The organism is Paenibacillus sp. (assembly GCF_035645235.1).
Classification (GTDB): Bacteria; Bacillota; Bacilli; order Paenibacillales; family YIM-B00363; genus Paenibacillus_AE.
Window position 1 is genome coordinate 1 of sequence record NZ_DASQMZ010000119.1, and the last position, 91259, is coordinate 91259.

The following is a 91259-nucleotide window of genomic DNA, read 5'->3' on the forward strand; positions in this document are numbered from 1 at the left end:
AGGAGGGCGCCTGATGAAACGGCGTTTTGTCATCGAAGCGGTCATGGCGGCCATTTACGGAGAGATTATGGTCCCGAACCGTCCGGTAGAATATTTGCTTCCGTATTCCACCGTGCAAGAGCTTTACGATATGAAAGAAAACTCGGAGCCCGTCATGCCGGACCCGGCGGACGACGCGCACGTGAAGAAGAAAATCCTGGAGATGATCGCGTTCTTCGAGGATTCGTTCAACCGCAAGAAGATCGAGCGCGCGTTCCCGGCGCCGTGGAAGACGAGCTTGCCGCTCGTCGTTAACGAGAACGTGACGTTCCTCGTCGTCAATTCGATCGAGAACGCGCAATACGGGGAGACGTTCGACCCGATCGAGACGGAGCTCCTGTTGACGTCGCTCCGCGAACAGGTGCCGATTCTTACCGATCAATTGGATTTCCTCGAGCGGGTCATCGAGCATGAGGTGCCCGTTCAAGTGTTCGACATCGAGGATTTTGAATACGCGCTAGAAGCAGACGAGCAAGTGGAGGATTCGAAGACGACGTAATCCAAGACGGCCGGGGAAATTCCCCCGGCCGTCTTGCTGTTCGTACTTATGCAGCATGTCGCAGAACGCGCTCGAGCGCGCACATATTCTTCCAATATATGGAACTATCATTCAATTCGTTGATTCATATTGACGTTAAACTAGGGTCAATATACAATGTGAGATAATGTTTTCATACATATCGAGGGGGATTTCCGAATGAAAAGGAAAACGACGGCTGTATGGTTGGCCGCAGTTGCGGCGTTAGCGCTTGTAACCGGTTGCGGCGGGGGAAATACGTCCGGCAGCGGCGGAAAGGTGTATAAGATCGGCATTTCGCAAATCGTGGAACATCCGTCGCTCGACGCCACGCGGGAAGGTTTCCTTGCAGCCTTGAAGGATGCGGGGCTCGTGGAGGGCGAAAATCTCGAGGTCGACTATAGCAACGCGCAGGGCGATAACTCGACGAACGCGACGATCGCGCAAAATTTCAAAGCGGACAAGAAGGATCTCGTGCTCGGCATCGCGACGCCTTCCGCGGTTGCGCTCGCGGATGCGATCGAAGACGCGCCGGTCATCTTTACGGCGGTCACCGATCCGGTCGGCTCCGGTTTGGTGGAAAATCCGGAGAAGCCCGGCGGCAACGTAACGGGCATCTCGGATACGCATCCGGAAGAAATCGAGAAGCTGATGGAGTTCATCGCGACGCAATTCCCGAACGTGAAGACGGTCGGCACCGTCATCAACGAAGGGGAGCAGAACGCGGTCGTGTCGATCGAGCGGGCGCAAGCGGCGTTGGACAAGCATAACGTGAAAATCGAGAAGGCGGCGGTCACGAACAGCTCCGAAGTCAAGCAAGCGGCGGAGTCGCTCGTCGGACGCGTCGATGCCATCTATGTACCGAAGGATAATACGGTCGTATCCGCTTTCGAGGCGGTCGTCGGGGTGGCGAACGACAACGACCTTCCGTTGTTCGTAGGCGATATCGACTCGGTGAAGCGCGGCGCGTTCGCGACGTACGGATACGAATACTATGACATCGGCTACACGACGGGCAAGATGGCGGCGGATATATTGCTGAACGGGAAAAAACCGGGCGACGTGCCGGTCGGTTTCCCGGAGAAGTTGGATTTGTATTACAGCGAAGCGTCCGCCGCGGCGCAAGGGATCGAAATTACGCAAGTAATGAAGGACTTGATCACAGACGAGGCGACGCAAGTCATCAAAGAATAGCACGGCAAAGACCGGTCGGAGTGACCCGCTATGCGGGCCACTCCTGCCGTTTTTCGGAGGGGTACGCATGTCGATTATACTTTCTTTGCTCGGGTCGATCGTCGGGTCGGTGGAGTTAGGTCTGCTATACGCCATTATGGCGCTTGGGGTGTATTTGACGTACCGGGTGCTCGATTTCCCGGATTTGACGGTGGACGGCAGCTTCACGACGGGGGCGGGCATCGCGGCCGGCATGATCGTGGCCGGTTATTCTCCTTGGCTGGCGACCGTCGTCGCGTTCGTCGGCGGGCTGGCCGCCGGCGCGGTGACGGGCTTGCTGCATACGAAGGGCAAGATCAACCCGTTATTGTCCGGCATTCTCATGATGATCGCGCTCTATACGATTAACTACCGCATCATGGGACGGCCGAACATTCCGTTGTTGAATCAAGACACCGTGTTTCCGGACGGGGAGCTGTTCCTGAACGCCACTTACGCCTTGTTACTGGCGCCGGTCGTCGTGATCGTGCTCAAGCTGCTGCTCGATTGGTTTTTGAAGACCGATCTCGGCACCGCGATTCGCGCGACGGGCGACAATCCACGCATGGTGCGAAGCTTCGGCGTAAACACCGAGCATACGATCGTTACGGGCGTCAGTTTGTCCAACGGCCTTGTCGCGGTGGCGGGCGCGTTCGTCGCGCAGTATCAAGGCTTCGCCGACCTGCAGATGGGCATCGGTATGATCGTGATCGGACTTGCCTCCGTCATCATCGGCGAGGTCATCTTCGGGGTCCGTTCGATCTTTCGGACGACGCTCGCCGTTATTCTCGGCGCGGTCGTGTACCGGATCGTGATCGCGCTCTCGATCCGCTACGGGCTCGAAGCGTCCGACATGAAGCTGATGACGGCGCTGATCGTTACCGTCGCGCTCATCGTGCCGATGGTGAACGCGCGCCGAAGGGCGCGGCAGATCGGCCGCAGGCGCGGCATGGAGCTGTACGAGGAGGCGGGCAAATAATATGTTGACGCTGCAGAACGTCACGAAAATTTTTTATCCGTACTCCGCCGACGAGAAGATCGCGCTCTCGAACGTGACGTTGACGCTGGAAGAGGGCGACTTCGTCACGGTCATCGGCAGCAACGGCGCCGGGAAGTCGACGCTCATGAACGTCGTCTCCGGCGCGCTCGTGCCGGAGCTCGGCACGGTGACGATCGACGGCACGGTCGTCAACGGCCTCTCGGAGCACGAGCGCAGCCGATGGATCGGCCGCGTGTTCCAGGATCCGATGGCCGGGACGGCTCCGCATATGACGATCGAAGAAAACCTCGCACTCGCGCATCTTCGCGGCGGTCCGAGAGGGCTTCGCCAAGGCGTGACGCGGGAGAAGCGAGCGATGTTCCGGGAACGGCTGAGCAGTCTCGGACTCGGGCTGGAGAGCCGCTTGACGGCGCGCGTGGGTCTTCTATCCGGCGGGGAGCGCCAAGCGCTCAGCTTGCTTATGGCGACGTTCACCCAGCCGAAGGTGCTGCTTCTGGACGAGCATACCGCGGCGCTCGATCCGTCCCGGGCGGCGCTCGTGACGGAGCTGACCGACGCGATCGTGCGCGGAAGCCGACTTACGACGCTGATGGTGACGCATAACATGGAGCAGGCGATACAGCTCGGGAACCGCCTCATTATGATGGACAAAGGAAAAATCATCCTCGACATCGGCGGGGAAGAGAAGCGGTCGTTGACGGTCGCTTCGCTGCTCGAGCGGTTCGCGGCGATTCGCGGCGAACGGCTGGCCGACGATCGCGTCGTGTTGGGGTAGGTTCATACCAAAAGGAAGACGCGCTCCGGGGCTGCCCGGCGGCGCGTCTTCTTTGTTTACGCGTTATGTTCCTTTGGAGCATCGAACCCATCGCATCGCCTCGCGGCGAGCATGTGGCGCACGATCTTAGTGCCATGGTGGCGGCCCGTCTCGATGAACACCTCGTTGGCGTCTTCCCCGGAGGCGACGACGCCGGCAACGTAAAGCCCCTTGACCGTCGTCTCCATCGTCTCCGGGTCGTACACGGGAGCGCCGGTGTCCGGCTTCGTCTCGGCTCCGGCTCCGCCAAGCAGCGTTCTGTCCGGTCGGAACCCGGTCAGCGCCAGCACGAAGTCGGCTTCCGTCTCCGTCGCGGCGCCGTCTTCCGATTCGATGGCGACGAAACCCGGTCGGATGCCGACGACCCGGGAGCGGTACAGCATGCGGATCGCGCCCTTCGCGACCGCGCTCTCGAACAGCGGGCGCACCCATGGCTTTATTTTCTGCTTTCCGGCGTCCCCGCGGTAGACGACCGTCGGGGCGGCGCCGACGCGGGCAAGCTCCATCGCCGCGTCTACGGCCGAATTGTTGCCGCCGATAATCGCGACCTTGGTGCCGGCGTACGGATGCGCCTCGGTAAAGTAATGGGAGACATGAGGCAGATCCTCGCCCGGGATGCCGATGCGGTTCGGCCGATCGAAATACCCCGTCGCGAGGATAACGGCTTTCGCTTCGTAGAACGCCTTGATCCCTTGCCGCTCCGTCTCGACGAGAAACCATCCTTCGGCGGTTTTATGGATGAGCGTCGCTTCCTCGTACGGCCGGATACGCAGCTTCCGCCGCTGCGCGACGTTGCGGTAATATTCGAGCGCCTCCCGGCGCGTCGGCTTCTCGTGGGGCGTCGGGAACGGATAGCCGCCGATCTCGAGCAGCTCCGGCGTGCTGAAAAAGTGCAAATGCGCAGGATACCGGTAAATCGAATGGACGATGTTGTACTTTTCGATGACGACGGCGTCGATGCCGGCGTCCTGCAGCGCGATCGCCGCCGCCAGCCCGCACGGTCCCGCGCCGACGATGATGACTTCTTCCATGGCGAACCTCCCGGTCGGATAAGGATATACGTTATCCTACCTCATTTCCGCCGAAAGCGCCACGCGCCGGCGCCGCCAGCGCCTCGCGAAGAAACGCCGCGGCTTCGGAGGCGGGGCGGTGGGGACCGAACACGGCCAGAAAGCCGGCCGCTCGCAGCGCCGCCTCGTCGGCAGCGGGGATGATGCCGCCGGCGACGAGCGCGCCGCGCCAGCCGGCTTGCGCAAGGGCCGCCGACACCCTCGGGAATAACGATAAATGCGCGCCCGCGAGCGACGATAACCCGACGCAGTCGGCCCGGCACGCGACCGCCAGCGCGGCGATCTCCTCCGGCGTCCGACGGAGGCCGGAATACCGGACGTCGAACCCGTCCTCCCGAAGCGCCCTGGCGACGACGAGGGCGCCGCGGTCGTGCCCGTCGAGTCCGACCTTGGCGATCAGGACGACCGGTTTGCGGATCGTCGTCATAGGCAGCCCACTTCCTCGCTCACAGGCTCTCGATATTCGCCGAACTCGGCGGCCAGGGCGCCGTACAGCTCCCCGATCGTACAGCCGCTCGCGGCCGCGACGGCCATCGCGGGCATAACGTTCTCGCCGCGGCTCGCGCAGGCGAGCACCTGCTCGACGGCGCGAGAGGCATCGTCTTCGCTGCGTTCCTCCCGGCGGCGCCGAACGGCGTCCCGGGCGCGACGCTCCTCCTCCGCGGCGGCCGCGGACCGCGAAACTCCGCGGCGGGTCGCTGCGGCATGCAACGGGACGTCCGCGTATTTGTTTACGCCAACGACGACGCGTTCTCCCCGCTGGACGGCGACGTAGTCCCGATACGCAGCCTCTCGAAGCCGCGACTGAACGAAGCCGGTTTCGACCGCCCGCACAGCGCCGCCTTGCCGTTCGACCGCTTCGATCCAAGCGAGCGCCTCCGCCTCGAGCCGATCGGTGGCCGCTTCCACCTCATACGCTCCTGCGAGCGGATCGATATGCTTCGCGATGCCGGATTCGAAGGCGATGATTTGCTGCGTTCGCAGCGCGAGCGCGGCGGAAGAAGGGGTCGGCAGCCGCAGCGCCTCGTCCTTGGCGTTCGTGTGCAAGCTTTGCGCGCCGCCCAAGACGGCCGCGAGCGCCTGCAGCGCCACGCGCACCACGTTGTTGTCGGGCTGCGACGCCGCGAGCTCCGAACCGGCGGTTTGCGCGTGAAACTTCATGCGCCACGACTCCGGCCTCTTGGCGCCGAACCGCTCGCGCATGAGCTTCGCCCAAAGCCGGCGGGCGGCCCGAAATTTGGCGGCTTCCTCGAGCAGGTCGCAGCAAGCCGCGAAGAAGAACGACATGCGGGGCGCGACATCGTCGATCGAGAGCCCGCGGCGCACCGCGGCTTCCGCGTAGGCGAGTCCGTTCGCGAGCGCGAAGCCGATCTCCTGCGCCGCGTCCGCGCCGGCCTCGCGCAGGTGGTACCCGCTGACGCTGACCGGATGCACGCGAGGGAACGCGCGGCAGCCGAATTCGATCGCGTCGACGGCCATGCGCACAGACGGCTCCGGCGGCAGCCGGTAAAGGTTGCGGGCGGCGTATTCCTTCAGCATGTCGTTTTGGATCGTCAGCCGGAGCTCCCCCGGGGGAACGCCGCGCTTCGCGGCGGCCCCCGCCGCGAACGCGAACATGGCGGGCGCCGTCGCGTTGACCGTCATCGAGAGGCCGACGCCGTCGAGCGGAACGCCGCGGAGAATCGTCTCGAGATCGGCCTGCGACGCGACGGAGACGCCGGTCTTGCCGACTTCGCCTTCCGAGCGCGGATCGTCGGGGTCGTAGCCGAGCTGCGTCGGCAAATCGAAGGCGATGGACAGCCCGGTTTGTCCTTGGGCCAGCAGCCGCTTCAGCCGCCGGTTCGTCTCCCGCGCCGTGCCGTACCCGGCATATTGCCGCATCGACCAAAGCTTCGCCCGATACATCTCGGGATAGATGCCGCGCGTGAAGGGATAGGCGCCGGCGTGTTCTTCGCGTGGTTCCATCGGATCGCCTCCTCTCAGATTCGGGCGGATGCCGCGAGCAACGCCCGTTCTTCGACGGCGATGCGCCGGCGCAAGACGAGCAGGTTAAGCAGCGGAAAGAGCAGCGCCGCGAAGACGCAGCCGAACAGCAGCGGGAAGCAAACGAACTCCAGCGTAACGATCGCGTAGTTCGGGTGGCGGAGCCAGCGGTACGGCCCGCGGCGGATCGGCCGCATGCCCGGGACGACGAAGATGCGCGTGTTCCAATACATGCCTAGGGTGCGGATGCACCAAAGCCGGGCGGCTTGCAGCAGCAGGAACGCGGCAAGCGTCGTGGCGAACCAGGGCGGCAGGCGATCCGGCGTACGGAGCCCGTACTCGAGCAGCGCCCCGGCGAAGAAACAGACATGCAGCGCGACGATCGCCGGATAATGCGAGGCGCCGACCTCGTAGCCGCCGGCGCGGCGGATGCGCCCGGCGTTGCTTCGGGCGAGACGGAGCTCCCAGACGCGCTGCGCGACGACTGCGCCGAAGCCGAACGCAACCCATGCATCGATCATACCTTACCTCCTTCGGCAGAGCCGGAATTGAATTCCAACAGGAGCATTTCGGAGCTGAAGCCCGGACCGAGCGCGCCGGCGATGCCGTGCGAGCCGTTCCTCGGACGCGATGCGGCGCCGTATGCTTCTTCCAGAACGAATAACAGGGTCGCGGACGACATATTCCCGTACCGGCGGAGCACGCGTTCCGAGGCGTTCAGCGCTCCGGCGCCGAGGCCGAGCGCCGCTTCGTACGCCTCCAGCACCTTCTTTCCGCCCGGATGGAGCGCGAACGTTTCGACGTCGGAGTCGGCGAGGCCCCGCGGAGCGATCAGCCGGTCGACGATGCCGCGCATCGACTGCGAGACGAGCGTCGGGATGTCCTTCGAAAAGACGACCTTCAGTCCGTCGTTCGTGACGTCCCAGCCCATCACGTCGAGCGAATCGGGCCAAAGCTCGCTTCGCGTCCCGACGATGCGCGGCGCCGCCGTCTCGCCGCGCCGGAACGCCTCTTCGCCGACGACGAGCGCCGCGGCGGCGCCGTCGGCGAACAACGACGTCGCGACGAGGTTGCTCTTCGATGCATCGTTGCGGATGAACGTCAAGCTGCATAGCTCGACGGCGACAAGGAGGCAACGTTCCTTAGGGAAAGCCTTCACATACTCATAGGCGCGGGAGAGGCCCGCCGCGCCTCCGGCGCAGCCGAGGCCCCAAATCGGCGTGCGCTTCGCGTCGGAGCGAAAGGAAAGCCGGTTGCACAAATAAGCGTCGATGCTCGGCGTGGCCGTTCCGGTCGTCGTGACGAGAAGGACATGGTCGACGTCGGAGGGTTCGACACCCGCGCCGGCGAGACAGCGTCGAACCGCGCGCTCGGCGAGCGCCGCGGCTTGTTCGACGAACAGCCGGTGCTTCTCCTCCGCCGTGTGCGGCACGAGAAACCATTCGAGCGGCACGCAGAAATGGCGCGTTTCGATGCCGCCGTGCTCGAAAATCGGAAGCAGCCGATCCAGATGCGGGACGCGGGAGCCGAACATATGGCGCACCGCTTCCTGCACGTCGGCTTGGGGCACGCGATATTCCGGCACGGCGGTGCCGAAGGCGGCGATGTAAGCGCACATAATCGGGGACACCTCGATGCTTCGTTTCGTTTTCCTAAGGTTGCCTAGTCGATGGTCGGAATATGCAACAATACCAAACATTTCTTTTCATGAAACGTTTCGCCGTTTCTAGGCGTATATGTTAGTGACGAAACGTCTTTGGCGGCATGCGAAGGGGGCGGACGGCATGACTGAGCTGTATTGGATTTGTTTTCTCGGCGGCGCGGCGTTCGCGGTCGCGCTCGTATTGTTCGACGCGGTCGCGGGCGGGTGGATCGACGGCGTGCTGGACGCGCTCCCGGACGCGCTGCATCCGATCGCGGTCGTCGGCGGCATCGTCGCCTTCGGAGGCGCCGGCATCCTGCTCTCGACCTACACGCTGCTCGGCGCGTTCGCGACGGCCGCAGTATCCGCGGCGGCGGCGGCGCTTCTGGCTGTCGGCTTGTTTTTCTTTTACGTCAAGCCGATGAGCGAGGCGGAGCATTCGATCGCGTATTCGATGCAGGAGCTGACGGGGAAAATCGGAGAGGTTTCGGTTCCGATTCCGGTCGGCGGGTACGGCGAGGTCGGCTTTACGTTCGGTCACGGCATGGTGTATCACATCGCGGATACGAGCGAGCGCGAGCCGCTTCCCGCGGGGGAGAAGGTGCTCGCGATCGAAGTGAAGGACGGCGTCGTTACCGTATGCCGCTGGACGGAAGACTGAGCCTATACATAAAAGAGGAGGAATACGGATGGATTTCTTAATGCAAGCCGGCTTGTTCGTCCCGGTCGTGGTCGTCGGCGTCATCGTCTTGCTCGGTTTGGCGTTCTGGGCGCGGTATAAGACGGTGAGCCCCGACGAAGCGATGGTGGTGACCGGATCGATGCTCGGCAGCAAGAACACGCTCGTCGACGAATCGGGACGGAAAATTAAAATCGTGCGCGGGGGCGGCGCGTTCATCTGGCCCATTTTCCAGAAAGCCGAATTCCTCTCGTTATTGTCCCACAAGCTGGACGTCTCGACGCCCGAAGTGTATACGGAGCAGGGCGTGCCGGTCATGGCGGACGGCGTGGCGATCATCAAGATCGGCGGCACGACCGAGGACGTCGCGACGGCGGCGGAGCAGTTCATGGGCAAGCCGACGGAGGCGCTCAAAGGCGAAGCCCAAGAGGTGCTGGAAGGTCATCTGCGGGCGATCCTCGGCATGATGACGGTGGAAGAGGTGTACCGCAACCGCGATAAATTCGCGCAAGAGGTGCAGGGCGTAGCGGCCAGAGATTTGAAGAAAATGGGGCTGCAGATCGTCTCCTTCACGATCAAAGACGTACGCGACAAGCACGGCTATCTCGACGCGCTCGGGAAGCCGCGGATCGCGGCGGTCAAGCGGGATGCGGAAATCGCGGAGGCCGAAGCGATCCGGGACGCGCGCATTCAGAAAGCCCGCGCCGACGAGGAAGGGCAGAAAGCGGAGCTGCTGCGCGATACGAACGTCGCCGAAGCGAATAAGGAGAAGGAGCTGAAGATCGCCGCGTTCCGCCGCGAGCAGGACGTCGCGAAGGCGGAAGCCGATCAGGCGTACCATATTCAAGAGGCGAAGTCGAAGCAGCTTGCGGTCGAGGAGCAGATGCGCGTCGAGCTCGTTCGCAAGGAACGGGAGATCGATATCGAGGAGAAGGAAATCTCGAGGCGCGAGAAGCAATACGACGCCGAAGTGAAGAAGAAGGCGGATGCGGATCGATACTCGGTCGAGCAGGCGGCCGAAGCGGCGAAGGCGCGGGCGATTCGCGAAGCCGAGGCGCTGCAATACCGGATCGAGGCCGAAGCGAGAGCGCATGCGGAGCAGAAGCGGCTCGAAGGTCTCGCGATCGCGGAAGCCGAGCGGGCGAAGGGCACCGCCGACGCCGAGGTCATCCGGCTGCGCGGTCTCGCGGAGGCGGAGGCGAAGGAGAAGCTGGCGGAGGCGTTCGCGAAATTCGGCGAAGCCGCGGTGCTCGACATTATCGTGAAAATGCTGCCGGAGCTCGCGGGCAAGGTGGCGGCGCCGATCTCGTCGATCGACAAGCTGACGGTCGTCGATACGGGGCACGGCGAAGGCGCGGCGCGCGTGAGCAATTACGTGACGTCGCTTATGGCAACCGCGCCGGAAATGCTGAAGAACGTCTCCGGCATCGACGTCGAAGGGCTGATCAAGGGCTTCACGCAAAAATCGCTTGGCGGCGGCAACCCGCCTGCGGCGCAAGCGGCGCTCGAGGCGGCAATCGGGAAGGAGACGAAGCATGGGGATCTTTAAACGGCTTCGCGATCTGTCGTTGTCGTCGCTCCATGAGCTGCTCAATCGAGCGGAGAATCCGCTGCTGCTTATGAATCAGTACGTGCGCGATATGGAGGCGGAGCTGTCGGAAGCGGAGGTCGCCTTCGCGAGGCAGGTCGCCGCGGAGAAACGGGCTCAGCACCTGTACGAAGAGACGCTGGAGCTTGCCGCGAAGCGGGAGCAGGGGGCGCTTGCCGCGCTGCGGGCAGGCGACGAGGCGCTTGCGAGACGGGCGATCGAGGACAAGAAGGAGCAGGAGACGAAGGCGGAGGCGTACCGCGCGCAATACGAAGCGGCGAAGACGGTGTCGGATGAGCTGCGTTCGCAGCTACAGGAGATGAAAGCCGAGCTTGAGCGGATGAAGCGCGAGCAGCGCGAGCTCGCCGCCCGCGCGGCCGCGGCGAAATCGCAAAAGCGCATGAACGAGGCGGTCGGCAAAATCGGACGCGGGAGCGCCGTCGCAGACTTCGAACGGATGAAGGAGAAGGTGACGGAGCTCGAGGCGGAGGCGGAAGCAAGCGGGATCGTCCGCGGGCAAACCCGCCGGCTCGACCGCGAGTTGGAGGCGCTCGGCAAGCAAGCCGAGATCGACGAAGAGCTTGAGCGGTTGAAGCGAAGCTTGGAGGCCGAATAACGAGGAAGACGGGGCGTCACTTCCGCTTTTGGCGGAGGAGACGCCCCGTCGTTCGTTTATTCGAGGATATCGTAGTTCGGATAGACGTAGGGGGTCGACGGCGTCTCGACCGGCGTGACGCGGGTCGCAGCGATCGAAGCGATCTCTATCCCGCCGTAATCGGTCGTGCGGATGACGCCCTCTACCGTGACCCATTGATCCTCGGCGAGCTTCGCCGCGTCCGGCCAGTCCACCAGGAAGCCGTAAGGCGTCGAGTCGGCGGAGCAGCATTCCATCGCAAGACGGGCGACGACGAACTGACGGTCCGTCATGTCCTCCTGTTTATAGACGAAGCCGACGATCTCCACGCGCTTGCCGAGGAACGCAGGGAGGAACAAGTCGATCGCGGTACTCGCTTCCAAATACGCGGAAGCCTCGATGACGATAGGATCCTGTAAATATAAGGACTCGGCGAACGAAGAATATTGTTTCTCGTACAAATCTTCGGAATAAAACATGCCTCCCTCGGTCGGGGCGCCGTTCGCGTTCGACGTCTTCTTCTCGGCGTCCGAATCGTCCGAATCGGCGACGGACAGCACGATACCCTTCTTATCGACCAGGTTGCTGCCCATGATCGTATCCGGGACGAACCAACCGAAAAGCAGGGGGGCCGCGAAGAGCAGGTAGGTCGCGACGTTGCGGAACGCCGATTTCGAGGGGCCGTGTTCGCAGCCGCAATCAGCGGCTTGCTCCCCCGACAGCGCCCGGAACGCGGCGAATGCGAAATAAACGGCGATCATCGACAGGGCGACAGCCGCCAGCTTGACGAAGGTTTCCATCTTCGGCGCGATGTAGAGGAGCAGCTTATCCGACCGGACCAGGTGAACGATGTAGAACGCGAAACCGCCCGTTAGCGCGGCGCGGAACGCATAATGCAGCGATAAGGAGCCTCTTGAACGATACATGGGGGTTTCCTCCTTAATCGATAATTAACCCTGTGATATAAGCACCGACCCACACCGCGGCAGCGACGAGCGCCGCCAGCGACGCGACGAATCGAGCCTTAAACACCGACAGCAGCATGAGCGTGCTCTTCAAATCGAGCATCGGCCCGAACACGAGGAACGCGACGAGCGAGGCCGGAGCGAACGTCGCGGCGAGCGAGGCGGCGACAAAGGCATCGGAGGTGGAGCAGATCGACAAAATATAAGCGAAGCCCATCATGAACGCATTCGCCGCCCATTCCTGTTCGGCGATGCCGACGAGCGCCGAACGCGGCACGAACGTTTGCATCAACGCGGTCAAGAATGCGCCGAAGATCAAGTATTTGCCCATATCGAAAAACTCGCCGGACGCGTGGTCGAACGTATCGAGCAGCTTCCCGGCGCCCCCGGAATTGTGTTTGCGCGCATGGTCGTGCGAATGGTCGTGCGCATGCGCCGGGGCCGGCTTCATCGGATCGTAACGGACCCACCGAAACACCGCTAATGCGACGACCGTGGCGACGGCGAAGGCGAGTCCCATGCGAGAGTACAAGACCGCAGGTTCGAAGCGGAACGCCATGTACGTCGCCGACCAGACCACAGGATTTAAAATCGGGCCGGCGAGCAAAAAAGCGACCGCCGCGTATACGGGCATGCCCTTGCGAATCAGACGCCTCGCGACGGGTACCATGCCGCATTCGCAAACGGGAAAGACGAATCCGAGCAACGCGCCGGCGCCGGCGCCGAGGATCGGGTGCTTGGGCACGAGCCTGCGAATGAAAGACTCCGGCACGAACACTTGAATAAGAGAGGAGACGAGTACGCCAAGCAAGATGAACGGGAACGCTTCGAGCGTGATGCTGACAAACATCGTCTTGAACGTCTGCACGTTCGGGTTTTCCATGATCGGCAGCGACCGAAGCGCCTCCGGATTCATGAGCAATACGATAAAAAAGCTGAGCAAAACGAGAGAGGCGAGGCCGAAGGCCCCGCGAACGGCGGGATGCGTCGTCATTCGATTTCCTCCGATCGATGAAGGGGCGCCAAGGGCGCGTCCCTCCCATTATACCAGAGTTTAATCGTAACGATTACAATTTATTTGCGAGGTTTACGAAGAAAAAGCGAATTGTTTCACCATTTCGATCGTAACATATTTTCTAGTGGGGGAAATTCCTTCCTTCGCGTGCGCGTTAATGAACGCCGTCGCTTCGTTAATCCGGTCTACGTCGAACGGCTCCCCGTTCCTGCATTTGCGTACGGCGTCTTCGATCGCTTGTTCCCGCAGCGCGTCCAGGCGCTCGAATTCGACAAGGTGCAGATGTTGTTTCCGGGAATGGGCGGTAATGGCTTCATGCACGTTCAAGGTACAGTCCCTCCATATTTTCAACCTATGATCTTCGATGGTACTATAGGAGCGAACGGACTGCAAACGAATCGAAACACCTAGGAGGCAACCGCATGCAAGACGTCCTCATCGGAAGCATCGTCTCGGCGCTCGCGACCGGTCTCGGGGCGGTGCCGATTTTGACGATGAAGGTGATTACGCACCGCTGGCGCGACATATTGCTCGCCTTCACCGCCGGCATCATGGTTTCCGCGACGATGTTCAACCTCATTCCCGTCGCGCTCGATTACTCGAATTTGATGACCGTCACGATCGGCATCCTGCTGGGTACGCTCGTCCTCAGCTTGATGGAACGGAATATGCCGCATATCGACCTCGCGCATGCGAAGTCGTCGACCGTTCAGTTCGATCAGAAGAGCATGCTCATTATTACCGCGATCACGCTGCACAACTTGCCGGAAGGCCTGTCCGTCGGCGTCAGCTACGCCAGCGAGAGCGCCGGGCTCGGCCCGCTCATCGCGCTTGCGATCGGACTGCAGAACGCGCCGGAAGGCTTCCTCGTCGCCTTGTTCCTGGTAACGCAGAAGGTGAAGAAGTTCACGGCGTTCCTGATCGCCACGCTGACCGGCACGGTCGAAATCGTAACGGGACTCATCGGATTCTTCTTAACGTCTTACGTATCGAACTTAGTGCCTTACGGCCTCGCGTTCGCGGCGGGAGCGATGCTTTTCATCGTGTACAAAGAACTCATTCCGGAGAGCCATGGCGACGGCCATGAGAGCGCTTCGACGTTTTCCTTCATTCTCGGCTTGATCGCGATGATCGCGATGATCGAATGGTTCGGGTAAATCCACAGAGGCGGTGAGTTACGGAACTTATGAATCGAAGCAACCATCGAAGCCCGCATCGGACGCCGCAGCGCAGCTCGAATCGTCAGCCGAATCGGAGCGTACTCGCGTTCCGTAGGTATATGTTGTTTTTCCTCGCCGCGACCGCGGCGATCCTCGCGTATTTCTGGCTCGCTTATCGAGAGCCGGTTCCGGCATGGGCGGAAGGTACGGCGGCGGACCCGCGCTCGTTCTTGTCCGTAGCGGACGCGGAGCGGGCGTCGTCGTACTCCATGCTGCGGGATTCGTTGTATTTCGTCGGTACCCTTTGGGAGTGGGGGATGCTGCTCTGGCTGCTAACGAGCGGGTATGCCCGCACGTTGTCGCAGCGTCTGAAGGCCGCGGTGCCGAGCGTCGTCGTTCGGTTTCCGCTGTATATCGCCGGCATCTCCGCGGCGCTCTTCGCGCTGGGTTTGCCGCTTCGGCTGTTATCCTACTCGATCGCGCGAAATTACGATGTCTCGACGTTGTCTTTCGGCGGCTGGTGGCGCGATCAATGGGTGCAGCTCGGCGTGGACACCGTACTTCTGCTTGCCGTCGGCGCGGTCGTCTTCGCGCTGGCGCGCAAAGGAGGGACGTGGTGGTTCCGGCTTTGGCTGCTGTCCATTCCGTTCCTGTTGTTTATGATGGTGATCCGGCCGCTCGCGATCGATCCGCTTTTCTATAAGTACGAGCCGTTGGCCGACCCCGCGCTCGAGCATGCCGTTTTGGAAATGACATCGAAGGCGGGCGTGCCGACGGATCGCGTATACGAGGCGAATTACTCGGAGAAGACGAACGCCATTAACGCATACGTGGACGGCTTCGGCCCGTCGCTGCGCATCGTGATCTGGGATACGGCGCTGCAGAAGCTGACCGCGGACGAAATCGTCGTGCTCACCGCGCATGAAGTCGCTCATTACGTCAAGCATCATCTGCAATGGAGCGCCGTCGGCGGCGTCGCGTCGATGTTTCTTCTGCTGTGGATCGGGAACAAAGCATACCGGGCGATATTGAAAAGGTGGCGGGCGTTCTTGTTCGTTCGTCATCCCGCGGATTGGGCGGGACTTCCGCTCATGCTGCTCGTCGTCTCCGTCTTATCGTTCGCGGCGACGCCGATATCGAGCGCCGTATCTCGGCACGCCGAGCTCGAAGCGGATCGGTTCGCGTACGCGCTTACGGGCGACGCCGACGCGGCCGTGACGTTATACCAAAAGCTTGCGAGCTCCTCGCGCGCCGCCGTTCACCCGCCGGCGTTGACGTATTGGTTCCGGTATACGCATCCGTCCCTCGGCAGCCGCATCGCGGAGGCGTTGCGCTATGAACGAGAACTCCCGTAGGCTGGCGCTGCTGACGCTCGGCGGCGTCTTTACGTCGCCGGATTTTATGGACGAGTTCCGGGAAGAGATGCGGCGCAGATGCGAACGGGCGGGGTGGTGCGCGACGGCACATTCGGTCATGCCTTACGGCGATTGGACGCTCCCGCGGATACGGCAGGCGGCGGAGGTAACGGTCGACGTGCTGTTTCCGGCGTTCGGCGGGAGGAGAGCGGCGTCCGAGGCCGCTCGGCTGCGGGAGCCGTCGAGGGAAGGGGCGGTCGAGGTCGCGCTGCTCGGGCACAGCGGGGGCGGCGTCGCGGCCGTCCATGCCGCGGCGGCGCTTGCGCGTACCGGCATACCGGTTCGTGCGGTCGCGATGATCGGTTCGCCGAAGACGCCCGTTCCGCAGAGCCTCCGGACGAGAACGGCCGCGTGGTCGCTCGCCGACGCGCGCGGCCGCATCCGGGATCCCGTCGCGAGGCTCGGGAGCTGGCTCGGACGCCCGCCGGCTCACACGGCGCGCCTGGCGCTGATCGGCGGGCACCGCGATTATTTCCGTTCGCGCTCTCCGTTCGTGAACGAGGCGGGGGAATCGAATTTGTCGGTGACGTCCGAAGCGGTTTGGCGATGGCTGCGGGAGCTCGAGCCGGCAGGGGGCAAAGAGTGAGGCTCCGCCATTGCCTCGGGAACGAATTTTCGAAGCTGCTCCCATTGCCCTTCCTTCCGCAAAATATACGCTTGACGCTCCCCGAAAATATCGTAGTGCGGATATCGGTCCCGATAATGGATGTATTGAGGCGGCAGCCCATGAGAGACGGCCCAGGCCCGCAGCCGCTCGATGTCGGCGCAGCCGACCTTCGTAACGGATTTCACGTCCGGGAAGGACGGGTGAATCCAGTAGTGCGTCAAGAAGGCGATGCGCCCTTCGGAAACTTGCCTTTTCCACTCCGTTACCTGCTCCCTCGTCACGCCGAACGCCATCGATTCATCCCTCCCAAGTGACAGCATCATACCTTATTTCCTGCAGGGCGACAAGCGCCGAGCCCGCGCTCGGCCGCGTTGCCCTGTTGTTGCGTACATATGAATATTGTGCTATCCAACCTCAAAAATGTTTTATTTCCTGTTCGTTTTTTTCTACTTATAATTTGAATATCGTCACAAGAAAGATTAGGATCACTTCGATGGGAGCGTGCGAAATGGAAGGGAAAATTCGATGGGGCATCTTGGGCTGCGCCGGCATCGCCGAGCGGGCGGTCATTCCCGGCATTCGCGGGTCGGAGACGGGCGTCGTCTCCGCGATCGCGAGCCGGACCGAATCGAAGGCGAAGGAGACGGCCGAGCGGCTCGACATTCCGAAAGCGTATTCTTCGTACGAAGCGCTGCTCGAGGACGACGAGATCGATGCGGTGTACATTCCGCTGCCGAACCATCTGCATTGCGAATGGACCGTGAGAGCGGCCGAAGCGGGAAAGCATGTGCTTTGCGAGAAGCCGATCGCCCTCGACGCGGCGGAAGCGGAGCGCATGGCGAACGCGTGCGCGGACGCCGGCGTCCTGTTTGCCGAAGCGTTCATGTACCGGCTGCACCCGCGGTACGATAAAATTCGGGAGATGATCGCCGCCGGCGACATCGGGGAGCTGCGCGGCATTCACGGGGCGTTCACGTTCAACGGCGCCGCGAACAAGGGCAACGTCCGCTTCGTGAAGGAGTGGGGCGGTGGTTCGATTTACGACGTAGGCGTGTACCCGATTTCGGCCGCTCGCCTCGTGACGGGGCTCGAGCCGGAAGCCGCGACGTGCCGCGCGTTGTTTTCGGCCGAGCACGGGGACGTCGACATGATGGCGTCCGGACTCGTCGAGTTTCCGAACGACGTCTCGCTCACGTTCGATTGCGGCATGTGGGCGGAATTTCGCAATACGCTAGAAATTCTCGGCACGGCCGGAAGAATCGAGGTGCCGCACGCCTTCATCGGGCCGCAGCAGATCGTCGTCCATAAGAAAGGCGAGCGGACGGAGCTGGAGATGCCGACGCTCAATACGTATTCGCTGCAGGCGGACGCCTTCGGCCGCGCGGTGCGAGGCGAGGCTTCGCTGCCGTTCTCGCCGCAGGACGCCGTAAACAACATGCGCGTCGTCGACGCGTGCTTGAAGTCCGCTCGGGAGCGGACGCGCGTAGTATTGTAATTCACGAGGAGGCTGACGATATGGCGGAGCAAGCAAGCACGATCGATTCGATTCGGTTGCCCGGCGTGGAACGCGAGGTATCTCGACTCATTCTCGGCACCGACTATTTCAAGCCGGAGCTGATGGAACGCATCGCGCCGATTATGGACGAATTCACGGCTATCGGCGGCACGACGTTCGATACGGCTCGCATCTATGCGGGCGGTCAGAGCGAGGAGGCGCTCGGACTTTGGATTCGGGAGCGCGGCAACCGAGAGCGCGTGAACGTCTGGACGAAAGGGGCGCATCACGACGCGAACGGTCCGCGGGTCAACAAGAAGGCGATCGACGACGATCTCGATAGAAGCCTCGAGACGCTGCAGCTCGATTATGTAGACCTCTACGCGCTGCACCGCGACGACCCGACGGTCGAGGTCGGGCCGATTCTCGAGGCGCTCAACGCGCATATCGAAGCGGGACGCGTGCGCGCCATCGGCGCTTCGAATTGGTCGTACGCCAGGCTGCAGGAAGCGAACGATTACGCGTCCGCCCACGGACTCGTCGGCTTCAGCTTCAGCAGCCCGAATTTCAGCTTGGCGCGGGCGAACGAGCCGTTCTGGGCGGGCTGCGTCTCGGTCGACGACGAGACGTGGGCCTGGCATCGGGATACGAAGCTGCCGCTCTTGTCCTGGTCGTCCCAGGCGAGGGGATTCTTTTCCGGAAGATATACCCCCGACAATCGGGAAAACGCGGACCTCGTGCGCGTCTTTTACAGCGACGACAACTGGGCGCGGCAGCGCCGGGCAAGCGAATTGGCGCAGCGCAAGGGCGTAACGACGATTCAGATCGCGCTCGCCTACGTCTTGAATCAGCCGTTCCCGACGTGCGCCTTGATCGGGCCGGCGAATCTCGACGAGCTCCATTCGTGCCGGGACGCGAGCCGCCTGGAGCTGACGGAGGAAGAAATCCGTTTCTTAGAGGGCTGATCGCGGGCGCTATGCTTCCGACGGGGCGATGGGTATAATAGGAACAAATCCATCGTAAGGAAGGCGCTTATGATTACTCGAACCGTCACCCCGTCGGAAAGCGGGAAGCGGCTGCATCGTTACCTATGCACGCTTATGCCGAACTATCCGCTCGGACAAATTTTTAAGATGATCGACCAAGGCAAGGTGCGCGTGAACGGCAAGCGCAAGAAACAAAATTACGAGATGTCCGCGGGCGACGAGCTGACGATCTTCGTCGACGAGGAGACGTTCGCGGCGTCCGCGGGCGCCGAGCGGAAGGCGAAATTCATCGGCGTGAAAGCGGACATCGACGTCGTATACGAAGACGACGAACTGCTCGTCGTCAACAAGCCGGCGGGGGTATTGACGCACCCCGATCAGACGGAGCAGAAGGACACGCTGATCACGCGTGTACACGCCTACTTGTATCGGAAGGATGCTCTCGACAGTCGTCTATTCTTGCCGGCTACCGCCAATCGGCTCGACCGGAACACAAGCGGACTCGTCCTCGTCGGCAAGACGGCGGGCATGCTGCACCGGCTGAACCAGTGGGTGCAGCGGCGAGAAATCGGGAAGTATTACGTGACGATCGTGCAGGGCGCACTGCACGGCGGAGGGACGATTTCCGCGAAGCTGGAGCGGGATTCGCGTTCGAACCGAACCGTCGTCTCCGCGAAGGAGGAGGCGATGGAAGCGACGACCCGGTACGAGGCGCTGCAAACGGCAAATGGGTATACGCTGGTCGAGATTGAGCTGGAGAGCGGTCGCACGCACCAAATTCGTTCGCATCTCCAAAGCCTCGGCCATCCGCTGCTCGGGGACGTGAAATACGGAGGCCGACCGTATGAAGGCGTGAATCATCAATTGCTGCACGCCTGGAAGCTCGTCCTGCCGGACGGCCGCGCCTTCACCGCGCCGCCGCCGTCCTTGTTCGGTACCATTTTAAGAAAGCTGCGCCTTTCCTTGCCCGAAACGTAACGTAACGGAGGAGCCGTCCCCGGTCATGGGTCGTGACCAGGGACGGCTTTTTTACGCGAAAAAATTGTCCAATGGAAAATTAACGGGGGAAACGGAAGGATTTCTGCTAGGTATGTCGAATAATGTCAAAATGAGTCAGTCATTGTCGGCAGAGGTGGAGCAGCGTTGAAGCAGGTTCAAATCTTATACGAAGCCTCGCAAGTCATCTTCAAGCATCTCGGCGAAACGCTCGATGCGAACGCGTTGTTCCTTGCGGAGAACGATACGCGCACCAATTGGATCGTCAGCGCGTGGAATCGGGACGAACCCCTTGTGAACGAAGGGGGAGCGCTGCGGTTCGAGCGAACGTATTGCAAAATCGTATGCGACAGGGACGGTCCCGTTTATATCCCGGATACCGCGGCCGAGCCGACGACGATGCACCTCGAGGTGACGGACGCGCTCGGTCCCCGGAGCTTCTTGGGCGTCCCCGTGTATCGAAGGGACGGAAGCCGATACGGGACGATCTGCGCCTTGGATCGGCCGAATCGGTTAGAACCGTCGGCCTTGCGGCACGTCGAACAAGCGGCCTTGTTTCTCGGGACGCTGATCGACTTGGAGGACAGCGCATATACCGACGAGCTGACCGGCTTATATAATCGCACCTATCTCGAGATGTTTTACGAGCATCTCTCCGCCGACGCGCCCATGTCCGCCGTATTTATCGATATCGACCGGTGCAAGCGCGTGAACGAGACGTACGGACGAGCGTTCGGCGACGCGTTCCTCGTCCGTTTCGCGGAGAGGCTTCGTCAGGCGGCGAGGGGCGTCGGGATCGCGGCGCGTTATGCCGGCGACGAATTCGTCGTCCTGTTGTTTCGCCGAAGCGAAAGTCATGTGTCGTCGTTCGCCGCGTCGGTGTACGAACAGCTGACGATGCCGTTCGACGTGTCGGGCCATTCCATGCAGGTGACCGTCAGCATGGGGATCAGCCTGGAGGGAGCGACGTTCGCCGATCATATGTTGCATGCCGACGCCGCAATGTATCAAATCAAGAAGAACGGCAAAGAAGGCATTGCCGCGTACGAGGTGCGGTTCGAGGGATTGATTTCGGAGACCGGGTTCCGCCGCGGCGTGAAATACAACAGCTTTGAAGTGCTATACCAGCCGATCGTGCATACGGAAACCGCGGAGACGGCGGTCGAAGCGTTGATTCGGCTGCGCCACCCCGAGATGGGCGTCGTCGGACCGGGCGCGTTCCTGCCGCATGCTATTCAGTCGGGCTACTTGGTCGAGCTGGACCTGCAGACGCTCCGGAATGCGTGCAGAAGCTTGCAAGGGCTGCGCGATTGGAGGCGGCGCGTCGCGAAGCTTGCCGTCAACTGCGATGCGCTGGCGCTGCGTCGACCCGATTTCCCGGCGCTCGTCGAAGGCGTCCTGGAAGCGACGGGGTTTCCGGCCGAGCGGCTGGAATTCGAGCTGAACGAGCGGATCAGCCTCTACGACGTCGACGCGATCGCCCCGCAAATCGGGCGTCTCAGGGAGCAAGGCGTTACGTTCGCGCTGGACGATTTCGGCTATGGCTATTCCACGCTCGGTCTCCTGCTGAAGCTGCCGGTTCAGAAAGTCAAGCTCGATCGCATGTTCGTCGAAGCGTTGCCGCACGACGAGCGGAGCCGGGCGGTCGTCGAGAGCCTGCTGGAGATGTGTCGCAAGCTGCGCCTTGCCGTCGTAGGGGAGGGCGTCGAGTCGGATGCCCAATTCCAAGCGTTGCGACGCCTCGGCTGTCCTTGGCTGCAGGGGTATCGTCTCGGCCGGCCGGTTCCGATCGAGGATCTGGAGGATACGCTGAACCGGGCGGCGGCTTACAGCTTGCGCGCCGGTTCGTAATAAAATCGCAGGAGATCGCCGTAGATGATCGAGTCGGACATCGTGAGCCGTTCGACGGCCGCCCGCTTATACGGCTCGCAGGCCGCAGCGTCGATGCGCTCCCCGGTTTCGCGCGCGTAACACCCGCTCTTCGTATATACCAGTTCGTCCGTCGCGAAGCTGCCGTCCCGGAAGACGACGAATTCGGGGCGGCCGGCCGCGAACAAATCTCGACCGAAGTAATAAGGGTCTTCCGGCTGAATGCCGAGCAGATGCAGCAGCGTCGGGTAAAGATCGATTTGCCCGGAGACGGTATGCAATTCGCGCCCCGGCACGCCGGGAATATGAATCAGGAGCGGCACGCGCTGGAGCTGCACCGAGTCGAACGGCGTGATGCGCTCCTTGCCGAGCAGCTGCGCCATCGATTTGTTATGCTTCGGCGAGATGCCGTAATGATCCCCGTAAAGCACGAAGACCGAAGACTCGTATAACCCCGCCGCCTTCACCTCCTCGAAAAATCGCTCCACGGCCGCGTCTAAATACCTCACCGTCGGAATGTATCGATTCAACGTTTTCGATTTGGACGTATATTCCGGCACCATCCGATGCGCTTCGTCGATCTCGAACGGGTAATGATTCGTCAGCGTAATGAGCTTCGCGAAGAAGGGGCGCGGCAGATGCTTCGCCATCTCGACGCTCTGCTCGAAGAAGGCTTCGTCGCTGAGGCCCCAGCCGATCGAATTCGAAGCGTCGACGGCGTACCGTTCTACCGAGTAAAACTTATCGTAACCCAAGGCCGTATACATGCGTCCCCGATTCCAAAACGAAGGATCGTTCGCATGGAAGGCGACGGGCGAATAACCGTGCCGCTTCAGCTGCTTCGGCAGCGAGCGGTACTCGTTCTGCGCGTGCGTAAAGAACACCGCTCCGGTCGGAAGCGGAAACAACGACGTATCGATCAGGAATTCGGCGTCGGACGTCTTCCCTTGGGCCGTCTGATGGTAAAAATTGCGAAACGAGAAGCTTTCTTTGCGCAGCGCGTTGAGGAACGGCGTCGTCTCCGCGCCGCCGATCCGCCGGTCCAGCATGAAGCTTTGCAGCGATTCCAGCGAAATCAGGAAGACGTTGCGCCCCCGGGCGATACCGAACGTCGACGTATCGACCGCATCGGGCGGCAGCGAAGCGAAATAATCGGCCGCCCGTTCGAAATCCGATTCTCGGGCAAGCGCTTTCCGGCTGCCCATCCGGGCATTCAGCACAGCGTCGTAAACATGGTAATTGTACGTGCCGATGCTGCGCACTAAGATTTGCCGATCGAACGCCCTCGTCAACAGCTCGGGACGAATGCTGACGGCCATCGAATAGTTTATGGACAGCAGGGACAACGCGGCGGCCGCGGCGGCGATCGACTTCAACCTCGACCAAGGGACGACGGTTTGCCGACGGCGCCAGCCGACGATCGCGATCAACGCGCCGTCCGCAAAGAGCAACGGATCCGACGGCTGCATCAATCCGAACACGCTTGCGCGAAGATCGCTCATATGATCCGACAGCAGCAATACGGGCAGCGTGATGAAATCGGAAAAGAACCGGTAAAAAATCAGGTCGGCGTACAATACGGCAGACGTTAAGAAGGCGGCGGCCACGAGCGCGAACCGGAGCCGCTTCGGGGACAGCAGCATGGCGAGCAGCCCGACGATCAGCACCGACGCCATCGGATTGACGAGCATGAGCAGCTCCTGCTTCCACCCGGCCACCGGGAGGGAGAAGCAAAGGCGTTGCGCCGCGTAAGATTTAAGCCAGATCGCCGATAACGAAAAATAAAGAAATCCGTTTTGTTTCAACCATCGCGCCCCCTGATCTTTGGGAAAATGACAGACGTTATCGTGCGCGGAGGCACCGGAAAATATTCCGCTTCCTTCCTTGGGATACTATGTAAAAACATAGGATTCGGCCGGAGGGTTCGACATGCAAAAGAATGTTTCCGCGGGGCGGGGGAGAAGCGAGCGCATCGTTCTGCTTGCGGCGGCGGCGGTTGTGGCGGCGTACGTCTTGCCGCTCTTCTTGCTTGGGGAGAATGCGCATATTCGAGTGCACGATAATCTCGATTCGAATATCGCGTGGTACCGCATGCTCGTGCGCAGCGGGGAATGGTTCGGCGCCGTCGACGCGACGATCCCTCAAGTAATCGGCGGGCTGCCGAGAGGCGCCTTCGGCACGGAATTCAGCCTGCTCGTGGCGCTGCACGCGGCGTTCCCCCCGATGCTCGCCTACGCGATCAGCCAGGCTATCGTCCGGGCGTTCGCCTTCCTAGGCATGTATCTACTGCTTCGCGATCACTTCGTGAAGAAAGCCGACGAAACGTGGATTCGCGTCGGCGTCGCGCTCGTCTTCGCGATGACGCCGTTTTGGCCGTCCGGCATGCTGAGCACGCTCGGGCAGCCGCTCGCGCTATGGGCGTTCCTCCATCTGCGCGCAGGCACGGCAAGGAAGCGGCACTGGGCGACGATCGCGGCATTGCCACTCTACTCGAGCTTCGTGCTCGGCTTTTTCTTTTTCCTCGCGGGCATGTTTTTGTTTTGGGCATGGGAAGCGATCGTCCGGCGGCGATGGAACGGCAGGCTGCTTGCCGGCTTGGCGCTGATGACGCTCATTTATCTCGGCATCGAATATCGGCTCGTGTTGTCGTTGGTGCTGTCCGACGCGCCGACAAGCCGCGACGAATTCGTCTCGTCGAAGCTGCCCCTCTGGCGCAGCGTGCGGCTGGCTTTCAAGAATTTCGTGCTCGGCCACAACCATGTGCAGACGCTTCATACGGTCGTCGTTCTGCCGATGACGTGGATCGCTTCGATGCTGGCCGCCTCGGACCGGTCCTGGCGAGAGGGGACGGCCGGGCGATGGCTGCTGCCGCTGCTGGCATTATCCGCGGCGCTTTCGATCTGGTACGCCTTTTGGTTTCACGAAGCGTGGCAGCCGCTGAAGGAGCGGTTCGGGCTGCTCAATACGTTCAACTTCGCGCGATTCCATTTCCTTCGGCCGCTCGTTATCTACGTCGCCTTCGCGCTGGCCTGCTCGCTGTTTTGGAACCGCGGGGGACGCAAGGGGCGAACGCTCGTCGTCGCGGGTCTCCTCCTGCAGACCGTCATCCTATTGTTCGCGAACGAAGAGGTTGTGTATCGGGACAAGCCGTCGTTTCGGGAATTTTACGCCGAGCGCCAATTCGCCGCCATCGCCGCCTATATCGGCGAGCCGCAGTCGGGCTACCGCGTCGGCAGCGTCGGCCTGCATCCGGCGATCGCGCAATTTAACGGCTTCTACACGGTGGATACGTACAACAATTTTTACCCGCTGGCGTACAAGCACGCGTTCCGGGACATTATCGCGAAGGAGCTGGAGAAGAACCGGAAGCTTCGGACCTATTTCGACACATGGGGTGGGCGGTGCTATCTATTCGTCGACGAGCTGGGGAAAAAATACGACTACCGGAAAACGTCGAAGAAGACGATCCGACGCTTGGAGTTCGACATCGCCGCGTTCCGCCGCCTCGGCGGGCGGTACCTCTTTTCCGCCGTTCCGATCGCGAACGCCGAAGCGATCGGCTTGCGGCGGCTTCGGACGTTCGACGACGAGGATTCCGCCTGGAAGATCCATTTGTATGAAGCCGTTCCCGAATGACGCATACTAACGTCGCTGGGGAAAGGAGGGATACCACATTATGGCGAAGCCGGACAACCGGGCGGACAACGTGCCGCACCTGCAGAAGGCGATTCAAAACACGCTGAAGAAAAAGCATGCGACCGAAGAGTATTTAGAGGAATTCGGGGACGAAATTCCGACGAGCGAAATGGAGACGCTGCTCGAGAAGAACGAGCGCCGTCAAGCGGCGGTCGAGAAGTTCCGCAGCGAAGTGAAGGACGAAGCCCACTCCTAACGAGCAACGATAGCCGTCGAATACCCTGCCCGACCTACGGGCGGGGTATTTTTGCGCGGTGCGATGCAATGCGACGCGATGCGGCGCGGTGCGGCGCGCACGCGCTACAATGCCGCGAACCACCGGATCGAGCCTTCGCCGAGCGGCGTCTCGCACGACCAGACTCCTTCTGGCGGCCGGAGTTCGCTGCGGAACGTACGCCGAACGACGGGCGGGTCGATCGTTACGAAATCCGCGTAATGTTGAAACATGCGGAGGCTGTTGCCGGAGACGATATTGAGCGCTTCGCCCAGCGCGTCCATGAGCAGCGGCATTTCTTCCTCCGCCGACCAGCCTTCGAAGCTCATGCGGTGAAGCAGAAGGAGCGCGCCTTCGATATCGATCGAGACAAGCAGCCCGCCGCCGATCGCGCCGTCGAGGAAGACGCAGGCGGTCATGTCGAGCAGCGGCGCGGAACGGGTCCAGACAGGCTTGACGTCCGCCCAGCGATCTGGATCGACCTGCAGGCCGAGGTGATGGGAGAAATAAATGCGAGACGCTTCGAGCAGTCGGAGCAGCAGCTCCGGCGGCTCGCCGCGCTCCTCGAGCGCAGCGGACGCCCGGCGGCCGTTCCCGCCGTCGCCGCTCGCGCCGATCCATTCGTCCAACCGGCGCTCGTTCCGCTTCAGCGCCGCGCCGATGTCCGGGTCGCGTTCCGGCTCGGCGGCGGGGCCGGGCGGCGGCGCGTCGCATCGGGCCAGGTAAGCGCGGCTGACGAGGTCGAACCGATTGGCGTCCGATACGTCCCGGAACAGCAGCTTTGCCTCCGCGTACGCGCCTTCCTCGTATCGGCGGAGCGCCTGTTCGAATACAGCTTTGGTGCGGGCCTTCCGCTCGAATATGTCCGGCGCATCGGCCTCGAACAGCTCGTAAATGCGCTCCTCGCGCCGCCGGCCGCGGATTTGGACGGTGGCGATGCGGCGCATCGCGTAGCGGCTCGGATCCTCCAACCGGTCCACCGTATGGCCGGTGAGCAGCAGCGTCGTACCGTACGCCTTATTCAACGCTTCCACGCGCGAGGCGACGTTAACGGCGTCGCCGATGACGGTGCCTTGCAGCCGGCGCTCCCCGCCGACGACGCCGAGCAGCAGCGGACCGCTGTTGAGCCCGATCCCGATGCGAATCGGCTCGTAGCCGGCTCGCAGCCGCCCCAGATTGTATTCGCGAAGCGCGGCGAGCATATGGAGAGAGGCGCGAACCGCGTCGTCCGCGCTCTTGCCGAACAACGCCATTATCGAGTCGCCGATGAATTTGTCGATAAAGCCGCCGAACGCCTCGACGCTCGGCTCCATGCGGGACAGGTAGGAATTTAAGAACCGAAACGTCTCCTCCGGCGTCAACCGTTCGGACAGCGTCGTGAACGAGCGAATATCCGAAAATAACACCGTCATGTCGAGCCGGACGTGATCGTCGAGCCGCAGCTCGTCGATGGATTCCTTTTTCAAATACGTGAGCAGCTCCCGGGGAACGAAACGCCGCTCGGCCGCGTTCGCATGCCCTTCGTTCATATGACGATCTGGGAAAGCTCAGTATAAATCGTAGAGAATAAATCCGGGTCGAGCGTCTTCAGCCGCGCGTTCAACACTTTGCCGGCCGAAACCGTGCGCGCGGCGCCGCCGGCGTTCAGCACGAGCTTCACGAAGCCGGCGACGCGGGATAGCGCTTCATCGTCGAAACCTTCCGGTTCGGCGAAGTGAAAGACGACCTTAAGCGGCTTTATGTATTGGAAGCCGGCAACGGCGCCGCCGATCGCGTCCCATTCCGCGGGACCGATCGAAGGACGCAGCGCAACGACGAAGACGCCGTTCTTGTTCGTTATTTCGAACGGAGGGACGGCCGGAGCCGTCGTGCCGGCGGCGCCGCCGGCGGAGCTGTCGCGGCCGGCCGCCGCTTCCTCCGCGGCCGTCTCCTGGTGAAGCACTTCGTTGATCGTGTGCAGCACCTTCTCCGCGGTGATCGGTTTTAAGATGTAGTGCTTCGCGCCGTTTTGAATCGCGTCGAATACCATGCTGCGCTGGTCCAGCGCGCTGATCATGACGATGTTCGCCTCCGGGTAAGAGGCGATAATTTTTTTGACCGCATCGATGCCGCTCATCACCGGCATCGTAATATCCATCGTGACGATGTCCGGCATCGTCTTCACGTATTCTTTATACGCCTCGATGCCGTTCGAGGCTTCCCCGACGATCTCGTGCCCGGCCTCCGTCAGCATCATTCTCAAATTCCGCCGCATTAATATCGAATCGTCTACGATTAAAATCGTCGCCATGGTTATGCATCCCGTCCTTGTCCGTAAGTTTACATTTTGATGAAGCCGATCGCGACGGCGCCGCTCGCGCCCGTCAGTTCAATGGACCACATATCCGATTCCGCCGCCTTCATGGAAGCGCCTTGGGTGAATACGGTGATCGGCGGGTCGATCGATAGGTACGCTTCCAACGCTTCCATGCGCCGGAGCGAATTGCCGAGCACGATGTTGGCGGCCTCCGCCAGCGTGTCTTCCATATACACGCTTGTTTCCTCCGGCGTGAGCGCTCCGTACGCGAGCCGTCTCGTCAGCTCGCTCGACGTCGCTTCGTCCATCGTGAGGACGAACAAGCCGTTGCAGGCGCCCTTCACCGACATGAACGTCGAGAAGTTCATCAGCGCCATCTTGCCTCCGGTTTCGGCGCGTACGTCGCCGTTCGCCCGGAACGTCAAGCCCGCCGCTTCCGCGAAGAAAGCGGAAGCCGTCTCGGCGATCGGAAGAAGCAGGGCGGAGGGGGTGACGGCCGGAACGTCGCTCAGCGATTCGTAAGGCAGCGTCACGGAAAAGACGGTGCCGGCGCCCGGCGTCGAAGCGACGGTCACCGATCCGCCGAGCCGCTCGGCCTCGTACCGCAAAGAGGAGAGGCCGACGCCCCGCCCGGACCATTCCGTGACCTCGTCCTTGGACGAGAGCTCGCCGAGGAAGACGAGCTCGAGCGCCGCTTCCGGGGCGAGCGAGGCGGCGGTCTCCTCGTCGAGGGCCCCTTGCTCCACCGCCTTGCGGACGAGCTTGTCCGCGTCGATGCCGCGGCCGTCGTCGCGAATATCGATGCGGACGGCGTCTCCTTCGAGCGCAACCGCGCAACGGATCGAGCCGTATTCTTCCTTGCCGAGGGCGGCGCGTTCGTCCGGCGACTCGAGGCCGTGGTCGACGGCGTTGCGGAACACATGGACGAGCGAGCGGGCGAGCGGCAAATACGTCTCGCCGTCGACCGGGAAGTCGCCGCCTTCAATCTCGAACGGGCGAATCATCTTGTCGAACCGCTCCGCAAGACCTTCGACGTAGCCCGGGTAGGAGGCTAGAAGCTCTCGGAACGGCTTAAAGCGTATTTTCCGCAGCTCCGGCAGGAGCAGCTTGCAATCCGCAGGCGAGAGCGTCGCCATCAGCATGCGTTCGAGCTCGACGAGCTTCGCGCGGTCAACGAGCAGCACTTCGTCCTGCTCGAAGAACGCATCTCCGAGCACGCCTCGAAGCACGGCTTGCTCCTCCTCCAGCCATGCCGGCATGCGCAGCTCCTCGAGTCCGGCAATGACGGCTTCGGCGGTCGGCGGGACCGGACGCTTGCTCCAGCCCGAGATGATCGACTCCACCTCGTGGAGCCGATCCGCGAGCCGCGTCATGCCGATTTGAGCGAAGCTGCCCTTGAACGTATGCACTACGCGAAACAGGTCGAACAGCGCCGCCTTCATGCCGTCCTCCCGGATGTCGGCCCCGAAAGGCATGGCGCACCATTCGCCGAACGCGCGGACGAGAGAGGCATACGCGTTATAATCGACGACGACCTTGACGACCGTCTGCAGCGTATTGCGCTCTTGTTCCATGCGGCTTTGCAGGTGCCGCTTCTCGGTAATGTCGGTCAGGATCGCCATGCAGGTTTCCGTCGTCTCGCCGTTCTCCTTGCGGTCGGCGATCATGGCGTATTCGATCTGCACATACGTCGCGCCGAGCTTCGTCTCCTCCGGCAGCAGCGGCAGCAGCACTTGCCGCTTGCCGGGGTCGCGTTCGTCGAACAGCTTGCGCAGAAGCCGCTCGACGAACAGCCGCTGCTCCTCGTCGAAGGGGGCGAGCATCTCCGGGAACGAGCGGCCTGCGATCGGACCTCCGTACAAGCGCTCGCATTCCCGGCTATATTCGTCGTCCACGAGCAAGTCCGGCCCGAAGGTCAGGAAGCCTTGCTTCGCGTTGTCGAGCAAGTTGCGCACGCTGCGCTCGCGCTCGGTGAGCAGCGCTTGCGCCTCCTGCAGCCGGGCCTTCGAACGGACGAGCTCGTCGTTTTGCGCTTCGAGCTCGTCGTTCTGCTCTTCGACGGTCGCCTTCTGCTGCTGGAGCTGCTCGGCGTACCGCTGCATGTTTTCCATAATGCGGTTCGTCGAGTCCATCAGCGATTCGATTTCCCGAAGCGGCCGCTTGAGTTCGATCTTGGCGTCCAGCGTCGCTTCGAAGTCGCCTTCGGCGATGGCCTTGACCTTCTGCTCCAGCTGCGTGATCGGGGCGATCAACGGCACCGCAAGAAGCTTGCCGATCAGCTTCGTAATCAACAGCGCGGCGAGGAGGAGCGCGAGCATGGCGAGGCCGAGCCCGATCGTGAGCGCTAGGGGGATGGTCGGATTGATCCCGACCATGATCGACCCGATTTCCGCTCCGGTCGCTTCGTCCACGATCGGGTGACGCGATTCGGTCTTGTAATATTCGATGAGCTTGCGAACGTCGGGGTCTTCCATCTTGGCCATTCGCGGAAGATTGTCGTAGGGGCGGGCGCCGTTCAGGGTAAGTTCGACGTATACGACGTCTTCCTGCACGGGGCGTCCCTCCAGCTTGTCGCCCTCGAGCGTAAATTCGACAGCCCAGGGGAGCTGCCCGTACTTTGTGACTTTGTCGATGGTCTCGCGGATCCAGGCGTCGACCTCCGGATCCTGCGGGTCGAGCTCGGAGAGCGAGGAGACGCCGAAATACCGCAGCGCCATCGGGGAGGCGAGATCGTCCGCGATCGACTTTGCGAAGTAGCTCGACACCGAATAGCTGATCGGGCGAAAGACGCCGGTCAATAAGTACATCAGCACGCAGCAAAACAGGAATAAATTAATTAAGGACAAAAAGTGCATATTGCGGGCGATGCGCCCCCGCAGCGTGCGGCGGTTTTTTCGTCTCTTCGCGGGGACGGGGGGGCGGTAAGACGGTCCCGGGGAGGCTGCGTTCGACATGGTTGTTCACCTGTTTCTATAAATAGGAATAGGGCTATTATACCAGATGAAAGATTCGCCATGGCAACCATCTCCGGTCTAGGTACGCCCCCGCCGATCGCCATTGATTCCCATATCCTAGTCGGGTATAATAGAGTCGTTAATTTGGGAGGAGGGAAATGATGGAGCTTTCGCTCGAGACCGTAATGCTGAGGCGGGACGTCTCTCTCGCGCTGTACGGCAAGGTGAAGGAGACGGCGGAAGCCAACGCCGCGCAGATGTTATCCGTACTCGCCACCGCGCAGCCCGCGGCTCCCGCGCCGCACCCGACGTTAGGGAAGGTTTTGGACGTTCGCGTGTAATCCGATATTCCCTTGGGCGGTTCCCGTCCAAGGGATTTTTCACGAATAGGGAAGGAGCGATGGAGCATGCGCAGCATCGCCGTATTGCCCAAATTGAGGGAGAAGGAGCGTTCCCGCATTCGCGAGGCCGCGGCGGGGTGGAACGTCGCGTTCGGCGAAGAGGCGACCGACGATGCCGTGCGCGATGCCGAGATCGTCGTCGGCTGGAGGAGCGGGCTGGAACGGGTCGTCCTGTCCGACGATTCCAAAGCGAGATGGCTGCAAAGCTGGAGCGCCGGCATGGACCACTTGGAGGTCGATCGATATTTGGAGCGTGGCATCGTCCTGACCAGCGCGAATGGGGTGCACGCCTACCCGATCTCCGAGAGCATCTTCGCCTTGCTGCTGGCGTTCACGAGAAATTTGCACGTCTATATCCGGAATCAAGCCGAGCGGAAATGGGATCACGGCGGCCTGAAGCTCGAACTCCACGGCCGTACGCTCGGCATCGTCGGCGTTGGAGCGATCGGGGAGGAGACGGCGCGCCTTGGGAAGGCGTTCGGGATGCGAGTGCTCGGCATGCGCAGATCCGGGGCGCCCGCGCCGTACGTCGACGAGATGTACGGTCCCGGCGGACTGCGCGAGATGCTGCCGGCCTGCGACTACGTCGTCTCTCTCGTCCCCTCGACGGAGGAGACGAAGCATCTGTTCGGGGCCGCCGAATTCGAAGCGATGAAGCCGACGGCGTTCTTCGTCAACGTCAGCCGAGGCGCCGCCGTCGATACGGAGGCGTTGCTCGCCGCGCTGCGCGAGGGAAGCATCGCGGGCGCGGGTCTGGACGTATTCGAAGAGGAGCCGCTGCCGCAGGATCACCCGCTGTGGTCGATGGATAACGTCATCGTTACGCCGCACTCGGCCGGTTCGACGGAGAAATACGCGGAACGAGCGGTCGACATTTTCGTAAGGAACCTAGAGTTCTATTTGAAGGGCGAGCCGCCGGCCGTCAATCGGCTCGGCCCGGACAAGAAGTATTGAATCGACGAGGAAGCAAGAGAGTGGAGCGTTCCGCGCCGCAGCGGAACGCTCCTTTCGCATTCGCGAAAGAGAGGGGAAATCCGATTGAACGAGCCGTTCGCGTTTTTATCCGGAGAGCATCTTTGGGGTTTGTTCGCCTGCGCCGCGGTCGTCGCCGCCTTGATCGTCTTCCGCGCCGCCCTTCGCCGGCCCGTCCCGAACCGCATCGCGCGGTATACGCTGGCTGCGGCGCTGATCGGTTCGGAGCTGGCGTTGTACGGATCGTACACGGTTCGGGACGCTTGGGGCTGGTATGCGCTGCCCTTCCAGTTATGTACGTTAATGGTATGGGTATCGGCGTACGCGGTGGCGGCGCGCAGCCGAAGGGCGTACGAGGTCTCGTTTTTTTTAGGAATTTTAGGCGCGATGCAGGCGCTGGCTACCCCCTATTTGACGGTCGGCTTTCCCGATTTCCGCTATTTCCATTTCTTTCTCGCCCATATCGCGATTATCGCCGCATCGGTATTTCTCACCGCCGTGGACGGGTTTCGGCCGACGGCGAAATCGGTCTTTAAAGCGCTCCTATGGTTGAACGCGTTCGCCGGCGCGGCGGGGATCGTCAATGCGGCGACCGGGGAAAACTTCATGTTCGTCGCCCGCAAGCCGCCGACGGGCTCGCTGCTTGACGTGCTGGCGCCGTGGCCTTGGTATCTGCTGCAGCTGGAAGCGATCGCCTTCGCGTTGTGCGTAGGGCTGCTAGGCGTCGTAAGGGGAATCGATCGGATCGCCGCACATAAGAAGTAAGCATGTCGAATCCGCAAACATTTCCACGAATTCGATAAATTCATGTAGTGCGATATCGATTTCATGTGTTAAAATATGCATATATTACTAGTCTTCAAAATCGATAAAGGCAAACCTATCGAAAGGTAGGGGCGCAAAGCCACAGGCCTAAGGGACTACTAAGGCAGCTGGGTTGCCGAAAGTTCGGAGACGATCGTTCGTTTTCGAATGGACGCCCGTGGATGCGGGCGTTCATTTTTCTTTTCCGATTCGAGGACATAGAGGGGGATGCCGACTTGCAGGCCGAACTGATTAACCCGTTCCTGACATCATCCGTACAAGTCATCGAAACGATTATCCAGGTGAAGCCGACCGTAGGAAAACTTCATATGAAAGAAATTCAATTCGCGGACAATTACGTTTGGTTGAAAATTCGGATTCATGGACAGGTGGAGAAGGAAATCTTGTTCGGCTTCCCGGACCGCATGGCGATGAATATGGTGTCGACGATGCTTGGCGGGTATGTCGTTACGGAGGTCGACGACATGTGCCGCAGCGCGGTCGCGGAGCTCGGCAATATGATCAGCGGCAACGCCAGCACAATGCTGTATCACAACGGCATTACCGTGGACATTACTCCGCCGAAGCTGGTGGAGGACACGACGATCGATACGGGCAAGAAGGCCGTCAGCATTCCGCTTCGGGTGGACCGCATCGGCGAGTTCGACATCAACATCATCGTTTAGGACGGCGGAGGGACGCCATGACGGAGAGGCTGGCATTCATCGTAAACGGCGCTTCCGGCAGCGGCCGCGGAGCGAAGGTTTGGGCGGCGGTCGAGCGGGAGCTTTCGCGGCGCGGCGTCCGGTATGCGGCCGCGGCGACGTCGTCGTCCGGCCATGCGACGGCGCTCGCGCAGCGAATGGCGAGGGACGGCGGTTATGCGTCGATCGTCGCGGTCGGCGGCGACGGTACGGTTCATGAGGTCGTCGCCGGCCTCCTCGGGTCGAATGTGCCGCTCGGTCATATCCCCGCGGGGTCCGGCAACGACTTCGCCCGTTGCCTTCGCCTGCCCGCCGGCCCGTCGGAAGCGGTCGACGCGTTGATCGCCGGGCATACGGTCGCGATCGACGTGGGGCGCGCGAACGGGCGGCCGTTCGTCAATTCGTTCGGCGCCGGCTTCGACGGGGAGGTGGGCCGCATCGCGAATCGGGCGCAGTGGAAGCGGAGCATGAATGCGCTGGGACTCGGCGCATTGGCTTACCCGTTCGCCGTGCTGGCGGCGCTCGGCGCGTACCGTCCCGCGCGCGTCGGCATCGAGGTGGACGGCGTTCCCCGCGAATTCGAAGGCGTCTGGCTGGCCGTCGCCGCGAACATGCCTGCCTTCGGCGGGGGGATGCGGATTTGCCCGGAAGCTTCGCCGACGGACGGCGCGTTGGACGTGTGCGTCGTCCACGGCTTGTCGCGATGGCGGCTGCTCCGGTACTTCCCGCGTCTTTACCGGGGGACGCACCTTGACCTGCCGTACGTGACGATGCTCCGCGGCCGCGAGGTCCGCGTGCGGAGCGACAGACGGCTGTACGGACAGGCGGACGGGGAAGGGGCGGACGCGGGCGACGCGACGATTTCGGTCGCGCCCGCCGGGCTGCGCGTCGTCGTTCCGGCGAAGGTGTAACCTAGATGCGACGTCAGAGCCGTACCGGAAGGAGACATGTTGTCGACTTCGGTACGGCTCTTTATGCTACAATGGGAAGCAATGGGAAATCCGAGGGACGCGCGTCCCCGCAAAATCAGTCCACGCATGCTGCGAAAGGAGAGGAGCGCCTTGTTTGAAGCGCTGCACCATGTCGCCCTCGTCGTTACGGATTTGGAGCGAGCGAAGCGGTTTTACGGCGAAGTGCTCGGGCTGGAGTTATTGCCGGATCGCCCGGCGTTTCCGTTCCCGGGCGCCTGGTACGCCATCGGGGAGGACCAGCTTCATCTGATCGTCCATGAGGGTGCGAAGACGCTCCGGGGCGCAACGACCATCGATTCGAGGGACGGCCATTTCGCCGTCCGCGTGCGCGATGCGGCGGAGGTGAAAGCGCGCCTCGACGCCGCAGGATGGCCCTGCGACGACCGGCCGAACAGCGTGACCGGCTGGCATCAGCTGTTCGCGGCCGACCCGGACGGGAACGTCATCGAATTCAACAGCAAGAAAACCTGAAGGAGGCGAAGCGGGAGATGGCACAGCGGATTGTCGCCGTATTGGGAGACTACTATCATCGTGCGGACTGGGCGGAAGGGGCGCTGCGGCGGGCGCTCGCGCCGCTGCCGGACGTCGAGCTTCGGCTGGCGGACGAGTCGGCGCTCGCCGAAGCATTGGAGGAGCGGCCGGAGCTGGTCGTCCTATTCAAGGAGGATCGCGTCGATCCCGAAGCGCCGGCTCCGCGCCGGTGGATGGACGAAGCGCTGCAGCGCCGCATCGCTGCTTACGTAGAGGACGGAGGGAGCTGGCTCGCTTGGCATTCGGGGTTGGCCAGCTACGACCCGGAAGGCGCTTACGTCGGCATGCTTCGAGGCTGCTTCTTGTCCCATCCCGCGGCGCACCAATGGGTCCGTTACGAAGGCGCGACTCCGGAAGAACCGTCCTACGAGCTGTATGACGAGCATTACTTCGTCGCCTGCGACGAATCGCGCACGGACGTGTTTCTGCGCTCCTCTTCCGTCGACGGCGCGTCGATCGCAGGGTGGGCGCACGCGTTCGGACGCGGCCGGGTTTGCTGCTATACGCCGGCGCATACCGAAGCCGCGCTTGCCGGGGAGGACGTCGCCGCGGCGCTGCGACGGCGCATCGCCTGGTGCCTCGGTTCGGAGTAGCGCTTTATTTCTTGCGGCGGTTGCGGGTCAGCCGGACATACGTAAGCAGCGCCGCGAGCACCATGGCGATCAGCGCGATGCTTTCCGTCGTCTCCGGCGCGACGCCCATGCCGTTGCATAGGAGCGTTACGAGGTTGTTCACGGCGAAGGCGACAAGTAAAATCAATAGCGGTCGGAAAAAGTTATATCTTTGCACGGTCCGTCTCCTTCATCGTTCGAATGGTTGGGGGCGGTAGACGTCCACCCGGTTTTTGCCGGCGCGCTTAGCCGCGTACAGCGCGCGGTCCGCCCGCTCGATCAGCGGCACGATATCGGACGTGGACGGCCGCGTCATGCTCGAGACGCCGACGCTGACGGTCACGATGCCGCCGACGTCCGAGTCGCCGTGCGGAATGCGAAGCGCCGCGATGGCGGAGCGCAGCTGCTCCGCGACGATAATCGCGCCGTATTCGTCCGTCTCCGGCAGCAGCACCGCGAATTCTTCGCCGCCGAACCGAGCCAGCAGGTCGCCGGGGCGCTTTAGCAGCTCGCCGGCCGCGCGCGTGACGCGCTTGAGACACTCGTCGCCCGTCAGGTGACCGTAGAGGTCGTTGTATTTCTTAAAGTTGTCGATGTCGCACAACAACAAGGCGAGCGGCAGCTTGTTCCGGCGCGCGCGGTTAACCTCGCGGTAAAGCACGGCGTCGAAATAGCGGCGATTGGCGATATTCGTCAGGCCGTCCAGCTGCGACAGCCGCTGCAGCCGCTCCTTCTCGAGGCTGCGCTTCGTGACGTCCCGAAGCACGACCTGCAGCAGCTTCTTGCCGTCGTGCTCCACGAAGGCGGAGGTGCCTTCGACGTCGATCGATTCTCCCGTGCGCCGAATGATCTTCGTTTCGAGCGGCGCCGCCTCCGCGACGCCGGACAAATACATGCGCTGTAAGCGGGAAGCGATATTGCGGCGTTCGTCCGGAGAGATATAATCATATAACGAAGCGCCGAACAATTCTTCCGGATGATCCGCGGCGACGAGACGGGCGCACGCGTCGTTGCAAAACACGATCTTACCGTCGTCGTGAATCAATATCGCGTCGGGCGACAGCTGGACCAGCGTTCGGTACCGCTCTTCGCTTTCGCGAATAAAGCGCTCGGACGCCTTCCGCTCGGTAATGTCCCGCGTCACGCCGAGGAGCGACTCCGCTCGCCCGTCTTCGCCGTAGAACGGGGTCAACGTCGTCTCGACGACCATGCGGTTGCCGAGGAAGGTGACCGGCTCCTCGTATTTGATCGAACGGCGTACGTTGACCGCCTCCGTGAAGCGGGTTTGCACGAAATCGACGACGTCTCTCGGCAGCGTCTCCGCCACGGTCCGGCCGATAATATCCGGCGGAAGGCCGGTGTTTCGAAAGTACGCGGGGTTCGCGGATTGAAAACGGAACGTGTACGGCGGGGACGCGCCTTCCACCGTCACCAAAAACAGCAAGTCTTCCGTTGTGTCGATATATAGTTTTGAGAGTCTGGAGATGTCCATCCGGTTCCCTAACCTTTCGTCGTGCGAGCGGCGGTTCCGGACTCTCGAACCGCGCCTTTAAGCAAACTATAACATATTCGGGCCAAGAACGTTATGAAAGCGGCAATCTTTTTATGTTTATTTTGGTTCGCGCGGGAAGGGGCGCGCGGACCGCGCGGCATGACGAACGGGAAACTCCCGCAACACGATAAGCGAAAGGACGAAAACAATGACGACGATCGGCTGGGTAAGGCATGGCGTGACGGATTGGAACGTAGAGCGGCGGGCGCAAGGGCAAACGGATATTCCGTTGAATGACACGGGGCGGGAGCAAGCGCGGCGGCTGGCCGAGCGGCTGAAGGACGAGCCGCCGTGGGATGCGTTGTACGCCAGCGATTTGTCGCGGGCAAGGGAGACGGCGGAGACGATCGGGGCCGCCCTCGGGCTGCCGGTCTCCGTCGACGCGAGACTTCGGGAAATCAGCTTCGGCTCGATGGAGGGCACGACGCTCGAGGAACGGCTGAGGGACCACGGTCCCGGCTGGGAATCGCTGCCCTTCGGCCGCGAGAAGCCCGAGGAAGCCGCCGGGCGAGGGGCTTCGTTCGTCGCGGACGTCCTCGCCCGGCATGCCGGAATGCGGGTGCTGATCGTCAGCCACGGCGCCTTGATCGGCAACACGCTTCGCCGACTGGCCCCTCGGGAGGAGATGGAGGCGCATCTCGGCAATACGTCGCTCACCGTCATGCGGCTCGACGACGACGCTTGGACTTGCCTGTTGTATAATTGCACGAAGCATTTGCCGGACGCGAAATAACGCGTTCACGGCTTATAAGAAAGGCCGCTCCCGCGTCGACGTATCGACGCGCGGGCGGCCTTGTTCGCGTTCGCGGATTACGAGGGGGTCTTGCTCGACAGCTCGTCGACCAGCGACCTCATGGCGCGTACGACGGTTTTCTTGTATCGCACCGCGACGAGCAGCACCTTAATTTGTTGCACGCGCGTCAGTTTCGCGAACCGGGGCTCTTCCTTCGCGAACGCGCGGATGATCGACCAGGCGGCGGGGGAGACGTTTTCCGGGTGGATGTTGGGAAAGGCTTTCGGCAAACGACGGTTTCTAAATTTACGAATCCAGGACGGAATCGCTCCGGTCCGTTTCTCCGACGCATCGTCGAGCACGCAAGGCGCGTACGCCTTATTCGTGTGCGCCTTCAAGTAACGGTATCGGTCGTGGCCGCCGACGATCGTATATCGTCCGCCTTTGCCGTTCCGCCTGACGGCCAGCAGGTGCGAGCTGTCCCAGACGACGCGCCGCAGCTGCTTGATCCGGTCGGTAAACCGGACGTTGGCGTTCGCGTCGAGGTTTCGCAGAGGGATATATTCGATCGTAAAACGCATGCTCCTCCCCTCCTTGCTCATGGATATGCGCGGGGCGCGTTGTCCTATTACGTCATTAATTAAAAGAGGAACATGCGTTCCGTGACAGCCGGCTGTCCCGGGCGCGCGCTATACTGCTGGTATAGAAATGGGAAGGAAATTCGTGACGGGCAAAGAAATAGTATCCATTCGGCATGCGCGAGGGGCGGATGCCAAGGGGGGATTAGAATGACGCGAGCGTTGCGCCGATTGTATGAGCTCGTCTCGGAGCGTCCGTTGGCGAGGAAGGTGTGGATCGTCGACAGCTACGCGAGCGGGCATATTTGCGTGCAGCGCATGGCTCGGACGTACGGACCGGTCATGAACCTGGAGGTGCGTACCGCGCACGGGGCGGCGGCGGAGCGCGCGAAGGAGGCGATGGCCGCCGCGGCCGTCTCGTACGCGCCTCCGGAAGAGACGTACTGGATCGTCTGCTCGCTGTTGCGGACGGCGGCGGCGGACGGACGCTGGGGCGGCTATGTGCCGGAGGCGCTCGCGACGCCCGGCGTGGCGGAACGGTTTCACCGGACGCTGCTCGAGCTGAGGGAGGCGGGCGTCGAGGCGGAGCGCCTCGTCGACGCGGCATTCGAGCTGCCGGAGAAGGCTCGGTTTTTGCGAGGTTTGCTTGCCGCATACGAGGAGACGCTCGCTCGGCACCGGCTCGTCGACTTCGCCGGCATGGCGAAGCTTGCGGCGCCGCCGGCGAACGGCGGGGACGAGACGCTTTACATCGTGGACGGGGGACTCCGGCTGTCGGCGGCGGCCCGGGCTATGCTCGAGCGCGTCGCGGGCGGGCGCGTCGAGACGCTGCCGCCGGAGCCGGATTTCTTGGAACCGGCATCGGGGTTCCCGTTCGAGCGGTCTTCGTTCTTTCAAGGGCTCGGTCCGCTGTCGGAGACGAAGGAGGCGCTGCGCCGGTTCGCGGCGTCCGGGGCCGCTTGGGACGAATGCGAGCTGCTGCTGTCCGACGCCGACGGGTACTCGGCCGCCGCGTACGCGCTGTGCCGGCGGTTCGGGATCGACGCCACGTTCGCCCATGGAGTGCCTCCGCGCTGCTTTCAACGGGGGAAAGCCGCTTATTCGTATTTGGAATGGCTGGAGAGCGGCTTCCGAGCGGACGTTCTGGCGGAGGCGGTCGCGCAAGGGCTCCTTCGCCTTCCGGAAGAGGCGAGTTTCGGCCGCTCGACCGCCGTCCGGCTGCTGGAAGCTTCGGGCATCGGGTGGGGGCGGGAGCGGTATAAGGCGTTAGCTTCCGAAGCTTATGCGCAAGAGGGCGAACGAGCGGCGGCCGAGTGGCTCGACGGACTGTGCCGCCGCGCCTTCGCGGCGCTGCCCGAGGCGCCGGCGGATTGGTCCGCCGCGCATGTCGCCGAAGGGTTGGCGGCGTTCTTGGACGAATGCGGACCGCCGGCTTCCCGCGGAGACGCGGAGACGGCCGCCTTCGCGGCGGAGCTTCGCCGCGTGCTCGGCCGTTGGGCGACGGACCCGGTCGGCGACGACGCGGCCGTTCGGGCGGTGCGCCGGCGCTGGGACGCGTTCGCGGCCGAGTCGGACGGCACGCCGCAGCCGGGCAAGCTGCACGTCGCCCCCGTCGACCGCGGCGGGCTGTCGGGGCGCCGTGTTACGATCGTGCTCGGGATGCACGAGGACGCCTGGGCGTCGACGGTTCGGGAAGATCCCGTCCTGACCGACGGCGAGCGAAGCCGGCTGTCCGACGAGCTGGAGACGAGCGCCGAACGGGCGCGAGCCGCGCGGCAAGCGCGAGGGCGCCGACTCGGCGCGGTGCGCGGCGCCTGCGCGGCGGGGTTCAGCGGCTTGCGTCTCGCGGACGGCTCGACGCCGAGTCCCGCCTTCGAGCTGCTCCAATGGTTTCGCGCCGCCGCCCAGGCCCCGGACGCGGATTTCGAAGCGCTGTCCGCGGCGCTCGGCGATCCGGCGGGGTGGGGCGGCGGCGCGGCCGGGGGGATGCTCCTCGACCTGGATGACGCCCTCCTTCGCGAGCTGGCCACGCCCGAACGGCTGCTTCGGGACGGCGCGCCGGTCGTCCTGGCGTCGTTCCGTTCCCTCGCGGACGGCAGAACGGCTGCCGAGGCGCGCATGGAGCCGGCGATCGGCGCGTACGACGGCATCGTCGGAAGCGCGGGCGCCGGGGAGGGCGCGGCGCCGGCAGGGCTGCCGGAGGCGTTCAGCGCAAGCAAGCTGGAGACGTACGCCAAGTGTCCGCTGCTTTTCTTCTTCCGCGAAGTGCTCGGGGTTCGGCCGAAGGAGGTCGTCGAATACGACCGGACGCGGTGGCTCGACGCCTTGCAGCGCGGGCAGCTGCTGCACGGCATTTTCTATGCGTATATGTCTTCCGTCGCGTCGGGGGGGCGCCATGACCGCGCGGCGCTGGACGATTATTGCGAGAAGGAGCTGGCGAAGACGGCGGAGCGCATCCCGGCGCCGAGCCCGCATATTTACGAGAAGGAACGCGAGTCGATCCGAAGGGACGTCGAGGTGTTTTGGCGAATGGAGCAGCGCCGGCGCTCTCGGGCGAGGTGGCTCGAGCTCGAGCTTCATCGGGAGGACGGCGCGTTCCTGCTGGATCTCGGGGACGGCGACGTACTGCCGATTCGCGGCATCGTCGACCGCATCGACGAGACGGAGCCTCATCGTTATAAAATTATCGATTACAAGACGGGCCAGCCCAAGTACTACGAGGAGGGCTCGTTCTTCGCAGGCGGCGCGCAGCTTCAGCATGCGTTGTACGCGCTCGCGGCGGAGCAGTGGATGCGGCGCGAGGGCGCGGATCCGGAGGGCGTCGTGCTCGAGGCGGCGTATGCGTTCCCGACCGAGCGCGGGCTCGGCGAGGAGGCGCTGCGGCCGCAGGCCGGACGCCGGGACGAGACCGTCGCGCTCTTGCGCCGCATGCTGGAGTCGATCCGGGGCGGACTGTTCCCGCCGACCGAGAAGCCGGAGCTGTGCCGGCGCTGCGACTACGCAGGCGTCTGCGGATCGCATGCGGAGTGGAAAAAACAGGCGCGCTCGTTTCCGGAAAACCGGGAGCGGCTGGCGCCGCTGCTGGAGGTGAACGGCTATGTTTAATACGGAAGCGGCGATGCTGGAGGACGAAGCGGCGCGGCGCCGCATCGAAGCCGATCTGGATACTTCCTTCTTGGTCGAAGCCGGCGCGGGCTCGGGCAAGACGACATCGTTGGTCGGCCGGATGCTTGCGCTGGTCGAAGCCGGGAAGGCGGAGGTGCGGAGCATGGCCGCGATCACTTTCACGAACAAGGCGGCCGCGGAGCTGCGGGGCCGGTTCCGCCTCCGATTGGAGTCGCGCCTGCGCGAGGCGGCGGACGAGGCCGTGAAGGAGCGGCTGTCGGCCGCGCTCCGGCAGCTGCCCGAAGGGTTCGTCGGCACGATCCACGCCTTCTGCGGACGACTGCTCCGCGAGCGTCCGATCGACGCCGGACTTGACCCGGACTTCCGGGAGGCGGACGAGGCCGAAAGCCGGGAGCGGCTGGAGGCGTATTGGGACGACTATTTGCTCGAGCTTCGGGAACGCGACGCCGGGGCGATCGACCGGTTGGCCGAGCTCGGCGTGCACGTGGAGGATATGCGCGCCGTCTACTTATGCGCGGCGATGTACGAGGATGTGCGGGTTTACACGGAGGCGGCGCCGCGGCCGGATTTCGGACCGCTCCGGGCGTCGCTGCTGCCCTTGCTCGAGGAAGCGGCGCGCGCCCTGCCGTCTCACCGCCCGGACGCCGGCTGGGACGCATTGCAGCAAGCCGTACGCAACGCGTCGGCGTTCCTCCGCAGCCGGGACGTCGGGGAGGACTTGGCGTTGTTGGCGCTCGCCGCGACGTTCGACCGCTCGCTTACGCCGACGCTGAAGCGCTGGCCCGATCCGGCCGCGGCGAAGGCGCTGAAGGAGCGTTTCGCCGCGCTGCGCCTCGAGGTGCTGCAGCCGTTCTTTCGGTCGTGGCGAGAGTACTTGCATCCGCACGTCGTCCGGTTCGTCCTGCCGGCCGTCGCGTACGCGAAGGAGCGTCGGCTGCGCGAAGGCGCGCTTTCGTTCCAAGACCTGCTCATGAAAGCGACCGAGCTGCTGCGGGAGCGGCCGGAGGCGCGCCGGTATTTCTCGTCGCGGTATACCCGGCTGTTCGTCGACGAATTCCAAGATACCGATCCGATTCAGGCGGAAATGATGCTGCTGCTCACGGGCGGCGATCCGGGGGAGCGGGATTGGCGGAAGCAGCGCCCTAAGCCCGGCTCGTTATTTATCGTCGGGGATCCGAAGCAGTCGATTTACCGGTTCCGCCGGGCGGACATCTCGACCTACAACTTTGTGAAACGGATCCTGGCCGCGAACGGGGATGTGCTTCGGCTGACGCGAAACTTCCGGTCGGCGCGCGCGATCGGCGACTTCGTCAACTATGCGTTCGAAGCCAAGTTTCTTCCGCCGGGCCGCTCGAGCGACGCGCAAGCGGACTTCGTGCCGATGCTGCCCGCGCGACCCAATCCGGCCGGCAAGGGGCTTTGGCACGGGGTGTACACGTTGACGGCGAGCAAGGCGGAGTACGACCGGAAGGCGGATATCGCCGCGGAGGACGCGGACCGGATCGCGCGCTGGATCGCCTGGGCTTGCGACGGGCGCGTATCGGTCGCAGAACGGCAGGGCGGCAAGGAAACGACGCGGCCCGCGCGGCCGGACGACTTTCTGATCCTCGTGAAATACCGAGAGTTCCTCGGCTTATACGCCGAACGGCTCGAGGCGTACGGCGTGCCGGCGGAAACGTCCGGCAGCCTTGCGCGGTACGACGAGCTTGCCGCGCTTCGCACGCTGGCCGCGTGCTTGGCGGACCCGTACGATCGGCTGCCGCTGCTCGCTGTCCTGCGCGGGCCGTTGTTCGGCGTCAGCGACGCGGCGTTATATGCGTACACGACCGCGGTGCGCCGCCTCTCGCTGCTCGGCGCAGAGCCGGAGGGCGTCAGCGTCCCCGACGCGGCGCGGCCGGTCGTCGAGGCGCTCGGGCGTCTGCGCGAGTTTTGGGGCTGGACGCGGAAGGAGCCTGCGCTCAGCGCGTTCCTGCGCATCGCGGAGCGGCTCGGCGTCCTGCCGTACGCCGCCGTGCAGCCGTCTGGCGCCGTTCGGTCGGGGACGCTGGCGAAGCTGTTCGAGACGATCGGAGCCGAAGCGGACGCGGCGTCGGATTGGTCCGTCCTCTCCCGGCGGCTCGCCGAGCTGTCGGAGGCGAACGGGCTGGAGGGCGCCTCGTTGTTCGCGGGCGCAGGGCGCGCGGTACGCATTATGAATTTGCATAAGGCCAAAGGGCTGGAGGCGCCGATCGTCTTCCTCGCTTGCCCGTGCGGCGATTCGGACCGAGACGCGACGGAGCATATCGATCGTCTCCGCGAACCGGCGACCGGGTATTTCGCGATCGCGCGGCGGAAGGATTTCCAGACCGAGATCGTCGCGCAGCCGCTCGGCTGGGACGCGCTCGTCGAGAAGGAGCGCGAATATATGCTGGCGGAGCGCGATCGGCTCTTGTATGTCGCCGCGACCCGGGCGAAGCAGCTGACGATCGTGAGCCGGTATCCCTATAAGCCCGCGATCGATCCTTGGAGCGGCTTGGGCGCCGCATTAGAAGGTCAGCCGGAGCTGGACGACGTGCGCCGCGGCGAATCGCCCCGCGAACGATGGAACGGGCCGTTCGACGCGGAAGCGTCGCTGCGTGCATGGCGCGACGCGCAGGAGCGGGCGGCGCGCGCCACGTACGACGTCGCGAGCGTCACGTCGCTCGCGAAGGGCGCCGCGGCGGAGCTGCCGCCCCGTTCGGCCGAAGGCCGCGGCGCCGCGTTCGGGACGGCGGTTCACCGCGCGCTAGAGGCGGCGGGAAGCGGCGCGCGGCGCGACGCGCTGGACGCGGTCGTCCGCGCGGCGCTGGCGGAGGAAGGCGCGGACCCGGCGCTGGCGGACGATGCGCTCGCGATGGTCGACGCCGTGCTGAACGGGGAGACGTGGGAGCGGGCGATGCGGGCGAAGCGCCGCTGCCATGAATTTACGTTCGCCGCGTCTTCGCGGGAGGAAGGTTTCGAACGCGTCGTGAACGGCGTCATCGATCTCGTTTTCGAAGAGGAGGACGGGTGGGTGATCGTCGATTTCAAGACGGACGCCATGAGCGCGGCGCAGGAGCCGGCGTACCTTGAGCGATACGCTCCCCAGGTGGCCGCCTACGCGGAGTTTTGGCGCCGGATGAGCGGCGAACACGTGAAGGAAACCGGTCTTTGGTTTTTGCACACGCGGCGTTACGTACGGACGGACGGGGGCGAAGCCGCGCCCGCCGCGCACGGCGGCACAGCGTAGCTGCCATCCCCGAATACGAACATGTGTTCCGTGACAAGCTGTTGTCGTCTCCCTAGGGTACTATACGTTATAAAGACGTAGAAAGAGGGAGCGAACGAGAGATGAACTTGCACATCACGGAAAGGGCGTATGCGGGTTACAGAGTAGGATTGGCGGACAGCCGCCTGGAAGGCGACGCCTCCGCGGACATCGACGCGCTGCAGGCCAGACTGCAAACGTCTGCGGACCGGGGAGCGGCCGCGGTCGTACAATGGCAAGGATCGCCGGCGATGTACGTACTGGATGCGTATTGGCGGTACGAGACTCGCGAGGAAGCGATCGCGCTGACGGAGTGCCTCGCCGTAATCCGGTCCTTGAAGGCGCCTCTCCGCTGGAGTCGAGCGATGCGTCCTTCGCGGCGGCAAGCGTAGCCGGGAAGCGGCGAATCGACCGAGGCGTCGACCGTTACATCGGTCGATGAACCGGCCGTCGAACCAGGCGGACGTGCTTCGGCGAAGGAAGGCCGGTCCCTCCGGAATGGATGTCGGGTTTACGTTCCTATCCCGGAATCGTGTTATAATTGGTTACACTGGTCTACGGACCGGCAGGAACCTCCCTCTTGGCGAACACATACCGTATAGGAAGGGAAGACATCGGGGGAATCGGCATGAACATTCGGAAGCTGCGCTTGTTCGATACGGAGAACGCCTTGTCCAGCGAAGACCGGGACGAATTCGAGAAGGATTACGCCCGGCTGATCCAATCGCCCGCTTTCAGGCGGTTGCAGGGGAAGTCGCAGGTGTTCGGCGCGGGCACCGGCGATTACTACCGCACGCGGCTGACGCATTCGCTCGAAGTGTCGCAGATCGCTAGGGAAGTCGCGCGCCGGCTCGGAAAGACGTACCCGTTCCTTCGCAAGAAGGAGCATCCCGGCCTTATGATGGACCCCGAGGTCGTCGAATGCGCAGCCTTGGCGCATGATTTCGGGCACCCGCCCTTCGGGCACAAGGGCGAAGAAGTGTTAAACGCGATTTTGCGGGAACGGCACGGACTCGCGTACGAAGGCAACGCGCAAAACTTTCGCATTTTGATGTTTTTGGAGAAGCGAGCGGGCAGCGAGCGAGGGCTCGACTTGACGGCCGCCGTGCTGCTCGCCATTAATAAATACCCGGTATCGATCGAGGAGCCGGGGCGGTTGAAGGGCGTCTACGGGATGGAGTGGGAAGGCATTCAGCAGCTTCGGGACGTCTGGGGCATGCCGGAGCGGATCGCGACGCTCGAAGCGCAGCTGATGGATTTATCCGACGACATCGCCTATTCGACGCACGATATCGAGGACGGCATGCGGGCGGGGAAAATCCAGATGAATCCGATTTTCTTCGAGGACGAACGGCTCGTCGACAACGTCGTGCAGGAAATCGTGGACGATGCCGGGAACAGCGGCGTGCGGTGGGACGAAGTCGACCGGAAGTCGATGGTGCGCCGCGTCCTGTCGGATTATTGCCGGCAATGGGAAGAAATTTACCTCCAATGCGGCAGAGAGGCGTCCCGCGCCAGACGGGAGATCAAAGCCCGGTGGGTCGGGAAATTCGCGAACCAAGTCGGCATTATCGACGACGCGGAGATCGGGTGGAAGCGCGTCACGTTCGTGCGCGACGGGGCCGAGGACCTCGACCTGCTCCGGACGATGGAAATTTTAAAGAAGCTTGCGTGGGTGACGATGATTAAGGACGTGCGCGTGCAACGCCTGCAGAAGCGCAACGAGATCATCGTGAGGCGGCTTTGGGACAGCTTCAGCGACGTGGACACCGGGCGCTTGATTCTGCCCCCGGACTGGATCGAAAGCTATCGCCAGCACAAGGACAAATGGCCGTGGGAGCGGATGGTCGCCGACTATATCGCGGGCATGACGGACGCTTACGCGGAGAAGGTGTATTCCGAGCTGTTCGTCAGCCGGACGGGGACGATTTACGAAAGAGACTAAGCCTGCCTGTAATTCGAAAATGCAAGAAGGACGCCTGCCGGCATCGGCGGACGTCCTTTTTTTCGGCGCTGCGGGCTAAATCAGCTTAATCAGACGCACGACGTTGTCGGGGGAATACACTTTAAGCACGTGATTGGCCGGGTCGTATTCGATCGCGCCCGAGCCGATGCCGAGCTTCGAGGACGAGCCGAGCCCGTAAAACACGTCGTCGGCAAGCGTTCGCAAATATTCGGCGCGCTCCGCCTCGTCCAAGGCGGACCAATCGTCCGCGGCCATCTCGAACGCTTCATAGCTGTCTTCGATCGATCCGATGGCGCCGGCCAAATCCGTCACGATCTCTTTATACTCGCGGTTGAATTTCACGCCCATGTTCGGTTGCCTCCGTTCTGTCAAGGGGTGTCTTTATCATACCCGAAGGACGAGGCGGAAGCCAATCGGGACGAAAGCGGATACAGAGTCGCATTATGTAACATATTTTCGAGATATCTGTCACGTATATTTCGTATCATTCCACGGCACGGTCGGGGACGAGACGCAATTTTTGACGCGGACGCGCGCGAAACATTTGCGCGAGAATACATTGTGGGAATCTATCAATCATGGTAATTTAAGTTCATATGCCCGTGACGTGGGTCGACCCTGCGTCGGCGGCCGCGAAGGCGGGCGTGAGGAAGGGCGATGCGCTGTATTCGATCGACCAGCGGCGGGTCTCGACGCAGGTCGACGTGAACGAGACGCTGAAGTCATATTTACCCGGAGCGAAGGTGACGGCGACGATGCTGTCGAACGGCGATATCGTGCAGCGCGCGATCGTACTGCAGGACCACCCTTAATGATACGTGTGGAGGAAACAAACATGAGGAAGCATTATCTCATTATCGTAGCGGCGGCCGCCTTGCTTTGGTCGGCGGGTTCGGCCGTCGCGTCCGCGGCGTCGGGCGTCGGGGTGGAGGTCGAGCTGACGATCGGCAGTTCGGAGGCGGTCGTCGGGGGACAGAAGCTGCAGGTGAAGCCGCCCGTCCTCGCGAACGGCTCTACGCTCGTGCCGCTTCGGGTCATCTCCGCCGCGTTCGCCTCCGACCCGGAATGGATTCCGGAGACGCAAGGGATCGTTCTCGTCTATGGCGGCCAACGCATCGAGCTGCACATCGGCAGCGTCGTCTCGAAGGTGAACGGAGAAGCAAGGACGATACCGAGCGCGCCGCAGCTCATCGACGGCACGACGATGGTGCCGGTCCGCTTCATCTCCGAAACGTTCGGAGCGGACGTGCAATTTACGGAGTCGGACGGAGCGCAGACGATACGGATTACGGGCGACCTCGCGGCTTCCGGAAGCGAGGACGGCGAGGTCCTCCTCGGCGACGAAGGCAAGACGCGCATCGGGGACAGCCATTGGGGCTGGTCCATGGATTATCCGTCCGGGCTCGTCGAGGATTACCAGGCGCTGAACGGAGAATGGATTTATTTCTCGGACGCGAACGGGGAATACGGCATCGATATCACGGTCGATACGACGCAGCCGAACTTGAAAGCGAGCGGCCTATTGGCCGAGCTGCGCGAATATATTTACGGCGGCACGATCACGGACGAACGGCTCGTAACGACCGGCGACGCGCCTTACGCGAAGATCGTCTCCCGCACGTCGGGCGGCACGTATCTCGAGGATCGGCTTTACTTGAAGGACGGCGTATTGTATTTGTACTCCTTCGAAGTATACGCCGAGGCGAACTATAAGAACGAAGCGAAGATGAAGGTGTATCAAGCGCTGATCGACAGCTTCCGGCCTACGTACGACGCTGGCGACACCGGGATGAAGGACGTCTCCGCGATCAAAGGCGGGTACATCGTACATACGGACGAATTGTACGGCATCTCCCTCGAGCTGCCGGCCGATTGGACGGCGGAGTCCGACGCTACGAGCCTTAGCTTTTATTCGCCCGATTACGCGTTCAGTCTGTATTTTGCGATGAGCTCGAAGGAAGAGGGCGACACGCTGGAAAAGTGGGCGCAGCGCCACGAGAGCCGCTTCGCGCAGGAGCTGCTTCCCCCGTATCGGGAGATCGCGAAGCTTCCAGGCCGCACGGTCGACGGCGCGGACGCGCTGGTCCGCCGGTGGTCGGAGACGCTGGAAGGCGAGTGGACCGATACCTACGACATTTATGTAATCAAAGGCGAATATAAATACAATTTCTCGTTTTTCTATGACAAAGCCAATCGGACGGCGAACGAGGAGACGATCGGGAGGATCGTCGATTCGATACGGCTCGACGCGGACGTCGCTTCCGAAAACTTCGGGTACCTCCGCGATACCTACGACATCGATATGTGGGCGACCGAAACGTACGACAACGATACGTACGGCTACTCGATCGCGGTTCCGGCGTATTGGGAGGAAAGCTATTACAGCACCGAGGAGAGCGCGATCTTCGAGTACCGCGGGGGGACGCTCACGATCGAGGCGGATACGTTGTCGACGTTCGAAGAAGTCACGGCCTTCGAAGAAGAATACATCGAGTACTATAAGGAATACGACGAGTACGTCGTCGTCGCGGAGAACGCCATCGTCGCGTTCAAAGGCGCGCAAGCGAAGAAAATCGTCATCGACACGACCGCGGAAGGCGCCGGCGCGCTGCGTACCACTACGTATGTGCTCGAAAAGAACGGAACGGTGTTTACCGTCAGGATCGATGAATATAAGAACGCATTGACGCCCGAAAACGAAAAACGGATGAAGGCCGCGATCGACTCGCTCGTCTTCCGCTGAACGCCCGCGCGCCGCCTCGCACAGTAAATCTTGTGCCGGGGCGGCGCGCGTCGTTCCTCACGTTTATAATTCCAAATCCAGTCCGCCGGTGCTCGCGTCGCGCAGCACGATGCGCGCTTCGACCGGCTCGCCGCGTTCGTTCTTTACCTTCAGCTTCGCCGTGCGTCCTTTCTCGACGAGCGAGCGGACCATCGCGTCCGTCAGCGTGCGGCCGAAGCTCTCCTTCCAAATGACGAACGTGCAGCCTGACTTATAGTGGCTGCAGCCGTACCCTTTGCGCCCCATGAAGATCGTTCCCCCGCAGCCGGCTCGAGGACAAGTGCCGATCGTGCCGGCTTCCGCGGCAGGCGCTTTCGTCCGGCCGGCGGCGGGTCGGGCGGGCGCGCCGCTCCGAGACGCTTTCGCCGCGCCGGCCGGACGCTTCGCCGCGCCGGCCGGACGCTTCGCCGCGCCGCGGGCGGCGGGGGCGGGTCGCTCCGACTCGAAGGCGGATCGGGAGAGCCCTGCCTGGGCCCGTACTTTGTCGACGATGAAGGCGGCGAATTGTTTTACCTTCGCCAGGAAGGCGTCGTCCGCCGCGGCGCCGCGGGCGATTTCGGTCAGCCGCCGCTCCCAATGGCCGGTCATCTCCGGCGACGTCAACAGCTCGACGCCGGCGCCGCGGATCAGTTCGATCGCCATGCGTCCTTTCTTTGTAAGAACGATCCGCTTGCCTTGCATCTCGATATACTCGACTTGCTTCAGCCGTTCGATCGTCGCCGCCCGCGTCGCCGGCGTTCCGAGGCCGGAATCCTTCATCGCTTCGCGGAGATCGTCGTCCTCGATCTGCTTGCCGGCGCTCTCCATCGCTTTCAGCAGCGTTCCTTCCGTGTACGGCTTCGGAGGTTGGGTTTCCTTCTCCTTCACCTCGGAGACGACGTTCCGAACGTCCGCGGACGCGTCGATCGAGAAGGGGGCATCGGTTTCCGTCTCTTCTTCCTCGTCGTCCTCCTTCGCCTTGCCGCGCGGCTTCTTCTTATCCGGGGCAAGATCGGCGTAGACGACCTTCCAGCCGAGGTCGAGCAGCTGCTTCACCGACGTCTTGAACGTCTCGCCTTCGACTTCGGTGAGCACGCTGTGCTGCTTGTACTCCGCAGCGGGGTAGAAGTGAGAAAGAAACCGTCGAACGATGAGATCGTACACCTTCTGTTCGTCCGGGGAGAGAGATCCGGGCCGCTTATGGGTCGGCAGGATCGCGTGGTGATCCTCGACCTTGGCGGGGTTGCATACGTTGGCGTTCCCCTTGTGGACGAACCGCTTGGAGGCGCCGGCGACGAGAGCGTCGTAGGCGGAGCCGCGCAGCGCGTCCAGGGCGCGGTGCATCTCCGGGATATTCTGCTCGTTGACGTAATTCGAGTTCGTCCGCGGATAAGATATGACTTTATGCTTCTCGTACAAGGCTTGAGCGACGTCCAGCGTTTTCTTGGCGGAAAATCCGTATTTGGCGTTCGTCTCGCGCTGCAGCAGCGTCAAGTCGAAGAGGCGATACGGATATTCCTTCGTGTCCTTGACCTCGTAGCCGGCGATGCGACCGGGACGCCCGGACGTCTTTGCGGCGATTCGTTCGGCCGCATCGCGGGCGAGGATTCGTTCGCCTTGCCAGATCCCTTTGTACTTTACGCCGTCCTGTTCGAAAATCGCATGCACTTCGTAATATTTCGTCGCGCCGAACGCTTCGATCTGGAGCTGGCGATCGTACACGAGCGCCAAGACGGGCGTCTGAACGCGCCCGACCGAAAGCAGCACGTTATACTTCGTCGTGAACGCCCGCGTGCCGTTCATGCCGATCAGCCAATCCGCTTCGCTCCGGGCCTTCGCCGCCTTCGTCAAGTTGTCGTATTCGGAGGCGTCCTTAAGCGCGGCGAAGCCCGCGCGAATCGTCTCCGGCGTCAAATCGGAGATCCAGAGCCGCCGCACCGGGTGCGTCAGCCGGAGATACCGCTGAATCAGCGCGAAGATGTGCTGCCCTTCCCGTCCGGCGTCGCAGGCGTTTACGATCGCGTCGCATCGCTTCGCCAGGTCGGCGATGACGGCGAGCTGATCTTTCGTTCTCTCGTTCGGAATGAGACGGAACGATTCGGGAATGATCGGCAGGTGCTCGAGATTCCATTTCTTATATTTGTCGTCGTAATGGTCGGGCTCGGCGAGCGTGACGAGATGGCCGATCGCCCAGGTAATAATATAGCGTTCGCCCTCGAGGTAGGTTCGCTTGTTCGTCGCCCGCGGCTCGATGGCGGACGCGATGTTTCGACCCATATCGGGCTTCTCGGCGATCACGAGTGTCTTCATGCGCGGTTCCTGAATTCCTCTCCTTGTGGTTCGCGGACCGCAGACGAGCGCGGTCCACGTTCTATCGTAACACATCGGGGAGGGGGGCGGGGCGTCTTTTCAAAAACGGGGCTTGACGTAAATCTCAAATTCGAATAAAATTTAAATATCACTAATTTGAGATATATAATATACAGGAGGAACAAAGCAATGGCATTGAGCACCTGGGCCTTGGACCCGACACACAGCAGCGTTTCGTTTACGATTAAGCACATGATGTTTTCGAAAGTCAGAGGTTCCTTCAAAAATTTCGACGCTTCGATCCAAGCGGATCCGAGCGACCTGACGACGGCCCAAATTTCGTTCTCGGTCGACCTCGCCAGCGTGGATACGAATAACGCGGATCGCGACAATCATCTGCGTACGGCCGATTTCTTCGACGTCGAGAACCACCCGAAGCTGACGTTCGTCGCGAAGACGATCGCGAAGAGCGGCGACGGGGAATACGACGTAACAGGCGACCTGACGCTTCACGGCGTGACGCGCTCCGAGACGTTCAAGGTCGAATTCGGCGGCGAAGGCAAAGATCCTTGGGGCAACGTGAAGGCAGCGTTCCAAGCGGCGGGAACGATCAAGCGCAGCGATTACGGCTTGACATGGAACGCGGCGCTCGAAGCGGGCGGCTTCCTCGTCGGCGACGACGTCAAGGTAGAGATCGAAATTCAAGCAGCGAAGCAGGCGTAAAGCAATCGCTGCGCATAAGCGCATAACGAAACCGCACGACTCGTCGCAGTTACGACGATTCGTGCGGTTTTTTCGTTGCGCGCAAGCGCCGTTATCGCGCCGTCACCGTTCCTCTCGCCGCCGGAAGCGGGCGAAGCGCCTGCGATTCGTCGTAGTACACGAACGCGTCGTATCTTTCGGCGATGACCGAGGGCACGTAATTGCCGAATCGCTCCCGCCTCGGATCGTAGACGACGCCGATCGCCCGGTGCGGGATCGCGCTTCGGTACGGCTCCGGATGTTCCCGAAGCAGCACGTATTTGTCGAAGGCGCCGGCTTCGTGCAGGACGTGTTCCCAGCTGCCCGGCTGTCCAGGCGGGACCGCCATGATTTCGAGGGGCGCTCCCCAAGACGCGCCGGCGACGACGGTGCCGCGGTACGTGCCGAAGCCGATCGCGAATATGTTCTCCGCGCCGTATCGCTCGCGCGTCAGCTGGCCGACGTTGACCATGCCTTCGCGCGCCATGTCGGTCGCGCGAGCGTCCCCGATGTGCGTATTGTGCTCCCACACGACGCCCTTGGACGCGGCTCCGTAAAACGTCGCGACGAGGTCGAGCGCGTCGACCATATGCCGGTCTCGCAAGTTCCAAGATTGCGCGTCGCCCCGAACCATCGTTCGATAATAGCCTTCGGCGTTCACGCCGACGAGCGCGTTGACCTCCGCGGATAACGCGGCTTCCGCATCGTTCGGCGCGGAGCCGGACGCGTGCTTTTCTTTGCGAATCCGGGCGAGCAGCGCAACGACGTCATCCTCGCAGTCCTCCCCGTACAGTCCTGCGGATACGGCGTACGATTGTTCGTCGCGCAGATGCGATTCGAAGCAGGCCATCGCTTGCTTCGCCTGTTCGAGAGCGGGGGATTGCGTACGTTCGAGATATGCGACGATCTCGTCGAGCGATTCCCAAAGCGAGTACACATCGATCCCGTAAAACCCTACCTTCGGTTCGGCGGCGGGGAGGGCGTCGTTGTAGGCGCGCAGCCATTCGATGAGTTCTGCGATTTCTTCGTTGGCCCACATCCAGGACGGCCAACGCTCGAACGCGCGCATGGCTTCCTCCAGCGTCGCGGGCGCGTCCGGCGCGCGTTTCACATATCGATTCAGCGCCATGCAGGACGGCCAGTCGCCTTCTACGGCGATATATCGGAAGCCGTGCGCTTCGACGAGACGCTTCGTCAACGCGGCTCGGCCGGTGTAAAATTCGGACGTGCCGTGGGACGCTTCGCCGAGCAGGACGAATCGAGCGTCCGCGGCCGCATCCGCAAGGGCTGCGTAATCGTCCGGCCCGCTGAGCGGTACGGCGTCGCTTCGGATCGCGTCGGCGATCGGTACAGGGTTCATATATTTTCCACCTTTAAGAGAGGTTCGAATACAAAAGTATTGTTTACAGAAAGCTAAGAAAGTACTATACTGATCTAAATACTTTAAATTTGAGATAATTGAAACGCAAAGGAAGGTGGGCGACGATGACCGTTACGCTCTTGCCGTTGAAAGGACAGCATCATGTTTCCGCGATTACCGCAAACGCGAGAGGGAACTACGATTTCTATACGAAAACGCTCGGCATGCGCCTCGTCAAGAAAACCGTCAACCAAGACGATACTTCGGTATATCATTTGTTTTACGCGGACGAACGAGGCAATCCGGGGACGGACCTGACGTTCTTCGAAATTCCGCGCGCCGCGCCGTTCGCGCCGGGCGCGAACGCCGTCACGACGACGATGCTTCGCGTGCGGAACGACGAAACCATCCGTTACTGGAAGGAGCGCTTCGAGCGCTTCGGCGTCGAGCATGACGACGTCGACCGTCGAAGCGGCCGCGCCGTACTCGCGTTCCGCGATCCGGAAGGGCAGCGGCTGGCGCTCGTCTCCGACGAAGGGAACGAAGGCGTCGACGCCGGGACTCCTTGGGACAAGAGCACGGTGCCGGTCGAGCACGGCATTCGCGGCCTCGGGCCGGTGGAATTGTCCGTGTCCCGTCCGGAGCAAACCGAGCTCGTACTGACGCAGGTGATGGGATATCGTCGCAAGGGGACGTACCCCGCTGCCGAAGCGGGCCGGCCGGATGTAGTCGTATACGAAACCGGGGAAGGCGGCACGGGCGCCGAGGTGCATCTCGTGCATCTCCCGGACGCTCCGCGCGAGCGTTCGGGGCGCGGCGCCGTGCATCATGTCGCTTACCGCGTCGAAAACGAAGAGGAGCTGCGCAAATGGGTAACGCGCTTAAACGAAATCGGTCTTCCCAATTCCGGCTTCGTAGAACGCTACTATTTTAAATCGCTATATTTTCGCGAGCCGAACGGCATTTTGTTCGAGCTCGCCACGGACGGTCCGGGCTTCGAGGGCGACGAGCCTTACGAGCGTCTCGGCGAACGGCTGTCGCTGCCTCCGTATTTCGAGGCGCAGCGGGAGCGCATCGAAGCGGGGCTCAAGCCGCTGGACACGTCGGACGTTCGCGCGTAAAGCTTGTCATCGAAATGTAATCTAGCCGCCGACACCGTTTTACAAAATCCTCGCCGCTCCTTTGCTATACTGAGGACACGCTTAGGGAAACTAAGCGATCCTTAGGAGGGATTTCCAATGAGCGAAGCGGAAAATCAAGAAGTTTTAGCGGAGGAAGCGGCGGCGGAGTCGGGCGAAGAGGCGGCGGCAGAAGCGGAAACGGCGGTCGAGTTCGAAATCGAGGAGGCGGAGGTCGAAGCGGCGGCGGCGGACGAATCGGAAGCCGAATCGGAAGACGCGCAAGACGAAGCGGAATGACGCTCGCTCGGATCCCTCTCCTTCGCAAAAACATCGAGAACGTCCGAATCCGGGCATAATCGGAAGGCTGTCCTCCGGGACGGCCTTTTTTCTATGTTTTCCATAGGGGAACGCAGGTTGAACGGCCGGGTCGACGGGGGTATAGTGAAGCCATCTCTGGAAAACGGAAGTGTTGCCGCACGATGGAAGCCTGGAAACGAACGATGTGGATCTTATGGTTCGGCGTGCTGTTGTGCAGCGCGAGCTATACGATGTCGGTTCCGTTTTTGCCGCTGTTCTTGTACGAGCTCGGCGTCGCGGACGCCGCCGTGAATGTATGGGCCGGCGTCGTGCATTCGTCGGCGTTCCTCGTCGGGGCGATCATGGCGCCGCTCTGGGGCTCCGTCGCCGATAAGTACGGTCGGAAGAAGATGGTCATTCGCGCCGGCCTCAGCCTCGCCGCCATCTACGCGTTAATCGCCTTCGTGCGCAGCCCCTGGGAGCTTGTCGCCGTCAGGCTGCTCCACGGCTTCGTCGGCGGCTTCGTCCCGGCCTCGATGGCGATCGTCTCGAGCGTCGCGCCGAAGGACAAGATGGGCTGGAGCCTCGGCATGATGCAGGCCGGCACGATGTCCGGCGCCATTATCGGGCCGGCGCTCGGCGGCTTGCTCGCCGAATGGTTCGGCATGCGAATGTCGTTCGTCGCGTCCGGCGCGCTGATCCTCGGCGCGACGCTCGCGGTCGTCTTTACCGTTAAGGAAGGAAGGCCCGCTCTCGCGGCCAAGCGTTCTTCGGTGCGGGACGACCTCGTCTCCGTGTTTCGGCATAAGACGCTGCTGCGCTTGCTGCTGCTTCTTCTCGCGTTCCAAATGGCTTACAATATGATTCAGCCGTTGCTGACGTTGCATATCGCCGACTTGCAGGGCAGCGTCGAGAAGGCGGCACTCGTCTCCGGCTTCGTCTTCGCGCTGATCGGCATCGCCGGCATCGTGGCGTCGCCGTTTTGGGGGCGGGCGGGCGAGCGGCGCGGCTTCCCGGGCGTCTTGATCCTTTGCTTCGCCGGGGCGGGTTTCGCGCTGGCGACGCAATATTTTATTCAGGATCTCTGGTGGTTCGTCGCCGTTCAATTCGGCTTCGGATTATTTATGGCGGGCATCGTTCCCTCCGTCAATACGTTGATGGTGAAGCAAACGACCGACGAATTCCGAGGGCGTACGTTCGGCCTTACCGCGAGCGCGAACCAAACCGGCGCGATGATCGGTCCGCTCGTGGGCGGCGGTCTGGGCGCTTTCCTGTCGTTCCATTGGATTTTCGCGGCGGCCGGGGCGGTGCTGGCGTGGCTCGGCTTCGTCGTATGGAGGCAGGAAAAAGCCGTATCCTTGGCGAGCGCGCGCAAGGACGAGGCCCGTCACCATTTTCCATCGGTTTAGCGATTTCGTCTTGAAGGTTTTCCTTGTCCCGCACCCGCTGCGGACGTATTCGTCCCCGCGCGGCGAGGATGCCGTTCGGCGCTCGAAAAAGCGGGAGTACCGCAAAGATCGAGCGTCATTTATAATGAGCCTGTAAACGGGTGACGAGAGGTGGATTTCTTCCATGCCGGATATGTTGGTGAAACTGTACGAGTTGCCGGATGCGCCGTCCGAAGCGGCGTTCGCGGCCCAAAGCGGCGTGACCGTACGCCGGGCGCTAGCGCCAGAAAAGCACGTCGTCGCGCAATGGATCGGAGAGCGCTTCGGCAAAGGGTGGGTCAGCGAGGCGGAGGTCGCCTTCGCCAGAACTCCAGTGTCCTGCTTTATTGCGGTCGAGGGCGGCAGGGTCGTCGGATTTTCTTGTTACGACGCGACGATGAAGGGCTTCTTCGGCCCGACCGGCGTCGACGAGAAAGCGCGCGGCCGCGGCGTCGGCAAGATACTGTTTCTGTACGCGATGCACGCGATGCGCGCCGAAGGCTACGGCTACGCGATCATCGGCGGCGCCGGTCCGACGCAATTTTACGCGAAGGCGGCGGGCGCGGTGGAAATCCCCGGATCGCAGCCCGGGATTTACAAAGGCATGTTGCCCTTATAACTTAAGCTAAGAGGAGATGTCGGCATGGCAAAGCTGAAGATCGGTGTGATCGGGGCCGGTTCGATTTCGGATGTCCACTTCGATTCGTACGCCCATCATCCGGACGTAGAAATTTATGCGATTTGCGATTTGAACGAGGAGCGGGCGAAGGCGAAGGCTGCTCGGTACGGCGCTACGAAAACCTTCACGGACTATCGCGAGCTGCTGGCGCTGCCGGAGCTCCACGCCGTCAGCGTCTGCACCTGGAACAACTCGCACGCGGCGATCGCGATCGCGGCGCTGGACGCGGGCAAGCATGTACTGGTAGAGAAGCCGCTGTGCAAGACGGTAGAAGAAGCGCTCGAAGTCGAGCGTGCGGTCGCGCGCAGCGGCAAGCTGCTGCAGGTCGGCTTCGTTCGGCGGTACGCCTCCAATACGAATACGTTGAAGAAATTCGTCGACGACGGGGAGCTCGGCGATATTTATTACGCAAAGGCGACTTGCCTGCGGCGGCTCGGCAATCCCGGCGGCTGGTTTTCCGACGCCGAGCGTTCTGGCGGCGGGCCGTTGATCGACTTGGGCGTGCATGTGATCGACATTTGCTGGTATCTGATGGGCCGCCCGAAGGTCGCCTCCGTCAGCGGCAACGCGTACCGAAGGCTGGGAAACCGAAGCAACGTGCAAGGGTTGAGCTTTTACAAAGCGGCGGATTACGACGCGACGAAAAACACGGTCGAGGACTTGGCGAACGCTTTGATCCGTTTCGAAAACGGCGCTTCGTTGATGGTAGACGTCAGTTTTACGCTGCATGCGAAGAAGGACGAATTGTCGGTGAAGCTGTACGGGGAGCGCGGCGGCGCGGAGCTTGAGCCCGAGCTGCAGCTCGTCCTGGAGAAGCACGATACGATTCTCAACGCGACGCCGCAGGTCGACAACTTGTCTTTTGATTTTAAGGACGCGTTCCGGCGGGAAATCAATCACTTCATCGCCTCGACGATCGGCGAGAAAGAGACGCTTAGCCCGGTGCAAGACGGCGTCGAGATGATGAAAATTTTGTGCGCGATTTATGAATCCGCCGCGACAGGCAAAGAAATTCGATTCGACGCGTAAGCGCCGCGAAGGAGGACTTCTATTATGGCATTAACGAACAAAATCGGCGTTATCGTCGACAGCTTCGGCGTCGGCGTGCGAGAAGGGCTTCGCAAGGCGAAAGAGGTCGGCGCGGAGGGCGTCCAAATTTACGCGGTGAAGGGCGAGATGGACCCGGACGTTCTGCGGTCGCCGGAAGCGCGCAAAGAACTTAAGACGTTCATCTCCGATCTCGGTCTCGAAATATCCGCCTTGTGCGGCGACCTCGGCGGGCACGGCTTCCAGGACGCCGCCGCCAACCCCGCCAAGGTGGAAAAGTCGAAGCGCATCATGGATTTGGCGATGGAGCTCGGCACGAATATCGTGACGACGCATATCGGTATCGTGCCCGAGGATACGAACGGGCGCATTTATCATGCGATGCAGGCGGCTTGCGAAGAATTAAGCCTCTACGCAAACAGTCTAGGCGCGTACTTCGCGATCGAGACCGGGCCGGAAACGGCCGCGCATCTGAAGTCGTTCCTAGACACGCTTAGCGGCAAAGGCGTATCGGTCAACTTCGATCCCGCCAACATGGTTATGGTAACCGGGGACGACCCGGTGCAGGGCGTAAAGCTGTTGAAGGATTATATCGTACATACCCATGTGAAGGACGGCGTGCGGCACCGCGTCGTCGACCCGAGAGTGATCTACGGCAGCTTGGACACCGAGGGCATGGAGCACGAGAAAATCGCCGCCATGTTGAAGGAAGGGCGCATCTTCGAGGAGCTCCCGCTCGGCGAAGGGAAGGTCGATTTCGACGCGTATTTCCAGGCGCTGCAGGAGATCGGCTACCGGGGCTACCTGACGATCGAACGCGAAGTCGGCGACGATCCGGAGTCGGATATTCGCAAAGCGGTGCAATTTATTCGGGCGTACCGATAGAAGCGGGGGAGAAGCAAGGATGAAACTCGGAGTCAGCAGTTACAGCTTGTACCGGGACATCAAGAGCGGGAAGCTCCCGATTTTGGACGTGCCGCGTTGGATCGCGGAGCAGGGCGGGGAACATCTCGAGGTCGTGCCGATCGGCTTCTCGCTTCTAGAAACCCCCGAGTTGATCGACGGTATTCGCAAGGCGGCGGACGAGGCGGGCATCGACATTTCGAATTACGCGGTCGGAGGAAACTTCGCGGTCGAAGACGAGGCGGAGTACCGCAAGGCGGTCGACCTTGCGAAGTCGCATGTGGATATCGCGGTACGGCTCGGCGTAAAGCGAATGCGCCACGACGTGGCGTCGCGCCCGCCCGCCGAGGCGACGATCCAGCGGTTCGAGGCGGATTTGCCGAGGCTGGTGTCGGCATGCAGGGAAATCGCGGATTATGCGGCCGAGTTCGGGGTAACGACGAGCGTCGAAAACCACGGCTACCACGTACAGGCGTCGGATCGCGTGCAGCGCCTCGTGTCGGCCGTCGACCGTCCGAATTTCCGGACGACGCTCGACGTCGGCAATTTCCTCTGCGTCGACGAGCAGCCCGTTCCGGCCGTCCGGAAAAACTTGCCGATCGCTTCCATGCTCCATCTGAAGGATTTCTATCGCCGGCCTTCCTCGTACGCGCTCGGAGAAGGATGGTTCCGGACGTCGAGCGGCGACTTCCTGCGAGGCGCCATCGCCGGCCAAGGCGATTTGCCGATGCGGGAGCTGCTGAGCGAGGTGAAAGCGTCCGGTTACGACGGTTACGTATCCCTCGAATTCGAAGGGATAGAGGATTGCCAACTCGGGACTCGGTTGGGCTTGCAGACGGTTCGGGCGATTTGGGAGCAACTCTAAAATTGGATTTTATAAACTCCGCCGTGCAGGGCATGGCGGAGTTTTTGTTTTCCCGCCATCGAATTACGAAAATCGCTTGGTTTGTCATTTTCTACATCGAAAAAAACGCGTAACGACGCGGATTTTTGAATTTCGCATAGGACATGGCGGCCTAACGTTGAGATCGAAGGAAAAAGGCCGATGGCGATTGCGTGTAAGCGCTTTTAAAATAATAGGCATACGAAGGGGGCCGAGAGCCGCCTTTTAAGCGGCGGGAGAGGCGCCTTTTTCTCATAGAGTATATGTAATATAATAGGTAGATAAAGTAACTCATTGTGTAACCTATGAAAATCCCTGATTTATCGAATGTTTCTACGTCATTTCGAAATTCCACACTCGGAAAAAGGCGTAAAATCAATATTTAAAGGGCTTTCAAACAAATTCGAAGGCAGCACGAGAAGTCGATGATTTCGTGCGGTTTACGAATGTCGCCTCTCCGTTTACGATGATTTTGGCTGCCGGACGAACGGCCGATGCGTCAGTAAACTTGACGCGTCTACCCTTAGGCAGACTACTACGAAGTTGGCAAATGAAAAAGGGAGGAAAACAGAAATGAATCGCAAGGTATTGAATGGCGCGTTGGCGGTATCGTTCCTCGGTTCGATCTTGGCCGCATGCAGCGGCACGGCGTCCGAGCCGACCCCGGATCCGGCTGCGGCGCAGCAGCCGGCCGCGGAGACGCCCGCCCCGGCACCGGCCGCGGAAGAAAATACGGCATCGCAGTACGGCGACACCGGCGGACTCGCGCTCCCGCTCGTCGATAAACCGACGACGCTTACCTGGATGCTGGTCAGCGAAAACCCGGCGAACGACAAACTCATCGCGAAGGAAATCGAGAAGCGCACGGGCATTACGCTCGACTTGCAAACATATTCCCCGACCACCTATCAAGATCGCCTGCGCGTCGTCGTCGCTTCCGGTCAGCTTCCGGACATCTTCCACGGCTTGACGCCGGCGGAGCTGAAGAAGATCGGGCAGCAGGGCGCCGTCGTGCCGATTAATCAATACGCCGATATGCTGCCGAACTTTACGAAGCTGTATTTGGAAGAAAACCCTTGGGTCGTGAAGTCGTACGGCGACGAAGCGGGCAATTTGTATGCGTGGCCGATCTATAATATGAATCGGGATGTCAACCACGGCTGGATGTACCGTAAGGATATCTTCGATAAGCTCGGCATTCCGGAGTGGACGAACACGGAAGAATTCTACGAAGCGATGAAGAAAGTCAAGGAAGCCTACCCGGATTCCTATCCGGTCGCATCCAAGACGAAAGAATTCATCTTCCGCGATTGGGGCTACGGCTGGGGCATCAGCGGATCCAGCTACCCTGCTTACTATGACGAGGCGGCTAAGACGTGGAAATACGCGCCTTCGCAGCCGGAGTATAAAGATATGCTCGATTTCATGAAAAAATTGTACAACGAAGGCTTGCTCGATCCGGAATTTTTGACGGATACGCCGGATTCTTGGACCGCGAAGATGACGACGGACAAAGCGTTCGTCACCTGGGACTGGATCGGCCGTCTCGACTTGTTTTACAACCAAGTGAAGGACCAGTACCCGACGTACGACTTGCGCTACGCGAATCCGGTCGGTCCTACGGGCAACGTTCGGACGCTCCCGAAAATCGACGTCGGCTTCAGTATCGCGGTCGCGAACAACGACAAGAAGGAAGTCGCGCTGAAGCTGCTCGATTACTTGACGAGCCCGTCCGGAGCTGCGCTCGTGACGCTCGGCGTCGAAGGCGAGACGTTCCACTTCGACGAGAACGGCAAGCCGGTGTACCCGGAGCTTGCGGACGTGCCGCTGGTCGATATTAAAGTGCTGGAAGACAAGTACGGCCTGTGGTTGGAAGGCATGTACCTGCGTCCGGACCGTCGCAGCGTGTATTACAACTTCACGGAGAAGGAACAAGAAGCGCAAGACAAGATCATTTCCCAGAACAAATTCGAGCCGCTCGATCCGGTGTTGAATTTTACGGACGACGAGAACGCGACGATCGCCGAACTGCAGGTGACGCTGCAGAAAGAAGCGGCGGCATTCAGCGCGAAATATATTCTCGACGACGCTTACGGCGACGCTCAATGGGCGGAGTGGCAGCAAACGGCGGAGAAATTGGGCGCAACGCAGCTCGCGGGCGTGTTTAACGAAGCGCAGAAGCGATTCGACGCGCAATAACGCACGAACCGCCTTGCGGCGACGATATGAAAATTTCGCGTCGGCGGTACCCGGACACGTTCCTCTGTCCGGGTGCCGTCGTCGATTCGAGAAGGAGGGAGCGCATTATGGAATATCCGCGGACGAAGACCGTGGCCGCGCAGGCGAAACCGTTCGCCGCAAGGCTCGAAGCGACGTGGAAGCATCTGAAGCGGGATCGGCAGCTGCTGCTCCTCTTCATTCCGTGCATCGTATTTTACGCGTTGTTCCGTTACGGCCCGCTATACGGCATGATTATCGCCTTCAAGGATTACAGCGTGTTCCAAGGCATCTTGGCAAGCGAATGGGTCGGGTTGAAGCATTTTATTAAATTTTTTTCCGGGCCGGACTTTTGGCTGCTGTTTCGCAACACGCTGTTGCTTGGCTTCTACTCGTTGATCTTCGGATTTCCGTTTCCGATTTTGCTTGCCATCATGCTCAACGAGGTTCGGTTGAACGGGTTTAAGAAAGCGATCCAGACGCTGAGTTATTTGCCGGCCTTCCTTTCGGTCGTCATTATCAGCAGTATGATCATCGATTTCCTTTCCCCGTCGGGCGGCATCGTGAATCGAGTGCTGGCGGCGTTGGGCTTCGAGAAAATTTACTTCTTGATCGAGTCGGAATGGTTCCGTCCGATTTACGTGCTGTCGGATATTTGGGCATCGGTCGGCTACGAGGCCATCATCTTTCTTGCCGCCATCGCGGGCATCAGCCCGACGCTGTACGAAGCCGCGAGAGTCGACGGCGCGAGCCGGTGGCAAACGATGCGGCATATTACGCTGCCGGGACTGCTGCCGACGATTTTGATCATGTTTATTTTAAAGACCGGATCGATGATCCGCATCGGCTACGAGAAAGTGCTTTTGCTTTATAATCCTACGACGTATGACGTCGCGGACGTGTTCTCGACGTTCGTTTACCGCAAAGGCTTGCTTGAAGCGAACTATAGCTACGCCGCCGCGGTCGGCTTGTTCGAAGCGCTCGTGGCGATGATCATGCTGCTCGGCGCGAACTTCTTGAGCCGGAGACTAGGGGGGAACGGGCTGTGGTAGGTCAACCGAGATTCACGTTGTTCGGAGCGATCAACGGCTTGCTGCTGATCGCTTTGGCGATTTCCACCGTGTACCCGGTCATTTACATCTTGGCGGTGTCGCTGAGCGACACGGCGTTCGTGACCCAGGGGAAAGTTTGGCTTTGGCCGATGGGCTTTAATCTCGACGCCTATTCGGAGGTATTGTCGGATCATCGCATCCCCCGCGCGTATGTAAATACCATTTTCTATACGGCGCTCGGCACATTCATAAATGTATTAGTGACCGCCGTCGCGGCGTATCCGCTGTCGCAGCGCGGCTTTTTCGGCCGTAAGTATTTTATGCTGGCGATCGTCATTACGATGTTTCTGAACCCGGGCATCATCCCGAACTACATGATCGTGAAGGAATTGGGCATGATCAACTCCGTGTGGGCGCTCGTTATCCCCAATGCGATTTGGACGTTCGAGCTGATCATTTTAAAGAGTTTTTACGAAAATATGTCGACGCAAATTCGAGAAGCGGCGCTGATCGACGGCGCGTCGGAGTTCCGCATTTTGTTTAACATGGTCATTCCGTTGTCGAAACCGGCGCTGGCGTCGATCGGCCTGTTCTACTTCATGGGTCATTGGAACAGCTTCTTTCTTCCGATGATTTATTTGACGAATCAAGACATGTACCCGCTTCAGGTCGTGCTGCGAGGCATGTTGATCTTTAGCGAAGGCAACAATTCGGGGCTCGTGGACGCGGCGGCGCTGGCGCCGCAAGCGATGAAGAACGCGACCATCGTCCTGTCGATGATTCCCGTCCTTATGATCTATCCGTTCGCCCAGAAATATTTTGCAAAGGGCGTCATGTTAGGTTCGGAGAAGGGATGACGAAGATGCCGCAGAATAAATAGGATACACAACAAGACGACCGGGAGAAGATGTTATGAAAAAAATCGTAACCAATGCGGGCGTGCTGCAAATTTTCTTTGCGCTGCTGCTCGTCATCACCGTCATGTTCGTATCCAACTACTTCGTCTATAAAAATTCCATATCCGGCATCTACGAGAAAGTGACGCAAAACAATTCGCTCGTCGTCCGCTCGATCATTCAATCGTTCGACAGCAGCTTCCGCACGGTAAACAACGTCATTCATTCGATCCACGGCTTGCCGTACGACGACGGCCCGCAAGCGGACGGGCGATTGAAGATGAGCGAAGTGTATTTGCTCCAGGAGCATCTGGCTTCTTTGGCGTCCAGCGCGGATTTCATCGAGGACATCATCGTGTTCTACGATAACTCCAGCCTTGCGGTCACGGCGAGAGGGACGAGCGATTTCCGCACGCTATTCTCGCACAAGTACCGGCACGAGGTTTACAACGCGGAATACTGGCGATCGTTCTCGACGACGAAGCATTCCTTCAAGGCGTTCCCGGCGGTAGATTACCGCGTGTTATCGGACGGCAGTCAATCGAAGACGAAACGGCTGATGGCGCTCGTCGGCGGCAACAAAATTCGTCTATCGGCGAAAAACGTGATCGTGCTCATCAACGTAGACGCGTTAATGAAGCACGTCGATCAGAAGGCGATGCTGCCGGGCGCTTCGCTGATCGTCATGGACCAAGATCGTAATATTCTGCTCAGCACCGACGACAGCTTCGGGCTGATGGAAATTTTAAACGACGTATATTTCAACGCGACGAACCAGACCAGCCTGACGAGGGAGAACTTTGAATACAACTTCTATCGTTCGGATTACAACGCCTTCGTCTATATCGATAAAGTGCCGTATCAGTTCCAAAACATCGATTCGGTAAACCGGGCCAACCGCGTTATCATGCTGACGGCGATCTTGTGCGCCGTGCTGCTGTCGATCTTGCTCAGCATCTATTTGCATAAGCCGGTGAAAAGGATCTTGCGTTTGTTCGGGGAAGGCCACGTCAAAGGCAACGACTTTCGGAAAATTCATAGCGGCATCTTGCGGATCCAGGCGGAGAACGAATCGTACCGCAAGCAGCTCGAGCTGGTCGACGACGAGATGCGGAGAGTCGTCTTCTTCCAGTCGCTGGAGCCGTTCCCGCCCACGGACGAGCAGGACGCCTTGCTCCGCCGCCATTACCCGGATTTCTTCCGGCGGAGATGGTTCGTCATGCTCGCCATCGAGGCGAAGCCGACGGAACGCGACCGGTTTACGGCGAGCGAAATCGTTTCGTTCGAATCGCGCTTGCGGTCGGCGCTCAGCAACGATCGTATGCAAGCGGATGTGTTCCATCAAGGCAACTTGCGATTTTTGGCGATGATCGGCATCGAGCAATCGTCCGGACGAGAGACGTTGGTTCGCCGCCTCGCGAATCAAATCGCGCGGTTCGAGAAGGAGCTTTCCGAGTGCAAGCTTCAAGGGGTCGTCAGCCGGACGTACGAGTCTCAGGTGTCGAATTGCCCTGCCGCCTACGCCGAAGTAACGCAGGCGTTGCCGCTGCGTAAACTGCGGGACGCCGCGCTGCTGGACGCCGCTTCGATTCGCTACGAATGGAACGCATACGTGCCCTATGAGCGCGTGGAGAAGCTTTCGAACCTGCTGCTGAACGGCCGCCGGAACGAAGCGATCGAGACGATTCGAGAGACGCTGCGGGAAAACGAGGCGCGCAACGTACACCGCAACCAGCTTCGGCATGTATCGGCAGCCATGTTTTATTCTATGCTGCAGGTCGCGGAGAGCGGCGGGAACGATCCGCAGGCGCTCTACAAGTTTGAGTTGGAATTTCAACGGACGCTGGACGAGGCCGACGGCATCGAGGCGGTCGAGTCGGCGCTTGAACGGCTCGCCTCGGAGATCGCAAGCCGCAGCTCGAACGAAACGCGCAGCAAGCTGAATCCGTCGTTCATTTCCCAATATATCGATTTGCACTATATGGAGAATTTATACTTGGACCATATGGCCGAGGTGCTGGAGACGACGCCGAAATACTTTTCGAACTATTTCAAGAAGACGTTCGGCGTGAACTATGTCGAATACCTGAACAAGGTGCGGCTCTCCCATGCGAAGGAACTGCTGAAGGATTCCGGCCTTACGGTAGCTGAAATCGGGGAGCGCACCGGCTACTTGAATTCGTCTACGTTCACCACGACATTCAAGAAGTATTACGGCATCTCGCCGAGCGAGTACCGGAAGCGACAAGTTAGTTAGATTAAATATTCACACCGTTAAATAAAATCGCAGGGGGTGGCGCGATGAAAGCGATCACTACGAAGCAAGGGGACATCTTGATCGCGGACTTGCCGTCCCCAACCGCCGCGCCGGGCCACGTGCTCGTTCGAACCGAATATTCCGCGATTAGCCCGGGCACCGAAATGACGTTCGTTCGTCGTCGGCCGGAACAACCGGTCGTTCTCGGATACAGCGCCGTAGGGATCGTAGAAGCGGTCGGCGAGCGCGTGTCGGACCGCATCGTCGGACAGCGCGTGGCGTGCTACGGCGCGCCGTACGCAAGACATGCCGAGCTGTTGTCGATGCCGGCGAACCTGACCGCTCCGGTGCCGGACCACGTCGACCCGAAGGCGGCCGCCTTCGCCGGCCTCGGCGCCATCGCCGTGCATGCGCTGCGGACGTCGTCGCTGTCGTTCGGCGAGTCGGCTGTCGTCGTCGGCCTCGGCATCCTCGGCAACTTAATCGCCCAAATTTCGCATGCCGCCGCCTATCGGACGGTCGGCTTAGATTTGGACCCGGCCCGGGCGGAAGCGCTTCGCTCGGTAGGGATTCGACATGCCTATGACTCCGGCGAGGCGCTCGAAGCGCAGCTGGCCGAGGCCGTAGGACCGCAAGGGGCCGACGCCGTGCTCGTATGCGCGAGCGGACCCGGCAGCGCGCTGCTCGATGGCGCGATGCAGTGGATTCGGGATCGCGGGAAGGTCGTCATCGTCGGCGACGTTACGGCGGAATTTTCCCGCAACCGCATGTTCGCCAAGGAAGCGCAGGTGCTCATTTCCCGAGCGGGCGGACCGGGCCGGTACGACGCATCCTACGAACGGGACAACGTCGATTATCCGGTCGGCTACGTCCGGTGGACGGAAGGCCGGAACATCGCGGAATACATTCGATTGCTTGCGGAAGGCCGCATCTCGGTCGAGCCGTTAATCACGGACGTCTTTCCGCTTCACCGCGCGGCGGACGCTTATCGTCGTTACGAAGCCGGGGCGAAGGACGTTGTCGGCACGGTAATCCAATACTAACGAGGGTGGCTGCCGGTCGAAGGCAGCCATTCCTATGAGGAGCGAAATCGATGAACACAGGAAAACAAATGCATGCGGAGATCGTCATTATCGGCGGGGGCGTCGGCGGCGTGGCCGCCGCGCTGTCCGCGGCGTCCTCGGGACGAAGGGTCGTCATGACCGAGGACTCGGATTGGATCGGCGGACAGTTTACGAGCCAAGCGGTGCCGCCGGACGAGCATCCGTGGATCGAGCAATTCGGTTGCACGGCGAGCTACCGACGGTTTCGGAACGGCGTGCGGGACTATTACCGCCGCCACTTCCCGCTGACGGCCGCCGCGCGGGCAATGCCGTATTTCAACCCCGGGAACGCGATCGTGAGTAACATTTCGCATGAGCCGCGGGCGGCGCTCGCGGTGCTTCGGGATATGCTCGCGCCTTACGTCCATAGCGGGAAGGTCACGGTGCTCGAACGCCACGCGCCCGTCGCCGCCGAGACGTCGGGCGACCGGATCGTTTCCGTCACCGTGCGCTCGGAGGAAAGCGGGGAGGATATCGTGCTGACCGGCGTAATGTTCCTCGACGCGACGGAGGAGGGGGACGTGCTGCCGCTGGCGAAGGTCGAGTACGTGACCGGCGCGGAATCCGCGGCGCAGACGGGCGAGCCGCACGCGCTGCCGGGCGATCCGGATCCGACGGATATGCAAGCCATTACGTGGTGCTTCGCGATGGATTATATGGAAGGGGAAGACTATACCATCCCGAAGCCTGCGGAATACGATTTCTGGAGAAACTATCGGGCGGACTTTTGGCCGGATCGGCTGCTGAGCTGGATGGGCGTCGTGCCGCATTCCTTGCAGCCGATTACGTACGGCTTCTTCCCGGATGACGGGAAGTCGTTCTCCTTATGGAAATACCGCCGACTGATCGACCGGTCGTTGTTCGCGGACGGCGCGTTCGAGAGCGACCTGACCGTCGTCAATTGGCCGCAGAACGATTACTGGCTCGCCCCGATCGTCGATGCGGCGCCGGAGGAGCGGGCGGCGCGCCTCGAAAGCGCTCGTCAGTTAAGCTTATCGTTGTTATACTGGATGCAGACGGAGGCGCCTCGCCCCGACGGCGGCGCCGGATACCCGGGGCTGCGGCTGCGCGGCGACGTCGTGGGTACGACGGACGGCCTCGCGAAGAAGCCCTATATCCGGGAATCGCGTCGGATTCGCGCGGTAACGACCGTGCTGGAGCAGCATCTTAGTCCCGATTGCCGCCCGGACGGGAAGTCGGAGCCATACGCGGATTCGGTCGGCATCGGCTGTTACCGCATCGACCTGCACCCGAGCACGGGCGGTCGATCGTACGTCGACGTCTCGAGCTTGCCGTTCCGCATCCCGCTCGGCAGCTTGCTACCGGTTCGAGTCGAAAACCTGATCGCGGCGGGAAAAAATATCGGTACGACGCATATTACGAACGGCTGTTACCGGCTTCACCCCGTGGAATGGAACATCGGGGAAGCGGCGGGAAGCCTCGCCGCGTTCGCGATCGAACGAGGCGTCTCCCCGCGCGCGGTGCGGGAAGACGCCGCCATGTTAACTGATTACCAGCAACGGTTGCGCTCGCAAGGCGTCGAGCTGGAGTGGCCGACCATCCATTCCGTCTAACCGCCCGGCGGCCGGAGGGCGGCGCGCCCTCGAGCGAACCGTTCTCGGCTTTGGAGGAGAAGGAATGTTCACGATGGAGCAAGTCGAGGCGCTGCGCGCGGCTGCCGGGCGCTGGGAGCGCGACGGCGCGCTCGGCGCGGACGCGTTGGAGCGGATCTATGAGCAAAACTTGTTTAAGCTGTTCGTCCCCCGGCGCTTCGGGGGGCGCATGGCGTCGTTGCCGGAAGCGCTGCGCGCCTTCGAAGCGGCGGCCTTCGTCGACGGCAGCTTCGGCTGGGCCGTAACGATCGGCTCGGGAGGCGGCTATTTCGCCTCCTGCTTGCCTCCGGACGTCGCGCGCGAGATGTATGCCGCCCGCGAAGCCGTCGTCGCCGGCAGCGGCGCGCCGAGCGGACGAGCGGTCCGCGAGCCGGGCGGATACCGGCTGACGGGCGCATGGTCGTATTGCAGCGGCGCTTCGTTCGCCACCGCGTTTACGGCGACGGCGACGGTCGACGGCGATGAGCCGGAGACGCTGGCGTTCGCGCTTCGTCCGGACCAAGTCCGGGTCATCGCGGATTGGCGCGCGACAGGGCTGCGGGCGACCGCAAGCCATACGATCGAAGTCCAGGGGGCGTTCGTGCCGGCGTCCAACGCGTTCCGCGTCGACCGCACCGTCTATGACGACGCTCCTATTTATCGCGTACCGTTCTTGCCTTTCGCCGAGAGTTCCTTCGCCGCGGTCGCGATCGGCATCGGCAAGCACCTCCTCGAGGAGGCGCGAGCGATGACGGAGGCGGCTCGGGAAGCGGCGCCGGCGGGCGGGGAGGACCGACGTCCGGAAATCGCCGCGCGGCGGATCGAGGAAGGGGCGAAACGGCTGGAAGCGCAATCGGCCCGTTATTACGATGCCGTGGAGCGGGCGTGGCGACTTCACTTAGAGGGCAGCGCCGAAGCCGCCGACTGGGCGAACGTCGGCGCGCAGAGCAAGCGATCTGCCGGCGAGGCGATCGCCGCCGCGCAGCGGGTGCTTCCGCACCTCGGCCTTCGAGCCGTGATGGAGGACGCTCCGGTCAACCGGATGTGGCGCGACCTGCAAACCGCATGCCAGCATAAACTATTGATCGATCCCGAGCGATGACCCGGAGCCGCCAACCGATGAAACTTATTACGAAGATGCTTCTATTGATCGCGCTGCTGCTCGTGCCGGTCCTCGTGTTGTTCGTCTATTCCAATCAACGCAGCGTCTCCGTCGTGGAAGAACAGATCAACCTCGCGAACGAAGACCGGTTGGGTCACTTTATGGAGAGCGTCGAAGCGACGCTCGGACAGATGGCTATGTACGCCAACATTATTACGAAGGATCCGGAGTTCGCCGCCTTCGCTGATCGGACTGCGCCCGGATCCCGTTACGAATACGCGGCCCGGCTCGAAGCGCTCGAACGCAAGCTGGCGCTGTTCACGCTGTCCTCCGAACGGCCGAGCCGCATCAGCTTATACTTTCCAAGCTCCCGCCAAGCCGTCTCTTCGAACGGGACGATACGCTTCGAGGATCTCGATCTGAACCGTCCGCTGCCGACGAACTGGACGTTCCGGGAATACCGGGTCGAAGGGACGCGAAAGCGTGCGTTCACACGGTATTTCGTCGAGCCGTATGCAGGCCTCGCCGATCCGAGCCGCGCTTCGATGATCGTCGAGGTCGACCTGTTGGAGGCGAATTTCATCGCCTTGCTCGCCTCCTTCAAGTCGCGCGGAATCAACGATCCGTTCCTCGTTCAGTCCGACAGCCGCATCATTCAGAACGGTACGTCCAACGTCGCCGCGATCAGCCATTTGATGTCCATATACGATTTTGAAGGCGGACCGCGTCATACGCGGGATGCGTTCGAGTTCAAAGGCAAACAATACCTCGCGTATTTCCTTCATTCGCCCGACCTGGGCTGGACGCTGGTCGATTATATCCCGCTCGAAGATATTTTGCTGCCCGTCACTCGCAGCCAAGCCTGGTTTTACGCAACGGTGGCATTATTGCTTTGCATCGGCGCCGTCGCCGCGTATCTCTTATATTTTCAAGTACAAGTGCCGATTCAAGTAATAACGGACAGCGTGGGGAAGCTGAGGCGAGGGCATTATTCGATTCGGATTCCGAAACGGCCGAACCGGGAATTTCAGGCGCTGTTCCAGCAGTTTAACGACATGGCCGAGACGATCGAGCATCTCATCGAGACGGTATACAAAGAAGAGCTTCGGTTGAAAGAAGCGGTTATGAAACAGCTGCAATCGCAAATCAACCCGCATTTCTTGTACAACAGCCTTGCCTTCATCGTGAGCATGGCGAAGCTGAAACGAACCGAACCGGTTGTAGCGCTGGCTTACCGGCTGGCGGACTATTACAAGTATACGACGCGCAACGAGTCGCTCTCGACGACCGTGCGGGAGGAGCTCGATTTCGTTCGCTCCTACGTCGAAATTATGAATTACCAGTTGGATAAAATTCAATTCGACGTCGATGTGCCGGAATCGATGCTCGCTCTAACGGTTCCGAGGCTATTGGTGCAGCCGGTCGTCGAGAACGCGATTTTGTATGGCATCGAATCGAGGACGGACGGCGGCATCGTCTCGATCGTCGGCGAGGCGGGAGCCGAGCGGTACGCTTTGACGGTCGAGGACAACGGCGAAGGGATGTCGGACGAAGCGATCGCCGCGATGAACGAACGGCTCGCGGCCGACGGCGCCGGCGTGCCGAGCCGAGGGCTGCGCAACGTGCATCTCCGATTGCGCCACCAATTCGGCGAAGAAGCCGGCGTGGCGGTCGGCCGCTCTCGGTGGGGCGGGTTGCTTGTAACCCTCTCTTGGCCGAACACGGAATACATGAATGACCACGAACGACGCGGGAGCGATACGCAATGACACACATCTGGAAGCTGACGCTTACGGGCGCCGCGGGGGTCGGCCTGCTGGCCGGCTGCGCAGGGGAGGCGCCGGGCCAAAGGGACGGAACGCCGGGGGCGGAACCCGTCGTCGTGATCACGACGGCGAAGGCGTTACGCGACAACGACATCCTAAAGGACGGCGATACGCTGGAGGACAATCCGGTGACGCGTTGGGCCCGCGATCGCCTAGGAATCGTACAGCAAAACAAGTGGGTCGTCACCGACGAGAACGGCGCGCTCGGCAACCGGGTAAAACTGGCGCTGTCGAGCGGCGAGCCGCTTCCCGACGTCCTGTATTTATCGGACAAGGAAATTCCGGAGCTGCTGCCGCTGCTCGCGGCATCGGGGCAAATTATGGACATTCGCGAGGCGTTCGACGAGTACGCGTCCGAGCGGGTGAAGGAAGCGTATGCGAAAAATCCGGACGTCTGGAAGACGGTGTCTTACGGCGGCTCCGTCTGGGGGCTCCCGCAAATTTCGGACGGCAAAATCGGGGATCCGATTCTTTGGATTCGTCAAGATTGGTTGGACAAGCTGGGGCTCGCTCCGCCGAAGACGCTTGCCGAGCTGGAAATCGTCTTGGACGGATTTACGACGTCCGACCCGGACGGCAACGGGCAGGACGACACCGTCGGCATCGCGGTGGCGGGCGAAACGACGCTCAACGGCTGGATGGGGGACGTAAGCTTCGTATTCGGCGCGTATGGAAAACAGCCGTATCAATGGAATCGCATGCCGGACGGATCCCTTGCGTACGGCTCCGTGCAGCCGGAGGTCGAAACAGCGCTCGCGCGGTTGGCCGGCTGGTATACGCAAGGGTATCTCCATCGAGATTTCGGCACGCACGATGAATTCGAAGCGGTCGAATTGTTCGCGCAAGGCAAGGCGGGCGTGTTGTCCGGCCCCGGTTGGATGGGCGGGTGGCCGCTCGGCGAGCTTGGCGGGACGATGCCGGCGGGCGCGATCCGACCGTATCCGGTGCCGTCGCACGAGAACGGCACCGTCGGGCGCGTGGGCACCAAGCCGTCGTACGGCAGTTACTTTTTCCGAAAGGGGTTCGCCCATATGGAGAAAGCGTTCCGGTATTGGGATGTCGTGTACGGCTCGTTGATCGAGGATCCGAATTCGGATTTTAAACACGGGTACGCGGAAGGCTACGATTATATTCTTGTGAACGGCGAAGCGGTGTACGATTTCGAAGGCGGCACCAGCACCGCGGGCAATTTGCTGCTGTTCAGCCCGGGCAGTACGCCGCCGGGCGTAATCGAAGGACCGAGCATCGAGCAGCGCGTATTCGCCGGAAGTCAATCGTCGCCTTACGAGCGCCGGATGGCGCATACGTCGTCGAGACTGTTTCTGGAGGGCCGAATTGTAGGAGACCTGCAGCTCCAAGCTTCCGAACCGGATCAATTTATGGGTCCCCATACGCCCGCGATGGCGTCGAAGGGACCCTACTTAAAGCAGCTCGAGAAGGAGACGTTCTTAAAAATCGTGTACGGGGAGGCGGAGCCCGACGCCTTCGACGCGTTCGTCTCGGCCTGGTTCCGGGAGGGCGGCAAAGAAATCGCCCGCGAGGTCAATGCATGGGATCGCGAAACGGCAGGGGCGGACTAAAGTAGACGGGAAGGGGGAAGCGCAACGTGGCGTTCACGGTACTGACGGTCGACGACGAGATTATGATTAAGCGCACGGTACGCAAGCTGCTGGAAGGCTCCGACACGTTCCGTTGGATCGGAGACGCCGAGGACGGAGCGGAGGCGCTGGAGTTCGTCGAGCGCATGCGTCCCGACGTCGTCGTGACCGATATTACGATGCCCGTCATGGACGGACTCGAACTGATCCGCCGTCTGAAGGAGGCGCCGCGCCGGCCCGAAATCGTCATCCTGTCCGGGTACGACGATTTTCCGTTCGTGCAAGAGGCGATTCGTCAAGGGGTTGCGGATTACTTATTGAAGCCGATCAAACCGCCGGAGTTCCAGGCGACGATGGAGCGGATCGCGGCTCGGCTGCGAGAGACGCGAAGGGTCGAACCGGCGCGGACGGATTGGCTGCCGTTGAGCGAGGCAGCGGGCCGCCGCCTCGCCGACGCGGCATGGATGCTGCAGCCGGAGGCGGCGGCCGAGGCGCTCGGCGAGGTCATGTCATGGACGGCGCCGCGATTCGGCGACGCTCCCGCAGCGGGCGTCTGGATCGATGTGCTACACTTCGTCTCGGGAGAGCTTCGGCAGCGGGGCGGTATCGAGCTCGACCCGGACGGCGTCGGGATGCTCGAACGCGCGCGCAGCGCATCCGAGGCGAAAGACGCCGCCGCGCGCGCGATCGAAGAGGCGATGGAACGCATTCGGCAATCGCGAAACTGGGGAAACCACCGGCAATTGCGGGCGGCGATCGAGGTCGTCGACGCGTCGTTCCCCGATCCGAATCTTTCGATGCAAGCGCTTGCGGAGAAGTTCTCGATGTCGCCTGCGTATTTCAGCCGTTCCTTCAAGGCGGAAACCGGCCAGACGTTCGTACAATACGTTACCGGGCTCCGCATGGAGCGGGCGAGGGAATTGCTCGCCGATGCGGCGCTGACGACGACCGAGGCGGCACGCGCGAGCGGCTTCGCCGATTATCCGCATTTCGCGAAGGCGTTCAAGCGGCAATACGGCTTGTCGCCTTCGGAGTATCGGAAGCGGATGGGGGTCGCGAGAGCCTAAAGGAAGGCAAGGGAAAAGGCAGGCCCCGAAGTAGACGTTCCTACTTCGGGGCCTGCCCCTTGTTCAAGCTTATATTACCGGTTGTTGTACCATTCGGTCGCTTCCGCGATCCACTGGTCGCCGCCGCGGGCTTTCCAATCCGCGACGTACGCGTCGAACGAATCGAGCGGCTCTTGGCCGGTAATAATTTTCGCCGCCACTTCTTGGAACAATCCGTTGTGGTCAAGCTCCGGACGCGCTTGCAGCGCCGGCAGCGTCGGGATGTCCAGGCCGTCGTTCACGATGCCTTCGTTGAGGCCTGTCGTGATGCCTTGGAAAATCAAGTCGCCCATGTTGCGGCCTTTGATGAAGTTCTCGTCGAGCAGGTGTAGCTTCGGACCCGTGAAGTGGAGCCACTCTTGGTGCATCGCTTCCGCGTCGTACTCCGCTTTCTCGGCCGGGTAGTTGTACGTAATCGCGTCGCCGCTCTTCGTGAAGTCTTCTCCCTCGAGACCGTACAGGAAAAACTCGCTCGGCGCTTCGTCCGAGTAGAACCAGTCAAAGAACTTGATGATTTCGATCGCTTTCTCCTCGCTTACGCTCGAAGGGATCGTCCAGACGAAGTCGGAGACGGAGGAGCCGATGGCGTAGACGCCGCCCGGCTTGCCGCTCGGGCCGACCGGTGCCGGGATAAGCGCGATTTCCGCTTCCGGCACGTTCTCCCGAAGACGGTTGAGCCAAGTGTCCGGATAGGTCGCCGCGTGCGCCCACATCCCGACTTGACCCGTTACGATTTTGTTGTCCCACACGTTGCCCGGCTGCGTAATAAACTCGTTGTCGAGCAGCTTCTCTTCGTACAATTGACGGTATACGCCGAGCGCTTCCTTCATTTCCGGACGAACGTGGTTCGGCGTCAGCTTGCCGTCGACGAGTCTCCAAGCGTTCAGGGGAACATCGTATGCGCCGAAGAAATGGCCCGTATGCGAGAAGCGCTCGCGTCCGGAGAACGGGATTTCGTCTTTCTTCCCATTGCCGTTCGGGTCGCCGTCGCGGAACGCGCGCAGCATTTCAATGTACTGTTCGACCGTCTTCGGCGTCTCGAGGCCGAGCTTATCCATCCAATCCTTGCGGACGTAGACGACCGTGCCGTTCGTGATCGCGTTGTCGCCCGGGATGCCGTAGATCACGCCGTCTTTGGCGACGCGGCCCGACTTCCAAGAATCCGCTTTCACTTTTGCTTTCAAATTCGGCGCGTGCTGGTCGATGAGGTCGTTCAACGGCCGCAGGACGCCCGCATCGACTGCCGGCGCGATTTCCGCCGTATTGATGCCCTTCGTCTGCAGAATGTCCGGCAGCTCGCCGCCGGCCAGCGTCAAGGACAAGCTTTGCTCGTAGTTCTCGTGGGGGAGGAGCTCGAATTCCAGATCGGTGTTCGACAGCTCTTCCATCTTCTTGACGTACTTGTCCTCGTTGATGTTCGCGGAGTTGACGACGTGGCCGAGGTTACCGGTCGTAAGCGTAACCTTGAGCTTAAGCGGCTCCTTCGGCGCTTCCGCCGCAGGCGTCTCCGCGGGCGCCGGCGTCTCGCCGGAGGTGGACGGCGTCTCCGCCGGCGGCGCTTCTTGCGTTGCGTCCGTGGAGCAGCCTAGGATCGTGCCGAGTCCGAGAATGATGCCGAGCAAGCTGATAATCGTCTTTCTCTGTTGCATTCGAACCTCTCCTTTTTTGGGTGTTTTTTTATTGTTATCCTTTAATCGACCCGAGCATCGCGCCTTTCACGAAATGCCGTTGGATGAAAGGATAAACAAGCAGAATAGGAATGGTGGCGACCATAATGGAGGCCATCTTAATGCCTTCGACGGATTGTACCGCCGTGTTGACGCGGATGAGCATCTGCTCGTCGCTGTCGACGAGCAGCCTGCGGAGCAGCACCTGCAGCGGGAACAAGTCCTGATTGCGGATGTACATCAGCGCCGGCATGTAGCTGTTCCAGTGCGCTACGGCGTAAAACAAGCCGATCGTGCTAAGGGACGGCAAAGATAGGGGAAGCACGATTCTCCAAAGCGTATAATACTCCCCGGCGCCGTCGATGCGGGCCGATTCGACCAGCCCTTCGGGGATACCGCGGAAGAAGGAGATCATAATAATCATATTGAATGCGCTGATCGCGCCGGGGACGACGAGCGCCCAGATCGAGTTGAGCAGGCCGAGCTCTTTGACGAGCAAGTAGCCGGGGATCATGGGGGCCGGGAATATCATCGTAAAGAGCACGAGCAGGATGATAAAGCTGCGGCCTTTCAGATCGGGCTTGGACAAGCCGTACGACATGAGTGCGGTCGCAATCAGGTTGACCGACGTCCCGACGAACGTAATCATGATCGTCACCCAGAACGAACGCCAGATTTTCGGGTCCCCTAGGACGGCTTGGAAATTGCCCAGCGTGAATTCGACGGGCAAGATGCCGACCCGGCCTTGCGTTATCGCCGGGCCCGAGCTGAACGAGCCGGCCATGATGTGGAGGAACGGAAGCAGCATCGCTAAGCTTAACAGCGTTAAGAAGGTATAATTGAAAACGACGAACGCGCGCCGCGACGGGGTGATTCGGATCATGGCGTTTCCTCCTTTCGAATCAATAGAGCGAGTTGCCGGTCGTCTTCTTGCTAAGCTGATTCGCACCCATGAGCAGGATGAACCCGACGATCGCCTTGAATAAATCGATGGCGGTCGTATAGCTGTATTGCCCGCCGACCAAGCCGACTCGATAGATGTACGTATCGAACACTTCGCCGTTATCCCATAAGAGCGGATTCAGCAGCATGTAAATTTGTTCGAAGCCGAGGTCGAGAATATGGCCGATGCGCAGCAGCAGCAGCACCATGATCGTCGGCAGCAGGGCGGGGAGGGTGATGCTGATCGCCTGCCGCAGCTTTCCGGCGCCGTCGACCTCGGCCGCCTCGTAGTATTCCGGATTAATGCCGGCGAGCGCCGCCAAATAAATAATCGTGTTCCAGCCGACTTCTTTCCAGATGCCGGAGGTTACGATAATGCTTCGAATGTATTCCTTCTCTTGCATGAAGAAGATTCGTTCGAAGCCGAGCCACTCCAGAAAGTCGTTAAATAAACCGATCGTAGGCGAGAGAAAGTTAATGACGAGCCCGCCGACGATAACCCAAGACATGAAATGGGGCAAGTACAGCACGGTTTGCGAGACGCGCTTGAAAGCGAGCTTGCGCACTTCGTTAAGAAGCAGCGCGAGCAGCAGCGGCGCAGGGAAACCGAAGACCAACTGATACAAGCTGATGAGCAGCGTATTGCGAAGCACCTCGTAAAACTCCGGATACGTAAACAGGTTATGAAAGTGCTTCCAACCGACGAAAGGGCTTTTCCATACGCCGCTGAAAATGTTGTAATCCTGGAACGCGATAATGCTGCCGGTCAACGGGATGTACTTAAAAACAAGAAAATACACCAATCCGGGCAGGATCATCGAGTAGATGGCCCAATGACGCAGAAGATAGGGCTTCTTCTTCGGCAATGGGAGCGCGGGTTGCGTTGGGATCGTGTCCGGTTGCGCCAATGTCGTAACCCCTTCCTCGTTGATATAACTTAACCTTATAGGCTCGGACGCATCGACGCCATGGAAATTCATGCTGCCGGTTGTCGTTTTTTGTTTTCGTCTTAGAGAAACGGCAGCGCTTTCGCGTCGAAGCCGCTCGCCGCGAACCGAGGCTCGGGCCGCGGCCGGCCGTCGATGGCCGCGTATAACACGCCTTCGCTGCGCGGGCTGTACGCGAAGTCGAACGTAGCGTCGGGATGCGCGTAACGAATGCGGCGCGTGTATCCTTCAAGCTGCTGCGTCATCTCGTCGCTCAGACTGCCGGCGGAGGCGCGGGCGCGGAACGCGTCGAAGGAGCCGTCCTCCGCCTCGGAGCCGACATGGACGACGAAGCCGTTCGCGAGCAGCATCGCTTCTTTCGGCGAGAACGTCTTCGCGGGTCCTTCATAGTTAAAGAAGGAGATCATCGCGTATTCGCCGCTGCGTTCGATCTTAACGGCCGCGGAGCGTCCGGCGTCCGACAACGCGAGCGGACGAAAGCAGAAGTAGACGGGTCCGTCCTGCACGTACACCGGGACGGGCAGCTCCGACGCGTCGCCTTCCTTGCGGGCCGGGCGGTCCCCGAGCCAGATCGCGTCGACGTCCCGGAAGTGGACCGGGAACAGGACGGATAGCTTCATGCTTGTCGCGCGTTTCGCCTCGTACGGCTTCGGGCGGTAGGCGACGAGCGCGGCGTTCCCGCGTTGGATCGCAAACTTGCGCCCTTCGTCGCGAAGCATCTCCGCTCCGCTCTGCTTGCCGTTGTACACATTATCGCGGCCCGGCGTTCGGTCGTTAAAAAAATATCGGCAAAAGACGGCCCGAGCGTCGGTCCAATCGCGCATAGCCGCGCGCGTCCGATAGACGGCATGGAACGAGTCGCTGATCGCGCCGTCGTAAAACTGTCCGGCCGACGTGCCGAGGGCATAATCCTCCGTCATATGTACGACGTTAGGGCCGGACCATGCCGGATGCTCGGCGGCTTCGTCCGGATAGGCGGACTCTTCCCCCGGAAGGCACTCGGCCGTTGCGACGGCGTCGAACGGGTACGTCTTGCGCAGAAGCAGCGCCGCGATCGCTTCGGGGCAATGCACGTCTCCGCTGTAGAGCCATGCGAGATTCGGAAGCATAAGCGTCTCTACGCCGATATGTTCGACCTGGCCGGGCCGCTCGGGGAACAACGCTTCGACCGGCCGGATCCGTACGTCGTCGCCGAAGGCGAGGTGAAGCAAGCCGTGCACGTTGTGCGGATGGCCGACGGAGTCGACCAAATAGGCGCGAGAATACGGCCCCGCGAACTGACCGGTCGGGGGATGGTAATGGATCGCGATTTCCGCCCACATGCGGGCTTCGCACTGCAGGGCGAGCGCCCGGATTCGTTCGTCTTTAACGTGATTAACGATTTCCGCGAGAATGTGCGTCGTGATCGGCGTATAGGTCGGACTGCCGAATTCCATCACGGTGCCGCGGCGGGTCAGGCAATCGATTAACTGCATTAACTTTCGCTCGCCGGCCGAGAATGCGGCGGCGTCTTCCAACAATTCCCCGGCGGTTAACAAGGTGAATGTCGCCAACGCGGCGAAATTGTCATTGTACATCGGGAAGCGGATGCGTTCCTCGGCGGCGCTCGGCACGCTTTCGCGGACGTATGCGACGAGCTTCTTCTCCGCGGCGTTCGTCAACCGATCTTTATACCCCAGCAACAGCTGCATGGCGGTCATCGGAGAGAAATGGCAGTAACGGGTTTCCACCGCTTCGATGATCGCGTTCGCGCGGGCCGCCTGCTCGCCGCCTGCGTACATCAGCGGCAAACAATGCCACAGCTTCTCTCGGAAGTTGGCCGGCGGACCGTTCCCGCGCCATTGCGCATGTTCGTCGATCAGCGGAAACATCCGCTCGACGTAACGCTCGTAAAACCGGCGTCGTCTTTCTTGCTGCAATCGTTCCTGGTACAAAAGCGGATCTCTCCTTCGTCGTCGGGTAGGGAAAGCTTGTGCCAAGGATAATCCATCGCGGGCGGCGAAAACATGATTTATTTTGCGGACGCTTGTTTTTATTTTCCCGACCGAGGGGCGTAAACCCTTTTTCTATGGAGGAACGAATTTCGTTATGCTACTTTAATGATCAAGACGGGGGGATACCGATGGCGTGGCTCCGCAACCTTCAGCAGGTGTCGATCAAGACGAAGTTGATCGTGCTGATCGTCGTATTTTTATGTTTGCCGTTTTTGACGCTCGGTATTTTATGGTATGAAATATCGACGGAATCGATCGAGAAGAACGCGATCGAGTACAATCGCCAGATGGTGTCGCAGGTGAACGATCGGCTCGAAGCGTACTTCGCGGATTTGGAGACGACCACCTACCCTTACGTCGTTCAGCCGCTGATTCAGGACTTTATCGATTTGGACAATCCGATCGACTTGGCCGGACGGCTGGATTTGTTGGATAGCCTGCCCAACTTGTTTTTCGGCCGGGACGACGTGTTCGGCTTTTCCATCGTTTCGGCGAGCGACATGATCGTGAAGGCGGTGAACGGCCGCGCCAGCTACGGCACGGCCGAGTATGCGGAGCACCGGAACATCTACTTGGCCGAGTCCGCGATGGACGGCCCGCGATACAAAATTTTGGGCATCGACGAAGTGTCGAGCAACGTAGGTTCTCAGGAAAAGGTTAAGGTGCTTCGCGTCGTTCGGAAGTTCACCAACCCGGAGACGTACCGCTCGACGGGCCTCTTGATTATGGACTTGCAGCTCGATCGGATCGCCGGCATCGCCGAGACGCTTAGCGTCGGGCCTCAAAGCTATGTGTGGGTCATCGATTCCAACGGACTCGTCGTGTACCATCCGGACAAAACGAAGCTCGGCCAACCGGTGGAAGCGTCCTACATGAACGACTTCGAGCGTTACGCGAAGGAAGGCGTCTACTTCAAAACGACGGACGGACAACGCGAGCTGGTCGTGTTCCGCCGTTCCGACCGAACGGGGTGGACGATGGTATCCGAGGTGCCGATGCGAGCGTTGATCGGCGATTTGATTCATCTTCGCAATTATACGCTCTGGGCCGGCTCGGCGCTCGTCTTTTTCGTGCTCGTCGTCCTTGCGATGTTTTCCATCTCGTTGACGCGGTCGCTTAGACATCTGCAGCATCTCATGCAAAAGGCGGAAAACGGCGACTTGATGGTGAAAGCGCCTTCGAAGCGGCGGGACGAAATCGGCGGATTGAACCGGAGCTTTAACAAGATGGTCGCGGAAATCCGGCGCCTGATCGAGGTCGTGCATGCCTCCCGCCTGCGGGAGAAGGAGATGGAGATTAAGCAGCGGGAAGCGATGATGCGAGCGCTGCAATCGCAAATCAACCCGCACTTCCTGTATAACACGCTAGAGGTCATCAATTCGTACGCCATCCTCGAAGGCGTGATGCCGATCAGCAAAATGGCGACCTCGCTCGCCGACGTATTCCGCTACAGCATCGGCAACCCGAACGAGCGCGTATCGCTCCGCGACGAACTAACGCATATGAAGTCGTATTTCGATATTTTGTCGGAGCGGTATCCGTACCTGGAGGTCGACGACCGCACGGTCCCGGAGGACGTCGCGGGCGTGGACGCCGTGCGGCTCGTCGTGCAGCCGATCGTCGAAAATTCGTTCAAACACGGCTACGAGAAGTATAAGCTTCGACTCGGGTACATCGGGTTCGCCGGCGAACGCAGCCCCGACTATTTCATATTGCGCATCGTCGACCGCGGCGTCGGCATGACGTCGGAGCAAGCGGAAGCGTACAACCGTTATTTCCAGCAGGCGGAGCCGATCGTCGAGGCCGACGGCCGCATCGGGCTCTGGAACGTGCATCAGCGCATCCGGCTCGCGTACGGCGCGCCGTACGGCCTCTACATCGAGTCGTCCGGACCCGAAGGGACCGTCATCCAAGTCCGATTGCCCTATTCGAACCTATAGACTTCAATGCGAGAACCGAAAGGGGGAAGCAGACGCATGTATACGGTCGTCACGATCGACGACGAGCCGCTCGTGAAGAAGACGCTGCGCGTCCTGATCGAGCGATACCCGGAAGAGCTCTACCAGGTCGTGGGCGAAGCCGAGGACGGGAAGGAAGGACTCGAGTTGATCGAGTCGCTCGCCCCCGACCTCGTCATCACCGACCTAAACATGCCGGTGATGGGCGGACTCGAGCTGATCGAACGGCTGCGCGCGGCCGCCCGCGACGTCGAGGTCGCCGTGCTGTCCGGCTACGACGATTTCGATTTCGCGCAGCAAGCGCTTCGCTTCGGCGTCGTCGATTACATTCTGAAGCCGATCCGGCCGGAGTCGGTGCGGCAGCTGCTCGATCGGTTCCATGCGAAGCGGTCGGCGGACGCCGCCGCGTCGTCGGGCCGCGGCGCGTGGATTTCCTTCTGCAGCGAGACGGCGAAGGCGCTGGCGGAGCGGGTGTGGCTGCTGGACGTGCCCGGGGCGGACGAGGCGTTGGATCGGTTCGCCGGCGGCGCCGCGGCGCGCGGGCTGCGCGGGGAAGTGGAGGCGGAGGCGTATCAGGCGCTCGCGACGTTGATCGGCAGCGAGCTGTCGCAGCGCGGCGCGGGCGGACTCGAGCCGCTGCCGGTCGAGCTCGAGAGCGGCGCCGAGACTCCGTTGCCGAGCTCGATGCGGGACGAGGTACGCCGCCGGCTGAAAGCGAAGATCGCCGAGCTGCAGGACGCCCGGCAGGTGGGCAACCATCAAGGGATTCGCGCGGCCGTCGCCTATTTGGACGCACGGTTTCACGACCCGGCCGTCTCGCTTCCGCTCGTCGCGGGCGTCGCCGGCATGTCGCAGGCGCACTTCAGCCGGACGTTCAAGAAAGAAATGGGCGTGTCCTTCGTGGAATATGTGACAAGGCAGCGAATCGAGCGAGCGAAGGCGCTGCTCGACGCGCCCGGCACGAAATCGTGGGAAATCGCCGAATCGGTCGGCTACCAGGAGTATGCGCATTTCGCGAAGGTGTTTCGCAAATATACCGGACTTACCCCGACGGAATACCGCAGGAGAGAAACCGGCGACGGCGGGGCGTCGCAAGGAAGGAACCAACGATGATGACGAAATTGGCGATCGACGGAGGAACGCCTGTGCGCACGGCGCCGTTCCCGGCTTGGCCGGTTCATGGGGAAGAAGAGGAGCGGCTCGTGCTCGAGGTCGTGCGCTCCGGCAAGTGGGGCGGCACAGCCGGACGAAAGATGCTCTCCGAGCTCGAAACGACGTTCGCCGCGATGCACGGCGCAAAGCATGCGGTGACGTTAGTGAACGGGACGCTCGGCTTGACGGTCGCGCTGCAGTCGGTCGGCGTCGGACCAGGCGACGAGGTGATCATGCCGCCCTATACGTTCATCGCGACGGCGACGAGCGCGCTCTTGTTCGGGGCGATTCCCGTCTTCGTCGACGTCGAGCCGGACACGCTGCTGCTGAATCCCGAGCTCGTGGAAGCGGCGATTACGCCTCGCACGAAAGCGATCGTCGCGGTGCATCTGGCGGGGCTGCCCGCGGATATGGGGCGGCTGAAGGAAATCGCGCGGCGTCGCGGCCTGCGGCTGATCGAGGATGCGGCGCAAGGCGTCGGGGCGTCGCGGGCGGGCGAGCCGGTCGGCGCCCTCGGCGACGTCGGCAGCTTCAGCTTTCAGATGGGCAAGAACGTCACGGCCGGCGAGGGCGGCATCGTGCTGACGAACGACGATGCGGTCGCCGACATGGCGTGGTCGCTCGCCAACGTCGGCCGCATTCGGAGCGGGGCTTGGTACCAGCATGAACATATCGGCTGGAATTTGCGCATGACGGAGCTGCAGGCGGCGCTGGCGCTCGGCCAGCTGTCCCGCTTCGAGTCGCAGTTCGCCCGACGCGAGCGGAACGCCGCCCTGCTGAACGAGCTGCTTGCGCCGATCGACGGCGTCTCTCCCGCGCGGCGGCCTTCGGAGGTCGAACGTCACGCGCAGCATCTATACGTCTTCTTTCTCGACGACGCGCTCGCGACGCCCGAGAACAAGGCGGAGGCGATACGGCGCCTGCAAGCCGAAGGCGTGCCGGTCGCGGCCGGTTACGTCTCGCTGAACCGCAACCGGGCGGTGGCGGCGGACATTCGGAAGTGGACCGGCGAGACGCGGTCGTACGACTGCCCGGTCAGCGAACGCGCGAGCGACTCGCGCGCGCTGTGGCTGCACCAGAACGTGCTCCTCGCGGAGGAGCGGGATATGTACGACATCCGGGATGCGGTGCGCAAGGTCATGGCGTCCTTCGCCTGACATCGAAATCCGGCACACGACACCCGATATCCGGTATACGACATCCGACATCATGCAACATACGAGGGGGAAACTGCGATGGAATTCACGCCGGCCACCGAGGTGTGGAACGTGCGTCCCGTGCGATGGGACGCGGCGATCGATCATGAATTGACCCGAAGGCTGTACCGAGTGCTTTCCAGATGGCTGCCGTTCGCGGACGAGCAATACGCCGACTGGGACGGAAGGCCGAATTGCGGCCATTTTTTCGGAGGCCATTTCTGGTATCAATCCGACAATGCGTCGACGTCGCTCGTGTACGCGGTGCTTGCGAAGCTCGGCGCGTACGACGAAGCGGAGACCGGCATTCCGCGCGAGCGCGTGAAGGCGCGCGCGATCCGGGCGATCCGGTACATGGGCTTCACCCACGACACCGGACCGGCCGACTGCGTCCGCGTCGAAGGCGTGCTGCCGTATACGAGCGGAAAGAAGTGGGGCGGAGCGGGCGACCGCTTCTTCCTGGCGAGCCAGAACGGGCGGTCGGTGGCGGCGATGGCGATGGCGTCTTTGCTCCTCTGGGACGACATGGACGACGAGACGAAGCTGCTCGTCCAGAACGTCGTCGCCTCGTACGCCGATCGATGGGCGGACGAGGAACCTCGCAACGGCGTCTATTACGATACGCAATGCGAAGAGAACGCCTGGACGGCGGCGGGCATCTCCGCCGGCGTCGTCCTGTTTCCCGATCACCCGCATCGCGAGGCTTGGAAGCGCGGCTTCGCGGACTGGGCGATCAACACGATCGCGACGTATCGCGATCGGCTCGCCTACCCGTCGGGCCTCGTCGACTATACGGACGGACTCAGCGTGAAGAGCGTTACGTTCCATCCGGACTTCACGGCGGAAAATCACGCCTTCGTGCATCCAAGCTACTTGTGCGCGGGCATAAACTTACGCGCGCTCCATGTGGCGATGTCGTATATGGTCGGCGAGGAACCGATGCCGGAAGCGGTTCATAACAACCAAGCGTTGTATGAACGAACGTTGAAGCCGTGGATGCAGTTCGACGGTCTCGCCGTCCCCGTACAGGGGCAAGATTGGTGGTATAACCGCCACCACGAGCGGCAGCTGACGCACACGGTGCTCAACGTGGTGCACGGCGACCGCGACGCGGCGGCGTTCGTCCGGGAAGCGCTTCGGTCGATCGAGCGCGTCCAGGCGAGCAACAAGCGGGGATGCCTGCTCGAGGAGGACGGCGAGCAATGCGTCATCAACCGCGCGCACGGCCAGTTCGCGAAGGATTTGGAACACGGCTCCGCGGTCGATCTCGCGACGTCGTTCCTGATGTACGCGTTCGGCGGCGCCGGCGCGGAGCCGAGCGAAGAGGCGGAGCGGAGCGCCCGGCTGTCTGGCGTGCACGAGCATCCGTACGGCAACACGATCGTATACCGGACGCCGGACAGCTTCGCGAGCTTCACGTGGCGCAACAACGCGATGGCGCTGACGCTGCCGCGCAACGGGCTCTGGAGCGTAACGCCGCTGTACGCGAGTTATACCGGGATCGTCCGCGTCCAAGGGCGGACGGGACCGAACGGGCTCGCGAACGAAGACATCGTGCGCAGTACCGAAGGCGCGCGCATCGCCGCGTACGACCGGGGCTTCGGCGCGGTCGCGACGATCGATCGCGGGGGCGTCGGACTGAAGCAGGACGTCGCGTTCGCGGCGCTGCCGAGCGGCGCGACGGTGTACGTCGAGCGGTTCCGGGCCGAGGCGGATTGCGAAGTGCTCGAGGCGACGACCGGACTCGTCGGCATCCGGAACGAGGCGTACGCCGCGATGCCGGAGCTCGCGCCAGGCGTCCGAACGATCCATACGCCGGCAGGCACCGAAGCGTTCCAAGGGTTCTATGGAAGGGAGCCGAACCGCGAGCGCGCGTTCGGGCCGGTCGACTTCGTGAACGTGGACGGCCAGATCGGGTATTTGCGCTTCGGCGGCGCCGGGGTGCGCTATATTAATAAACACGAGTATCCGAAATGGAAAGGCGTCGAGGACGTGTTGATTCTCAACGACGTCGGCGCGTTCGCGCTCGCGTCGGGCGAATGCACCGAGCCGTTCGCGGTAATCGCGCTGCCGAACGCCTCGGCGGCGGATACGGCGGCGGCTCGTGCGGCGTCGTCGAAGCTCGACGTCGGCGGCTCCGGCGACGCGGCGCTGCTCGAGACGGCGGACGGCGTGCTCGTGCTCGTCTCGTTCGACGACCGAGCGGCTGTCGTCGAAGGCACGAAAGCGATCGAAGGCGATGCGGTATGGTGCTACGAAGGCGAGCAGCGCGTGTCGGACGGCGTATACGGCTGGCGGGGGGAGGCGGGCGCAAGGTCGTGCGGCTATAAGGAAGCGCGGTTCCGACTCTCCTCTCCGATGCTGCGCCGACTCCGGCTCGACATCAGCGTCCTCATGGGCCGCGCGTTCGTGCGCAACGTCGGCGACGCCGCCGCCGCGTTCACCGTCGAGGCCGACGGCGTCCCGGCGCCTTACGTGCTCGAGCCGGGCGCGATTCTCCCGGTGGAGCTGCATCGCTCGAAGGTGACGGCGCGATGAGCCCGATCCGCATCGGCATCATCGGCTGCGGGGCGGTGTCGAAGGCGCACGCGGAAGCGTACATGCGCCTCGGCCGCGAGGCGTGCGAGGTCGTCGCCGTCGCGGACCCGAATCCCGAGAACGCGTCGAAGCTCGCCGCGAGCTTCGACCGTCCGCCGGCCGCGTACGCCGACGCGGCGGAGCTGCTCGCGAGAGCGGACATCGACGGCGTCTCGATCTGCACGCCGCCGGCGCTGCACCGCGCGCAGGCGATCGCCGCGTTCGAAGCGGGCAAGCATGTGCTGTGCGAGAAGCCGCTCGCGCCGTCCGTCGCGGAATGCGAGGAGATGCTCCTCGCAGCGGAGAAGCATGGCCGCAAGCTCGCCGTCGCCATGCAATATCGCTATCGGCAAGACTTTCTCGCCATAAAGCATCTCGTCGACGCCGGGGCGCTCGGAGCGCCGGTGTTCGCGCTCGTGAATGCGCTTTATTGGCGGGGAGACGCGTATTACCGCAATCACGGCACGTCATGGGCGAAGGAGGGCGGCGGCGTCGTCATGACGCAGGCCATTCATCCGATCGACGTCTTGACGATGATGCTCGGCGACGTCGCCGAGGTCGCCGCGGAGCTCGACACGCTCGCGCACGACATCGAGGTGGAGGATACGGCGTCGATCCGGCTGCGGTTTCGCCGCGGGGCGGTCGCGAACGTCTTCGCGACGACGAACGCCGCCGCGCCGGGCATCGGCTTCACGGTCGCCGGCGCTTCGCGCGCGGTCAGCCTGCCGCTGAAGTTCGACGCCGTCGCCCCGTCCGAGCACGGCTTCCCGATCGCGCAGCCGGACGACGCACGCCGGCTCGAGGAGGCGGCGAGAAACTTCCTGGAAGCGCCGTCCCCGATCCCGATGCAGGCGGACGACGGCCACGACGGGCCGGTCGCCGACTTCGTAGCTTCGATCCGGGACGGCCGGGAGCCGTGGATGAGCGGGCGGAAGGCGCGCGATACGATCGAGCTGACGGCCGCGATTTACAAGGCGGGCGTGACGGGCGAGCGGGTCGCGCTGCCGCTTCGAGCCGACGATCCGTGGCGAACGACGGCAGGATTTTTGCAAGGCGTACAGGCCTACAAAGGAAAAGGGGGCAAAGCGACACCGTGACGAACAATCAGCTTCATCTGATCTGCAACGCGCATTTAGACCCGGCGTGGCTGTGGGAGATCGAGGAAGGCGCGGGCGAAGCGCTGTCGACGTTTCGGATCGCGGCGGACTTTTGCGAGGCGTACGGCGGGTTCGTTTTCAATCATAACGAGGTCGTGCTGTACGAATGGATCGAGGAATACGATCCCGCCCTGTTCGAACGCATCGTGCGACTCGTGCGCGAGGGCAAGTGGCATATTATGGGCGGCTGGTACCTGCAGCCGGATTGCAACATGCCGAGCGGCGAATCGTTCGTGCGGCAGATGCTCGTCGGGCGCAAGTATTTCGCCGAGAAGTTCGGCGCGCGGCCGACGACGGCGATCAACTTCGACCCGTTCGGGCATACGCGCGGCCTCGTGCAAATTATGGCGAAGGCCGGCTTCGACGCATACATCGTGTGCCGTCCGGCGGAGAACGACTGCCCGCTGCCGGCGGAGGATTTCCAGTGGATCGGCTTCGACGGCTCGTCCGTGACGGGCCACCGGGCGTACAAGGCGTACCTCAGCGGCAAGGGCAAAGCGCGGAACAAGGTCGAGGGCTGGCTGAACGATCACCCGGGGCGCCGCATCGGCATGGTGCTGTGGGGCATCGGCAATCACGGGGGCGGTCCGTCCCGGATCGACCTCGAGCAGCTGTCCGCGCTGGCGGCCGAGACGGCCGGGACTGAGATCGTGCATTCGACGCCGGAGGCGTACTTCCGGGAACTCCGGGCATCCGGCGAGCCGCTGCCCGTCTACGAGGGCGACTTGAACGCATGGGCCGTAGGCTGCTACACCTCGCAAATTCGCATAAAGCAGAAGCACCGTCAATTGGAAAATGAGCTGTACGCCGTCGAACGGATGGCCTCCCACGCCGCGCTCGTCCGCGGCATGGCGTATCCGGCGGCGGAGCTGAAGGACGCGCAGCGCGATCTGCTGCTCTCGCAATTCCACGACATGCTGCCGGGCTCCTCGGTGAAGCCGGTCGAAGACGCGACGCTGCGCCTCTTGTCCCACGGCCTAGAGATCGTCTCGCGCGTGCGCATGCGGGCGTTCTTCGCGCTGGCGGAAGGGTTCGCGAAAGCCGAGGAAGACACGGTGCCGGTATTCGTCTATAACCCGCATCCGTTCCCGGCGAAGGCGGTCGTCGTCTGCGAGTTTCAGCTGCCGGAATCGGCGAGAGGGCGGTACGCCGAAATCGTCGTGCACCGGGACGGAGCGCGCGTGCCCGCGCAGACGGAAAAGGAAATCAGCAGCCTCTATATCGAGTGGCGCAAGCGCGTCGTCTTCGAGGCGGAGCTCGCGCCGATGACGATGAGCCGGTTCGACTGCACGGTGGAATGGAAAGAGGCGAAGGCGGCGCCGGCGCGTCCGGAGCGGGACGGGGCGCTGACGTTCGCGAACGACCGCATGGAATTTGTCGTGAACGCCGAGACCGGCCTCGTCGACCGATGGGTCGTCGACGGCGTCGACATCGTGCGGCCGAACGCGTTCGAGGCGCTCGTTCTGGACGACTTCGACGACTCGTGGGGCAGCTGCACGCGGCGGTTCGACGACACCGTCGGCGCGTTCAAGCTGCTGTCGAAGGCGGGCGCGATGAAGCTGTCGGGCCTTCGCGGCAAACCGCTGCCGCGGGTTCGCGTCGTCGAGGACGGCGACGTGCGCACGGTCGTCGAGGCGCTGTTCGGCTACGGCCGCTCGACGCTCGCGATGCGTTATTTCATCCCGAAGCGTGGCGCGGAGGTCGAGCTCGAGCTGACGGTGCATTGGAACGAGGCGCGCAAGCTGCTAAAGCTGTCAGTGCCGACCGCGTTCGGAGCCGCCGCGAACTTCCTCGGACAGACCGCCTTCGGCACGATGGCGCTGCCGTCCGACGGCCGCGAGGTCGCCGCGCAGAAGTGGGTCGCCGTATCCGACGGACGGACGGCGCTGACGAGCGTGAACGACGGCACGTACGGATTCGATTGCCGGGACGGCGAGCTGCGCCTCTCGCTGCTTCGGTCCCCGGGTTATTCGGCGTTGCCGGGCGGCGGGAAGACCGAGACGATGCCGAAGGACCGCCGGTCCGACCGGATCGATCAAGGCGAGCGCACGTTCCGCTTCTGGTTCGCCGCAGGCCCCGCCGGGGAGCGGCTCCGAGCGGTCGACCGCGAGGCGGCGGTGCTGAACGAGAAGCCGTACGCGCTGTCGTATTTCCCGTCGGGGACGCGCGTCGCGCCGGCGGGGACGCTCGCGGAGCTGGCGGACGCGACGACCGTCCTCTCCGCCTGGAAGCGGGCGGAGGACGGCGACGGGGATGTCGTCCGCGTGTACAACCCGACGGCGGAGCGGCTCGAGACGACGCTGCGGCTGCCGATCCACCGCGTCGACGTCC

Annotated in this window: 77 protein-coding genes and 1 riboswitch; of the genes, 54 read left to right on the forward strand and 23 right to left on the reverse strand. The window is 61.9% G+C overall.

What is annotated here, in order from left to right:
• The first annotated feature begins 13 nt into the window (after positions 1–13).
• The 4 genes from VEZ38_RS10790 to VEZ38_RS10805 all read left to right on the forward strand — a co-directional run bounded on the left by VEZ38_RS10790 (position 14) and on the right by VEZ38_RS10805 (position 3543).
• Positions 14–538: an ADP-heptose synthase gene (locus VEZ38_RS10790; RefSeq protein WP_324893365.1), complete on the forward strand. Its 525-nt coding sequence runs from the start codon at positions 14–16 to the stop codon at positions 536–538.
• A 198-nt stretch (positions 539–736) separates the two neighbouring features.
• The gene (locus VEZ38_RS10795) at positions 737–1750 is read left to right on the forward strand and encodes an ABC transporter substrate-binding protein (protein WP_324893366.1); all 1014 of its coding nucleotides are present in this window, start codon (positions 737–739) and stop codon (positions 1748–1750) included.
• Positions 1751–1817: 67 nt separating this feature from the next.
• Positions 1818–2747 carry an ABC transporter permease gene (locus tag VEZ38_RS10800; RefSeq protein ID WP_324893367.1) on the forward strand — a complete coding sequence of 310 codons (930 nt, stop codon included), beginning with the start codon at positions 1818–1820 and terminating at the stop codon, positions 2745–2747.
• 1 nt (position 2748) lies between these two features.
• Entirely contained in the window at positions 2749–3543 is a 795-nt protein-coding gene (locus VEZ38_RS10805; protein ID WP_324893368.1) for an ABC transporter ATP-binding protein, read from the forward strand.
• A gap of 56 nt (positions 3544–3599) precedes the next feature.
• Here the strand turns inward: VEZ38_RS10805 and VEZ38_RS10810 are convergent, their stop codons facing one another.
• The 5 genes from VEZ38_RS10810 to VEZ38_RS10830 are packed head-to-tail and all read right to left on the reverse strand — an operon-like array spanning position 3600 to position 8253.
• Positions 3600–4613, reverse strand: a complete 1014-nt coding sequence (locus VEZ38_RS10810; protein WP_324893369.1) for a YpdA family putative bacillithiol disulfide reductase — start codon at positions 4611–4613, stop codon at positions 3600–3602.
• Between the two features lie 31 nt (positions 4614–4644).
• Complete coding sequence (locus VEZ38_RS10815; protein WP_324893370.1) at positions 4645–5079, reverse strand: cobalamin-dependent protein; 435 nt, start codon at positions 5077–5079, stop codon at positions 4645–4647.
• Complete coding sequence (locus VEZ38_RS10820) at positions 5076–6617, reverse strand: acyl-CoA mutase large subunit family protein (protein WP_324893371.1); 1542 nt, start codon at positions 6615–6617, stop codon at positions 5076–5078. The genes VEZ38_RS10815 and VEZ38_RS10820 overlap by 4 nt, the downstream gene beginning before the upstream one ends.
• A 14-nt stretch (positions 6618–6631) precedes the next feature.
• A complete protein-coding gene (locus VEZ38_RS10825; RefSeq protein WP_324893372.1) occupies positions 6632–7156 on the reverse strand; it encodes an isoprenylcysteine carboxyl methyltransferase family protein in 525 nt (174 codons plus the stop codon).
• Positions 7153–8253, reverse strand: a complete 1101-nt coding sequence (locus tag VEZ38_RS10830) for a type III polyketide synthase (protein WP_324893373.1) — start codon at positions 8251–8253, stop codon at positions 7153–7155. The genes VEZ38_RS10825 and VEZ38_RS10830 overlap by 4 nt, the downstream gene beginning before the upstream one ends.
• 166 nt (positions 8254–8419) lie before the next feature.
• On the opposite strand from VEZ38_RS10830, the gene VEZ38_RS10835 reads away from it, so the two are divergent.
• From VEZ38_RS10835 to VEZ38_RS10845, 3 genes are read left to right on the forward strand one after another with little or no spacing between them, the layout of a single operon-like run.
• Positions 8420–8938: a protease gene (locus VEZ38_RS10835; protein ID WP_324893374.1), complete on the forward strand. Its 519-nt coding sequence runs from the start codon at positions 8420–8422 to the stop codon at positions 8936–8938.
• Positions 8939–8966: 28 nt separating this feature from the next.
• Complete coding sequence (locus VEZ38_RS10840; RefSeq protein ID WP_324893375.1) at positions 8967–10505, forward strand: flotillin family protein; 1539 nt, start codon at positions 8967–8969, stop codon at positions 10503–10505.
• On the forward strand, positions 10492–11160 hold the full coding sequence (locus VEZ38_RS10845) for a PspA/IM30 family protein (protein WP_324893376.1): 669 nt from the start codon (positions 10492–10494) through the stop codon (positions 11158–11160). Before VEZ38_RS10840 ends, VEZ38_RS10845 begins: the two co-directional genes overlap by 14 nt.
• A 56-nt stretch (positions 11161–11216) precedes the next feature.
• Here VEZ38_RS10845 and VEZ38_RS10850 read toward each other — a convergent pair whose 3' ends face one another.
• The 3 genes from VEZ38_RS10850 to VEZ38_RS10860 form a co-directional block, all read right to left on the reverse strand.
• Complete coding sequence (locus VEZ38_RS10850; protein WP_324893377.1) at positions 11217–12104, reverse strand: TIGR03943 family putative permease subunit; 888 nt, start codon at positions 12102–12104, stop codon at positions 11217–11219.
• Positions 12105–12117: 13 nt separating this feature from the next.
• Positions 12118–13137, reverse strand: coding sequence for a permease (locus VEZ38_RS10855; RefSeq protein ID WP_324893378.1), 1020 nt, complete (start codon positions 13135–13137; stop codon positions 12118–12120).
• Positions 13138–13230: 93 nt separating this feature from the next.
• On the reverse strand, positions 13231–13485 hold the full coding sequence (locus VEZ38_RS10860; RefSeq protein ID WP_324893379.1) for a DUF2533 family protein: 255 nt from the start codon (positions 13483–13485) through the stop codon (positions 13231–13233).
• 95 nt (positions 13486–13580) lie between these two features.
• Between VEZ38_RS10860 and VEZ38_RS10865 the strand changes: the two genes are divergently transcribed.
• Genes VEZ38_RS10865 through VEZ38_RS10875 form a run of 3 tightly spaced genes read left to right on the forward strand, consistent with a single transcriptional unit; the run spans position 13581 to position 16319 of the window.
• Positions 13581–14315: a ZIP family metal transporter gene (locus VEZ38_RS10865; RefSeq protein ID WP_324893380.1), complete on the forward strand. Its 735-nt coding sequence runs from the start codon at positions 13581–13583 to the stop codon at positions 14313–14315.
• A 29-nt stretch (positions 14316–14344) separates the two neighbouring features.
• Complete coding sequence (locus tag VEZ38_RS10870) at positions 14345–15673, forward strand: M48 family metallopeptidase (protein WP_324893381.1); 1329 nt, start codon at positions 14345–14347, stop codon at positions 15671–15673.
• Complete coding sequence (locus tag VEZ38_RS10875; RefSeq protein WP_324893382.1) at positions 15654–16319, forward strand: alpha/beta hydrolase; 666 nt, start codon at positions 15654–15656, stop codon at positions 16317–16319. The genes VEZ38_RS10870 and VEZ38_RS10875 overlap by 20 nt, the downstream gene beginning before the upstream one ends.
• On the opposite strand, the gene VEZ38_RS10880 is transcribed toward VEZ38_RS10875, so the two are convergent.
• The gene (locus tag VEZ38_RS10880; protein WP_324893383.1) at positions 16202–16633 is read right to left on the reverse strand and encodes a hypothetical protein; all 432 of its coding nucleotides are present in this window, start codon (positions 16631–16633) and stop codon (positions 16202–16204) included. The genes VEZ38_RS10875 and VEZ38_RS10880 overlap by 118 nt on opposite strands.
• Positions 16634–16848: 215 nt before the next feature.
• Here VEZ38_RS10880 and VEZ38_RS10885 point away from each other — a divergent pair, with 215 nt between their 5' ends.
• From VEZ38_RS10885 to VEZ38_RS10900, 4 genes are all read left to right on the forward strand, one after another.
• Positions 16849–17835: a Gfo/Idh/MocA family oxidoreductase gene (locus VEZ38_RS10885; RefSeq protein WP_324893384.1), complete on the forward strand. Its 987-nt coding sequence runs from the start codon at positions 16849–16851 to the stop codon at positions 17833–17835.
• Between the two features lie 41 nt (positions 17836–17876).
• Positions 17877–18800: an aldo/keto reductase gene (locus VEZ38_RS10890; RefSeq protein ID WP_324893441.1), complete on the forward strand. Its 924-nt coding sequence runs from the start codon at positions 17877–17879 to the stop codon at positions 18798–18800.
• Between the two features lie 69 nt (positions 18801–18869).
• Positions 18870–19799: an RluA family pseudouridine synthase gene (locus tag VEZ38_RS10895; RefSeq protein ID WP_324893385.1), complete on the forward strand. Its 930-nt coding sequence runs from the start codon at positions 18870–18872 to the stop codon at positions 19797–19799.
• 165 nt (positions 19800–19964) lie between these two features.
• Positions 19965–21668: a putative bifunctional diguanylate cyclase/phosphodiesterase gene (locus VEZ38_RS10900; RefSeq protein ID WP_324893386.1), complete on the forward strand. Its 1704-nt coding sequence runs from the start codon at positions 19965–19967 to the stop codon at positions 21666–21668.
• On the opposite strand, the gene VEZ38_RS10905 is transcribed toward VEZ38_RS10900, so the two are convergent.
• On the reverse strand, positions 21644–23491 hold the full coding sequence (locus VEZ38_RS10905) for an LTA synthase family protein (RefSeq protein ID WP_324893387.1): 1848 nt from the start codon (positions 23489–23491) through the stop codon (positions 21644–21646). The genes VEZ38_RS10900 and VEZ38_RS10905 overlap by 25 nt on opposite strands.
• Before the next feature lie 124 nt (positions 23492–23615).
• On the opposite strand from VEZ38_RS10905, the gene VEZ38_RS10910 reads away from it, so the two are divergent.
• Both VEZ38_RS10910 and tlp read left to right on the forward strand, forming a co-directional pair.
• Positions 23616–25322, forward strand: a complete 1707-nt coding sequence (locus VEZ38_RS10910) for a DUF6044 family protein (RefSeq protein WP_324893388.1) — start codon at positions 23616–23618, stop codon at positions 25320–25322.
• A gap of 40 nt (positions 25323–25362) precedes the next feature.
• Positions 25363–25578, forward strand: a complete 216-nt coding sequence (gene tlp, locus VEZ38_RS10915) for a small acid-soluble spore protein Tlp (protein ID WP_324893389.1) — start codon at positions 25363–25365, stop codon at positions 25576–25578.
• Between the two features lie 104 nt (positions 25579–25682).
• Here the strand turns inward: tlp and VEZ38_RS10920 are convergent, their stop codons facing one another.
• From VEZ38_RS10920 to VEZ38_RS10930, 3 genes are read right to left on the reverse strand one after another with little or no spacing between them, the layout of a single operon-like run.
• Positions 25683–27125: an adenylate/guanylate cyclase domain-containing protein gene (locus tag VEZ38_RS10920; protein WP_324893390.1), complete on the reverse strand. Its 1443-nt coding sequence runs from the start codon at positions 27123–27125 to the stop codon at positions 25683–25685.
• Positions 27122–27886, reverse strand: a complete 765-nt coding sequence (locus VEZ38_RS10925; RefSeq protein WP_324893391.1) for a response regulator — start codon at positions 27884–27886, stop codon at positions 27122–27124. The genes VEZ38_RS10920 and VEZ38_RS10925 overlap by 4 nt, the downstream gene beginning before the upstream one ends.
• 29 nt (positions 27887–27915) lie before the next feature.
• Positions 27916–30846 carry an ATP-binding protein gene (locus VEZ38_RS10930; protein WP_324893392.1) on the reverse strand — a complete coding sequence of 977 codons (2931 nt, stop codon included), beginning with the start codon at positions 30844–30846 and terminating at the stop codon, positions 27916–27918.
• A 158-nt stretch (positions 30847–31004) separates the two neighbouring features.
• Between VEZ38_RS10930 and VEZ38_RS10935 the strand changes: the two genes are divergently transcribed.
• From VEZ38_RS10935 to VEZ38_RS10965, 7 genes are all read left to right on the forward strand, one after another.
• Positions 31005–31187, forward strand: coding sequence for a putative motility protein (locus tag VEZ38_RS10935; RefSeq protein WP_324893393.1), 183 nt, complete (start codon positions 31005–31007; stop codon positions 31185–31187).
• Positions 31188–31253: 66 nt separating this feature from the next.
• Positions 31254–32201: a D-2-hydroxyacid dehydrogenase gene (locus VEZ38_RS10940; protein ID WP_324893394.1), complete on the forward strand. Its 948-nt coding sequence runs from the start codon at positions 31254–31256 to the stop codon at positions 32199–32201.
• Positions 32202–32285: 84 nt separating this feature from the next.
• Positions 32286–32984 (forward strand): TIGR02206 family membrane protein, encoded by a 699-nt coding sequence (locus VEZ38_RS10945; protein WP_324893395.1) that lies wholly within the window; start codon positions 32286–32288, stop codon positions 32982–32984.
• A gap of 98 nt (positions 32985–33082) precedes the next feature.
• Positions 33083–33164: riboswitch (cyclic di-GMP riboswitch) on the forward strand.
• 95 nt (positions 33165–33259) lie between these two features.
• Entirely contained in the window at positions 33260–33709 is a 450-nt protein-coding gene (locus tag VEZ38_RS10950; RefSeq protein WP_324893396.1) for a chemotaxis protein CheX, read from the forward strand.
• 17 nt (positions 33710–33726) lie between these two features.
• Complete coding sequence (locus VEZ38_RS10955; protein ID WP_324893397.1) at positions 33727–34638, forward strand: diacylglycerol kinase family protein; 912 nt, start codon at positions 33727–33729, stop codon at positions 34636–34638.
• Positions 34639–34788: 150 nt separating this feature from the next.
• Positions 34789–35169, forward strand: a complete 381-nt coding sequence (locus VEZ38_RS10960; protein WP_324893398.1) for a VOC family protein — start codon at positions 34789–34791, stop codon at positions 35167–35169.
• Between the two features lie 17 nt (positions 35170–35186).
• The gene (locus VEZ38_RS10965; RefSeq protein ID WP_324893399.1) at positions 35187–35822 is read left to right on the forward strand and encodes a ThuA domain-containing protein; all 636 of its coding nucleotides are present in this window, start codon (positions 35187–35189) and stop codon (positions 35820–35822) included.
• A 4-nt stretch (positions 35823–35826) separates the two neighbouring features.
• Here the strand turns inward: VEZ38_RS10965 and VEZ38_RS10970 are convergent, their stop codons facing one another.
• The gene (locus tag VEZ38_RS10970; protein ID WP_324893400.1) at positions 35827–36018 is read right to left on the reverse strand and encodes a hypothetical protein; all 192 of its coding nucleotides are present in this window, start codon (positions 36016–36018) and stop codon (positions 35827–35829) included.
• Positions 36019–36030: 12 nt separating this feature from the next.
• A complete protein-coding gene (locus tag VEZ38_RS10975; protein ID WP_324893401.1) occupies positions 36031–37332 on the reverse strand; it encodes a sensor domain-containing diguanylate cyclase in 1302 nt (433 codons plus the stop codon).
• Between the two features lie 208 nt (positions 37333–37540).
• On the opposite strand from VEZ38_RS10975, the gene VEZ38_RS10980 reads away from it, so the two are divergent.
• On the forward strand, positions 37541–38125 hold the full coding sequence (locus VEZ38_RS10980) for a histidine phosphatase family protein (RefSeq protein ID WP_324893402.1): 585 nt from the start codon (positions 37541–37543) through the stop codon (positions 38123–38125).
• A gap of 77 nt (positions 38126–38202) precedes the next feature.
• Here the strand turns inward: VEZ38_RS10980 and VEZ38_RS10985 are convergent, their stop codons facing one another.
• Positions 38203–38706, reverse strand: a complete 504-nt coding sequence (locus VEZ38_RS10985) for a hypothetical protein (protein WP_324893403.1) — start codon at positions 38704–38706, stop codon at positions 38203–38205.
• 207 nt (positions 38707–38913) lie between these two features.
• Between VEZ38_RS10985 and VEZ38_RS10990 the strand changes: the two genes are divergently transcribed.
• The 4 genes from VEZ38_RS10990 to VEZ38_RS11005 all read left to right on the forward strand — a co-directional run bounded on the left by VEZ38_RS10990 (position 38914) and on the right by VEZ38_RS11005 (position 47039).
• On the forward strand, positions 38914–41808 hold the full coding sequence (locus tag VEZ38_RS10990) for a PD-(D/E)XK nuclease family protein (protein ID WP_324893404.1): 2895 nt from the start codon (positions 38914–38916) through the stop codon (positions 41806–41808).
• On the forward strand, positions 41801–45076 hold the full coding sequence (locus VEZ38_RS10995; RefSeq protein ID WP_324893405.1) for a UvrD-helicase domain-containing protein: 3276 nt from the start codon (positions 41801–41803) through the stop codon (positions 45074–45076). Before VEZ38_RS10990 ends, VEZ38_RS10995 begins: the two co-directional genes overlap by 8 nt.
• A gap of 101 nt (positions 45077–45177) precedes the next feature.
• Entirely contained in the window at positions 45178–45486 is a 309-nt protein-coding gene (locus VEZ38_RS11000; protein WP_324893406.1) for a hypothetical protein, read from the forward strand.
• Between the two features lie 236 nt (positions 45487–45722).
• A complete protein-coding gene (locus VEZ38_RS11005) occupies positions 45723–47039 on the forward strand; it encodes a dGTP triphosphohydrolase (protein ID WP_324893407.1) in 1317 nt (438 codons plus the stop codon).
• Positions 47040–47114: 75 nt separating this feature from the next.
• On the opposite strand, the gene VEZ38_RS11010 is transcribed toward VEZ38_RS11005, so the two are convergent.
• The gene (locus tag VEZ38_RS11010) at positions 47115–47408 is read right to left on the reverse strand and encodes a hypothetical protein (protein ID WP_324893408.1); all 294 of its coding nucleotides are present in this window, start codon (positions 47406–47408) and stop codon (positions 47115–47117) included.
• Between the two features lie 248 nt (positions 47409–47656).
• Here VEZ38_RS11010 and VEZ38_RS11015 point away from each other — a divergent pair, with 248 nt between their 5' ends.
• Both VEZ38_RS11015 and VEZ38_RS11020 read left to right on the forward strand, forming a co-directional pair.
• Positions 47657–47872 (forward strand): PDZ domain-containing protein, encoded by a 216-nt coding sequence (locus VEZ38_RS11015; protein WP_324893409.1) that lies wholly within the window; start codon positions 47657–47659, stop codon positions 47870–47872.
• 23 nt (positions 47873–47895) lie between these two features.
• Positions 47896–49803: a copper amine oxidase N-terminal domain-containing protein gene (locus VEZ38_RS11020; RefSeq protein ID WP_324893410.1), complete on the forward strand. Its 1908-nt coding sequence runs from the start codon at positions 47896–47898 to the stop codon at positions 49801–49803.
• Between the two features lie 63 nt (positions 49804–49866).
• Here VEZ38_RS11020 and VEZ38_RS11025 read toward each other — a convergent pair whose 3' ends face one another.
• Positions 49867–52131 (reverse strand): DNA topoisomerase 3, encoded by a 2265-nt coding sequence (locus tag VEZ38_RS11025; protein WP_324893411.1) that lies wholly within the window; start codon positions 52129–52131, stop codon positions 49867–49869.
• Positions 52132–52320: 189 nt separating this feature from the next.
• On the opposite strand from VEZ38_RS11025, the gene VEZ38_RS11030 reads away from it, so the two are divergent.
• On the forward strand, positions 52321–52854 hold the full coding sequence (locus tag VEZ38_RS11030; RefSeq protein WP_324893412.1) for a YceI family protein: 534 nt from the start codon (positions 52321–52323) through the stop codon (positions 52852–52854).
• Between the two features lie 91 nt (positions 52855–52945).
• Here VEZ38_RS11030 and VEZ38_RS11035 read toward each other — a convergent pair whose 3' ends face one another.
• Positions 52946–54232 carry an erythromycin esterase family protein gene (locus VEZ38_RS11035; protein ID WP_324893413.1) on the reverse strand — a complete coding sequence of 429 codons (1287 nt, stop codon included), beginning with the start codon at positions 54230–54232 and terminating at the stop codon, positions 52946–52948.
• Positions 54233–54357: 125 nt separating this feature from the next.
• Between VEZ38_RS11035 and VEZ38_RS11040 the strand changes: the two genes are divergently transcribed.
• From VEZ38_RS11040 to VEZ38_RS11120, 17 genes are all read left to right on the forward strand, one after another.
• The gene (locus VEZ38_RS11040) at positions 54358–55353 is read left to right on the forward strand and encodes a ring-cleaving dioxygenase (protein WP_324893414.1); all 996 of its coding nucleotides are present in this window, start codon (positions 54358–54360) and stop codon (positions 55351–55353) included.
• Between the two features lie 117 nt (positions 55354–55470).
• Positions 55471–55650 (forward strand): hypothetical protein, encoded by a 180-nt coding sequence (locus VEZ38_RS11045; RefSeq protein WP_324893415.1) that lies wholly within the window; start codon positions 55471–55473, stop codon positions 55648–55650.
• A gap of 182 nt (positions 55651–55832) precedes the next feature.
• Positions 55833–57059 (forward strand): MFS transporter, encoded by a 1227-nt coding sequence (locus VEZ38_RS11050; protein WP_324893416.1) that lies wholly within the window; start codon positions 55833–55835, stop codon positions 57057–57059.
• A gap of 163 nt (positions 57060–57222) precedes the next feature.
• Positions 57223–57696: a GNAT family N-acetyltransferase gene (locus tag VEZ38_RS11055; RefSeq protein ID WP_324893417.1), complete on the forward strand. Its 474-nt coding sequence runs from the start codon at positions 57223–57225 to the stop codon at positions 57694–57696.
• 24 nt (positions 57697–57720) lie between these two features.
• Positions 57721–58785, forward strand: coding sequence for a Gfo/Idh/MocA family oxidoreductase (locus tag VEZ38_RS11060; protein WP_324893418.1), 1065 nt, complete (start codon positions 57721–57723; stop codon positions 58783–58785).
• A gap of 24 nt (positions 58786–58809) precedes the next feature.
• Positions 58810–59688, forward strand: a complete 879-nt coding sequence (locus tag VEZ38_RS11065; protein ID WP_324893419.1) for a sugar phosphate isomerase/epimerase family protein — start codon at positions 58810–58812, stop codon at positions 59686–59688.
• A gap of 19 nt (positions 59689–59707) precedes the next feature.
• Entirely contained in the window at positions 59708–60571 is an 864-nt protein-coding gene (locus VEZ38_RS11070) for a sugar phosphate isomerase/epimerase (RefSeq protein ID WP_324893420.1), read from the forward strand.
• A gap of 591 nt (positions 60572–61162) precedes the next feature.
• The gene (locus VEZ38_RS11075) at positions 61163–62788 is read left to right on the forward strand and encodes an extracellular solute-binding protein (protein ID WP_324893421.1); all 1626 of its coding nucleotides are present in this window, start codon (positions 61163–61165) and stop codon (positions 62786–62788) included.
• Between the two features lie 107 nt (positions 62789–62895).
• Positions 62896–63858 (forward strand): ABC transporter permease, encoded by a 963-nt coding sequence (locus VEZ38_RS11080; protein ID WP_324893422.1) that lies wholly within the window; start codon positions 62896–62898, stop codon positions 63856–63858.
• A complete protein-coding gene (locus VEZ38_RS11085) occupies positions 63852–64715 on the forward strand; it encodes a carbohydrate ABC transporter permease (protein WP_324893423.1) in 864 nt (287 codons plus the stop codon). Before VEZ38_RS11080 ends, VEZ38_RS11085 begins: the two co-directional genes overlap by 7 nt.
• A gap of 55 nt (positions 64716–64770) precedes the next feature.
• Positions 64771–67011 carry an AraC family transcriptional regulator gene (locus tag VEZ38_RS11090; protein ID WP_324893424.1) on the forward strand — a complete coding sequence of 747 codons (2241 nt, stop codon included), beginning with the start codon at positions 64771–64773 and terminating at the stop codon, positions 67009–67011.
• 44 nt (positions 67012–67055) lie between these two features.
• Positions 67056–68054 carry a zinc-binding alcohol dehydrogenase gene (locus VEZ38_RS11095; RefSeq protein ID WP_324893425.1) on the forward strand — a complete coding sequence of 333 codons (999 nt, stop codon included), beginning with the start codon at positions 67056–67058 and terminating at the stop codon, positions 68052–68054.
• Positions 68055–68104: 50 nt separating this feature from the next.
• Positions 68105–69688, forward strand: coding sequence for an FAD-dependent oxidoreductase (locus VEZ38_RS11100; protein ID WP_324893426.1), 1584 nt, complete (start codon positions 68105–68107; stop codon positions 69686–69688).
• A gap of 64 nt (positions 69689–69752) precedes the next feature.
• Positions 69753–70808: an acyl-CoA dehydrogenase gene (locus VEZ38_RS11105; RefSeq protein WP_324893427.1), complete on the forward strand. Its 1056-nt coding sequence runs from the start codon at positions 69753–69755 to the stop codon at positions 70806–70808.
• A 17-nt stretch (positions 70809–70825) separates the two neighbouring features.
• The gene (locus tag VEZ38_RS11110; RefSeq protein ID WP_324893428.1) at positions 70826–72577 is read left to right on the forward strand and encodes a sensor histidine kinase; all 1752 of its coding nucleotides are present in this window, start codon (positions 70826–70828) and stop codon (positions 72575–72577) included.
• Entirely contained in the window at positions 72574–74214 is a 1641-nt protein-coding gene (locus VEZ38_RS11115) for a hypothetical protein (protein WP_324893429.1), read from the forward strand. The genes VEZ38_RS11110 and VEZ38_RS11115 overlap by 4 nt, the downstream gene beginning before the upstream one ends.
• A gap of 26 nt (positions 74215–74240) precedes the next feature.
• Complete coding sequence (locus VEZ38_RS11120) at positions 74241–75299, forward strand: response regulator transcription factor (RefSeq protein WP_324893430.1); 1059 nt, start codon at positions 74241–74243, stop codon at positions 75297–75299.
• Between the two features lie 74 nt (positions 75300–75373).
• On the opposite strand, the gene VEZ38_RS11125 is transcribed toward VEZ38_RS11120, so the two are convergent.
• The 4 genes from VEZ38_RS11125 to VEZ38_RS11140 form a co-directional block, all read right to left on the reverse strand.
• Entirely contained in the window at positions 75374–76987 is a 1614-nt protein-coding gene (locus VEZ38_RS11125; protein WP_324893431.1) for an extracellular solute-binding protein, read from the reverse strand.
• 34 nt (positions 76988–77021) lie between these two features.
• Entirely contained in the window at positions 77022–77888 is an 867-nt protein-coding gene (locus tag VEZ38_RS11130; protein ID WP_324893432.1) for a carbohydrate ABC transporter permease, read from the reverse strand.
• A 19-nt stretch (positions 77889–77907) separates the two neighbouring features.
• Entirely contained in the window at positions 77908–78855 is a 948-nt protein-coding gene (locus VEZ38_RS11135; RefSeq protein WP_324893433.1) for an ABC transporter permease, read from the reverse strand.
• Between the two features lie 101 nt (positions 78856–78956).
• On the reverse strand, positions 78957–80828 hold the full coding sequence (locus tag VEZ38_RS11140; protein WP_324893434.1) for a hypothetical protein: 1872 nt from the start codon (positions 80826–80828) through the stop codon (positions 78957–78959).
• A gap of 188 nt (positions 80829–81016) precedes the next feature.
• Here VEZ38_RS11140 and VEZ38_RS11145 point away from each other — a divergent pair, with 188 nt between their 5' ends.
• The 6 genes from VEZ38_RS11145 to VEZ38_RS11170 form a co-directional block, all read left to right on the forward strand.
• Positions 81017–82828 carry a cache domain-containing sensor histidine kinase gene (locus tag VEZ38_RS11145; protein WP_324893435.1) on the forward strand — a complete coding sequence of 604 codons (1812 nt, stop codon included), beginning with the start codon at positions 81017–81019 and terminating at the stop codon, positions 82826–82828.
• 36 nt (positions 82829–82864) lie between these two features.
• Complete coding sequence (locus VEZ38_RS11150) at positions 82865–83959, forward strand: response regulator (RefSeq protein ID WP_324893436.1); 1095 nt, start codon at positions 82865–82867, stop codon at positions 83957–83959.
• The gene (locus VEZ38_RS11155; protein WP_324893437.1) at positions 83956–85155 is read left to right on the forward strand and encodes a DegT/DnrJ/EryC1/StrS family aminotransferase; all 1200 of its coding nucleotides are present in this window, start codon (positions 83956–83958) and stop codon (positions 85153–85155) included. Before VEZ38_RS11150 ends, VEZ38_RS11155 begins: the two co-directional genes overlap by 4 nt.
• A 78-nt stretch (positions 85156–85233) precedes the next feature.
• Positions 85234–87732 (forward strand): hypothetical protein, encoded by a 2499-nt coding sequence (locus tag VEZ38_RS11160; protein WP_324893438.1) that lies wholly within the window; start codon positions 85234–85236, stop codon positions 87730–87732.
• A complete protein-coding gene (locus VEZ38_RS11165) occupies positions 87729–88868 on the forward strand; it encodes a Gfo/Idh/MocA family oxidoreductase (protein WP_324893439.1) in 1140 nt (379 codons plus the stop codon). Before VEZ38_RS11160 ends, VEZ38_RS11165 begins: the two co-directional genes overlap by 4 nt.
• On the forward strand, positions 88865–91259 hold a 2395-nt coding region (locus VEZ38_RS11170; protein ID WP_324893440.1), incomplete at its 3' end, for a glycoside hydrolase family 38 C-terminal domain-containing protein. The genes VEZ38_RS11165 and VEZ38_RS11170, both read left to right, overlap by 4 nt.

Coding starts and splice junctions, on each gene's coding strand:
- VEZ38_RS10885 (WP_324893384.1), top strand. CDS start 16,849: ATGGAAGGGAAAATTCGATGGGGCATCTTGGGCTGCGCCGGCATCGCC.
- VEZ38_RS10995 (WP_324893405.1), top strand. CDS start 41,801: ATGTTTAATACGGAAGCGGCGATGCTGGAGGACGAAGCGGCGCGGCGC.
- VEZ38_RS11165 (WP_324893439.1), top strand. CDS start 87,729: ATGAGCCCGATCCGCATCGGCATCATCGGCTGCGGGGCGGTGTCGAAG.
- VEZ38_RS10790 (WP_324893365.1), top strand. CDS start 14: ATGAAACGGCGTTTTGTCATCGAAGCGGTCATGGCGGCCATTTACGGA.
- VEZ38_RS11080 (WP_324893422.1), top strand. CDS start 62,896: ATGGAATATCCGCGGACGAAGACCGTGGCCGCGCAGGCGAAACCGTTC.
- VEZ38_RS11035 (WP_324893413.1), bottom strand. CDS start 54,232: ATGAACCCTGTACCGATCGCCGACGCGATCCGAAGCGACGCCGTACCG.
- VEZ38_RS10800 (WP_324893367.1), top strand. CDS start 1,818: ATGTCGATTATACTTTCTTTGCTCGGGTCGATCGTCGGGTCGGTGGAG.
- VEZ38_RS10805 (WP_324893368.1), top strand. CDS start 2,749: ATGTTGACGCTGCAGAACGTCACGAAAATTTTTTATCCGTACTCCGCC.
- VEZ38_RS10820 (WP_324893371.1), bottom strand. CDS start 6,617: ATGGAACCACGCGAAGAACACGCCGGCGCCTATCCCTTCACGCGCGGC.
- VEZ38_RS11000 (WP_324893406.1), top strand. CDS start 45,178: ATGAACTTGCACATCACGGAAAGGGCGTATGCGGGTTACAGAGTAGGA.
- VEZ38_RS11155 (WP_324893437.1), top strand. CDS start 83,956: ATGATGACGAAATTGGCGATCGACGGAGGAACGCCTGTGCGCACGGCG.
- VEZ38_RS10925 (WP_324893391.1), bottom strand. CDS start 27,886: ATGGCGACGATTTTAATCGTAGACGATTCGATATTAATGCGGCGGAAT.
- tlp (WP_324893389.1), top strand. CDS start 25,363: ATGGCGAAGCCGGACAACCGGGCGGACAACGTGCCGCACCTGCAGAAG.
- VEZ38_RS11145 (WP_324893435.1), top strand. CDS start 81,017: ATGGCGTGGCTCCGCAACCTTCAGCAGGTGTCGATCAAGACGAAGTTG.
- VEZ38_RS11095 (WP_324893425.1), top strand. CDS start 67,056: ATGAAAGCGATCACTACGAAGCAAGGGGACATCTTGATCGCGGACTTG.
- VEZ38_RS10910 (WP_324893388.1), top strand. CDS start 23,616: ATGCAAAAGAATGTTTCCGCGGGGCGGGGGAGAAGCGAGCGCATCGTT.
- VEZ38_RS10965 (WP_324893399.1), top strand. CDS start 35,187: ATGGCACAGCGGATTGTCGCCGTATTGGGAGACTACTATCATCGTGCG.
- VEZ38_RS11125 (WP_324893431.1), bottom strand. CDS start 76,987: ATGCAACAGAGAAAGACGATTATCAGCTTGCTCGGCATCATTCTCGGA.
- VEZ38_RS10815 (WP_324893370.1), bottom strand. CDS start 5,079: ATGACGACGATCCGCAAACCGGTCGTCCTGATCGCCAAGGTCGGACTC.
- VEZ38_RS11045 (WP_324893415.1), top strand. CDS start 55,471: ATGAGCGAAGCGGAAAATCAAGAAGTTTTAGCGGAGGAAGCGGCGGCG.
- VEZ38_RS11130 (WP_324893432.1), bottom strand. CDS start 77,888: ATGATCCGAATCACCCCGTCGCGGCGCGCGTTCGTCGTTTTCAATTAT.
- VEZ38_RS10975 (WP_324893401.1), bottom strand. CDS start 37,332: ATGGACATCTCCAGACTCTCAAAACTATATATCGACACAACGGAAGAC.
- VEZ38_RS11020 (WP_324893410.1), top strand. CDS start 47,896: ATGAGGAAGCATTATCTCATTATCGTAGCGGCGGCCGCCTTGCTTTGG.
- VEZ38_RS10955 (WP_324893397.1), top strand. CDS start 33,727: ATGACGGAGAGGCTGGCATTCATCGTAAACGGCGCTTCCGGCAGCGGC.
- VEZ38_RS11005 (WP_324893407.1), top strand. CDS start 45,723: ATGAACATTCGGAAGCTGCGCTTGTTCGATACGGAGAACGCCTTGTCC.
- VEZ38_RS10845 (WP_324893376.1), top strand. CDS start 10,492: ATGGGGATCTTTAAACGGCTTCGCGATCTGTCGTTGTCGTCGCTCCAT.
- VEZ38_RS11050 (WP_324893416.1), top strand. CDS start 55,833: ATGGAAGCCTGGAAACGAACGATGTGGATCTTATGGTTCGGCGTGCTG.
- VEZ38_RS10835 (WP_324893374.1), top strand. CDS start 8,420: ATGACTGAGCTGTATTGGATTTGTTTTCTCGGCGGCGCGGCGTTCGCG.
- VEZ38_RS11040 (WP_324893414.1), top strand. CDS start 54,358: ATGACCGTTACGCTCTTGCCGTTGAAAGGACAGCATCATGTTTCCGCG.
- VEZ38_RS10935 (WP_324893393.1), top strand. CDS start 31,005: ATGATGGAGCTTTCGCTCGAGACCGTAATGCTGAGGCGGGACGTCTCT.
- VEZ38_RS10810 (WP_324893369.1), bottom strand. CDS start 4,613: ATGGAAGAAGTCATCATCGTCGGCGCGGGACCGTGCGGGCTGGCGGCG.
- VEZ38_RS11055 (WP_324893417.1), top strand. CDS start 57,223: ATGCCGGATATGTTGGTGAAACTGTACGAGTTGCCGGATGCGCCGTCC.
- VEZ38_RS10895 (WP_324893385.1), top strand. CDS start 18,870: ATGATTACTCGAACCGTCACCCCGTCGGAAAGCGGGAAGCGGCTGCAT.
- VEZ38_RS10880 (WP_324893383.1), bottom strand. CDS start 16,633: ATGGCGTTCGGCGTGACGAGGGAGCAGGTAACGGAGTGGAAAAGGCAA.
- VEZ38_RS10870 (WP_324893381.1), top strand. CDS start 14,345: ATGAATCGAAGCAACCATCGAAGCCCGCATCGGACGCCGCAGCGCAGC.
- VEZ38_RS11110 (WP_324893428.1), top strand. CDS start 70,826: ATGAAACTTATTACGAAGATGCTTCTATTGATCGCGCTGCTGCTCGTG.
- VEZ38_RS11090 (WP_324893424.1), top strand. CDS start 64,771: ATGAAAAAAATCGTAACCAATGCGGGCGTGCTGCAAATTTTCTTTGCG.
- VEZ38_RS10865 (WP_324893380.1), top strand. CDS start 13,581: ATGCAAGACGTCCTCATCGGAAGCATCGTCTCGGCGCTCGCGACCGGT.
- VEZ38_RS11070 (WP_324893420.1), top strand. CDS start 59,708: ATGAAACTCGGAGTCAGCAGTTACAGCTTGTACCGGGACATCAAGAGC.
- VEZ38_RS10990 (WP_324893404.1), top strand. CDS start 38,914: ATGACGCGAGCGTTGCGCCGATTGTATGAGCTCGTCTCGGAGCGTCCG.
- VEZ38_RS11150 (WP_324893436.1), top strand. CDS start 82,865: ATGTATACGGTCGTCACGATCGACGACGAGCCGCTCGTGAAGAAGACG.
- VEZ38_RS11025 (WP_324893411.1), bottom strand. CDS start 52,131: ATGAAGACACTCGTGATCGCCGAGAAGCCCGATATGGGTCGAAACATC.
- VEZ38_RS10795 (WP_324893366.1), top strand. CDS start 737: ATGAAAAGGAAAACGACGGCTGTATGGTTGGCCGCAGTTGCGGCGTTA.
- VEZ38_RS11030 (WP_324893412.1), top strand. CDS start 52,321: ATGGCATTGAGCACCTGGGCCTTGGACCCGACACACAGCAGCGTTTCG.
- VEZ38_RS11010 (WP_324893408.1), bottom strand. CDS start 47,408: ATGGGCGTGAAATTCAACCGCGAGTATAAAGAGATCGTGACGGATTTG.
- VEZ38_RS10875 (WP_324893382.1), top strand. CDS start 15,654: ATGAACGAGAACTCCCGTAGGCTGGCGCTGCTGACGCTCGGCGGCGTC.
- VEZ38_RS10940 (WP_324893394.1), top strand. CDS start 31,254: ATGCGCAGCATCGCCGTATTGCCCAAATTGAGGGAGAAGGAGCGTTCC.
- VEZ38_RS11100 (WP_324893426.1), top strand. CDS start 68,105: ATGAACACAGGAAAACAAATGCATGCGGAGATCGTCATTATCGGCGGG.
- VEZ38_RS11105 (WP_324893427.1), top strand. CDS start 69,753: ATGTTCACGATGGAGCAAGTCGAGGCGCTGCGCGCGGCTGCCGGGCGC.
- VEZ38_RS10985 (WP_324893403.1), bottom strand. CDS start 38,706: ATGCGTTTTACGATCGAATATATCCCTCTGCGAAACCTCGACGCGAAC.
- VEZ38_RS11060 (WP_324893418.1), top strand. CDS start 57,721: ATGGCAAAGCTGAAGATCGGTGTGATCGGGGCCGGTTCGATTTCGGAT.
- VEZ38_RS10830 (WP_324893373.1), bottom strand. CDS start 8,253: ATGTGCGCTTACATCGCCGCCTTCGGCACCGCCGTGCCGGAATATCGC.
- VEZ38_RS10825 (WP_324893372.1), bottom strand. CDS start 7,156: ATGATCGATGCATGGGTTGCGTTCGGCTTCGGCGCAGTCGTCGCGCAG.
- VEZ38_RS11160 (WP_324893438.1), top strand. CDS start 85,234: ATGGAATTCACGCCGGCCACCGAGGTGTGGAACGTGCGTCCCGTGCGA.
- VEZ38_RS10855 (WP_324893378.1), bottom strand. CDS start 13,137: ATGACGACGCATCCCGCCGTTCGCGGGGCCTTCGGCCTCGCCTCTCTC.
- VEZ38_RS10980 (WP_324893402.1), top strand. CDS start 37,541: ATGACGACGATCGGCTGGGTAAGGCATGGCGTGACGGATTGGAACGTA.
- VEZ38_RS11065 (WP_324893419.1), top strand. CDS start 58,810: ATGGCATTAACGAACAAAATCGGCGTTATCGTCGACAGCTTCGGCGTC.
- VEZ38_RS11015 (WP_324893409.1), top strand. CDS start 47,657: ATGCCCGTGACGTGGGTCGACCCTGCGTCGGCGGCCGCGAAGGCGGGC.
- VEZ38_RS10930 (WP_324893392.1), bottom strand. CDS start 30,846: ATGTCGAACGCAGCCTCCCCGGGACCGTCTTACCGCCCCCCCGTCCCC.
- VEZ38_RS11075 (WP_324893421.1), top strand. CDS start 61,163: ATGAATCGCAAGGTATTGAATGGCGCGTTGGCGGTATCGTTCCTCGGT.
- VEZ38_RS10850 (WP_324893377.1), bottom strand. CDS start 12,104: ATGTATCGTTCAAGAGGCTCCTTATCGCTGCATTATGCGTTCCGCGCC.
- VEZ38_RS11115 (WP_324893429.1), top strand. CDS start 72,574: ATGACACACATCTGGAAGCTGACGCTTACGGGCGCCGCGGGGGTCGGC.
- VEZ38_RS10920 (WP_324893390.1), bottom strand. CDS start 27,125: ATGAACGAAGGGCATGCGAACGCGGCCGAGCGGCGTTTCGTTCCCCGG.
- VEZ38_RS10840 (WP_324893375.1), top strand. CDS start 8,967: ATGGATTTCTTAATGCAAGCCGGCTTGTTCGTCCCGGTCGTGGTCGTC.